We start from the raw sequence: 115,343 nt of genomic DNA on the forward strand, positions 1-115,343 counted from the left end.
TAATTCTTGTGATAATTTTTAAAATAAAGTCGGTTCCGAATAGGGATAAGGTGAAAGGAAAAAGGCATAAGGTTGCATTTTCTCATGTGCTTTTTCTAATGCTTTTTATCAATCCTGGTATCAATATTTAAATCAATATAGTACTCTCAATCTCTTTAAAATCAATGCCTTTAGCCGTATTCCTTAATCCTAACATACACCTTATCCCTCTCCCCCTAAAAATCAAAAATCCCGCAGCCAATCAGGATTTATCCTGCATCTACTACGGGATTTTGGAATGAACTTTATTTTTATAGAGCGAAGTTTATTATTACGGAGTGGAGTTTATTTGTATTATTCAATATGAACATCCCTGCCCGCTGTACATTACTCAACCGTTACACTTTTTGCAAGGTTACGCGGTTTGTCGATGTCACAGCCCTTTTCAGCCGCCATGTAATACGCAAGGAGCTGAAGAGGTACGACTGTTAGCACCGGAGCCAAAATCTGGAGCGTCTTCGGTATATAAACTACCTGATCGACTGCCTCTGCTATCTCTTTTTTATCATCGAATGCTATGGCAAATACCTTGCCTCCTCTTGTTGTAACCTCTCTTATATTGCTCAGCATTTTTTCAAAGATATCTTCCTGCGTCGCCAGAGCAATTACAGGAGTGTTGTTTTCAATGAGGGCGATGGGTCCGTGTTTTAACTCCCCCGCCGCATATGCTTCCGAATGTATATATGATATTTCCTTCAGTTTAAGGGATCCTTCAAGAGCAACAGCATAATCGAGTCCCCTTCCTAAGAAATATATATCCCTGTACATGTAGTGTTTTGATGCAAACCTCTGTATATCCTCTTTGCGCTTTAAAACTTCCTCCAACTTTTCAGGGAGAAGAAGCATCTCATCCCTGATGGTCCTGTATTCCTCAACAGTCATTTTGCCATCAAGCCTTGCAATGTACATAGCGATTATATACATGGAAATTAGCTGGGTTACATATGCCTTTGTTGAAGCAACTGCGATTTCCGGGCCTGCCCATGTATAGAATATATCGTCCGCCTCTCTTGCAACCGTACTTCCCACGACATTGGTCACGGCGATAACCCTTGCGCCCTTTGCCTTTGCTTCTCTCAATGCTGCAAGAGTATCTGCGGTTTCACCGGATTGGCTTATCACTATCATCAAAGTCTGCTCATCTATGATCGGATTTCTGTATCTGAATTCCGAGGCGATATCCACCTCAACGGATATCCTTGCAAGCTTCTCTATGACATACTTTCCAACGACTCCTGCATGGTAAGCCGTACCGCATGCGACGATGAATATCCTGCTTATTTTATCGAGGTCTTCTTTTGTAAGCTTTATATCGTCGAGTTTTATTTCATCTGAATTTGCCATTATTCTGGATGTCATAGTATTTTTTACCGCCTTCGGCTGCTCGTGGATTTCCTTTATCATGAAGTGCTCATATCCGCCTTTTTCAGCTGCCTGGGCATCCCATGTCACGTTATAAATTTTCTTATCCACATGTTTTCCTTCAGCAGTAATTATATTGACAGAATCCTTTGTTAAGACCGCTACTTCCTTGTCATCTAAAAGATAAACCTTTCTGGTATGGTTTAATATGGCAGGGATATCGGAGGCAATAAAATTCTCTCCTTCTCCGACGCCTACGATAAGAGGGCTGTCTTTTCTGACCGCAACCAGTTTATCCGGCTCATAGCTGCATAAAACTCCAAGCGCATACGAACCTTCTATCCTGTGAATAGCCTTTAATACGGCATCTACTATGTCTCCCTTATAGAAATAGTCTATCAGGTACGGTATAACTTCCGTATCGGTTTCGGTAACAAAAGTATACCCTTCTCCCGTCAGCCATTCTCTTAAATGGAGGTAATTTTCGATTATGCCGTTATGGACAACGCTGATCGTTCCATCCTCATTCATATGAGGATGAGAGTTTATATCGGAGGGCTCTCCGTGTGTCGCCCATCTTGTGTGTCCTATTCCCACGCACCCTTTTATAGGCTGCTTTTCAATCATTTTCTGCAGGTTGCAAAGCCTTCCCCTGCATTTTTCCAGTATGATTTTATTTCCATCAAAGACAGAAACTCCTGCCGAATCATAACCTCTGTATTCAAGCTTCTGCAGCCCCTCCATCAATATGGGGGTTGCCTGTTTATTTCCTATATATCCAACTATGCCACACATAGTTTAAATTTCTCCTCTCAGAATTAAAAGTAAATTAAATCCATCACCCATCTATTTGTCCCGGCAGTCACCCGCCGGCTTTGTAGATTACTCTCGGTGGTGATAAACACCGCAGGACAATCCGCTGAAATCTCGATAAGTCCCGTCCTCGTCAACTCTACCTTTCGGCAAGTCCAAGCGCTTCTTTGCAATCTCAAGCAGGCTTCACCCCCTCTATATTTAGTTTTACGGACATTACTAATTCATCACCTCCTTTCAGCGAGCCGATACTGCTATCTGCATCGCTCTTCAATAAGCTTTGCAAGATCTTTCGCAAGTATGTTCAATTCATTTTCATCCTTGCCTTCCAGCATAACACGCACAAGAGGTTCTGTTCCGGAAGGTCTTATAAGCACCCTTCCCACCCCGTCTAATTTTTTCTCTATATTTTTTATGCTGGATAATATTGTTTCGTCAGTAGTATACACATCTTTTTTGTCATTGCCTACTTTTGCATTATAAAGCACCTGAGGATATTCTATCATAATGGATGCAAGTTCAGACAATGTTTTTTTCTTTTTTTTCATTATCGACAGCAACTGAAGCGCTGTAATCAATCCGTCACCTGTCGTATTAAAGTCTAAAAATATTATGTGCCCCGATTGCTCTCCACCTATGCAGTATCCATCTTTAAGCATCTCCTCGAGCACATATCTGTCCCCGACCCTCGTCTTTACTGTATTTATTCCTCTTTCTTTCATGGCTATTTCGAGTCCTATATTGCTCATTACGGTTACGACAACCGCATTGTTTTTAAGCTTTCCGTTCTGTTTCATGTAATCGGCACAGATGGCAAGCGTAAAGTCGCCATCCACTATATTTCCCTTTTCATCAACGGCAATAAGCCTGTCTGCATCGCCGTCAAAAGCAAGTCCAACATCATAACCGTTTTCTACGACAAACTGCCTGAGATGCTCAGGATGGGTTGAACCACAGTTTTTATTTATATTTTTCCCGTCAGGATCGTTGTATACGGCGAGAACATCGGCCCCAAGTTCCGTAAAAAGTTTCGGGGCAACCGCATAGGATGCTCCCTGGGCACAGTCCAGAACAATTTTTATGCCATCAAGATTAACATCTATTGTCGATTTTAGAAAATCTATGTAATCTCTCTGTGCGTTATCGGCTATTTCCCTTCTTCCAAGCTCTCCCCCCGTAGGCGACGGAACTTCCACGCAGTTGTTCCTGACAAGTGCCTCTATCTTATCCTCGACCTCATCAGGAAGTTTGTAGCCATTTTCATTGAAAAACTTTATTCCGTTATATTCCACAGGATTATGGGATGCCGAAATCACTATCCCGGCGTCAGCCTTATATGCTCTGGTAAGATATGCCACGGCAGGTGTTGGGATAATACCTGCGCAAATAGCCTCACCGCCTGCGGAGCATATGCCCGACACAATGGCGCTTTCAAGCAAGTCCTTTGAAATTCTCGTATCCATGCCTACAACTATCCTCGGTTTGTGATCTTTTTTTGTCAGTATATAAGCACCGGCTCTTCCAAGTTTATATGCAAGCTCAGCAGTAAGCTCCTTGTTTGCGATGCCGCGGACCCCATCGGTCCCAAACATTCTACCCATATAGTTTTTTCTCCTTTTCATTATATTAAACCAAATATTACAGCTTTTATGATAACATAACAGGATTTCAATTTCAATTTCAAGAATATTACAGTTCGATTCGTAATATGATCTTATGTTATCTCTGCCTGATTTTAAATTACGAATCGAAGATATTACAAATGTGAGTGCGTATTATATTATTTGAAATATATTATCGGGAAAGAATCGTGTAAAGCATTTAAGAGTCTGCCAACGATGCTTTATCTTTTAAAAGGGGCATAAGTCCTCATTATTTCCTCGGAAACTCTCATGCCGTCAACTGCCGCTGAAATTATGCCTCCGGCATATCCTGCGCCTTCGCCTGCAGGATATAATCCCATTATATTTTTAGACTGATAATTTTCGCCCCGCTCTATCCTTACTGGGGATGATGTCCTTGTCTCTACTGCTGTCATTATGCCTTCCGATGCAAAGCCTCTTATCTTTTTATCAAAATCGGCCAACGCTTCTTTCATAACAGCGCATAACTCTTCCGGCAGGCAATTATTCAAATCATTGAATCTGTAACCTCTGGTATACGATGGTTTCACATTTCCCGCCTTTTTTGTAACCCGGCCTTTTATAAAATCATCGATCCTTTGCACCGGCGCCACATAGCCGCCTCCACCCATCCTGTATGCCGTTTCCTCAAGCCTTCTTTGAAATTCTATACCAGACATCGGGCCATTGCCTTTAAAATCTCGTATATTTACGCCGCATACGAGTGCACTGTTGGCGTTTTCGCCGTCTCTTGCATATTCGCTCATACCGTTCGTCGCCACCCTGCCCTTTTCAGACGCCGCCGCTACGACGATGCCTCCGGGGCACATGCAAAACGAATAGCAAGGCCTGCTATACTTCTTGCTGTGATATGCCAGTCTGTAACCAGCCGCCTTTAGTTTCGGGTGCGAGGCGAACTTCCCGTATTGTTCCTCATCTATCATGCTCTGTTTATGTTCCACTCTGAACCCGACAGCAAATGGCTTTGCATCTATCAATACGCCTGAGCCTGAAAGCATCTCTACCGTATCCCTTGCGCTGTGCCCTATGGCAAGTATAAGTACGCTGCAGTCGATATTATCCGTATCATTTATGGTTATGCCTGATATCAGGCCTTTCGATACTTTTATAGCTGTAAGCTTTGATGAAAAATAAACTTCTCCGCCGTACCTTATAATCTCATTTCTTATATTAGAAACAACTCTTTTCAGTATATCGGTTCCTATATGAGGTTTGAAGCTTGTCATAATATCCGAAGGTGCGCCTGATGCAACAAGCTGCTTTAAAACAGCATCGCATCTCACATCCCTTATCCTGGTCGTAAGCTTTCCATCGGAAAAAGTGCCTGCGCCTCCTTCTCCAAACTGTATATTGCATTCCGGATCAAGATCACCGCTTTTCCAGAACCATTGCACTGCATCCAACCTTTCATCTACGCTTTTTCCTCTTTCGAATATCACAGGTTTATAGCCGCTCTTTGCCAAAGAAAGGCCGGCAAACAATCCTGCCGGCCCGCTTCCTATTATTATAGGCCTCGTACTTAACTTGTTTTTCCCGTATTCTATTTTCTCTTCCTTAAAGGGCTCAAGATAAACAACATCCCTTTTATCCATCCCGTCTGCAATCTTGCGTTCATCCTTATCCAGTACAAGTTCTACAGAATAGATCAGCCCTATGTTGCTCTTATGCCTTGCATCTACAGATTCTTTTATTATTTTAAAGTCCCTTATATCTGAGGCGTCTATTTTTAATCTCCCTGCGCACAGCCTTTTTAACTCCGATATATCGTCATCCAGTGAAATCCTCAAATTATTAATTCTTAAAGGCATTTTTTATCCCTACCCTTTTGTTATATTGACTTTTACTTTTTCAGGGCTGACCGAAGTCACTGTAAGACCGTCCGGAGCATTTACCGTAACCGTGTAATCGCCCTGTCCTCCATCTGCCGGCGCTCCTGAAAGATCGACAGATGCCAATATTTCCGTATCGGATACGCTGCTTAATGCACTTTGCTGTCCGGATAACGTTACTTTCACGGTTTTTACCGGAGTTTCCGACGCTGTTAATCCCGACGGAAGATTAATATACTTAACCTGTACATCAAACGATTTGCTTACAATTGATTCCACATCTATACTTACATTTATCGTTTTGATATTATCCACTATCATAACTCCTGAAGGGATCGAAAGTTTAACTGTTTTCGTAATGCTTGACGTAATGCTGTCAAGGCTTACAGGCTGTGTATCGATGGAATCGATATCATTTATGACAGAGTCATCCCCTGTTATAGTAATCTTCGTAACCGAGCTTGTAATGCCTTTTAATAAGACTCCCTGCGGGAGTTTGCCCGTCTGCCTGATGTTGATCGGAACGTCTTTTGCCCTCTTAACAGGTATGGTTAATTCAACTGCCTGAGGGTTACAGGTTATTTTAGAATATTCATTCCCGGTAACTAACTTGCCATCTTTATCCAGAAACTGTAAAGTGGATGATAAAGACAAAGTCGATGATGCATCTTTTATATCGGCCCTGGCAACTACTGAAGTTATTTTATTGATAAACATTGAAGCTCCGCTTAAAGTAACCTGCTGCGGGTTTGCAGTCGCCGCCAGTTTGACATATCCCGATTTGACCTGCCCTTTAGTTTCTATATTGACGCTGGTATTTTTTGTAACAACATCATCAAGTTCCACAGTTATATACAATGGCTGGTTCTCGACCTCTATATCTATCGGTTTATCCTTTATGGTAACAGGTATGGAATTTTCACCCTTTGTTTTAGTACCTGATGACATATCGGCCTCTGCCTTGATATCCTGAGGCTTTACTGCCAGCACATCACGGCTTCTGCCTTTTATCGTTACATTTACAGTAATGCCGTTTATTTTGCTTACAGGCGTCAGATTAGCCTGCGAAAGAGAATCGATATTCACTATCTTTACAGGAACATTGGATATTTCGACTTCCCTTTCAGGATTTTCCACATTGGTTATATATACCCATAAAATTATTGAAATGAGCACTGCAAGTACCCTGAGGGTTATATCTTTTGCTTTACCCATGAAACCACCCTCTTCCAAATAGTAGTCTTCTTAGACATTCTGTGTTTGATAATCCTTGTCAATATATCCTTCAACCTTTCAGAGTTATAATTTCTTGAAAGTTTGCCGTTTATGGCAAGGGAAATATTGCCGGTCTCTTCCGATACGACAATGACTATTGCATCGGAGTTTTCCGATATACCTAACGCCGCCCTGTGCCTTGTGCCAAGTTTCCTGTTTATATCATAATTTTGAGTGAGAGGCAGAAAACAAGCGGCTGCCACAATCCTGTTATTTCTTATAATCACCGCTCCGTCATGGAGGGGCGTATTGACAACAAATATATTTTCGAGGAGCTGTGATGTAAGAAGCGCGTCCAATTTAACTCCTGTTTCAATGTAGTCGTTAAGCCCCGTTTCCTGCTCTATAACTATCAGAGCTCCTGTCCTCGATGAAGATAGATTGACCGATGCCTCGACTATTTCGGATGTAATATTTTCCACCTCTTCATCTGTGATGATCAATGGTTTTGAATAAAATCTGCTCCTCCCGAGGTGCTCCAGGGCACGTCTTAATTCCGGCTGAAATATTATAATAAGTGCTGTTAAACCTATCTGAATGGAGCCGTTTATCAACTTGTACAGCATATACAAGCCTACAAACTGGCTTACCTGCATTATAACGATTATAAGTATGAGTCCCTTTATAAGCGTTTCCGCCCTGGTTTCCCTTATGAGCATGAAAACCTTGTATAATATATAACTTACAATAAGTATATCTATAATATTGATAAAATTTATATGTTTAAGCAGGCTGAGCGTACCTGAAAAAGTCAACGATGTATCTCCCATATGACCACCCCTTTAACATGCTATTAATAATTATACACCAAATTTTTAGCCCATAGTATAAAAGACAAATTTTTTCAGGTGTATATTTTATATTTGAAGAATATTTATACGCCCAATTTTTTCTGCAATTAATAATATGAAACATGTTGTATTTAATATATTTAGCCATTTCTGACCTCATTATAATCATTGCCAGAATTTAGTTATCAAATCGAATCCTTTTAAATACTTTTCGGATAAAAAAGGATTTTTAATAATAAAAATAGAATTAACATAGATAAATTTTACACGTTGTAAGCAGGTGAAAACCATGAAATGTACGAAGTGTCAAAAAGAAGTCACGGGCGATCACATCTTCTGCCCTTATTGTGGCGAGAAGCTGCCTAAAGAGAATATTTCAAACAACGAGGGCATGATATTTGAAGAGTGCAAAAAAGAAATGGCCGATGAAATAGATCATGAAAATAAAACCTCAGAAAGCTCCGTGCCCAAGAATTTATCTATGAGAAAGCACAGGCAAAAAGCAGATGATGCATACTTGCATAATAGCAGACACAGCCGCACCGATGCAAGTGTGCAGGATGGCAAAAGGTCCCGCGGCGAAAAAAACAAGCTTCAGCATTTTGGGGAAGGCATTTTAATAAGCCTGCTGATTATATCCACCGTTGTATTGGCAGTATATTTTTCTTATTCACATTTTACCGGAATTGCTTCCAAAGAGTATATTAAAGAAATAGCCGGCATAAACGATCAAATAAGCAAAGCCAATAACGAAATGGCAAGTATTTTAGGCAAGGATGATAAAACATTGCCGGCAGGCGATATATCTTCAAAAGCAGACTCTTTAAGCAATACGTTTGGCAAGATATTGAGTGAAATGAATGATATTACTCCCCCTGCCAAGTATTCCTCTTTAAATAATGATCTTAAAGATACAATATCCCGAAATAAGGAAATATATGAAATAACTAAAAAAATACTGGATGCTCCTACAGGTTCCGATGCTGATAATGATTTGAAGACCTTAAGAAATACCGTCGATCAGTGTATGAATTCCTATACAAGCATACGTTTAAGTACAATCAGTTTTTCACTTCCTGACAGCATATCCGGACTTCCCCCAAAAATAGGAGAGTATGTTGATCAGAAAAAGAGTGATTTTGCGAAAGCTTCAGCGCTTATCGATGTGTTTTCAGACTACTTTAACGATATATCCAAATTGGTTTTGTCATATGATTCGGATATAGAAAATATGGACCAGGTTATAAATAATGCAAGGACATTTAAGACAATGAACTCATGGAATGCACTGTACAGTCTCATAAGTAAAAACAGAAAGGCGGTTAATAACATAAAGTCCGAATATTATAATATATCAGTGCCATCTTATTTGAAATCTTTTAATAGTGAATTCTCCGGTGTAATCAGCGATACATTGAGCTATTACAGCAAATTAAGGCTTGCCGCCCAAACCGAGCAAAACTTCAAGGCATACGGTTTTACATACATGCAGATAAGCGAACAGACTAAAAAGTTCGATAAGCTGTACAACAATGCAGATAGTTATAGGTCTTCCGCCGCTGAAAAGTATCATAAGTTCACAATTGATATGAATACTCAAAAAAACAAATATCTCAATGCAGATTATGTGGTGACGCTTACACAGCAGAAATAGATTCCCTGCATTTTCTTTAAAAAATATATCAAAGCTTATCCGCAATGCATATTATATATGGATATTTATATATAAATTGGGAGGATATTTATGTATTGTAGAATGGCCGATATGGTCAAATGCCCGCCGGAGCTTATAAATATGATTAAGGATGCTATGAAGGATGAACTTCATGATCATATGAAATATAAGATGATGATGGAAATGACCGATGACAGTGAAGTTAAAAGGCAGATCAATTTTGCATCCGAAGACGAAGCAAAGCACTACAAGATGTTCAAGCAGCTACTGTTTGCACTTACCGGAAGGGTGATAGATGTTCCAAAACCCCAGGTTGAGCATTACGACAACCTTCTGGATGCCATTAAAACAAGCATAGACGGTGAACTGGAAGCCGTCGAATTATACAGAAAAATAAAGGCACAGCTTCCTACAATGGCTATGAGGGATATGCTTTATGAAATAATTACAGACGAGCAGGAACATGCCACAAGGTTCGTTTATCTCTATGCCAAGGAAAAATAAATATAACGTTTTTGTCAATTTAAACGAGTAGATTTTCCCAGGAATGAAAACCCCCTGAGTATTATGGATATTGGGGGTTTTTTATCCTTTTTCTTTTGTGGTATAATGTGCATATGGAGGTGCTGCAATGTTAGCTGCAAACAGGCATGAAGAAATACTAAAAATGATAAAAAACAACCGTTATGTAAAAGTATCCGAACTAAGCAAGATATTCGATGTTTCGGAAGAGACGGTAAGGCGTGACCTCGATAAGCTGCAGAGCAGCGGGCTTTTGAGAAAACTCCACGGAGGCGCTGCCCCCGTTGATGCTCCAAAAGTAGAAAATGTAAAACCCATAATCGAAAGAATCGAGCAAAATCTCAGTGAAAAGAGAGTCATTGCAAACCTTGCATATGAGATGATAGAAAATAAAGATACGATAATACTCGATTCGGGTTCTACGACGTTCCAGCTGGCAAAAATACTTGATAAAAAAGTGCTGACGGTTATAACTAACGATATAAATATAGCATATACCCTCTCAACGAAGCAAAATATCCGTCTCATTATAACAGGTGGAACCTTGACGCAAAAATCCTTCGCAATGGTGGGTCCCGAATGCGAAAAATACTTAAAAAATCTAAACGTTAAAAAGCTTTTTTTAGCCACAAGCGGGATAAAACCCGATCAAGGCCTTACGGCTTCAAACAGTCTGGATGCAGCTGTAAAAAGAGCGATGATAGAGGCTTCTGAGAAAGTCATATGTCTTGCCGATAGTTCTAAATTCGGAAAAGCAGCCTTGATTACTTTTGCTCTTTTTAGCGATATAGATACACTTATAACTGATCATATAACCGACGATTCCTATATCGATTATTTAAAAGATAAAGGGGTAGAGCTTATTACTCCCCAGGGGAAAATATAATTCTTTGAATTTTCGGATACAGTTTATATAAAATAAAATGAGGTAAACCATGGAAAAAACAAAATCACCGACAAAAGGTTTTGCAATTTTGAGTGCGGCTGGTATTATAAATAAAATATTGTCCGTCGCATATTTGCCTTTGCTTATACAGATTATCGGCAGTCTTGGATATGGCATATACAGCGCCGGATATAAAATATATGCTTTCATATACATATTGACAAACTCGGGTTTCCCCATAGGCATTTCCAAACTTCAGGCCGAGCTTATAGCTCATGAAAATTACAGGGATGCAAGGAGAAGTTTCAGGATTATCAGGTTTGTGATGACCTTATACGGCCTTTTCATGGCTGTACTTACGGCCCTGCTTGCAAGGCAGTTGACAGGTGCAATACACTCGGAGAGGGCATACCTTGTAATACTTGCGCTTTCACCTACAATGCTGTTTACAGCCGTTTCAAGCACATACAGGGGGTATTTCAACGGGAATTCCAATATGAAGCCCACCGCGGTTTCACAGATAATCGAGCAGTTTTTGAATGTAGTATTTTCTCTAACTTTCGCTGTGATTTTTATGCCTTACGGAGTCGAGTGGGGATGTGCAGGCGCGACAGTTGGCACGACGCTTGGAGCTCTCTCAAGCGCTCTGTATTTAAAGCACACATATAACAGAAGCGCCCATATGCTGCACAGGAAGACATCCGAGGATATCGGGAGGCTTTCATATAGTGCGATCATAAAAAAGTTCTTATTTTATGCGGTTCCGATTGCAATTAATTCGGTAGTCGTTTTCGGAGGGGATCTTGTAGATCTAGCAAATACGCAATCCAGGCTGCTGGCATCCGGATTTTCGGCAAAAGATGCATATATTAAATACGGCCTATTGAACAAGTATTCTTCCCTTTTAAACGTACCCCTTGCGATAACGTCGGCGCTTTACATCGCCGTTATGCCTTCGTTCAGCGCCGCGCTTGCCCTTAACGATACCAAGCGGCTTAAATATAACATAAACGAAGCTTTCAGGATCTCGCTCTCGATATCTATACCGGCCGCGACGGGCCTTACTATACTTAGCAAGCCGATATTTTTGATGCTGTTTTCGAGATATTCGGACGGATGGTATCTTATGGCTTACGGAGCCGTTGTGGTTATATTGTTTTCTATTGTGCAAATACAGGCCGGCATACTCCAATCGGTTAACAAAACCCAGCTTTCTACATTTTCGATGCTCATAGGAATATTTATAAAGATTTTTATCAACTACTATCTCATTTCGATACCTTCTTTAAATGTAATGGGCGCGGTGATTGGAACTATCGTCTGCTTTATAATAGTGATATATCTTAACAGGATATTTATAAAAAAGCATCTTCCTGTAAAGGTTTCATTTAAAAGGTATATGGGAAGGCCTGCCATATCATCGGCTGTCATGGCCTTAACTGCAGGCATAACATATAAATTGTTTTACATGATTCTTGGGTTTATCAAAAGTCCGTACCTGATAAATGCCATATCTACGATTTTAGCTGTCATCATAGGGATTTCATCCTATGTGATTGTAATGATCAAGGTTGGGGGGTTATCTTTAGATGACCTTAACACGCTGCCGCACAGCAGAAGCATTAAAAAATTCATACCTCCCTTTATATTATCCATGGTAAAAGATCAAAAGTAATAGCCGTCTATACCTTCTGTATCCGTTAATAGCTTCGATTTGTAAACAATAATAACTTCGATTCGCAATTTGAAATCAGGCATAAATAGGATTATGTTATTTTGAGCGACGAATGAGTGTTCAAAATAACATAAGCTCATATTACGAATCGAAGCAATAATAAATTTATGCTTTATAAATATAAAAATATATACTATAATAGTTAAAAATATCTTAAAAAAGGATGATGTAAATAATGGAAAAAAGCAATCATATTATAAAATCTATAGTATATACGGCGCTTTCAATCGCAATGGTAACTATTTTAACAGTGGTAATACGAATTCCCTCAGTACGCGGAGGATATGTAAATTTCGGAGACATAATGATATTTGTAACAGCAGTTATGCTGGGAAAAAGAACTGGGTTCCTTGCCGGGAGCTTTGGCTCCGCCCTTGCGGACCTATTGAGCGGTTATCCTGAGTACGCTATCGCCACATTTATAATAAAGGGCATCGAAGGCTTATTATGCGGGACTATTGCAGGCAGAAGAGAAAACACACCTGTGTCCAGGCTGTCTGTCGCTGCAGCTTTTTCTGCCTTGTGGATGGTTGCAGGATACTTTTTATTTGAATATACAATAGGAGGCTATTTGTTCGCCAACAAAGGCTTCGGCATAACGATGGCAATTGCAGACCTTCCCGGCAATCTGGTACAGGGCGCCGTCTGTGCGGTGGTCGCGGTTCCTTTTATACTGGCAATAAAAAAGACGGGGATAAAGTTGAATTAAGCGATAATGGTACGGGCCGCATGATGCGGCCCGTACCATTATCATTTCACTGCGTATACTTGCATTTTCACATCTATTGTTTGTGCTTATGCTATTTTCCACAAATTCTTTATATATTTTATTGAAAGCAGGCTTTCCTTTTCTATATCGTCGAAACCGCATTCAAGGGATATTGTTTTGTCATAATTTATTTCTTTCAAAATGCCGAAAAGTTTTTTAAAATCCATTCCATCTGAAATTTTTCCCGGATATGATCTGTTTTTATCGGATATATGGATATGAAATATTTTTTCTTTAACTTTTTTAAGTATTTCCGTATTTTCATTTTCCATATACATATGGTATGAATCGGCAAGCACGCCGACATGCGGCAAATCAACCTTTTCAGATATCCTGAAAGCCTCACTCACCGTATTTATCATGTTTGTTTCCATTCGGTTTAGGGGTTCTATTGCTACAGTAAGCCCATTATAGGATCCATATTTTTCACAAATGTTCAAAAATACAATAATTTGCTCTTCTGCTTTTTCCATAGAAAAATTATCCGGCACTTTCCTGGAAGCTCCGCTCCCGAAAACAATGCACTTCCCTCCGACGCCTTTAATCCGCTCCATAGCTTTCTCTATGTATTTTTCAATTTCTCCATAATCCACATTATCCCCCACCAGTTTTAATGTGGACGGTATAAAGCAATTAAAAGTCGGAACTTTTATACCGCATGCTCTTATGGCTTCAGAGACAATGGCATAATCATCTTCACTGATATTTACGATGGAACCTGTATTAAGTTCGATATAATCAAAACCATTTCCTAAAAGTTTCAAGACCCCGTCTTTAAAACACATGGCTGCTTGTTTTATATCAGCGCTTCCGCCCGAAGGCCGCGGTCCAAAGGAATACAAGGATAAGCAGCATCCGTACTTTACCATTTTATATTTCCTCCTGTACACAAAATAGAGTTAAGTTAAAGAGAACTGCCACACAGCAAAATATCAAGTTCGTTATGCAGAACAGTTCTCTTTAATAATATAAGGCAAATAGACTTTTATACCTCTGCTACATCTACTTTTTTATAAACAGACTCAAGAAACTTTTCTCTTCTCTTTTCAAGGAAAGGTTTTGCAACCTGCGGGAACATCAAGTATGACAGTACATCCTCATCGCACTCTGCAAGCTTTCCAAGCTCCTTCTTCGCATTTTCAAATGCAGGTTTTAGCGTATCTGCATACCTGCCTGCGTAAGGTTTTTCTCCATTCAATACCTTGTTTCTCAATTCTTCATTTATAACTCCAGGTGCTTTTCCGTATTCTCCCCTTAAGTATGCTTTTACTTCTTTCAAAACCATTTTATATCTTTTGCCTGTTATAACATTCAGCACCGACTGAGTTCCTACAATCTGGCTTGTCGGCGTTACAAGCGGCGGATAACCCAAATCTTTCCTTACATTCGGTATCTCCTGCAACACTTCAGTAAGCCTGTTTAAAGCATTCTGCTGTTTCAACTGTGAAATCAGATTTGAAAGCATGCCGCCCGGCACCTGATATTTCAATGCCCTCGTATCGACGGTTAATACCTTTGGATCCAGCAGACCGGATTTTAAATATTCCTGCCTTACATCCTTGAAGTAATCGCTTATATCATTTATAACATCAATATTTAGTCCTGTTTCACGTCCCATATCAACAGCAGCATAATACAAAGACTCTGTAGTAGGTTGACTGGTCCCTGTCGAAAATGGTGCAATGGCTGTATCGATTCCATCGACTCCTGCCCTCATGGCTTCATAGTAGCTCATCTGCGCAACACCTGTGGTGCAGTGCGAGTGCAGGTATACAGGAAGCCCAACGGATTCTTTAAGGGCTTTTACCAGCTCATAGCATACATGAGGCAGAAGCAAACCGGACATATCTTTTATGCATATGGAATCCGCACCCATTTCCTTCAAAACCTGTGCATATTTTATAAAATGTTCAACATTATGCACCGGGCTTACTGTATATGATATAGTACCCTGTGCATGAGCGCCTGCCTCTTTTGTGGCTTTCATGGCAGTTTCGAGATTTTCCGCGTCATTTAACGCATCAAAAATCCTTATTATATCCACACCATTTTCAACTGCTTTTGTCACAAATTTTCTAACGACATCATCAGGATAATGCTTATAACCGAGGATATTTTGGCCTCTTAAAAGCATCTGTATCTTCGTATTCTTTATATGCTTTTTTATAGTCCTGAGTCTGACCCATGGGTCCTCATCCAGAAACCTGAGGCAAGAATCAAAAGTCGCACCGCCCCAGGCCTCTACAGAGTAATATCCTGCTTGATCTATCTTATCAAGAACAGGGAGCATTTTTGACAAAGGAAGCCTTGTTGCGATTAATGACTGGTTAGCATCTCTTAATACAGTTTCTGTAAAATTTATTTTAGACATAACATAATCCCTCCCAAAAATAGATTTACTATCTATATTATACTAATAAAACAATAGAATTCAAACCATCTTTTGACTCGGGCATATCGGGATTATTTGAAGAATATTATCAAAAGAGCATTGCTAAAGGGCTTTATAGTCTGTAATTTTAATCGATTTTACTTTACAATATGCGTTCCGGCCATACCTTCAAGCGCCTTGACGGCTGTATCGAGAGATGTGATTATCGCATTTCTGCCGCCTTTTTCAATAAACCTCCTGCATGCCTCGACTTTCGGTCCCATGCTTCCTGCTTTGAACTGTCCTTCAGATTGGTACTTTTTTATTTCTTCGATGCTAACAGTATCAAGGGCCCTCTGATTGTCCTTTTTAAAATTTACGTATACTTTGGGAACATCCGTAAGTATTATCAATGTATCGGCATCCAAATTTAAAGCAAGCAATTCCCCGCTGAAATCTTTGTCGACGACGGCTTCCACGCCCTTATATGTTCCTTTCTCTTCTACCACAGGTATTCCGCCGCCTCCATTTGCAATCACTATACATCCACTATTTATCAGGCTTAATATAGCATCAAGTTCCACGATCTTTACAGGTTTAGGTGACGGGACAACTCTTCTGAAACCTCTTCCTGCGTCTTCAACCCATTTTTCACCTTTTTCCTTTTCAGCTTTTTTTGCATACTCCTCCGGGTAAAACGGTCCAACGGGCTTTGTCGGATTCTTGAAGGCGGGATCATTTTTATCCACAACCACCTGTGTAACCAAGGTAACAACATGCCTTTCAATGCCCATGCCGTTCAATACATTTTTGAGCTGCTGCTGTATCATATAACCTATAAGTCCCTGGCTTTCAGCACCGCATATGTCAAGCGGCATAGCAGGTACATTACAGGCACCCGTGCTATTCTGTACGAGTATATTCCCAACCTGCGGACCGTTCCCATGGGTTACTATTATATTGCATCCCATCTTTATCATTTCAGCAATTTGTATGCAGGTTTTATTTACATTTTTAATCTGCTCTATGTCAGTCCCCTTTTGCCCGGGCTGTAGTATGGCATTTCCTCCTAAAGCCACGACAATCGTCCTTTTGCAGTCCATTTTTTTTGTCCCCCTATTTTTCATTCTGTTTATATTCTGTGCATAATTTTCCTCATGATACTGCTCCTATAAAAATAGGACAATTTCCATTGTATACCTCTTGTCAAAATATTTCATTATATTTTAAAAATTTCTGTCCTGGTACATATTTTTTATATTAAGAACCGAAGTTTTTCTATCATTTTTATTTGCTAAAAACAATTTATAATATATAATATTTATTGATATAATAATGGTGGACAAATGGAGCAACACCCTTTTTAAATGCATCTGTCGAGTGTACTCTAATTGATTTTAAAGGAGCGTTTTTATATGGATTTCATGGATAGGTACAATCTCTGGCTTAATAGTCCGTACATAGATGACGGTACAAAGCAGAAGATAAGAGAGGTTACCGATAAAAAAATAATTGAGGACATGTTTTATAAAGACCTTGAATTTGGCACGGGAGGCCTCAGAGGAATCATAGGTCCCGGTACCAACAGGATGAATATATATGTTGTAAGGAGAGCTTCCCAGGGCATCTCAAACTATATCAAGAGGTTCGGTGAAAGCGCAAAACTCAGGGGAGTCGCCATAGCGTACGATTCAAGGCACAAATCCAGGGAATTTGCTATGGAAGCTGCAAGCGTTTTTGCAGGCAACGGGATCAAAGCATATGTGTTCGATGATTTAAGACCCACTCCGGAACTTTCCTATGCCGTAAGGAAACTAAGCGCTATAGCCGGTGTTGTTATTACTGCAAGCCATAACCCTCCTGAATATAACGGCTATAAGGTATACTGGGAAGATGGCGCGCAGGTTTCCCTTGACGCCGCCAATGAAATACAGGCAGAAATAAATAATGTATCGGATTTTAGCCATATACTTTATAAGAACTTGGATACTGCGATTCAAAACGGCCTGTTTTCAATAATAGGGACGGAGATCGACAATATGTACTTAAGCGATGTCAATTCTCTTTTGCTAAATAAAGAAATAATAAAGAAACACAGCAAGGATTTTAAAATAATATATACGCCTCTGCACGGTACGGGGAACAAACCCGTCAGGAAATCCCTTTCGCTTGCTGGTTTTGAAAATGTATATGTTGTAAAGGAACAGGAGATGCCTGATCCTGATTTTTCCACGGTAAAATCTCCAAATCCTGAAGAGCACAGCGCCTTTGAAATAGCGCTAAAAATGGCACATGATATAAAACCGGATCTGATACTCGGAACGGATCCCGATTGCGACAGGTTGGGCATATGCGTATTAAACAACGATAAAGAATATGTAACTCTTACAGGCAATCAGGTAGGCGCATTATTGACAGAATATATTTTATCCCAGCTAAAGGAAAAGGGCAAGCTTACAAAAAACGGGGTTATCGTAAAAACCATCGTAACTTCAGAACTGGGAAGAAAAATAGCCGCATCATATGGCATCGATACGATAGACACGCTTACCGGTTTTAAATATATTGGCGAAAAAATAAAGGAGTTTGAACAGACTTTAAAGCATACATTCATTTTAGGATATGAAGAAAGTTATGGATACCTGGCGGGAACATTTGTAAGGGACAAGGACGCTGTTATCGCTTCGACGCTTGTAAGCGAAATGGGCGCATATTACAAGGACAAGGGTACGACTTTATACCAGGCCCTTTCAAATATTTATAAAAAGTATGGATATTATGTTGAAAAATTAAAGTCCATAATATTAAAGGGAGCAGAGGGAAATGACCATATCCTGAGGATAATGGAAAACTTGAGGTCAAATCCGCCTGTTAATGTCGATACTGAGAACATTGTAAACGTAAAGGACTATATAAATGGATTCGATAATCTTCCGAAGGCAAATGTGCTGCAGCTTATAACCGACAAAAACTCAATTATAAGCATAAGACCTTCCGGAACAGAGCCAAAGATAAAAATTTATTACTCTGTCAACGGGAAAAACAGGGATGAAGTCGAAAAAAGGACAGGTTCATTAATCGAGAGCTTTGAAAAAATAGTAGATAAGATTAAATAGGGTATAAAAAATCAGCCGCTGCCGAAGCATTCAACTTAATTTCAAAAGCAAAAGCCTGGACAAACAACACTTTTTTCGTGTGACTGTCCAGGCTTTTCTGCTAACCGTCTAAAAATGGAATCCCTTTTTATTATATATCCGTATAAATGGACTTGCCGAGCCTGTGTGATTTAAATACAACTTCCATAAGCGAAAGCACCCTTCTCACTTCCGATGGTTTTACAATCAGCTCTTCTTTTCCATCAATTACATTTGAAACATTCCTGTAAAAGTCCTCCCATTTCACATCCACTTTGGGAAGAGCGATGGTTTCTTTTGTCTCAGGAGGCTGAGGAGCAAATGTGCGTGTGGGGCCCGCTTTAGTCTGAACTATAACGGGAGCTACTTTTTCAGCCAGTTTCTTTACTCTTGTAATGCTGCCTTCGCACTCGAAGTTATCGATAACCATCGTGCCGCGATTGCCGCACATAAACCACCTTGGCAGACTCTTCAGACAGAATGTGCCAAGCTCTATCTGCGCCGACATCCCGTTATCAAATGTGAGTATTATCTTGAAATAGTCATCCACTTCCGGATTTATTACGCTGTATAATTTTGCATATACTGTTTTAACTTTGTTAGGCACCATGTATAATATCTGGTCCAAGAAATGAACGCCCCAATCGTAGACCATTCCACCGCCGTATTCCTTTTTAGCACGCCATCCGTGAATCAGGCCGCCTGAGCCGTGAAGCCTGGACTCGATCGTAAATACATCCCCGAGCATGTTATCCCTGAATACTTTCCTTGCAGTATAATAATCTTTATCCCATCTTCTATTCTGATGGGCTGTAAAAACAACATGATTTTCCTTTGCAGCGGCTACCATCTCGTCAAATTCAGCAACCGATAGCGCCGCAGGCTTTTCAACAATTACGTTCTTGCCGGCGTTTGCTGCCGCTATAGCAAGCTCTTTATGCACATAGTTTGGCGTTGAAACCAAAACAGTGTTTATCTCGTCAGCTTTTAAAAAGCTCTCGAGAGTATTATATCCATGAAGGCCGGATTTTTTCGCCGCATCCACTCTATCAGGATCGATATCATAAGCTGCAGCTACATTAACGCCCTCAACATGGCAGGCGTTGTTTCTGTGCCATGTACCCATTCCGCCGTATCCTAAGATACCCAAGTTCAAAGTCATTCTTTATACCTCCGGTAATTTTACGGGCTCTGCCTTTGAAATATATTATTTCAGAGGCAGAGCCTTTTATTAAGCTTTATATATTATATAAACTGCTCAAGATGCTTCCTTCCGAGTATTAAGCCTTCCTTAACCTTATCTACGCTTCCCTCATACACCGGATCCTCATGCTCTGTGCTTATTACTCCATCATAGCCATTCTCTTTTAGTGTTTTTACAAATTTTCCCCAGTTTATCTGCCCTAAGCCAGGCATGCGGTATCTCCAGTATCCAGTTCCGGGAGTTGTTCTAAGCTGTTTATTGAATACTCCGTACTTCTTAAAATTATCTTCAAATATCTCAGTGTCCTTTGCATGTACATGGAATATCCTGTCGATGTATTTAGGAATAACATCGATATAGTCTATAAACTGCCATACAAGATGTGACGGATCGTAGTTCAGTCCGAAATATTTGCTTGGTATCCTCCTGAACATTTCATCAAAAAGCTCTGGAGTAAATGATATCGTCCCAGGCAAACCTTCGACCTGCCAGCCTTCCATAGGGCAATTTTCAATTATGATCTTTACATTCTTGCTTTCTCCATATGATACAAGATCCCCGAAAACTTTTTCAAACTCATCAAAATTCTCTTTAAGGTTTTTCTTTTCATTCCTGCCTATAAATGTACCTACCATATCGACACCTAAAAGTTTTGCAGCATCGATACATTTTTTTGTGTGGTTGTTTATAAATTTCCTCTTCTCAGGATCACTGCTTAAATTGTTATCATAATAAGCAAGAGATGAAATCTTAAGTCCATACTCTTTAAAATATTCCTTTATTTCTTCAGCCTTTTCAGGCGTAAGGCCATCGACATCCAGATCGCTGCTGGAATAATCCCTGTTGTTCAATTTTGGCCAACATGCAACTTCAAGGGATTTAAAGCCGTTTTCAGATGCCCATTTTGCTTTCTCCTTAAGAGGCATATTCCCCAAACATACTGTTAAAAAACCCAAATACATTGTTATCACCCTTTCTATATTATTTCAAATCATGCATTTTTTTAATATTGTCATAGCTTATTTTGATGCTCTCAAGAGGTGGCCTCCTGCATTCATCCTGCTCTACGACAAACCACTTTGCCCCGTTATTTAAAGATTCCTTGATTATCGGGCCGAAGTCTATTATCCCATTGCCAATCTCGGTATAAAACTTGTCTTCTTTTGCCATATCCTTAAGATGTATAAGTTCACATACATCCTTATGTTTATGAATGTAAGAAACAGGATCGACGCCGGCATATTTTATCCAGTAAACATCAAATTCAGCCTTCACAAGATCAGGATCGGTTTCTTTATATATTATATCCAGGCCTGTTTCCCCGTCATAAACATTAAATTCGTGGTTATGATTATGATAGCATAACTGAAGGCCGTTTTCTTTGCACTTTTTCCCTATCCTGTTAAGCTTTTGTGCAAGATCTATAATATCCTGCTTGCTTTTAAATGAAGCATAGGGACATACGATATATTTATTCCCTATTTCAATATTGTATTTTATTACATCGTCAAGATTATTGAAAAGATCGTCTATTCCCACATGGCTTCCTGCCACCCTAAGCCCAAGCCTGTCCAGATGTTTTTTCATCTGGGATGCCGTAAGGCCACCGTAGCCTGCAAACTCAACGCCCTTATACCCTATCTTTGCTACCTTTTCAAGGGTACCTACAAAGTCACGGTTAGCCTCATCTCTAACCGAATAGAGCTGCACTGCTAAGTTGATATTCATGAGCACACACTCCTTTTATTAATCAAAATATACAGGTTTCCCTGTCTTGCCTGATGTATAAATAGCTTCAAGTATCTTGCTTACTACAAATGCCTGTTCCGGTTTTGTAACAGGTTCAGTGTCGTTCAAAATAGATTGTGTCCATAGTCTTGCTTCTTTAAGACTCGGATCTTCACGTGAACCATCATAAAAATCGACTCCGCTAGCATCCAATGCCGGGGTTTTCACATATAGCTTGCCCATATCTTCTCCATTGATGCGAAGTCCGTTTTGCATATCGGCTCCGCCAAGAGTTCCGCACAAAGACGTCCTGGCTTCTCCGACTTCAAGGGTATTAAGAGCCCAACTGGATTCAAGTATAATGGTAGCTCCATTCTTCATCGTGATAAATCCAAATGCCGAATCTTCAACAGTATATTTATTTACATCCCAAGGGCCCCATGCATTTGCCTCGCTTGTTCTGCCTTTGAATTTATAATAAACATTTCCCATTACGCTCTTTACTTCATAGTTGTTCATCATCCATAGTGTCAAGTCAAGCGCATGAGTTCCTATATCTATAAGTGGCCCTCCGCCTTGCTCATATTCATTCAGGAAAACTCCCCATGTAGGTACCGCGCGTCTCCTTATAGCATGGGCTTTGGCAAAATATATTTCTCCAAGGTCTCCACGCCTGCATACATTATATAAATACTGGGAATCTGCCCTGAAACGGTTCTGATATCCTATTGTCAGTTTTTTACCGGTACGTTTGGCTGCCTCAACCATCGCTTCGGCACCTTTTACATCCTTTGCCATTGGTTTTTCACACATAACATGCTTTCCGGCCTCTAAAGCATCCACAGTTATCATAGAATGTGACCTATTCGGCGTACAAACATGGACAACCTCGATATTCGGATCTTTTAGAAGTTCTTTATAATCGGTATATACTTTGGCATCACTTGTGCCGTACTTTTTTGCGGCTTCAACGGCCCTCTCCTCTATAAGATCGCAAAATGCCACCATCTTTACATATGGAAGCTTCGAAAGCGAAGGCATGTGCTTTCCGTTTGCGATACCGCCACAACCGATGATTCCGATTTTTAGAACTCTTTCATTTCCCATAAGTTTAACCCTCCAAACATTTTAGCAATTTTTGTGCTAATTTTTTGCCTTATTTATATTATTCTCTTCTATTCGTCACTATTATATAGGAAGAAATATAATAATTCTTCACTCTTATTGCTAACTACTTCTAATATTTTGCTCTTTTCTATATTGAGTCGGCGAACACCCTTTCATATCTTTAAAAACCTTGTTGAATGTTTTGATGCTTAAAAAACCTGTCTTATATGCTATCTGGGTAATGCTGTCGTCACTGTTCATGAGAAACCATTCGGCTTTTGTTATCCTGAAACTGTTCAGATATTTGTGGAATGTTATATCAGTATTGTTTTTGAAAAATCTTGAGAAGTGATATATGCTAAACCCGGCAACTTTTGATATCTCATAGAGAGTAATCGGGTTTGCATAATTATTCGATATGTACTCAAAAACATTTTCGAGCCTTTTGATGCTTTTCTTATGGCTGTCCACCTCTTCCGGTTCATAATTATCCTGCGGGACATACCTTAGCAGCAAAACGGCAATATCTATCAGCCTTGCTTTTATCGCAAGCATATATCCCCTCTCTTTCCTGGCATTTTCACCGATAAGTTCATTTATATACCTTTCAAAAGCAACTTTTACATTATTATTCCACTGGCTGCTAATTTTTTGCGTTTTGGCAAAGACCGATTTTATGCTTTTTATCTCGTCGGTATTCCCGAATACATCATCGAATATCGATAAATCAAACTGTATCACAACTCTCTGATCGTCATTTTTTGCAGGTAGAAAATAATGGGCATCTGCACTGCCGATTAAAAGTATATCTCCCTTGTTAAGATGAAATATTTTTCTGCTTATTCCTACATTGACACCGCCCTGCGTTATATAGATTATTTCAATTTCTTTATGCCAGTGAGGCTGAACGCCGCAGCTTCCGTTATTTATAAACAGCCTGAATTTAAAGCTGTCCTTGAAAATATCCTTTTCAAACCGCCCTTCCACAAATATCCCCCCGAATGAAACAGAAAATGTGGGGCACATATTTTATATTTGAAGAATATTATTTCAATCGCTAATTGCTCTTTCCATAATATTCTTCAAATAATATATATACCCCTGAAAATGCATAACATTTTAAATATATTATAACAGTTTTTTTAAAATATAGAAAATATACTTAAATAAGAATGATTCGCAATATAAAATCGGTTGCTGAATATAACACAAATATAACACAAATTTTATAAAGGAATTTTATCTGTTTTATAGAATATATTTAATGGATTGATATATTACAGCGATTACAGCATTTCCTACCAAATAATTAAATAAGGAAAGGTGAATATTATGGTTATAAATTATGCCCACAGGGGATCAAGCGGGTATTATCCGGAAAATACGATGCTTTCTTTCGAAAAAGCCGTAGAAGACGGATGCGATGGCATTGAAACAGATGTTCAGATGACAAAAGACGGCGTTCTCGTGCTCATACATGATGAAAAAGTGGACAGAACTACAAACGGAACCGGCCATGTAGGCGATTATACTTATGATGAGCTTTTGAAACTGGATGCAGGTTCTTGGAAATCAGAAAAATTTTCCGGATGCAGGATTCCCGCATTCGAGGATCTTCTGGAATTTGCAAAAGAAAAAAATATCAAAATAAATTACGAGATAAAGACAGGAATCGTCATGTATGAAGGGATCGAAGAGAAGATAATAAATACCATATACAAATATGGTATGGAAAACAATGTGATACTGTCAAGCTTCAACCATTATTCAATGGTGGAATGCAAAAAAATATCCAGGGAAATAAAAACCGGACTTCTTTATGCCGATGGGCTTTACAAGCCTGAAATATACTGCAGATATGTTGGCGCTGATGCCATACATCCGGTACTGTACGCCATGAGGGAAGAAGTAATAGGAGGGGTTAAGGCGGCAGGAATACTGATAAATGTTTATACCGTAAATGATGAGAAATATATGAAATATTTTATAAAGCTCGGTGTCGACGGCATTATAACAAATTATCCCGACAGGCTGAGAAAAATACTGGTGAATAAAAATGCATAAGATTAAATATAGTAAAACATTTTTGCTGGGATTCGGTTTTTTTGCCATAAGCATATTGTGGTCCGTTTATAATGCGTTCATGCCCAAGATACTCAGCAATTTCATAAGCAGTGCGACAATTATAGGCTTTATAATGACGATAGACAATTATTTTGCCATGTTTATACAGCCCTCCGTCGGAATTATGAGCGACAAGATAAATACAAGGTATGGCAAAAGGATGCCATTTATAATGGTAGGTATGCCCATTTCAATTATACTCGTAATACTGCTTGCCAATTACAGCAGCTTTATAATGCTCATAACCTGCCTTGTACTTATGAATCTTTCGATGAGTATATACCGCTCACCTGTAATCGCTCTGATGCCCGATATAACATATAAGGAAAACAGAAGCAAGGCAAACAGCATAATCAATTTTATGGGAGGCATCGGCGCTGTTATAGCATATTATGCTGGTTCGAAGCTCTGGAATATAAACCAGAAATATCCTTTTTATCTTGCAGCATTATTGATGCTCATATCTTTTATAGTCCTGTTAAAATATATAAACGAAAAAAGAGATGTAATCGAGTATGAAAAAAATGAAAACAGAGGCAGTTTTATACGGAACTTCATCTCCGTCGGAAAAAATAAAAATACTATTTTCCTGCTTGCAGCCATCTGCACATGGTTTATAGCCTTTTCAGGCATCGAAGCTCTTTTTACCCTTTATGGCATAAACTTCCTTAAAGTGCAAACAAGCGCTGCCACGACATCATTTTTATTTATATCGGTTTCATTTTTGATATTTGCTATACCTGCCGGCATTATCGGAACAAAAATAGGCAAAAAAAAGACTATAACGATTGGGCTTGTGGGACTAATAGCAAGCTTTGCAGTAATAGTATTCTTGAGAAATCTGACGGTTATAAGGGCGCTGTTCCTGTTATGCGGACTCTTCTGGGCATTCATAAACATAAACTCATATCCGTATGTGACTGATATGGCTCCGAAAGGGCAGACCGGAACATACACGGGCTTTTATTATTTCTCATCATCTGTTGCTGCCATAATATCTCCCCCCCTGCTTGGAGCTGTCATCGATTTAATCGGATATAAATATATGTTCGTATATGGCATGGTATTTTTCTTAATATCGCTTTTGCTCTTCATCAATATAAAAAGTACCGGAGATAATAAACTGAATGAAAATATGGAACAAAATATAACATAGTTTAATATACTATAAATATCAGCATTATTCTCAATTGAAGGGGTTTAAATGAGCTCAGCAAAAAGCAGCAAAAGCGTCGATCTAAGTTATATAAAAAGAATCGTTTCAGAGGTTATGGGCGAAGAGCTCTGGAATGGGTTCTACGATGTAGTAACGACGGAACGTCCAAGGATCGATATGTATGACGATGGCTCCACCATAACCTTGATTGCCGAAGCGCCGGGTATTTTAAATCCCCAGGATGTATTGATTTCGGTTACCGGGAACAGACTGAATATCAGAGGAATATCAAAGGACAAATACCAGCGTAACAGGCCTGGCAAAACCTTAAAAAGCGAATGTCTGTATGGAGCATTCAACAGATTTATTGATCTGCCATGCAGTGTCGATGAAAATAACATAAAAGCTGTTTATGAAAATGGCATGCTGGAAATCGTAATACAGAAAACCAGCGGAACCGATGACAAAACAATCGAAATCGAATTTAAAAAGTAAAAAATTCTGCATATGGATTTTTATTTCAAGAGACTGCCTCGGAATAAAAAAATAATACAAAATATTGAGTGGCTTAATTTGTAAAGTCGATATATTGTATATAAAATTTATTTTGAGACAGCCTCTTTTTATATCTTATTTTTCCAATGTTCTTTCCACAATATTCTTCAAATAACTTTGATGTACCTGTATTACCCAGGCACAGTTTAATTTTTCTGTTATAATATCCTATTATATGAATAAAATATTATAAAAAATACAATATGTAAAATATGGTATTATTATATATAAGTGGATTTTGTTTATGCCAGGCATGCATTAATTTTGATGCGCCAGATTTACAGCCGGTAAATTTTATTATTTGAAGGAATGTGATATTATTGAGATTTAAAAAAGGTAAATATTCTATGATAACCTTTCTTCTTTTGCTCTTGGTATTATTTGTTTTATATAAAGAAAACGTGATATTTGTTAAGTATGCAGATCAGGCTGTGCTCATAGCCAAGACGGAAGAGAGCCAAACGTATAACTACAAGTTTCTCATGGATAAAAAGGTTGTAAATCTAAAATCAAAGGACAAGTCTATAAACATAAGGGACAGGGTAGTGAATTTTAAGTACAGAAACGATACTATTGTTGAACTCCTATCTGCTGTCAAACCCGTAAATGAGAAGGTAATGTCAAGACACAAGGATAAAATTGAGCTGGAATTTTCAGGAGATATCGGCTACTCAAATAATTTAAATGTATATAAAATATCAGGAGGTAATTTTTCAAATGCATCCACTTCATCGATCATCGTCGGTTCAGGCAATATAAGCGTATATAAAGATAAAAGAAATAATGCAAGAACAATAATAATCGAAGGTACTATGCAGGTGGACCACATTAGGGTCGGCCTCAAAAGTGATAATTTTCAATCCTTTATGCATGGTAAGCTGTCATTCATTTCAGACGATGGGGTCAAAGTAGAAGATAAAAAGGCAAAAAAAGTCTTTATTGCGGATGCCGATTCGAGAATAGACATTTCGCCTGAGGGAAACGGTATCGCTGTTTCCGATGGGACAAATAATATTGTATTTAAAAACAGAGTATATGTTTCATCAGTGAATGGTAATAGAATAAAAGTCCTGTCATATAAAAGAAGCTATGGATATCCGGACTATAAAGGTGTATTTGAAGTAACCCGGACAGGAGGTAAGCTGCAGCTTATCAACGAAGTGGATATCGAAGACTATCTGCATAGAGTCATACCAAGCGAAATGCCTTCCTCATTCGGGCTTGAGGCCCTCAAGGCACAGGCTGTAGCAGCAAGGACATATGCGATTTCAGACCTTTTAAGCGGAAGATATGCAGATATGGGTTTTCATGTGGATGACAGCACATTGAGCCAGGTTTACAATAATAACAGGGGCTCCAGCATTACAGATAAAGCAGTCGATGATACAAAGGGGATTGTTATGACATACGATGGGAATCTGGTGGATGCAAAATATTATTCCACTTCCCACGGCTACAGTGCCAGTGCAGATGAGATCTGGTCATCCAACGGGAAATTTCCAGGTACCAAAGTGCCATATCTTGCAGTCCAGAGTTTTTTGCTTAGCAATCAAAAATATGATCTTTCAAAAGAAGCCGACGCTCTTAAATTTTTTAAGGACTGGTCCTTAAAAAGTTATGATTTGAATTCACCATATTTCAGGTGGAAAGTAAATTTCACAAAGGACGAACTCAAGAATACAATAGAAAAAAATCTGCCTTTAATATATGAAGACCAAAAGGATTATATACTTACACTATCCGGCAATGAATTCAAAAGCATACCTATACCTGAAAAACCCCTTGGGGATTTGATGGATATCACTGTCTCAAAGCGCGGAGGAGGCGGCAATATAATGGAACTTATTATAAAGGGGAGCAGGGGGACTTACAAAGTTTTAAAAGAGCTTAATGTAAGATATGTAATACGCCCGAGAAAATCCGATACGGGTTCCGGCAGAGATATAGCAATAAAAAGGATAAAATCCGGTGATTTGATCAATAACTCCCTCCTTCCTTCAGCCTTTATGGTTTTTGATATTATAAAAGATTCAGAAGGGTCGATAAGCAATATAAACATTTATGGAGGAGGGTTCGGACACGGTGTCGGAATGAGCCAGTACGGGGCAGGATACCTTTCATCCAAAGGATATACATTTGATAAGATATTAAAAACATACTATCATGGTGTTACGATTCAACATATGCAATAAAAAAAGCCCTCTCGGGCTTTTTTTAAAACAACAATCCACCAAGCGCCAGCCCCGTTAGAAAAGGCAATCCAAAAAATGGCCTTCCAACTGGAAATGGGACAGGTCCCGGTGGGAAAAACGGTCTTGGACCAAAAAACGGCGGTCTCGGACCGAAATATGGCGGCCTTGGGCCGAAATACGGTCCGTAGAATGGCCCTGGACCAAATGGAGGCTGTCTGAACATCGCCTCATCATCTTCCGTATTATCCGATGCTTCGATATTATCACTTTCAGCCGGCAGTTCTGCTTGTGCCTGCGTATTATATGGACAGTAAGAACACGGGTAATACGACATATATGGATTATAGCCGGTCAGCATTAAATGTCCTCCTGAAAATTTATAATTACATTACAGTATATTACAGATACATTATATTTGTTACAATTATTTTCCAGTAAAATATATTTTATGAGGTCATTCATTTTACACTTTGAAATAAGTATATATAGATTATTTGAAGAATATTATGGAAAGAGCAATTAGCGGAAAGTCTTTAGAGTCTGTTAACGCATGTTCAGGATAAGCAGAATCATGTTTGAGCGTAACGAGTTTTGATTCTGCCCTGAACAAGTTTACAGACTCTAAAGACTGTGAGCTTAGCGATTGAAATAATATTCTTCAAATATAAAAAATACACCAATATGACTTTGAAATTATTATCTATTTACAACATTCACAGGAGTTCCTGATAAAAACTTTTGCAGATTATCCACAGCGATATTCATCAAACGAATTCTTGATTCCTTGGGGGCCCATGCAATATGCGGTGTTATAATGCAGTTTGGCGCATGCAGCAGAGGATTATCCATTTTTGGAGGTTCCTTTGACATAACATCCAAAGCAGCTCCTGCAACCTTTTTGCTCTTTAAAGCCTCCGCAAGATCTTCATCAACTATAAGAGGACCCCTCGATGTATTGATTATCATTACTCCATCTTTCATCTTCGAAATAGTATTTTTGTTTATTATACCCTTTGTGCTTTCAAAAAGCGGTGCATGAAGGCTTATAACGTCCGAATTTGTAAAAAGCTCATCGAGATTGGCATACTTCAGTGTATCGGATTCCAGCTCTTTTCTTATATGCATGTCATTTGCAATAACTTTCATCCCAAAAGCCTGTGCAATCCTTCCTACAGCTTGGCCGATTCTTCCGAAGCCAATAATACCCATAGTCTTTCCTGCAAGCTCTATTAGCGGATAATTCCAGAAGCAGAAGTCCTCGCTGTTTGTCCAATCACCATTCTTTACAGCTTCGCTGTGCATCCATACATGATGGCACATTTCGAGGAGCAGAGCAAATGTCATCTGTGCAACCGCCGTTGTTCCATATGTGGGTATGTTTGTAACAACAATCCCCAGTTCCTTTGCCGCTTCAACATCCACGATATTATATCCTGTTGCAAGTACTCCTATATATTTCAATTTAGGCATTTTCTTTAAGTCGGCCCTTGTTAAAGGTGTTTTGTTGACAAACACTATTTCAGCATCCCCGGCCCTTTTAAATAATATATCCTTGCCATCTTTCTCCACATTTGTACGGTCATATACGGTCAAGTCCCCAAGCTTTTCAAGCCCTTTCCATGAAAGGTCTCCGGGGTTTAAAGTATACCCGTCAAGAACTACTATCTTCATATATTGTGCCTCCCTTTTATAACCTCGCCCACGCAAGGTTCAATACTCTTTTTGCATTCGCTATAACCAAATCAGGATCTTCATCGCCGAAAGGTTTTACCTCAAAGCTGAATATCGGCCTCTTCTCCTGGTCAAAGAATCCGATATATTTTAAGACTTTCAAATACTCCGTAAGTTCGTCGACATCGTTTTCTCCTCCAGGGAATCCGAACCTTGGATGTGAATCACCATATCCGGGCAGTCCCTTATCCTTTACAACACAATTTCCCATATGCGCCTGCACTATATAATCCCTTATGGGAAGCAATGCCTGCTCTATTGTTTCATGGAGCATCGGTATGTGGCTTAAATCAACTAAAAGCCCGAAGTTATCATATTCTTCTCTTATTTCCTCAGCGAATCTTTTTGCAAGATCAACAGGTCCTATTAATGATCTTTTATCTACATCGTAGTCAAATACCTCAAGAGTTACCCTGAGATTGCCCTTACTTTTAGCATATTTACAAAGCTTTTTAACAGAATCTACAAGGGCTTTATATGCCTCTTCTTTTCTGCCTTCCTCATATTTACCGCTTAAAAAACCAAAACCCGATGCACCTATTTCATAAGCTTCGTCGATCCCTTCCTTTAATGTGGAAAGCGCCTTATATCTTCCGTCATCACTCAAATCATTTATATTAAGTCCGGTCGTGAGTAACCTCGGCTGCCCACCGTAAGCAACAGCAATGTGCGAAACTTCAGCCATCTTTTTAACATTTTTTCTTACATTACTGTCCTTTATCCAGCTAATCTCAACAGCATCAAAATAGTCATCAAGAGCTATCTTTCTGAATGTCTCCTCTATCGGGCCTTCACCTTTCATAACAGATGGATACGCCATAAAATGTATAAGACCCACCTTGCAATACTTATGTATAGATTCTAACATGCTATCCCTCCTAATTTTGTGTGGTTAAATGTAAGTTTTGTTGTTTTATTAAAATATATCTTTTCAAAGCAACAAAATACATCATCTAAGATAATTATACTATTATAATCAAAATATGCAAACCATTTTATTTTTCTTAATTCATCAAATTTCCAGTTTGTAATATAGACTATGCTATTTCGAACAACGGATGAGTGTTCAAAATAGCATAGTCATATTGTCCATACTAAATTCATATTACAAACATCGGTTTGAAAAGTCAAAGATTTTTATCATATACCAACGGTATTTCCCTGCCACAATATTTGCATCTTCCATTTTCGATGCCATCCATGCTTACGGTCAGATCCCTTTTTATCACAGTCTTTTTGCAGTTAGGGCAATAAGTGGAATTATCATACCCCCATAAGTTCCCAACATATACATAGTTAAGGTACTTCTTTGATTCCTCTTTAGCCTTGATAAGCGTATTCTCTGAAGTCGGAGCATTTGAAAGCTTATAATTCGGAAAATATCTTGAAAGATGGAGAGGTATATTTCTGTCTATGCCCGAAATCCAGCTTGCTATCCTGCCTATTTCTTCTATGTCATCGTTTAAATTCGTTACGACAAGCGTCGTTATTTCAACATGGCATTTTTTTGCTGCAATTTCGACCGTCCTTTTCACAGGCTCAAGAAGGCCTTTGCATATGTCCTTATAATATTTTTCTGTAAATCCCTTTACATCTATGTTCACAGCATCTATATACGGCAAAAGCTCATTTAAAGGATCCTCGTTTATAAACCCGTTTGTAACGAGAACGTTTTTTAATCCCTTTTTTTTTGCTGACTTTGCAGTCTCAAGCACAAATTCATACCATATTGAAGGTTCATTATAAGTATATGCGATGCCTATATTACCTTTTTCACTTGCAGCCAGGTCAACTAATTTTTCCGATGTTATAAACTGAGTTTGTGCATTTTCCTGGGATATTTCGAAGTTCTGACAAAAGCTGCATTTAAGATTGCAACCGACAGTACCGACAGAAAGTATTTTAGAACCCGGATAAAAATGATACAAGGGCTTTTTTTCTATGGGATCCATCGCGATGGCGGCAATTCTATTATAGTTTAATGTGAATAATTTGCCTCCCATATTCATCCTTACGGAACATGCGCCCTTAGATCCATCCTCTACCCTGCAATTATGAGGGCAAAGCTTGCATTGCACTCTATTATTTTCCAGTTTTTCATAGTATGCTGCCTCTTTCATATATATCACCTACCGATGCCTTGTAACTTCAAATTTTTCCATTGAATAGTTTTCTTCTTCATCTATTCTCCCCTTTTGGAGAGCTATGCTTATCTGGTCATCAACCGTGTCTACGCCTTCGATGTTTGGAAGCAGTAATCCCGATCTTCTGCCGCACCTTACGATAATGCCATATTTTTTTACATCCAACTCATCTTTTGATCTTACAGGCATTGATTTTTTAAGTATATCAACGGAATATATAATCTGATCCAGTTCCTCTTCTTCTACAGGGTAGAATCTTGGATCCTGGGTACCGGCGGATATCGCATTTCTGATTATTTCCTCGGCAATATTCGATCGCACTCCTTCTATTGTTCCAATACAACCTCTAAGCTGACCATTCTTTTTAAGGGACACAAATACTCCAGACCTATTTCTCGTCATTTCTGGAGGTAAACTGTCAGGTATATCCATAACTTTTCCTTCTCTTATGTAGTGCTCGAGGCTTTGCCTTGCAAGACTGACATATTCATCCTCCTTCTCTCTTATTTTTCTAACTCTTTCTTTCTTTAATTTAAAATAATCATCGACTTTTCTGTTCTTGTCATCCCGGTTTAACATATCAAATCCTGCGATACAGTAGCCTACTCCGAAAGGACCTTCATATGAATAAACGTGGCTTTTTACATCATATCCATCAAGAGTACCCATTGCAGTTATTATGGAACGGTAACCGCATTCACCGGCAGATTCTGTAAGATCCGCATCCATATTCATAATAGCGTCTACATCCATTTGCCTCAAGTATTCAACAATTTTTTCGTCAAACTCATGTCCCCTGGGTGAAAATCCTGCCGGCGCATCATGCGTTAATCTATGTGAAAGATCACCGCTTGCGATATATACCGCGTTTTCGCCGCATTCCTCTACTGCTTCCCGCACGATTCTGCCGAATTCATATAGTTCCTCATTTGACAGCAGCCCATATGTTATATGAACAAGCTTATAATTTCTGTATTTTTGATTGACAAAGTATAAGGGAACCATCGAACCATGATCAAGTTCATAGGGTATTCTGTATCTTTTGGGAGTATCTTCGTCTACTGAAGCAGTGGGTATATGATTTTCCGCAGATTTTCCAATTATTTTTGAAACGATATCGGAATCGATTTTATAATCATATCTCAGGTTATATGCTCCGAATCTTCCAAGATTACCTTTTATATATTCTCCAGTATTTATCGACATAGCATCATAAAATGAAGGCCCGTGTGGAGGGACTAAAATTATTATAACATCCGGCCTTAACTTTCCTATTTCTTCTGCGACTTTCCCGGCGGAATTCACAGTCGAAATAATTTCCCCTTCTTCGCCTCTTCCCACCTCATGCACCATGATTGGCGGGTGCGGCATTAAATAGGTTTTCAATAACTTGCCCATAAAACCACCTCTCATTTTCTTTTTAACCTTCGATTCGCTGAACCTAAAGGTTCACAATGCAGAGCGTGTTATTTATAATAAAATAGCGAATTACGAATTGAAGTTTTATTATATATTATTGACATTTTATTATATTTAATCAGCTTGATTTTACTACAAAAAAATAAATAAGTACACCCCCTGCCGCACGGGTGTACATTATTCGCTTCGCTCATCACATGCTTAATTCAGGTTTTGGCTCCGTAAAGAATCTTATAATTCCTATATACATGCTCCAGGCAATTTTTTCCTGATATTCTGGCAAAGAGAGGAGTTTTTCCTCCTCATCGTTTGATAGAAAACCACATTCTACAAGGACGGAAGGTATATTATTATCCTTCAGTATAAAATACTCCTTTGTGCTCTTCTCTATTCTGTCATTATTCCTGTTTAAAACGCGCTTCAGTTCTTGCTGCATTATCTTTGCAAGATGCTGGCTTATTTTTGAATTATAAAAGTAAAATACCTGTGCTCCATAATATTGAGATTGCGGAAAACTGTTTAGATGTATGCTTACAAGCATATCCGCATTGCTGTCATTTATTATCTGCTTTCTGTTCTTCATATCTTCCTTTTTTTTATTCGGGCTATCGACAGAATAAAGTCCGTTATCTTCCTCTCTTATCATTATTGCGACTCCTCCGCCCTCCTCTATATATTTTTTTAGTCTTTTTGCGATCTCAAGGTTTATATCTTTTTCCTTTGTGCCGTTTTTGCCGGAGGCGCCCGAATCCCTTCCGCCATGTCCTGCGTCTATGATTACCACTTTATTATTTACAGGGATGCTGAAACTGCCCTTTACCCTGCTGTAAATACTGTTCAATGCGACAATGATAAACACAGCCATTATCAAAAATGCTATCTTCTTTGCTAAAATACTCAAAATTATCCCTCTCATTATTTCATGCTATTAAAAAATTTATGCAAGGGATAAGCTAATTTATGATAAAAAAAAAGAGCAACAGCTCTTTTTTATCTTTTGGAAAATTGTGGTGCTCTTCTTGCTTTCTTTAAACCATATTTCTTTCTTTCTTTCATCCTCGGGTCTCTTGTGAGAAAACCGGCTTTTTTAAGTTCATTTCTCAAATCTTCATCAGCCTTTAAAAGTGCTCTTGCAATGCCATGCCTCAGTGCACCTGCCTGACCTGTAAAACCACCGCCATGTACGCTTGCATAAACATCGAATTTATCTAAAGTACCTGTAAGAGCTAATGGCTGTCTTACTACCATTCTTAATGTATCAAGACCGAAATACTGGTCAATTCCCCTTTTATTTATTGTTATGTTACCTTCGCCGGGCAACAACCTTACTCTTGCAATCGACTTTTTCCTTCTGCCTGTTCCTGTATATTGTACTTTTGCCATTATTTGTCCTCCCTTCGCCTCAATTACTTACCTGCACCTAAATCAAGAACTTCTGGTTTCTGTGCTTGATTTTCATGTTCAGGTCCTGCATATACTCTTAATTTTGTAATCATTTGCTTTCCCAAGGATCCTTTTGGAAGCATTCCTCTTACTGCCTCATAAACGGCAAATTCAGGCTTTTGAGCCAGCAGTCTTCTATAGGGAGTTTCTTTTAATCCACCGGGATATAAAGAATGATGCCTATACATCTTCTGGTCCAGTTTTTTACCTGTCAGAACGATCTTTTTTGCATTTACTATTATGACAAAATCACCTGTATCAATGTTAGGTGTATATATCGGTTTATTTTTTCCTCTAAGTATGCTAGCAACCTGAGATGCCAATCTTCCAAGGGTCTTTCCCTCTGCATCCACAACATACCATTTTCTATCGACATCTTCAGGCTTTGCTAAATATGTTGTCTTCATTTTTCTACCTCCTGTATTAATAAGAACAATATCTATCTCAAGGCCCGGGGCTAGTGGGTCTTTTTTGCACTATTTATAATTTTAATACAAGTACCCTGACGTGTCAAGGAATATAACGCAATCTTTCGGTTTTCAATATGAACTTGTCATGTTTTAAACACTTCATTTGCTGAATTCAAGTTCTATATATCAGTAATAAACACAGTCAAGGTATAATCCCTGCGGTGGTGCGGTTTTACCCGCTCTATTCCTGTCGCGGCTCTTTATTATGCCGTCTATATCATCCGGTCCTATTTTGCCCTTGCCGACATCTATCAATGTACCTGCTATTATTCTCACCATATTATACAAGAAACCGTCTGCTTCAATTTCCAGTTTTATAATATCACCGGTTTTTGTTATGCTTATGGATTTTACTGTCCTTATATTATTTTTTATGCTGCTTCCGGATGATTTAAATGCTGAAAAATCATGTGTTCCCAGGAAATACCCAGCAGCCTTTTTCATCTTTTCAACGTCTAAAAGCACGGGAACATGGGTGGTATACCTTCTATATATTGCAGAAGGGATCCTCCTGTTCAATATATAGTAACTGTATCTCTTACCCTTGTTCGAATACCTGCTGTGAAAGTTCTCACCGGCTTCCTCTGCACCTGTAACAACAATATCATCGGGCAATCTGCTGTTTATAGCCATCGGAAACTTGCCGCATGGTATTTTTGAATTCGTGAAAAAGTTTGCAACCATGCCTTTCGCGTGAACACCAGCATCAGTCCTGCTTGCACCTGTTAAACTGATCTTATGATTTACCGTATCTTCAATGGCTTTCTGCAATACTTGTTGTATTGACATACCATTTTTCTGCACCTGCCATCCGCAGTACTCTGTGCCGTCATATTCAATTATGATTTTAATATTTCTCATAAATATCGCACCTGTAAAAATATACTATAGACTCTTTAACCTATCAGCTTAGCGATTGAAATAATATTCTTCAAATATAAAATATGCGACTTTCTATCACTAACTTATTTTATAAATCTGCTATATATTGAAACAGCAGTAACCAAACATATAAAGCCCATTGCGATTATATCCCTTCGCTGTATTTTTAGCTGTTTCATCCGCGTCCTGTTCTCTCCGCCTCTGTAACACCTTGCTTCCATAGCCATTGCAAGGTCATCCGCTCTTCTAAATGAACTTATAAAAAGGGGTACAAGAAGCGGTACGAGATTTTTAGCCCTTTTTATGATATTGCCGGATTCAAAGTCAGCCCCTCTTGCCATCTGAGCTTTCATGATTTTATCTGTTTCATCCAGCAATGTCGGTATAAACCTTAAGGCAATGGTCATCATCATGGCAAGCTCATGAGCAGGTACCCCCATTTTTTTTAATGGATTGAGCAAATGTTCAATACCATCCGTAAGGGATATAGGCGATGTCGTGAGCGTCAAAAGGGAAGTCCCCGTAATAAGGAATACCAGCCTTAATACCATAAATCCGGCAAGATGGATGCCTTCTTTCGTAATCGTCAATGGACCTATCTTATAAATAACTGTACCTGTAGTTAAAAATATATTTATTAGTGCTGTAATTACAATTATCACAAAAATCGGTTTTAATCCTTTAAAGATGAATTTAATCGGTATTTTTGATATTATAATCGATATGATTATAAACAGCAAACCGGGAATATAACCTATAAAATTATTGACGATAAAGAGCGATACAATAAATATAAATGTAACTGTTATTTTAATCCTGGGATCTAATTTATGGACAATCGATTCCCCGGGTAAAAACTGTCCTATTGTTATATCCTTAATCATCTTTTCTACCCCTTAAATATTTGATTATCTCTCTTTTTGCTTCTTCTACAGTCAACACATCATCACTGACATTAATACCCTTCTCTCTCAGTCTTTTCATCAATAATGTCACCTGGGGTATGCCAAGTCCAATTTTAATGAGCATTTTGGACTCTTTAAATACCTCCCTTGGAGTGCCCGTTAATATACATTTTCCTTTGTTCATGACGATGATCCTGTCGACCAGTTTTGCGATATCTTCCATGCTGTGTGAAACCAGTATAACAGTCTTTTTATATTTATCATGCAGCATTTTTATTTCATTCAGTATTGAATCCCTGCCTCTTGGATCAAGCCCGGCTGTAGGCTCATCAAGTATTAATGTCTCGGGATCCATTGCAAGTACCCCTGCTATTGCGACTCTTCTTCTCTGCCCGCCGCTTAAATCAAATGGAGATTTTACCAGGCTTTCTTTGTAATCTAATCCAACCATTTTTAAAGCTTTTCTTACTTTATTGTCGATCATCTCATCACTCAGGCCCAGATTTTTCGGCCCGAAAGCGACATCTTTATATATTGTTTCTTCAAATAGCTGATACTCCGGATACTGAAAGACAAGTCCAACTTTTTGCCTTACAGCTTTTAGGTTGACTCCCTTTTTAGTTATATCGACATCATCTATAAATACACTGCCCGACTCCGGCTTTAACAATCCGTCAAAATGCTGGATAAGCGTGGACTTCCCTGAACCTGTGTGCCCTATTATCCCTATGAATTCACCATCTTCAATGTTTACCGATACATTGTCCAATGCTTTCGACTCAAATGGAGTGCCTTTCATATAAATGTAGTTTAAATTTTCCGTTCTTATTGACATAACTGCACCACCATTTCATCTATTGTGAGTGTATCAGGTGCAACATTTATTCCTTCTTTTCTCAGCTCAAATGCAAGTTCTGTCATCTGAGGCACGTCCAGACCAATCCTTTTTAAATCATCTACTCTTTGGAATACCTCTTTCGGAGTACCTGATAAAGCTATCTTTCCATTCTCCATAACGATTACCCTGTCAGCGTCAACTGCCTCTTCCATATAGTGAGTAATTAAAACTATCGTTATTCCTTCATCTTTATTTAGTTTTTTAATCGTATCGATTACTTCTCTTCGCCCCGATGGATCAAGCATTGCCGTAGGTTCATCAAGTACTATGCATTGCGGCTTCATGGCAAGGACTCCCGCAATCGCAACTCTTTGCTTTTGTCCACCTGAGAGTAAATGCGGAGCACGATTTTTATATTCCTCCATGCCCACTGCTTTTAAAGACTGATCCACCCTTTCCCTTATTTCCTGAGGCGGTATCCCCAAATTCTCCGGCCCGAATGCCGCATCCTCCTCTACTATTGTTGCAACTATCTGATTGTCCGGATTCTGAAAGACCATCCCTGCCGACTGCCTTATATTCCATAAATCTTTTTCATTATGGGTGTCAAATCCTCCTACAACAACTTTACCGGATGTGGGAATCAAAAGTGCATTTATGTGTTTGGCAAATGTCGACTTACCTGAACCATTGGGCCCGATAACAGCAACAAATTCGCCTTTTTTTATATTGATGTTTATATCCTTTAATGCAGCTTCATCCTGTCTCCCATCCTCTTTTTTATAGATAAATGTAAGGTCATTTGCTGTGATCATATCTTTCATTATTTCACCTTCTTGTGCCGCATACAGTAAATAAAACGGGACTAAGTTAACCGGACTATAATTACGCAATAACTTAATCCCTTAAATGTCGTATCACAGGTTTTAGTATCAGACAAGTTCCAGAATAACCATTTCTGCGGAATCACCACGTCTTGGCCCTTCCTTTAATATTCTGGTATAACCGCCTTTCTTTTCGGTATATTTCGGTGCCACCTTAGTAAATAAGTCGGTTACCACCTTTTCATCAAGTAAATATGAAATAACCTGTCTCCTTGCATGAAGGTCTCCCCTCTTAGCCAGTGTTATCATCTTTTCTGCTAAACTTCTAACTTCCTTAGCTCTCATCTCTGTTGTATGAATTTTACCATGTAGCAGAAAGCTTGTGGTAAGATTTCTTAACATCGCTACTCTCTCGTTGGTCGGACGGCCTAACTTTCTGTGCGCTGCCATATGTCTCCCCTCCTTTGTTACTCTTCACTTTGTTTTAAGCTTAAGCCTAATGCATCTAACTTTTGTTCAACTTCTTCAAGGGATTTCTTCCCTAAGTTTCTAACTTTCATCATATCTTCTTCAGTTTTCTGGGTGAGTTCTTCGACAGTATTTATTCCTGCCCTTTTCAGACAATTATAAGATCTCACAGAAAGATCCAGCTCCTCGATAGTCATATCAAGCACTTTTTCTTTTTTATCTTCTTCCTTCTCCACCATTATATTGACATCTGTCACATGGTCGGTTAAGGTCATAAATAACTTCAAATGCTCAATCAATATCTTTGCAGCTAAGCTTAATGCTTCGTCAGGCTTTATAGTACTATTAGTCCATATCTCAAATATAAGCCTATCATAGTCTGTTACCTGACCAACACGGGTATCCTCTACAGAATAGTTGACCCTTTTTACCGGGGTATAGATAGAATCAACAGGGATAACGCCTATAGGCTGGTTAGGCTCTTTATTCTTTTCCGAAGAAACATAGCCTCTGCCTTTATTTATATTGATTTCCATATATAATCTCGCATCTTCATTTAAAGTTGCGATATGGAGATCCTTATTGACTATTTCTACATCGCCTTCGGTTTTGATATCGCCTGCTGTTACCTCTCCTTCACCCTTTGCATCTATATACATTGTTCTAGGGCCCTCGCCATTTATCTTTAAAGCAAGCTCCTTTAGATTAAGAACCAGCTCAACTACATCTTCCTTTACCCCAGGAACTGTTGAAAACTCATGAAGTACACCATCTATCTTAATGGAAGTTACTGCTGCGCCTGGAAGAGACGACAATAATATTCTCCTTAATGAATTCCCAAGGGTTATGCCATAACCCCTCTCAAGAGGCTCTATGACAAATTTGCCATAGCTTCCATCCTCACTTGTCTCAACGCATTCTATTTTCGGCTTTTCGATTTCAATCATACTAATGAAACCCTCCTTCATAATTCGTTTAAAATTCTGAGGGCAATAATTCTACATCAATTATCTTGAATATAACTCAACGATAAGTGTTTCTTGTACAGGTATATCAATATCTTCTCTCTTAGGTTCAGCAACGACTTTTCCCTCTAAGCTTTCCATATTTACTTCAAGCCATTGAGGAACCGTTTTCGATACCTCAGCCAAAGCCTTGAACTTATCGATGTTTTTACTTGATTCTCTGACAGCTATTACATCTCCCACTTTTACCTGGTATGAAGGAATATTTACCTTACTACCATTTACTGAAAAATGTTCGTGTCTTACTAACTGCCTGGCTTCAGCTCTTGAATTTGCAAAGCCTAAACGGAATATAACATTATCCAGCCTCATTTCAAGCATTTTCAATAGGTTCTCACCTGTTATGCCTTTCTTCTTATCGGCTTTTCTATAATATCCTCTAAACTGTGTTTCAAGTATTCCATAAATCCTCTTTGCCTTTTGTTTTTCCCTGAGCTGTAAACCATAGTTTGAAAGCTTCTTTCTGCTCTGGCCATGCTGTCCTGGAGCATATGCTCTCTTAGCGACAGGACATTTATCTGAATAGCACTTATCACCTTTTAAATATAATTTTATACCTTCTCTTCTGCATAACCTGCAAACCGGTCCTGTATATCTTGCCATATCTGCACCTCCTTAAAGTTATACTCTTCTGCGTTTAGGCGGCCTGCAGCCATTATGTGGAATTGGAGTAACATCTTTAATCAAGCTGACTTCCAATCCTGCTGCTTGCAGGGATCTAATAGCCGCTTCTCTTCCTGCACCCGGGCCTTTAACATATACTTCAACTGTTTTTAAACCATGTTCTATAGCTGCTTTAGCAGCAGTTTCTGCCGCCATTTGAGCAGCATATGGAGTACTCTTCCTTGAGCCTTTAAATCCTAAAGCTCCGGAACTCGACCATGACAGTGCACTGCCTGTTGTATCGGTCAAAGTTACTATTGTATTATTAAAAGTGGATTTAATATGTGCTGCACCACGTTCTACATTTTTACGCTCTTTTCTCTTACGTACAATTTTTTTAGCTTTTGTAGTAGTTTGAGACGCCATTCATTTCCCTCCTTATTCCTTGATTTCCTTGCTCTTCTTAGCGCCGACTGTCTTCTTTGGACCTTTTCTCGTCCTTGCATTTGTCTTGGTCCTCTGCCCTCTTACCGGCAAACTTCTTCTATGGCGTATTCCCCTATAGCAACCAATTTCTATAAGGCTTTTAACGCTCATAGAAACATCCCGCCTCAAATCGCCTTCAACCTTATAGTTCTTATCTATATATTCCCTGAGTTTGTTGACATCGGCTTCCGACAGATCTTTCACTCTTGTATCAGGATCTACACCAGTTGCCTTCAATATCTTAATTGCCCTTGGTCTTCCTATACCGAAGATATAAGTCAAACCAATTTCTACCCTTTTTTCTCTCGGCAAATCAATCCCTGCAATTCTTGCCATTAAAAATTTACACCTCCTGGTATTTTTCATTTAGATTATTACTTGATTTATAAAATCAGAATTTCAGGATACCGGATAACCGGCACAGCCGCTCCCCGAAAAACTAATCATCCATATTATCCCTGTCTCTGTTTATGTTTAGGGTTTTCACAAATAACCATCACTTTACCATGCCTTTTTATTATTTTGCACTTTTCACATATACGTTTTACAGATGGTCTTACTTTCATGGCTTACCCTCCTTTACTTTGCCCTCCACGTTATACGCCCACGAGTCAGATCATAAGGCGACAGTTCAATGGTTACCTTATCTCCAGGAAGAATTTTAATAAAATTCATCCTTAACTTACCGGATATATGTGCGAGTACTTTATGTCCATTTTCTAATTCTACTTGAAACATTGCATTAGGTAGAGCTTCAATAACCGTGCCCTGCAACTCTATAACGTCTTCTTTAGACATAAGGTAATTATACCTCCTTACCATTTAATCCATTAATCAGGCCTAATTGTTTTAGTGAATTTTTTAAATCACTATTACTTACTTTGACATTATATTCGAATTTGTTTTTAATATCTTCGGCAACTAGATCCCGGATAATAACATGCTTTATTTTTTTCTTCTTAGGTTTTTCAATTTTTCTAAGATCTCCATCAGCAATCAGGACATATTCATTATCGATTATTCCAACGACTATAAAACATTTTTCTTTGTCTCTGCCGGCTTTAGAGTGTACTATCTGTCCCAAAACGATTCCCTCCGACTTCAAGTATATTCACCTCACTGACATAATATCGCCGCCATTATCATTCCTGCATGCTGTTTTTCATCTTTTTCAATTCATTTTATATATGATTCTATTTGCTTAGAATATTGCAGATATCACCAAATACTTTATCGATATCCTCTCCTCCATCAACTGAATACAAGATGCCAACCTGTGAATAATAATCAATCAAAGGAGACGTTTGTTTTTTATAAACATTCAGTCTTTCATTTACAGTTTCAGCCGTATCATCTTCACGCTGTATTAATCTGCCGCCGCATCTATCACAGATGCTATCCTTCGATGGCGGATTTAATAAAACATGAAAGCTTGCTCCGCAGGATGAACATACTCTTCTTCCGCTCAACCTTTCGACCAGAATTTTGGATGAAACATTTATATTAATAACATAGTCTATTTTTAAATCCATACTTATCAATATTTTATCCAAAGCTGCCGCCTGATTTACAGTCCGTGGAAATCCATCCAGCAAGAAACCGCTTTTGCAATCCTCTAATTTTATCCTGTTTTCAACAATGCCTACCGTGACATCATCGGGCACAAGCTGGCCTTTATCGATAAACTTTTTTGCTTCAATACCTAATCTAGTGTTATTTTTTATGTTTTCCCTGAATATATCACCCGTTGAAATATGTGGTATATCGTATTTTTTACTTATTCTTTTCGCTTGGGTACCCTTACCTGCTCCCGGAGGTCCTAAAAGTATAATTCTCATAGCTAAATCATCCCCAATTTTTTGTATGTTGAGTCATATTATAGAAATATTTTATCTAAGAAATCCCTGATAATTTCTCATTGTCATCTGGGCTTCCACCTGTTTTGCAGTCTCAAGAGCGACTCCAACCACAATCAATATTGAGGTGCCTCCAAAATAAAGACCTTTAAGCCCTGTATATTTATCCAGTAAATATGGTGTTAAAGCAATGATGCCTGCAAAAATACCACCTATTAATGTAATCCTGTTTACTATGGTCTGCACATAATCCATAGTTGGCTTCCCAGGTCTGATCCCCGGGACAAAACCTCCGTACTTTTTCATGTTATCGGCCATTTCTTTGGTATCGAAGGTTACTCCTGTATAAAACCATGTAAAGAATATAACAAGCAAAAAGTAAATCGTCAAATATATCCAGCTGCTTACGCTAAACCAACCGCCTGTAAGAAAAGCCTTCGTCCATGAAGCATCGGGGAAAAACGCTGCTATCGTCTGCGGGAACTGCATTATAGACATCGCAAATATAATCGCAATAACGCTGGACGAATTAACGTTTATCGGTATATGCGTGCTCTGTCCTCCGTACATTTTTCTTCCGACTACCTTTTTAGCATATTGGACAGGAACTCTTCTTTCAGCCATATCCATCGTTACAACTGCCGCTATCATAAAGATAATTAAAACAAGCAGCAAAATTACTTCCAGCCAGTTCGTAGTTTTTGTACTTAAAAGATTTCCTACAGTAGCGACCATACTTGGATATCTGGAAATAATACCTATAAAAATAATTAAAGAAATACCATTTCCAATCCCCTTGTCTGTTATTCGCTCACCAAGCCACATTAAAAACGATGTTCCTGCAATCAATGTTAAGATTATTATAAAAATATAAAAAGCACCGGTTTTAATCAATGCATTCTGATTCCTTAAAAGTAATGATATCGAAAATGCCTGGATCAAACCTAACACAATTGTACCATACCTTGTATATTGAGCAATCTTTTTTCTTCCCTCTTCCCCTTCTTTTTGCATTTGTTCCAGTTTGGGTATCGCAATCGCAAGAAGGCTGAATATAATCGATGAGTTAATATACGGTATGACACCCATGGCGAATATTGTAAAGTTTGCAAAGGCTCCTCCAGATAATATATCAAAGAACCCAAACAGCGAACCTCGTGATACCATCAGTTTGACTGCTTCCTTGTTAATATAAGGAACCGGTATAAAAGAACCGCCCCTGTATATAATAAGCATTAAAATGGTGAATAAAAATCTTTTTCTCAAATCAGGCATCTTCCATGCATCACGTATGGTTGACAGCATCTATATCACCTCTGCTTTTCCTCCAGCTGCTTCTATTTTCTGAGCGGCTGATTTAGTGAATTTGTGAGCTTTTACAGTTAACTTTCTAGTAATATCTCCATTTCCTAATATCTTAATGCCGTCCAAACTTTTCTTTATTACTCTTTTTTCAAGAAGCACTTCAGGAGTAACAACAGTGCCTTCCTCAAATATATTCAAATCTGATAATTTTACTTCTTCATATTCTTTGCTGAATATATTGGTAAAGCCAACCTTTGGAAGCCTTCTGTGCAGTGGCATCTGTCCTCCTTCAAAACCAGGCCTTACACCACCGCCTGAACGTGAATTCTGACCATTCTGGCCTCTTCCGGCTGTCTTCCCCTGTCCGGTACCGGTACCCCTGCCTCTTCTTTTAGTCTTCCTATTGGTACCCGGTGCCGGCTTAAGTTCATAAAGCTTCATGTGCTTGCACCTCCTTAATGTTTTGCTATACTATCTAATATTTTACTGTATTTCTTCAACTTTTAAAAGATATCCTATCTTCTTTATCATACCTCTGACTTGCGGAGTATCTTCAAATTCAACGGTTTTATTAATTTTTCTTAAACCTAACGCACGAGCCGTAGCTATATGGTCATCCTTCCTGCCTATAAGGCTTTTAACCAATGTGATCTTAAGTTTTGCCAAAGTTATCACTCCTAACCCAATATCTCTTCCACAGTTTTACCTCTGAGTTTTGCAACGTCTTCGACTGTTTTTAACTTTGAAAGCCCGTCAACTGCAGCATTTATTACATTTTTGGGATTACTTGAGCCCAGGGATTTTGCCCTGACATCCTTTATACCTGCCAACTCAAGAACAGCACGCACAGGACCTCCTGCAATAATTCCCGTACCTTCTTTAGCAGGCATTATAAGAACACTGCCCCTATCATACTTACCCATTATACTATGTGGAATTGTATTACCCACTATTGCAACATGAATCAGATGCTTCTTCGCATCTTCAATACCCTTTCTTATTGCTTCCGGAATTTCAGTCGATTTTCCGGTACCAACTCCTACATGACCATTGCTATCGCCAACTACAACAAGAGCAGCAAATCTAAAATTACGTCCGCCCTTTACAACTTTGGCAACACGGTTTATAAATACTACTTTTTCTTTTAGGTCAAGGTTGCTAGGATCTATTCGCATTAATTTCCCTCCTTAAAAATCAAGTCCTGCCTGTCTTGCAGCTTCTGCAAGTTCTTTTACTCTTCCATGATATATATATCCGCCTCTGTCAAACACAACTTTCTTTATTCCTGCTTCTATTGCTTTCTTAGCAATTAGCTCTCCGACTGACTTTGCGGCTTCCTTATTGCTCCCAACCGCCAGTTTATCTTTTAATTCTTTATCGAGACTGGATGCGGCAACTAAAGTTTTCCCCAATTCATCATCTATTATTTGTGCATATATGTTTTTTTCACTTCTGTATACGTCAAGTCTTGGGCGCTCGCCAGTACCGCTTATTTTAGCCCTGACTCTCTTATGGCGCATAAGCCTTTCTTCATTGCGTACAGACTTATTCAGCACTCTAATCTCACTCCTTTCTACTTCTTACCGGTCTTGCCTTCCTTGATCTTCACACGTTCATTCTCATACCTTATACCTTTGCCTTTATAAGGTTCAGGAGATCTTATATCCCTTATCTTTGCCGTGATTAAACCAACAAGCTCTTTGTCATTGCCTTTAATGATGATCTTATTCGCAGCAGGTGTTTCAAAAGTAACTCCCGGAACCTCATCCACCTCTACAGGATGTGAAAAACCTAATGTCAAAACTAATTTTTTACCCTGCATCTGAGCACGATATCCAACACCGACAAGATCAAGTACCTTTTGAAAACCATCTGTTACTCCAACCACCATGTTCCTTATTAAAGCTCTGGTAAGCCCATGAAGTGCTTTATGTTCTTTATCATCGCTCTGTCTTTTAACTATAACTTTTCTTTCATTTTCGTCGACATTAATGATTATATCTTTATGCATTTCCCGCTTTAGTGTACCTCTGGGACCAGCCACAGTAACTACATTGTTCCCATCTACTGTAACTTCAACCTTATCAGAATACACAACAGGAAGTTTACCAATCCTTGACATCGTTGCACCTCCTACTCAATCGATAAATTACCATATATAGCAAAGAACTTCTCCTCCCAAGCCTTCTTTTCTTGCCTGCTTATCTGTCATTATTCCCTTCGATGTCGATATTACGGCAACACCTAATCCTCCAAGCACTTTAGGAACGTCTTCCTTGCTTACATATACCCTAAGCCCGGGTTTACTGATTCTCTTTAATCCACTTATTACTCTTTCTTTGTTAAGATCATATTTCATCGTCACTCTCAATATCGGAACCGAACCGCTTTTTAAATCCTCTATATTCTTGATAAATCCTTCCTCCAACATTATATTGGCTATTGCCCTCTTTACGTTAGAGGCCGGAACATCAACAGTTTCATGCCTTACTACATTCGCATTTCTGATGCGTGTTAGCATATCAGCAATCGGGTCAGTCATAACCATTATTTCTGCCTCCTTTCAATCAATAGGAATTACCAACTTGCTTTCTTGCATCCAGGAATTTCTCCTTTATATGCCATTTCTCTAAAGCAAATACGGCATATACCGTATTTTCTCAATACCGCGTGGGGTCTGCCGCAAATTCTGCATCTCGTATATGCTCTAGTCGAGAATTTCGGCTCTCTTTTCCACTTTTCAACTAATGATTTTTTTGCCACATTCTTACCTCCTTCAATTATGAAGCAAATGGCATCCCGAGCAATTTTAACAGCTCACGTGCTTCTTCATCGGTTTTTGCACTTGTTACAAATACTATGTCCATCCCTCTTACTTTATCAACTTTATCATATTCGATTTCAGGAAAAATCAACTGTTCCTTAACGCCAAATGAATAATTACCTCTTCCGTCAAATGCTTTCTCAGAAACACCTCTGAAATCTCTAACCCTTGGAAGGGCTACGCTTAAAAATTTATCAGTGAATTCATACATTCTCGTTCCTCTTAAGGTGACCTTACAGCCAATCGGCATCCCTTTTCTCACCTTAAAGTTAGCAATAGATTTTTTTGCTTTTGTTATAACAGCTTTCTGCCCTGTGATTGTCGCAAGGTCTGAAGCAGCGCTATCTAAAGCTTTTGGGTTCTCTCTTGCATCGCCTACGCCCATATTCAGAACGACCTTTTCAAGTTTTGGAACCTGCATAGGGCTTTTATATCCAAATTTCTGCATCAAAGCAGGAATAATTTCCTTTCCGAATCTTTCTTTAAGCCTTGGAACCATGCCCTTTTCCTCCTTTCACGCTATTTGTTTTCGATTATTTCACCGCATTTTACACATTTTCTAACTTTTGTACCATCATTTAATACTTCGTTTCTTACCCTTCTGGCTGCGGCACAATTAGGGCAATATAAGGCTACTTTTGATGAGTATATGGGAGCTTCCTTATGGATGATGCCGCCCTTCTTTTCTTGCTTGCCCGGTTTCTCATGCTTTGCTACCACATTGACTCCTTCAACTACAACCTTGCCTTCAGTCCTTAAAACTTCTACAACCTTGCCTTTTTTATCTTTATCTTTGCCGGAAAGTACAACTACCGTATCTCCTTTTTTAACATGAACTTTTTTTAATGCCATCTAAGCCACCTCCCCGTTTATAATACTTCTGGAGCAAGCGAAAGTATCTTTGTAAAATCATTTTCCCTGAGCTCCCTTGCAACAGGTCCGAATATACGGGTCCCTCTTGGCTGTTTATCATCTTTTATTATAACTGCTGCATTTTCATCAAACTTTATATATGAACCATCCGAACGCCTTTTACCCTGGACAGTCCTTACTATTACGGCTTTTACGACTTCGCCCTTTTTGACAACACCTCCGGGTGTTGCGCTCTTAACGCTGGCAATTATTATATCGCCGATATTTCCTGTTTTCCTTTTAGAACCGCCTAAAACCCTTATACACATAATCTCTTTGGCGCCTGAGTTATCTGCTGCTTTTAATATGCTCTGCTGTTGAATCATAGATGTACCCTCCTTTCAACTTCAGGAATTATTGCGCCTTTTCCATTATTTCAACAAGCCTCCACCTTTTCTCCTTGCTTAAAGGTCTTGTTTCCATTATCAAAACTTTATCGCCGATTTTGGCTTCATTATTTTCATCATGCGCTTTAAATTTTGAAGTTCTATTGATTATTTTTCCAGTAACTGAATGCCGCACTCTTGTTTCGACTGCAACTACAATTGTCTTATCCATCTTGTCGGAAACTACTCTTCCAATTCTGGTTTTTCTGAGCGCTCTTTCCATATGAGCGAACCTCCTTTCATTATGCACCAAGAGACTTTAACTCCTTTTCTCTGATAATTGTCTTTATTTGCGCTATAGATTTCTTAACTTCACGAATCCTCATTGGGTTTTCAAGCTGCCCTGTCGCTAACTGGAACCTCAGATTGAAAAGCTCATGCTTTAGTTCATCAACTTTATTTTTAAGCGTTAAAATGTCATTTCCTCTCATCATTTCCAGATCATTAGCTTTCATCGCTTTCACCACCCATTTCCTCAACATCTGACCTTCTTACAAACTTGCTCCTTATAGGAAGTTTATATGATGCTAACCTGCAGGCCTCTTTGGCTTCTGCCTCGCTGGTACCTGATATTTCGAACATTACCCTGCCTGGTTTCACTACCGATACCCAGTATTCAGGCGAACCTTTTCCTGAGCCCATACGTGTTTCAGCAGGTTTTACAGTAACAGGTTTATCAGGGAAAATCTTTATCCAGATTTTACCGCCTCTTTTTAAATATCTTGTAATAGCAATTCTGGCAGCTTCTATTTGCTGGCTTGTGATCCATGCAGGTTCCAATGCGACCAAACCGTAGTCACCATATGCTAAAGTATTGCCTCTCATAGCTTTACCTTTCATTCTGCCGCGCTGTACTTTACGACGCTTTACTCTCTTAGGCATTAACATAGTATAGTATTCCTCCCTTCTTACTTGTTGGCAGCTTTCTCTTCTTCAGTCTTTGTATTACTCTTTTTAGGTTTCGGAAGAACTTCACCTTTGTATACCCATACCTTCACTCCAATTTTGCCGTATGTCGTATCTGCTTCTGCAAACCCGTAATCAATATCTGCTCTTAACGTCTGAAGTGGAATCGTTCCCTCATGATATCCTTCTCTCCTTGCAATTTCAGCGCCTCCAAGCCTTCCTGCGCAAACTGTCTTAACTCCCTTGGATCCCGCTCTCATTGCACGGTTTATAGCCTGTTTCATTGCTTTCCTGAAAGATATCCTTTTTTCAAGCTGCGATGCAATATTTTCTGCAATCAGCTGAGCGTCAACTTCAGGATTCTTTACTTCAATAATATTTATCAATACATTTTTACCAGTTAATTTTTCTAATTCTTTCTTAATCGAATCTACGCCTTCACCGCCACGTCCTATGACAATTCCCGGTTTAGCCGTATAAATATTGATTTTAACTCTATTTGCTGCCCTTTCAATTTCGGTCTTCGATATTCCGGCAGTATAAAGTTTTGACTTTATATATTTTCTTATCCTATTATCTTCAACTAAAAGGTCTGCAAAATTACGATTGCTTGCATACCATTTAGCATCCCAATCCTTTATAACACCGACCCTAAATCCATGCGGATGTACTTTCTGACCCAATATATATCCCTCCTTTATGCTCTTTCTCTTTCTTTTACGACAACAGTTATATGACTGGACCTCTTATTAATCCTGAATGCCCTGCCCTGTGCATGAGGCTGGAATCTTTTTAAAATCGGTCCTTCATCTGCATAAGTCTTAGCAATGTATAAATTATCCGGATTCATTTCGTGGTTATTTTCCGCATTTGCTACAGCTGACTTTATGACTTTAGTCACTATTTCGGATGCGGACTTCGGCGTAAACTTTAATATTGCTAATGCCTCTTTTACATCTTTACCTCTTATAAGCTTTAAAATTATATTAACTTTTCTTGGAGATATTCTCACATATTTGGCTATAGCTTTAGCTTCCATTACTTTACCTCCTTTACAAGGTTATTTCAATTCTGTAGATTTCTCGACATGAGCGCCGTGCCCTTTAAACGTCCTTGTCGCAGCAAACTCACCTAATCTGTGTCCTACCATATCTTCTGTTATATAAACTGGAACATGCTTTTTACCATCATGTACGGCTATCGTGTGTCCCACCATCTGGGGGAATACCGTTGAGCTTCTTGACCAGGTTTTGATTACCTTTTTCTCGCCTTTTTTGTTCATATCGACTATCTTTTTAAGCAGCGACTCTTGAACAAAAGGTCCTTTTTTTAGTGATCTGCCCAAATTACTTGCCTCCCTTCATTAAGGTTATCGATTTCTACTTATCATTTTTACGCTTGATTATAAATCTGCTGGAATATTTATGATGTTTTCTCGTCTTATATCCTAATGCAGGTTTGCCCCAAGGCGTCATCGGTCCCGGATGCCCTACAGGTGCTTTACCTTCACCGCCACCATGAGGATGGTCTACAGGGTTCATAACGGACCCTCTAACTGTTGGCCTTATGCCCATATGCCTTTTCCTGCCGGCCTTGCCTATGTTTATGATCTCGTTGGTAGCATTCCCGACTGTACCTATCGTCGCTCTGCATTCCAGCCTTACCATCCTGACTTCTCCGGAAGGCAGCCTTATCTGCGCATAATCTCCTTCTTTAGCCATCAACTGTGCGTTATTTCCCGCCGCTCTAACGAGCTGGCCTCCTTTTCCTGCTTTCAATTCAATATTATAAATAAAAGTACCCACAGGTATACTCTTTAAAGGAAGAGCATTTCCTGTCTTTATGTCAACATTTTCGCCGGATATCACCGTATCGCCGACTTTAAGCTCTTCAGGCGCTACGATATATCTTTTTTCTCCGTCCGCATAATTCAATAATGCAATATAAGATGTCCTGTTTGGATCATATTCTATAGAAGCGACTTTTGCGGGTACTCCGTCTTTATTCCTTTTAAAATCAATTAATCTATACTGTCTTTTATTTCCACCGCCTATATGGCGAACTGAAATCTTACCCTGTGCATTTCTCCCACCAGTTCTCTTTAACGAAACCAGAAGAGATTTCTCAGGTTTGGTTTTTGTAATCTCTTCATATGTCGAAACGGTCATTCCTCTTCTTCCTGGTGAGGTAGGTTTATATGCCTTTATAGCCATCTAAATTCCCTCCTTCTGTAGCCCTATTTAGACTGAAATAGTTCGATCGTTTTGCTATCCGGAGTCAATGTGACTATTGCCTTTTTCCAATCCGGCCTCTTGCCGACATGAACTCCGACTCTTTTTTCTTTCCCGGGTATATGCATTGTTGCTACCCTTTGTACTTTAACACCGAATATTTTTTCTACGGCATTTTTTATTTCTATTTTATTTGCATTTATGTCAACTGCAAATGTGTATTTCCTGTTACCCATCGCAGCCATACTTTTCTCAGTAACTATCGGTCTTTTAATAACATCATAGATACTTTCCATTATGCCAGCACCTCCTCCACTTTGGATACGGCTTCCTTGGTTATAATAAACTTATCATATTTCAATATGTCATAAACATTGAGATTGTTTACAGGAAGTACTGCTGCACCTTCAATATTCCTCACCGATTTATAAACAGCATCGTCTTTTACAGGAACAACTATCAATGCCCCTTTAGCATCGAATGATTTTAGCATATCCGAAACAACCTTTGTTTTTGGTTCATCCAAAGATAATTGATCGAGCACTATTATTTCTTTATCATTAACCTTCGATGAAAGCGCTGACTTCATTGCAAGCCTTTTAATTTTCTTTGGAAGAGTATAACTATAGTCCCTAGGCTTTGGAGCAAACACCACACCGCCATGTATCCACTGTGGTGACCTGATTGATCCCTGTCTTGCACGGCCGGTACCCTTTTGCCTCCAAGGTTTGATGCCTCCACCTGAAACTTCTCCCCTTGTTAGTGTGGATTGGCTCCCTTGTCTTTTATTTGCAAGCTGCATCTTCACGACCTGATGTACAGCCTCTTTATTTACTTCTACTGCAAATACATTATCCGCAAGTTCTATTTCTCCTACTTGTTCACCCTTTATATTATATAAAGCTGATTTAGGCATATTGCATCCTCCTTTCCATAATACTATATAGCTTTAACAGAATCCTTGATCAAAACCAGACCTTTTTGGGGTCCAGGAATTCCGCCTTTTATAAGTATCAAATTTTTCTCTGCGTCTGCTCTTACAACTTCAAGGTCCAAAACTGTAACATTTTTATTCCCCATATGCCCAGGCATATGTTTATTTTTAAATGTTCTGGATGGAAACGAAGATGCTCCCATGGAGCCAACCGCCCTGTGATATTTAGAGCCGTGCGCCATAGGACCTCTGTGAGCATTCCATCTTCTAATTGTCCCCTGAAATCCCTTTCCTTTAGAAACCCCGCTGACATCTACCTTTTCGCCCTTTTTGAAAATGTCTGCCTTTATTACATCACCGGCATTCATGTTTTCAGTATTTTCAAGCCGAAGCTCTCTTAAAAACCTCTTGGGGGATATATTTGATTTCGCGAAATGACCCTTCATGGGCTTATTTACCAGTTTATCCCTTACATCCTCAAATCCTACCTGTAAAGCATTATAACCATCTTTTTCAGCTGTTTTCTTTTGAACTACAAAGCATGGTCCTGCAAGTACAACAGATACTGGTATAGCTTTACCTGATTCATCGAAAATCTGTGTCATACCAATTTTTTTGCCAATTATTGCTTTTCTCAATTAACTACACCTCCTAAACGTATTAGCGGATCGCAATAGCGGTCATAATAGTTCTCAAATAACGAATCTATCGGACACTATAATTTAATTTCTATGTCAACACCTGCAGGAAGATCTAATCTCATTAAAGCATCAACCGTCTTCGGTGTTGGGCTTAATATATCAATCAGCCTTTTATGGGTTCTTATCTCAAACTGCTCTCTTGAGTCCTTATATTTATGGGGTGCTCTAAGTACTGTAACCGTATCTTTTTCAGTAGGCAGTGGGATAGGGCCTGAAACCTTTGCACCGGTCTTCTTAGCAGTATCAACAATCTTTTCAGCCGATTGATCGAGTATATCGTGGTCAAAAGCCTTTAATCTGATCCTTATTTTTTGATTTGCCATTTTTACAACCTCCTTCATCATCGCACGCTTAAATTCTTACGTACGACATGGAATAACCGTACACTGTACCAGGTGTTTCATTAAAACAGCAAAAAAAATCACCTCTACGGTATTATTCCCCGTCGCCCGATTACTTCTTCGGACATTCTCCACAAGAATTCCCTGAAAAATCAGCAACCTCTTGCTTCATAGCAGTCCACACAATTACAACTCTTATATTTTACTACATGTCACAACATAAAACAAGAGTTTATACTACAAAAAGTTTCGACTCGTAATATGAACTCTATGTTATTTTGAACACTCATTCATCGCTCAAAATAACATAATCCTAATTTATGCCTGATTTCAAATTGCGAATTGAAAACTACAAAAACTTCAATTCGTTAAACCTTCTGTTTGTAAAAAATTTCATTTATAAAATTATGAATTACTGTACACAAAAAGTAGCAATAGAAAGAGGAATTATATTCCTCTTTCCTTACTATCTGCATCTTTAATATTATTTATCAAGGATTTCGGAAACGACTCCCGCTCCAACCGTATGTCCGCCTTCACGGATAGCAAACCTTAATCCTTCTTCCATAGCTATGGGTGTGATCAGTTCAACTTCCATCGTGATATGATCTCCAGGCATAACCATCTCTACTCCTTCAGGTAACTTTATCGTGCCTGTAACATCTGTTGTCCTGAAATAAAACTGCGGCCTGTATCCGTTAAAAAATGGGGTGTGTCTTCCTCCCTCTTCTTTCTTAAGCACATATACCTGGCCTTTGTAATGCATGTGCGGATGAACTGTACCCGGCTTTGCCAGTACCTGACCTCTTTCTATCTGCTCCCTGTCAATGCCTCTCAGCAAAGCTCCGATATTGTCCCCTGCCTGCGCCTGGTCCAAAGTCTTCCTGAACATCTCAACCCCTGTTACAACTGACTTTAGCTTCTCACTCTTCAGTCCTACTACCTCTACTTCGTCGCCGACTTTTAATGTCCCTCTCTCAACTCTTCCTGTTGCTACTGTCCCACGTCCTGTAATTGTAAATACATCCTCTACTGGCATCAGGAACGGCTTGTCGGTTTCCCTCTTCGGCGTCGGTATATATGAATCTATTGCATCCAATAAATCATATATGGGTTTCGTCCATTTCGGATCATCCGGGTTCTCCAACGCTTTTAATGCTGAACCTACGATTATCGGTGTCTTATCCCCTGGAAAACCATATTCATTCAGCAAATCCCTTACTTCCATCTCCACTAGTTCGATAAGCTCCGGATCATCTACCATATCCGATTTGTTAAGAAATACTATGATGTATGGTACTCCAACCTGCCTCGCTAAAAGTATGTGCTCCCTTGTCTGCGGCATGGGTCCATCTGCTGCTGATACCACAAGTATCGCACCATCCATTTGTGCCGCTCCGGTAATCATGTTCTTTATATAATCTGCATGTCCCGGGCAGTCAACATGGGCGTAGTGCCTTTTATCAGTCTCATACTCAACATGAGCCGTGTTTATTGTTATTCCTCTTGCTTTTTCCTCAGGGGCCTTATCGATTTCGTCATATTTTGTTGCCTGTGCTCTACCCGATTTTGCTAAAACATAAGTTATAGCAGCTGTCAAAGTAGTCTTACCATGATCAACATGGCCAATAGTTCCAATATTTACATGTGGTTTGGTTCTTTCGTAATGAGCTTTCGCCATTTTATATCCTCCCTTAGCATTTATTTTAATATATTTAATTAATTTAACCTGCTTTGCAGTTTAAATTTGAGGAAATGTTTTTAACCACTTCGCTATAATCCAAAAATAACATTTAGCAGGTTTAAAACCTGTTTATCCCAACCCATAGGGTTAGTCTATTTATCGCCGACAATTTTATCTGCGATATTTTTCGGCACTTCTTCGTAATGATCGAATTCCATAGAATAAATCCCTCTGCCCTGAGTTCTGGATCTCAATGCAGTAGCATATCCAAACATCTCAGCAAGAGGAACAAAACCTCTTATAATCTGAGCTCCTGCTCGTGACTCCATACCTTCTATTCTGCCTCTTCTTGAATTCAAATCGCCGATAACATCGCCCATATATTCTTCAGGCACCGTTACTTCAACTTTCATTATAGGCTCTACAAGCACAGGATCCGCTTTTCGCATTCCTTCTTTAAATGCCATGGATCCAGCTATCTTAAATGCCATTTCCGACGAGTCTACTTCATGGAATGATCCATCGACAAGTGAAGCTTTTACATCGATTACGGGATATCCGGCAATTATTCCACTTTCCATTGCACTTTGAATACCATTGTCAACTGCAGGAATATATTCTTTAGGAATCACACCGCCGACTATCTTATTTTCGAATTCATAGCCTGCTCCCCTATCCTTGGGTTCCAGTTCCAGCCAAACATGGCCGTATTGTCCATGTCCGCCCGTCTGCCTTATAAACTTTCCTTCAACTTTAACATGCTTTCTGATAGTCTCTTTATATGCAACCTGGGGCTTACCTACATTCGCCTCTACCTTAAATTCTCTCATCAATCTATCTACAATTATCTCCAAATGTAGTTCTCCCATACCCGCAATTATTGTCTGCCCTGTTTCTTTATCGGTATATGTTTTGAACGTCGGATCTTCCTCTGCCAGTTTAGACAAGGCAATGCCCATCTTTTCCTGGTCTGCTTTAGTCTTTGGCTCTATCGCAACCCTGATAACGGGTTCAGGAAATTCCATCGATTCAAGCAGTATCGGTTTTTCCTCGGAACATAATGTGTCGCCGGTAGTCGTCTCTTTCAGTCCTACAGCAGCAACAATATCTCCCGTCCTTACCTCAGTTATATCCTCTCTATGGTTTGCATGCATCCTGAGTATGCGTCCCAATCTCTCTCTCTTATTCTTTGTGGAATTGTAAATATAAGAACCCGCCTGTACAGCACCGGAATATACTCTAAAATATGCAAGTTTACCAACATACGGATCCGACACAATCTTGAATGCCAGAGCTGAGAACGGTTCGTCATCATCAGCCGGAATATCTACTTCCTCCTGAGTATCCGGATCGATTCCCTTTACAGGTGGTATATCGACAGGCGAAGGTAAATAATATATAATCGCATCCAGTAAAGGCTGGACTCCTTTATTTCTATAAGCTGAACCGCATAGAACGGGTGACATCTTACCGTTTATCGTAGCATATCTTATAGCCTTCCTTATTTCATCTTCCGTAATTTCTTCACCATCAAGATATTTCTCCATGATGTCTTCATCAAAATCAGAGACGGCCTCTAAAAGCTTATTTCTATATTCCTTCGCAATAGCTTTTAAATCATCAGGTATTGCAGTTTCTTCACTTTTGGTTCCAAGGTCGTCAATATATATAATCGCATCGTTTCTTATTAAATCAACTACACCCTTAAATGTATCTTCCTTCCCTATAGGGATCTGTACCGGAACCGCATTTGCATGAAGCCTATCCTTCATCATCTTTACAGCATTAAAGAAATCGGCTCCCATTATATCCATTTTATTTACAAATGAAATACGCGGCACATCATACTTATCGGCCTGACGCCATACTGTTTCAGATTGAGGTTCGACCCCGCCTTTAGCACAGAAGACTGCCACTGAACCATCGAGAACACGAAGTGATCTTTCTACTTCAACTGTGAAGTCTACGTGCCCCGGCGTGTCTATAATGTTTATATTATAACCTTTCCAATGGGCTGTTGTAGCTGCCGAAGTTATGGTTATCCCACGCTCCTGCTCCTCCGCCATCCAGTCCATGGTAGCCGTTCCATCATGCACCTCACCCATTTTATGAGTCTTTCCGGTATAAAAAAGAATCCTTTCTGTTGTTGTAGTTTTTCCTGCATCTATATGAGCCATTATCCCTATATTTCTAACTTTATTTAATGGAATCTGCCTAGGCACAGTATTCCTCCTTCCTAGCTTTAATCGCCGTTATAGTTCTCAAAAGTCCAACAAAAGCTATTAGCCTTCGCACAAAAATAGTGCAATTCATACGACTTAAATTGAGTATTTTTACCATCTGTAATGTGCAAATGCCTTGTTAGCTTCAGCCATCTTATGAGTTTCTTCCCTTTTCTTAACCGCATTTCCGGTATTGTTTGAAGCATCTATAATCTCAGATGCCAATTTATTTCTCATGTATTTATCCCCGCGTTTTCTTGCAGCATCAAGCAACCACCTGATACCAAGCGTCTGCTTTCTATCCGGTCTTACTTCTATCGGGACCTGATAAGTAGCGCCCCCTATACGTCTTGCCTTTACCTCAAGTATAGGCATAACATTATTCATTGCTGCTTCAAAAACTTCAATAGGCTCTTTTCCCGTTTTTTCCTTTACGATGTCAAAAGCACCATAACATACTTTTTGGGCAACACCCTTCTTCCCGTCCTTCATAATGTTATTTATCAATTTCGAAACAACTTTATTATTATAGACAGGATCAGGCAATACATCTCTCTTTGAAACAAATCCTTTTCTTGGCACTTGTCTTCCCTCCTTAATATTAATTTTACATCATCGGTACTCGGCATTATCTGCCGCCAGTGCTCTGTACATCCGCAAAATATAATATATATATAAACTTGCTCCGCACAAAAGCACCTCTATATCATAACACCCTGGTTATGATATGCTATTTCTTAGGTTTTTTTGCACCATACTTGGATCTACCCTGCTTTCTGTCTGCGACTCCGGCTGTATCCAGAGTGCCTCTTACGATATGATACCTTATTCCAGGAAGATCCTTTACCCTTCCGCCTCTTATCAATACGACGGAGTGTTCCTGAAGATTATGCCCTATTCCAGGTATATAACAGGTCCCTTCAATACCATTCGTAAGCCTTACTCTTGCTACCTTTCTTAATGCAGAATTTGGCTTTTTGGGAGTCATGGTTTTTACAACTGTACATACGCCTCTTTTTTGAGGGCATTCTTTAAGTGCGGGAGCAGTAGCTTTTTTAGTCACTTTTTTCCTACCTCTTCTAACTAACTGATTAATTGTCGGCATTTGCACACCTCCTTTCAAATGTTATTCCCTTATCAATGCTGCCGTAGCAGCACCGATATCGATGCCACATAAACTGCCCAGTTCTTTCATTGTCTTAACGTGTATCATTTCTATATTATTTTGTTTGCATAACTCCTCCACCGGTTTTGTCACTCTATCTTCGGCATCCTCTGCTATGTAAACAATTTTTGCATTGCCCTGTTTTATTATCTTTGCCGTCTGCTTAACGCCTACAACTTTTTTCCCCTGTAATTTCATACTCATCAATCCTCCCTTCCTTAATATAATATAAACTAATTTTCATATATACCAAAGAAAAACTATCCGGGATTGAAGATATACCTTATAACAGCAAAACCTTCCTTACGGGAGGTTTTGCTGTTATATTACAAAAAATCACACATTGTGTATTTTAGCATCATATACAGCATATGTCAATATCAAAAATGTTACTTTTGAATATCTTGTGCTGGATTATCTTCTGCGGGATGAACATTGATTGCCCTGTATCTTGACATTCCGGTACCTGCTGGTATCAGTTTTCCGATTATTACATTTTCTTTTAGCCCTATTAGGGGATCAATCTTTCCCTTGATTGCCGCATCTGTTAGAACTCTCGTCGTTTCCTGGAATGATGCCGCGGAAAGGAAAGAATCCGTGGCTAAAGAGGCCTTTGTTATCCCAAGAAGAGCAATTTTGCCCGTCGCCTTTTTCAGTCCAAGGGATTCAACCCTCTTATTCTCATCCTCGAATTCAAATATATCGACTAATCCTCCGGAAAGCAAATCAGTATCACCCGGATCATCAACTTTTACTTTTCTCATCATATTTCTTATGATAATCTCAACATGTTTATCATTTATCTCAACACCTTGAAGTCTGTATACCTTCTGGACTTCCGTAAGAAGATAAGCTCTTACAGCATCAACGCCCTTAATAGAGAGTATGTCATGAGGATTTACCGAGCCTTCAGTCAATTCATCTCCTGCTTGAACTACAGAACCATCCGATACCTTAAGCCTTGAACCATAAGGTATCGTATATGTTTTTGACTCCCCATTATCGTTGGTTACTATAACTTCCCTTTTCTTCTTTGTTTCATTTATCTTAACTGTTCCCGGAATTTCCGTAATCGTTGCAAGTCCCTTTGGCTTCCTTGCCTCAAATAACTCCTCAACCCTTGGAAGACCTTGCGTTATATCAGCACCTGCAACTCCTCCGGTATGGAACGTTCTCATCGTAAGCTGTGTGCCGGGCTCGCCTATGGCCTGAGCTGCGACTATACCTACGGCCTCGCCTATATTTACCTTCCCTCCTGTAGCTAAGTCTGCGCCATAACATTTTGCACAGATACCATAACGGCACCTGCAGGTTGTTACGCTCCTTATATATGCCTTCTCCACTCCTGCCTTTACAACTTTACCAGCCAGAGCTTCTGTGACAAATTCATTTCTTGGAATAATAACCTCTCCGGTATTTGGATCAACTATATCCGCTGCAGTATACCTTCCTATAATCCTATCTCTAAAACTTTCGATTATCTCATTGCCTTCCTTGATATCCTCTACCCATTCACCCTGGTCTGTTCCGCAGTCTTCTTCCCTTATAATGACATCCTGGCTTATATCTACAAGCCTTCTTGTAAGGTATCCTGAATCCGCCGTCCTTAGTGCGGTATCTGCAAGTCCCTTTCTTGCGCCATGCGTAGAAATAAAGTATTCCAGCACGTTCAGGCCTTCACGGAAGCTGGCTCTGATTGGAAGTTCTATTATCTTCCCTGATGGGTTCGCCATCAGCCCACGCATTCCGCAGAGCTGCCTTATCTGATTCTTCGAACCTCTGGCCCCTGAATTTGCCATCATATATATAGGATTGAACTGATCAAGGTTGTGCATCAATGCACTAGTAATTTTATCCGTTGTTTCTGTCCACTCGGAAATAACCTTTTCGTATCTTTCTTCTCCCGATATAAGCCCTCTTCTAAACATTTTTTCTATTTTATCTATATCGGCATCGGTCTGTGACAATAATTTTGTCTTTTCCTCAGGTATAATCATATCTGAAACTGAAACCGTACAAGCTCCAATAGTCGAATAGTGATAACCTGCGGCCTTAACTTTATCCAGCATTATAGCTGTATTTGTAGGCCCATGGGCCTTATAACATTTGTCAATAATCCTGCCGAGGGCTTTCTTATCAACTAAAAAGTCTATTTCCAGCTTGCAAATGTTATCCTCTATGCTTCTATCTATAAATCCCAAGTCCTGCGGTATTGCTTCATTGAATATTATTTTTCCCGGAGTCGTATCTATAATATTTGAATATTTTTTACCGTTATACTCTTTTACCATTCTAACTTTTATTGCAGCATGCAGCCCTATTTGTTTTACGCTATAAGCCATGATAGCTTCATCAGAATTTGAAAATATTCTGCCTTCACCGGGTTCACCTTTCCTATCTATAGTAAGATAATAAGAACCCAGTACCATATCCTGTGTTGGAACAACAACAGGCTTTCCATCCTGAGGCTTTAATATATTATTCGCCGCAAGCATTAGAAATCTGGCTTCAGCCTGAGCTTCGACAGACAACGGAACATGGACGGCCATCTGGTCTCCATCAAAATCCGCATTGTACGCAGTGCATGCGAGGGGATGAAGCTTTATGGCTCTTCCTTCGACTAAAACCGGCTGAAACGCCTGAATCCCAAGCCTGTGAAGTGTAGGTGCACGGTTTAAAAGTACCGGATGATCCTTTATTACTTCTTCCAGCACATCCCATACCTCTGATTTTACTCTTTCAACCATCCTTTTTGCACTTTTTATGTTATGCGCATATCCCTCTTCCACAAGTTTCTTCATTACAAAAGGTTTAAACAATTCAAGCGCCATTTCCTTGGGAAGTCCGCATTGATACATCTTTAACTCAGGACCCACAACTATTACTGAACGGCCTGAATAGTCAACACGTTTTCCAAGAAGGTTCTGCCTGAATCTGCCTTGCTTTCCTTTCAGCATATCCGATAGAGATTTTAGCGGCCTGTTTCCAGGACCCGTTACAGGTCTCCCTCTTCTGCCGTTATCTATCAGGGCATCCACAGCCTCCTGCAGCATTCTTTTTTCGTTCCTGACAATTATATCAGGCGCCTGCAGATCCAAAAGCCTCTTCAATCTATTATTTCTGTTTATAACCCTTCTGTAAAGATCATTCAGATCCGATGTAGCAAACCTTCCTCCATCAAGCTGCACCATAGGCCTCAAATCAGGAGGTATTACGGGTACTACATCAAGTATCATCCATTCAGGCCTGTTGCCTGATTTTCTGAAAGCTTCGACAACCTCTAATCTTTTTATAGTCCTGACCCTTTTCTGACCGGAATTTGTCTTCAGATCGCCTCGAAGCTCCTTGGACAATTTATCAAGATCTATCTCTTTCAAAAGCGTTTTTATAGACTCTGCACCCATACCTGCAGTAAAGCTGTTTGCTCCATATTTTTCCTGGGATTCTCTGTAATCTTTGTCAGTCAATATCTGTTTTTTCATAAGCGGAGTAGTTCCAGGATCAATAACCACATATGCAGCAAAATATAAAACCTTTTCCAATGCTCTTGGAGACATATCCAGCATAAGCCCCATTCTGGACGGTATGCCTTTAAAATACCATATATGCGAAACCGGAGCGGCAAGTTCAATATGCCCCATTCTTTCACGCCTTACCTTGGATTTTGTTACTTCAACTCCGCACCTATCGCATACGATACCCTTATATCTAATTCTTTTATATTTACCGCAATGACACTCCCAGTCCTTCGTTGGACCAAATATCCTTTCACAGAAAAGACCGTCTTTTTCAGGTTTTAATGTCCTATAATTTATCGTTTCAGGTTTTTTTACCTCACCTTTTGACCATTCCCTGATCTTTTCAGGAGAGGCAAGGCCTATTTGCATAGAATCAAAAAAATTTAGTTCATACAATGGGAAGTCCTCCCTTCATCCTTGTTATTTGTCATCATCAAGATTATCATTTAAATCATTATCTTCATAATTGTCATCCGAATCCGGTCCCGGATTATCATCAGTATGGGGAGTTCCGTCTTCCTCAATCACTCCCGGGATATTAAAGTCATCGATATTTAAATCAAAATCTTCGTCCTCGTCTTCATTGTCTTCGGATTCAGGCTCACCGCCTCCTGTAGTATTATCTTCGGAAGGAACATAATCTTCCCTTCCCTCGATATTTACATCAAGATCATCGGTATCGTCATCGATTGATTCTTTAATGGCAATTTCCTTTTTATCATCTGATAAAACCTTTACATCCAGACAGAGCGACTGAAGCTCTTTAATCAATACCTTGAATGACTCAGGCACCCCAGGCTCAGGAATGTTTTCACCTTTTACTATAGCTTCATAAGTCTTAACACGGCCGACCACATCGTCCGATTTAACCGTCAGTATTTCCTGCAGCGTATGGGCTGCGCCATAAGCTTCAAGAGCCCATACCTCCATTTCACCGAACCTTTGCCCTCCAAATTGGGCTTTACCACCTAACGGCTGCTGGGTTACGAGTGAATACGGACCGGTTGACCTTGCATGTATCTTGTCGTCAACAAGATGTGCAAGCTTTAATATATACATATAACCTACAGTTATCGGATTGTCAAAAATTTCACCTGTTCTGCCATCACGAAGTATGATTTTACCATTTTTATTTAGCCCTGACTTTTCAAGAAGCTGAATAATATCTTTCTCATTGGCACCATCAAATACCGGCGTTGCAACATGCCATCCTAATTTTGCAGCCGCATACCCTAAGTGAACTTCAAGTACCTGACCTATATTCATACGTGACGGAACACCAAGAGGATTCAAAACAATTTGAAGAGGCCTTCCGTCCGGTAAAAAAGGCATATCTTCTTCAGGAAGCACTCTTGAAATAACACCCTTGTTGCCATGTCTGCCTGCCATTTTGTCGCCTACTGATATTTTCCTTTTCTGGGCTATATAACATCTTACAAGTTCGTTAACACCTGGCGGCAATTCATCTCCGTTTTCTCTGGTGAATACCTTGACATCGACTATTATCCCGGCCTCGCCGTGAGGAACCCTGAGAGATGTATCCCTGACTTCTCTTGCCTTTTCGCCGAATATTGCGCGAAGCAGCCTCTCCTCAGCCGTAAGTTCCGTTTCACCTTTTGGAGTAACTTTACCAACTAATATATCTCCTGCTCTTACCTCGGCTCCTATTCTTATAATTCCCCTGTCATCCAGATCCTTTAATGCTTCATCGCCAACATTCGGAATATCTCTTGTTATTTCCTCAGGACCGAGTTTTGTATCCCTGGCTTCAGCCTCGTACTCCTCTATATGGATCGAGGTAAATACATCCTTTTTAACTAACTCTTCGGAGATCAGCATAGCGTCTTCATAATTGTAACCTTCCCAGGTCATAAAACCCATAAGTATATTCTTTCCCAGAGCTATTTCACCCATATCTGTAGAAGGGCCATCCGCTACGACATCGCCTTTTTTAACAACCTGTCCCCTATCTACAATAGGCCTTTGGTTTATTGTAGTACCTTGATTTGAACGTTTGAATTTCAATAATTTATACACATCGATTCCGCCATCGGAATCTCTTTTTATTTTTATTTCATCTGCGCTTACCTTAACGACCACTCCGTCGTTTTTGGCAAGAGGTATAATCCCTGAGTCTCTTGCAGCCCTGTATTCAATACCGGTTCCAACAAGTGGCGCCGATGTTTTGATAAGTGGCACAGCCTGACGCTGCATATTTGAACCCATAAGTGCACGGTTCGCATCGTCATTTTCAAGGAAAGGTATCATCGCTGTGGCAACAGACACAACCTGCTTTGGCGAAACATCCATGAGATCAACTTCTGTATTCGGTACAACAATTATATCTTCTTTCGACCTTGCAGTAACTCTTTTATCGACGAACCTTCCTTCCTCATCGAGGGGCTCATTGGCCTGTGCAATTACATATTCATCTTCCTCATCAGCCGTTAGATAAACCACATCATTTGTAACAATACCCCTGGATTTATCGACTTTTCTATAAGGTGCCTCGATAAATCCGTATTCATTAACCCTGGCATAAGTTGAAAGAGAACCTATAAGACCGATATTAGGTCCTTCAGGAGTCTCTATCGGGCACATGCGGCCATAATGGGAGTGATGGACATCCCTCACTTCAAAACCTGCCCTTTCTCTCGATAGTCCGCCGGGTCCCAGTGCGGAAAGCCTTCTCTTATGAGTAAGCTCTGAAAGGGGGTTGGTCTGATCCATAAATTGCGACAACTGGGAACTTCCGAAAAACTCCTTAATCGCCGCTGCGACAGGCCTTATATTGACAAGAGCCTGAGGAGTTACAACATCCAGATCTTGAATAGTCATTCTTTCTTTGACTACCCTCTCCATCCTTGACAAACCTATCCTAAACTGATTCTGCAAAAGCTCTCCAACGGATCTTAACCTTCTGTTACCAAGATGGTCGATATCATCTGTAAGCCCTATTCCAAACTGCAAACCCAGATTATAATTTATAGATGCAAAGATATCGGATTTTATAATATGCTTTGGCACTAATTCGCCCATCCTTGATTTTACAGCACTTCTAAAATCATCTTCCGATGATGAAGATTCCAATATTTCTTTAAGAACAGGATAATATACCATTTCTTTGATGTTGAGATCGTCTATTCTGTATTTAATATTCTGTTTATGTACATCGACAAAATGGTTTCCTGTTACTTTTATTTTTTTGCCATCTACAAGCACAAATACATCGTTTATGCCTGCATTCTGTATTTTCATTGCAGTTTCTCTGTCTATCTTTTTATCTGCATCAGCAATTATCTCGCCAGTATTCGGATCGACGACATCCTCAGCGGCAATATGACCCATTATTCTTGAATATAATGCCAATTTTTTATTGAATTTATACCTTCCTACCTTTGAAAGGTCATATCTTCTGGGATCAAAAAACAGCGAATCGAGAAGCGACATCGAACTTTCAACGGTTGGTGGCTCCCCAGGTCTTAACCTTTTATAAACTTCAACTAAACCCTCATCTTTTGTTTTGGTATTATCTTTTTCAATCGTCGCTTTAAGTCTTTCATCTTCCCCGAACATCTGGAATATTTCTGCATCTGTGCCAATACCCAGTGCCCTTATAAATACAGTTATAGGAAGTTTTCTTGTCCTGTCAATACGAACCGACAATACATCATTTGAATCGGTTTCGTATTCAAGCCAGGCACCGCGGTTCGGGATCAATGTGGCCGAATAAAGATTCTTGCCTGATTTATCGACGCTTTCCGCATAATACACACCAGGTGATCTGACGAGCTGGCTTACTATAACTCTTTCTGCTCCGTTTATGATAAACGTACCTTGTTCGGTCATTAAAGGGAAATCACCCATAAACACTTCCTGCTCTTTAACTTCGCCGGTTTCTTTATTTATAAGCCTTACTTTTACTTTTAGCGGTGCAGCATAAGTAGTATCTCTTTCTTTGCATTCCTCAACTGAATATTTTATATTATCCATGTCAAGGGAATAATCAATAAACTCAAGTACAAGGTTACCTGTATAATCCTGTATGGGATTAACATCATCAAATACTTCTTTCAAACCCTCATCCAAGAACCATTTATAGGAATTCAGCTGAACTTCAATTAAATTGGGCATATCCAGCACTTCATGAATCTTGGAAAAACTCATTCGCGTCCTTCTGCCTACCTGAACAGGATGTATCATTAATATTCACCCCTTATTAAAAATGTCCAAAAGCATAAAAATATCGGGAATTACACTTTTGGGGGAAATTAACTTTTTTTACGTTATCTATATAATATTCCCAAAAATTATCAAAAATATTCCATAAAATTTACTGTAAATGAGTAAAATACCCTATTATGTATCCTATTCTATTATTCAATGCAATTAATAATAATAACATAATGCAATACCAGTGTCAACATAAAAAGGAAAATTTATATATATGAAAAGTGCATTTTTGTTTGATATAATATTATCGAATCGAAATGTGCTTAAATTAAGAACCCTCTTTAGTTTTTTAAAGAGGGTTCTTAACATATTATTTTAATTCAACTGTTGCTCCGACATCAGTCAGTTTCTTCTGGATCTCTTCAGCTTCCTCTTTTGCTACTCCTTCTTTTACCGCCTTGGGAGCTGCATCAACGAGGTCCTTTGCCTGTTTTAATCCAAGTCCTGTTATTTCCCTTACAGTCTTAATAACCTTAATCTTTTGATCTCCTATAGCTGTAAGTACAACATCAAACTCTGTCTTCTCTTCAGCTGGTGCTGCCGCCGCTCCTCCTGGAGCCGCTGCCACCGGCGCTGCCGCGCTGACACCGAATTCCTCCTCAGCAGCTTTTACTAAATCATTTAACTCCAATACAGTCATTCCTTTTATTGCTTCTATAATTTCCTGAACTGTCATTTATTTTACACCTCCGAATTTATTCATTATTTTGTGCTTCTTTTTGCTCTTTAATTGCATTTACGAGATAAGCGAATTTTGATAATGGTGCTTTGAAACTGCCAAGGAGTTTTGCTATTAATACTTCCCTTGGCGGTATAGCTGCAAGCTCATTGACCTTATCCGCATCATATATCTTCCCCTTGACTATGGCACCCTTTATCTCCATTTTTTTATGCTCTTTTATAAAATTTCTTAATACCCTGGCAGGCTCTATGAGATCATCATATCCAAAAGCGAAAGATGTGGGTCCCGATAAAAATTTATTTATATCAGGAGCTCCGGCTTCTTTTGCGGCAATGGATGTCAAAGTATTTTTAAGTACCTTGTATTCAACTCCTGCTTCTCTGAATTTACGCCTCAGTTCAGTATCCTCTTGAACCGTCAGCCCTCTGTAATCTGCAAATACTACTGTTTGGGCTTTGTCAAACTTTTCCTTGATATTCTGGACTACAGCCTTTTTTTCCTCTTTTACTGCCATTTTTCCGTCCACCTCCTTATAACGACCACAGCATATTATAAAAACCTCTCCCGAGAAAGGAAGAGGCCTAATATTCTACCTGAATTCCAACCTCGGCAGGCATGTTTAAGCTTACAGCACCTGCTGTCTGCGGTCATTTATGTGATTTTTCATAAAAAATATCTGTATCTATTCAAGCACTCTTGCAGGATTAACCTTAATCCCCGGTCCCATTGTACTTGATAATACAACACTCCTCAAATACTGTCCCTTTGAAGAAGCGGGTTTCGCCTTGATAATAGCTTCCATCAAAGCTTTGAAATTTTCATGGAGTTTATCCTTTCCAAAGGATTTTTTTCCGATCGGAACATGGATAATGCTCGTTTTGTCTACCCTGTACTCAACTTTACCGGCTTTAATATCCGATAACGCTTTTGTTATATCAAATGTAACGGTTCCCGATTTTGGATTCGGCATAAGTCCTTTCGGGCCTAATATCCTCCCCAGTCTTCCGACGACGCTCATCATATCCGGGGTAGCAACAACAACATCAAAGTCGAACCAATTTTCCTTTTGAATTTTCTGTGCAAGCTCCTCGGCACCTACATAATCGGCACCGGCATCCTGTGCTTCTTTTGCTTTTTCACCCTTTGCAAATACTAACACTCTAACAACTTTACCTGTTCCATGTGGAAGGACAACTGTCCCCCTTACTTGCTGATCAGCATGCCTCGGATCCACTCCAAGCCTTGCTGCAAGTTCAATCGTTTCGTCAAACTTAGCCTTTGAAGTTTTTTCGATAAGATCTATAGCTTCATCTGGCGAATATAACACTGCTTTATCGATAAGTTTTACACTATCCTGGTAATTCTTACCCCTTTTCATGATATATACCTCCTTGTGGTATTGACGGCCTAAGCCTCCCACCTATATGACTTTTATTTTTCCACTTCTACGCCCATGCTTCTTGCTGTTCCGGCTACCATACTCATAGCAGCTTCTACTGTTGCAGCATTAAGATCGGGCATTTTCATCTGTGCAATTTCCTTTAATTTTTCCTTGGATAATTTTGCAACTTTTGTTTTATTGGGAACTCCGGAGCCGCTTTCGATTCCGCATGCTCTTTTAATCAGAACTGCCGCCGGCGGAGTCTTTAATATGAAGCTGAAAGATCTGTCAGCGAAAATCGTGATCACCACGGGAATTATCAGTCCTGCCTGATTTGCAGTCTTAGCATTAAATTCCTTGCAAAAGCCCATGATATTAACGCCATGCTGTCCAAGAGCCGGACCTACCGGTGGTGCAGGAGTTGCCTTGCCTGCTGGAATCTGAAGTTTCACCATCCCAACTACCTTTTTAGCCATTTAACTTACACCTCCTTAACAAATAACCCGAAAAAGCTATTCAATTTTTTGAACCTGTTCAAAGTCAAACTCTACAAGAGTATCTCGGCCGAACATATTTACATATGCCTTTACTTTTTTCTTTTCATTATTAATTTCCTTAACCAGCGCTACAAAATTCTCAAATGGTCCGGAAACTACTTTGACATTTTCGCCTACGGTCACATCAATCGTTGTAAGCGGCTGAGATATTCCCATTGAACGCACTTCTGCTTCCGATAAAGGTACAGGTTTTGAACCGGGTCCTACAAATCCCGTTACTCCCCTCGTATTCCTGACCACATACCAGGAATCATCATTCATTACCATCTTTACGAGAACATACCCGGGATACGTTTTCCTTTGTACAGCCCTTTTTTTACCATTTTTGATTTCAACGGTCTCCTCTACAGGCACCTGTACATCCTTAATTAAATCATGAATATTCCTATTTTCTACAGTTTTTTCGAGATTTGCCTTTACTTTATTCTCATAACCTGAATAAGTATGAACTACATACCACTTTTCGTTTCCGTTTCCATCCATATTAATAATCCCTCTTACTATTTTATTGCATTAATAAAATAATTCAAACTGCGACCAAATATCGAATCAAGCAACAATACGAATAATGTTAATATTATTACCGTCGATATTACAACCTCTGTAGATTTATAAACGTCCTTTTTCTCAGGCCATGTTATCCTCTTCATCTCATTTTTGCTGTCAACAATGAAGTTCCATATGCTTTTTAACCATCTTACCGGGGCAGCCTTTCTATGTTGTTTTTCCCCAGACCTGGTATTATTAGCTTCAAAAGCCATAATATTTCACATCCTCATAATATATAATTTAATACCAAAATTATATATTGTTTCTCAGGTTTACTTTGTTTCTTTGTGAAGTGTATGCTTCCTGCAGAATCTGCAGTATTTGTTCAACTCCAGCCTATCGGGATCGTTCTTTTTATTCTTTGTAGTATTGTAATTTCTTTGTTTGCATTCCGAACATGCTAATGTTATTTTAACTCTCACCGCCAGCACCTCCTAGGTATTGTCTATCCACTATAGAAAATTTTATTCAAATGTATAAAAATTTCACCGAAAGCACAATACGTCAATACTACATTATTTTAACTGAAAACAATAAAAAAATCAACAAAAATTTAATTTTTACCGCAAAGTATGTAAAGATAAAAAAAGAAGGTCAAACCTTCTTTTTTATATTCAGTCTAACTATTTATCAAGGATTTCGGAAACGACTCCCGCTCCAACCGTATGTCCGCCTTCACGGATAGCAAACCTTAATCCTTCTTCCATAGCTATGGGTGTGATCAGTTCAACTTCCATCGTGATATGATCTCCAGGCATAACCATCTCTACTCCTTCAGGTAACTTTATCGTGCCTGTAACATCTGTTGTCCTGAAATAAAACTGCGGCCTGTATCCGTTAAAAAATGGGGTGTGTCTTCCTCCCTCTTCTTTCTTAAGCACATATACCTGGCCTTTGTAATGCATGTGCGGATGAACTGTACCCGGCTTTGCCAGTACCTGACCTCTTTCTATCTGCTCCCTGTCAATGCCTCTCAGCAAAGCTCCGATATTGTCCCCTGCCTGCGCCTGGTCCAAAGTCTTCCTGAACATCTCAACCCCTGTTACAACTGACTTTAGCTTCTCACTCTTCAGTCCTACTACCTCTACTTCGTCGCCGACTTTTAATGTCCCTCTCTCAACTCTTCCTGTTGCTACTGTCCCACGTCCTGTAATTGTAAATACATCCTCTACTGGCATCAGGAACGGCTTGTCGGTTTCCCTCTTCGGCGTCGGTATATATGAATCTATTGCATCCAATAAATCATATATGGGTTTCGTCCATTTCGGATCATCCGGGTTCTCCAACGCTTTTAATGCTGAACCTACGATTATCGGTGTCTTATCCCCTGGAAAACCATATTCATTCAGCAAATCCCTTACTTCCATCTCCACTAGTTCGATAAGCTCCGGATCATCTACCATATCCGATTTGTTAAGAAATACTATGATGTATGGTACTCCAACCTGCCTCGCTAAAAGTATGTGCTCCCTTGTCTGCGGCATGGGTCCATCTGCTGCTGATACCACAAGTATCGCACCATCCATTTGTGCCGCTCCGGTAATCATGTTCTTTATATAATCTGCATGTCCCGGGCAGTCAACATGGGCGTAGTGCCTTTTATCAGTCTCATACTCAACATGAGCCGTGTTTATTGTTATTCCTCTTGCTTTTTCCTCAGGGGCCTTATCGATTTCGTCATATTTTGTTGCCTGTGCTCTACCCGATTTTGCTAAAACATAAGTTATAGCAGCTGTCAAAGTAGTCTTACCATGATCAACGTGGCCTATTGTCCCAATATTGACATGAGGCTTAGTCCTTTCATAATGTGCCTTTGCCATACCTTAATTCCTCCTTATAAGGTTGGGGGACACTATAAAATAATATTAATTGAACACTCACTCATCCGGCTGAAATACTTATTCTGCAATATCAGAGTATCCATAAATATGTGGTAGTGTCCTGCCTGCATTATAAATATTAGATTTTATATGAAACTATTATGTTTCATCAGTAAACAATAAATGCAACCACGCTTTATTCGTGTGGAGCTCATGACCGGGATTGAACCGGTGACCTCGTCCTTACCAAGGACGCACTCTGCCAACTGAGCTACATGAGCGCATGGAGCGGGTAACGGGAATCGGACCCGCATCACCGGCTTGGGAAGCCGGTACTCTGCCATTGAGCTATACCCGCAATATTGTTTTACGATATAATATTTTACTATCCTTTAAACTCTATGTCAAGAGATTTGTACGCTTCGTAATCTGAGCTAGCTTATGTTATTTTGAACACTCATCCCAGATTCAAGATTTAGACAAGTTCCTCAGGCTGGCTGGAGAAGAATCGATTATGCATCGCGTACCTTTAAATACTTTTCAAGTTTCCTCTTAACACGCTGCAGCGCATTATCAATGGATTTGGCATGCCTGTCCAAATCACAGGCAATTTCCTGATAGGACTTGCCGTCTAAATATGATTTAAGAACTTCCCATTCCAGACTGCTAAGGACTTCTCCAATTTTCGATTCTATATTAACAAATTCTTCTCTGCTTATAATCAGCTCCTCCGGATCGGATATTTTCGTGCCGGATAATATATCAAGCAAAGTTCTATCTGAATCTTCATCATATATTGGTTTATTAAGCGATACATAAGAATTCAATGGAATATGTTTTTGTCTGGTTGCAGTCTTTATAGCAGTTATTATTTGCCGCGTTATGCACAATTCAGCAAAAGCCCGAAAAGATGAAAGCTTATCCTGCCTGAAATCACGTATTGCCTTATAGAGCCCTATCATGCCTTCCTGTACGATATCTTCCTTATCCGCTCCGATAAGAAAATAAGAACGCGCTTTAGCCCTTACAAAATTCTTATATTTATTGATTAAGTATTCCTGAGCCTTTATATTCCCATTTTTAGCAAGGCGGGCAATTTCCTCATCCGACATACTATCGAAATTCTTCGGCTCGTACTGCTGGGCTTTAGCATAATGCTTCAAAAACACCGCCTCCAGTACACTTAAGTAGGTCAATCTCATAGACTTATTATACATTATTAACAAATTTAAAGTCAAGGCAAATTACCTCTGACGCCTTAATTTATCAAGTTTTTCCCTCACATCCAAATCCAATCTGTTTTCAAGGGTATGTTTTTTATCGGAATTTTTGAGTCTGTATTTTTCTGTCATCTTTTTTCTTGAATGCATTACTTCATATCTTAACTCTCTTGCAGAAATCCTCGAGGCTCCTCTCCCCAGCACGACCTGTTGTTCAAGCCAGTCGGAAGTTGCAACCTGTATATTAAACATGCTCCCCACCTGATCGGCAAGCTTTTCGATATATGAGTCTGCAGTTTGATTTTCCTTAGTATACACTACCTCGATCTTCCCGAAATTTTCATGCTTTTCCATGCTCCCCTTAACCATATGGGCGTCGAAAACAACTATGACCTTTATGCCTTTATACGCTCTGTAATCTTCTAAAAACTCAAGCAGTTTCTGCCTTGAGCCTTCTAAGCTGATTTTTTGCTCATTTATCAGTTCAGGCCAGGAATTAATAATATTATACCCGTCAACAATCAAACACCTGGTCAAAGCCTCCACCTTATCTCTTATAAATTCTTTGCCTCAATACCTCATACATCAAAATTCCAGCTGCAACCGACGCATTGAGTGATGCTATTTTTCCTCTCATAGGCAGGTCGACTAAAAAGTCGCAATTCTCCTTTACTAACCTTCCTATCCCAGTACCTTCATTTCCGATTACAAGCGCAATCGGGCCTTTAAGGTCTGCTTCAAAATATGCTCGTTTACCATCCATATCCGCTCCGACAATCCATACGCCTTTTTTTTTCAGGAGTCTGATAGTGGAAGTCACATTTGTAACTTTTGCAACCTTTACATATTCCACCGCACCGGCAGAAGTCTTTGCAACCGCAGGGGTAAGACCGACAGCCCTGCGTTTTGGTATTATCACTCCATGGACGCCACAGGCATCTGCCGTTCTAAGAATCGACCCTAAATTGTGCGGATCACAAATCTCATCTAATATTACGATAAATGGGGGTTCATGCTTTTCTTCAGCATATTCCAGTATTTCATCTACATCGGAATATTTATACGGTGAAGCTATTGCAATTACTCCCTGATGATTCTTTGTTTCAGACATAAAATCCATTTTGGCTCTATCAATTTCCAAAATAGGCATATTCCCCTCCCTTGCCATGGAAATTATTTGCCTTATGGAACCTTCATAAGAACCCTTTGAAACATATATCTTTTCTATTGTCCTTCCTGATTTAAGCGCTTCTATAACAGGATTTCTGCCTTCTATTTTTGTTGTTTCATCACAATATCGATCCGTTACTGTATTACCCGGGGAATTGTTAGAAATTACCATGCATTCTTGATTTCTTATATTATCCTTATTATCATATTTCTCATGTTTTTTGCTTCCATCTTTTCTTTCCATATGAGCACCTGCCTTATGTCTAACTCCGATTCGTAATTTTATCTTATGTTATTTTGAACGCTCATTCGCCAGATTCAAGTTTTGTAAGTTCTAAAGCCTGAAACGGACGCATATTTTATATTTTAAAAGCGCAACATAAACTTATGTTTTCTGGACACTATATTCGCTAAATATTTAAGTATCTCTCCCTGACTTCCGCCATTTTACCGCAGCTCATCTTTCCTTCCGGGCAATTTCCCCTAAAACAAGAAGGCCCCGCATTTTTAAAAAGCAGGGGCGCAACCTTTTTTACCTGCCTCAACATTTCGTCTGCAAGATTTTTTATTTCCCACTGTGCCCTGTTGCAGCACCTGAGATGGAAAAAATTATATAACGCCCTTGCATTCATGGTAAACATGATCTTTGTCTCGCAGGCATTCGGCAGTACATATCTTGCGTCTTCAAGAGATATTTTTTCAGCCTGGACTTTAGCTTTTTTTTGATCTATGCCTTCGAGGATCAACTTTTCATAATTCCCCTTATATAACATTCCTACCAGTTCATCGTAATATTTCTGATCGCTTTCCATTGCCTGCAGAAATCTCTGCTTTGCCTCCGGTATATGTTCGATTTTAGGGGGAATAATATATTTAAATTGTTTTAGACTAACATACCTTTGAGATTGCTGCGAATAAGAGCAGCCTATCCTGTGCCTTACAAGCTGATGTGTAAGGGCTCTACTCACTCCTTCCGCCGCAAATGTAAAATCAACATGTTCGATCGGGGATTCATGTCCTAAGTTCATAAGCATTTCAATAAATTTTTCTACGTTATCTGGGCTCAGATTCCCCATGATTGTATCTATCCCTGAACTGCTGTAGCACAGTTTTGCAGCCGCTGATACCAATTTTTCAGGTTCAGGTGTGTATTGCAGCAACTCGACTTTCAACGCCGTTTCCAACTGTATCCCCCCGTCACAAAAAACTATTTAATTCCAATCTTAAATCTGTTTATCTCTTATCTTTGTTACGGGTGCATTTTTTATAGTTGAAGAATAGTGTTAATGCACCCCTTCGTCACTTTTCTTTTCTGCCATAGAACAATTTAAAATATCCATCAGCCTCTTTATGTCACCCTTTAAATACATATATCCCAAAAGTGCTTCAAATCCTGTAGCATTTCTGTATTCGCATACGTCGGCATTTTTGGGTACAAATCCCGATTTCGAATTTCGGCCTCTCCTTACAATGTTCAGTTCCTCCTCCGTCAGTATATCCTGTATCCTGTGAAGAGTCTCAAATTGTGCATGTGCCTTCACATATTTTATCGACAGTATATGAAGTTTATGAACATTCGACTCAGTATTATCTGCAAGCATGGAGGTCCTTATATACAATTCATATACTGAATCGCCGATATAAGCAAGCACCAGAGGATTTAACATATTTATCTTTTCATCCGGCATATCATTTATATCTTTTAAATTTTGCATCATATTTTTAAACATCAATCTTCTCTTTTCCAAATAACAGCATAGTATATCACAGCCGTTTTAAACAGTATAAACCTTTTTTGTACCTTTATTATCGACAAGTACTTTTACTCCCTTTTGAGTATCCTGTATTTCAACGCCCTTTTCTTTAAGTTCATCCCTTATTTTGTCTGCAAGCGCCCAATCCTTATCTTTCCTTGCTGTCTGCCTTTGCCGGATAAGTTTTAATATCTCTTCATCAAGTTCTCCGCCATATGTCTTTTGCAGCAGTACAAATGGTTTTCCAAGCTCTCTTATCATGCTGATAGACTTTTCGATAGACTTTTTAGGTGAATCGGGCTTGATATTCGTATTTACTTCTCTTACGAGATCGAATAATACCGAAAGGCCATCAGCCGTATTAAAGTCATCGTCCATTACATTTATAAATCTATCCCTGTATGAATCGAGGCTGTCATAAAACTTTTGCTCATCGGGATTCAATTCACTATCAGGAGCATAATCAAGGAGATACTCGAGGTTTTGTACTGAATTGTATAACCTATCAAGGGCAGATTTTGCCTGCTCCAAAAGCTCGACATTAAAGTTCAAAGGCGTCCTGTAATGTCCCGATAACATGAACAGCCTTATTACTTCCATACTATATTTTTGAAGTACTTCCCTTGCGGTAAAGAAATTGTTCAGCGATTTTGACATTTTTTGATTATTTATGTTTACAAAAGCGCTATGCATCCAGTATCTTGCAAAAGGCTTCCCGGTCCTAGCTTCGCTCTGGGCGATCTCATTTTCATGGTGTGGAAATACGAGATCGGCTCCGCCTCCATGTATATCTATCGTATTTCCCAAATACTTTGAAGCCATGGTAGAGCACTCGATATGCCACCCCGGCCTTCCCTTTCCCCATGGGCTATCCCATGCCGGTTCGCCTTGTTTTTGCTTTTTCCATAACGCAAAGTCCATGGGATCTAATTTTTTCTCATTTATTTCAATCCTTGCTCCGGCCTCAAGATCATCAAGCTTTTGATGCGAAAGCTTTCCGTAACCGCTAAACTTTCTCGCATTAAAATATACATCTCCATCCACATTATAAGCATAACCTTTATCTTCAAGGTCCTTGATAAATTTTATAATATCATCAATATTTTCCGTAGCCCTTGGATGCACTGTCGCCCTCTCTATCCCTAAAGCATCTGCGTCTTTGAAATATTCCCGGATAAACCTATCGCCAAGCTCCCTTACGGTTATATTGCTTTCATTTGCCCTTTTGATCATCCTGTCATCTATGTCTGTAAAATTCTGTACATATCTCACATTGTATCCCCTGTATTCAAGATATCTTCTTATCGTATCAAATGAGATAAATGTCCTTGCATTCCCGATATGGAAATAATCATATACCGTTGGCCCGCACACATACATTAAAACTTTCCCCGGGTTTAATGTATGAAAGTCCTCCTTAGATTTTGTAAGAGTATTAAATATTTTAATTCCCATTTTAATATCATCCTTTCCCTAAAAGTCACACTTAAAACTTTATCAAATGAAATTTTTTAAAACTGCCACGACTTCACGTTATATAAGTGCATATTTTATATTTGAATAACGTTTGTACACCCCCGTTATATTGCTCAATGAAAGAGATGCATCCCGGCATGGATTATCTATTATTATACCATCTATTTTTTAGTAAAATACATAGAAACTTCCTTCAAAAAATAAAGAAGCCTGTGAATTATCGTCCTGAGAAAACCTGTTTTCACTGTAGTCTCAGAAAAATCATTGAAATATGTGGAAAAATTTTTTTGCTGGGCCGCAATCTGATTCTCGCTTAAATCGGATTTTCTAACCCTGTCCATAATCGATATAATGCTTTTCTTCTCCATGTCATCTAATGATATATTAAATCTTTTTTCATTATTAGAAATTATTTTCTTTATGGCATTAATATCAGCCGTTTTATCTTTAACAACCGCTTTTTTTATTTCATTCGTAAACTGAAGCGATTTTTGCATGCCTATCTTCTGCCCTAAATCCCCCATAAATACAAGTTCTTCTGCAGCAGCTATTTTTACATCTTTTGAAATATCGCTGCCTTCAAGTTTTTCATAGGCTTTTATTATTGATATCACCGCTGTGCTACCCGATATACTATAAGGTGATATGACTTTTAAATCAACATCCTTTATGCCCGCAGTAATCATGCTGCTTGCTATCATCTCAGGGGTGACATATGCAATATTTTTTGTATAAACCCTCAGACCTTCGGAATTATTATTTACAACATACGAGCATACAGACGCCTTTGAATTTATACTCTGTGAGGAAACCCCCGGCAGATAATTTTTTTCCTCTTTGTGGTCCAGTGTAACACATGCAGCATTTGCATTTATATTGAGTTCTTTATATATCCGGTCCTTTTCCTGACTTTTTATATCCGCCCCAATACATAATATACCTGTGCTGCCGGCAGCCACACTCTGAAAAGATATTAAAATTATAGCAATAGCAGATATGAGCATTTTATACATTTTTATCACCTTAACTGTTTGATTAATACTATTTTACACCATAGACCTTAAATGTTCACTAAAATAACAAATCATTTTTATATTTTTTTTACATAATATTAATAACTTTTGCAGGAGTTATTATAAACTCGTAGAAATATTTATCTGAATAGTCTAATTTTATAAATAAAATATGAAAGAAGTGAACTAATTGAAAAAGCTGATTTATTTACTTTTACTTTTTATTTTTGTATTCTTATTATTATCAGGTTGTTCGCTCGGCAATGAATATCAGATTAAAAAAGCAGTCCGAAATTACTATAAAAAGATAAATTCCGCTGCAGATGCAAAAGTAATAGGGATTAAACTTTCAAATATGGAAAATCTATCTTTGGCGGAATACAGCAAAAAAGGTAAAGAGCCTGTTTTGGATCTTCTTATGATAAACAAGGATTCACAGGGATATTTCGTTTTCAAGTCAGCATCGGGATTAAAGCCTTCATACACCGATACTATTTTAAATAAAGTCAATTATGATAACAATACGGTAATATTCGGTACATTCAAGGATAAAAATGAAAAATATACAGGCGTGTCCATTTCTTATTCAGATGGCAAAAAGTTTACAGCAAACATAAAAAAAGGGCAGGGGTTTATAATCATCTGCAATACGCTTTCCAGCATCAAAAATGTAACTCTTTATGACAGCAAAAAAAATGAAACGCCATTGGCGAATCCTTTTATCAATGAAACCAAATTTTTGATCGTCAGGAATCAATAAAAATCCGCCAATGGCGGATTTTTATTACACTCTGAATACCACACTTTCTCTGGTAAACATATATCTTGCAAACATGATGGCGATTATAATATAAATTATAGCCCAGGCAAACGCTATTATGATATGAAGGGGGTTGACTATGCTAACTATGAGTTCCTTCATTATGCAGACTATATTTACTATCGGTATGTTAAAATATCCTATCGGTATATTCTTGGGATCTATCATATAAACTGCAAATGCAGGTACCATAGCGACTATCGTAATGGGGCTTAAATAAGTCTGCGCTTCTTTAAAGGATCTCGCATATATACTTACTGCAAGCTCCAATGCTGCGAATATCAATGTGAGCGAAACAGTGGCAAGCGCAATTATAATAACAGTTGAAATAGAAAAAACATTCCCCTGGCCGAGTATTTCAGGATTGAATTTCTGAGCTATGAAAAGCCCTACCATAGATGCTAACGTTCCTATTATTCCTGCCACAGTTATAGCAAAATATTTTCCCATCAAAAGGGACAACCTGTTCGCCTGAGTTGTAAGCAGCGGTTCAAGAGTGCCTCTTTCTTTTTCTCCGGCGCCGTTATCCGTTGCCGCAGGAAGTACGCTGCTTGCAGAATATATCGCAAGCATTAAAGGTAAAAGCATAGAAAAAATCATAAGCCCCATGCCGTTATCCTGATTATTTTGAGGCCCCAGTTTTTTCTCTATAATATTTACCGGATTTATTATTGCAGGATCGATTCCCTTTTCCTGAAGCCTTTGGCTTACAATTTCTGAAGAAAATTGGCCTATAATCTCCCTTACCATCCCCTCGCCCATCGTGGATGTTTGATTTGTATCATCGTACTGTACAGTCAAGGGCACAGGCTTACCATCTTTAACGGCATCGTCAAAACCGCTACCTACAAAAATTATGACCTTGACGGTACCCTTTCGCAGCGCACCGACGGCATCATCAGCATCCACTATCTTAAGCTCTTTTCTCTCCTTCAGGAACTTCACTATGGATGAATTATTATCTTCAGCTTTTATGGCTACTTCGATTCCCTTCTCCTGTGTATCCTTGATCAACTTCTTTGTGCTGAATCCCATAAATCCATACATTACAGGAAAAATCAAGATCGGGATCAGTATGCTCGATATAATAGTTTTTTTATCTCTGAACATATCGATAAGTTCTTTTTTGAATACTATAAAGACATGTTTTAGATTCATCGCTTACCACCTACCAGTTCTATAAATACATCTTCAAGGTCCTCATTGTTAAAATGCTTTCTAAGGGTGGGTATGTCTCCGTCTGCAACAATGACGCCCTTATGGATTATAACTATCCTGTCGCAGAGTTTCTCGACTTCGCTCATTGTATGACTCGAAAAAATTATTATCTTACCCTGTTTCCTGCAATCCTCTATAAATTCATGTATGATCCTCGTGGAAGTCACATCCAGACCTGAGGTAGGCTCATCAAACAGCATAACCTTGGGATTATGCACTATAGCCCTTGCAATTGAAACTTTTTGCTTCATGCCTCTTGAAAATTTGCCCACCCTCTTATCGATATAATCCTTCATATCAAGCATATCGGCAAGTTCATCTATTCTTTTGTCTATAGCAGAGTCTTCCATATTGTTAAGCTCTGCAAAGTATCTTATATTTTCCCTTGCAGTAAGTCTGTCATATATTCCAACCTCGCCGCCGAAAAGTATTCCTATTTCTCCTCTTACTCTGTCAGGCTGCTTTAATAAATCAAATCCGTTTATTTCGGCGGTACCCTCAGTCGGCTTTAACATTGTTGCAAGCATCCTTAAGGTTGTAGTCTTTCCTGCGCCATTTTCCCCAAGCAGTCCCAGCACCTCCCCCTCTCTCGCCTCAAAGCTGATTCTCTTTACCGCTTCAAAGGCCTTGAACTTCTTTGAAAGGCCTCTTACAGTGATCATTCAATCATCTCCAATCTCGTTAATATTTTTACATATACTCGCAACAGCTATCGATGATATGCCATCTTCATTCCCTGTAAACCCGAGTCCCTCTTCGGTCTTTGCTTTTATGCTTATATTCTCTAATCCAATATCCAATGCGCCCGATATATTTTCCCTCATCTTTCCTATATAAGGAGACATCTTAGGCTTCTCGGCAATTACTGTAGCATCTATATTATTCACAGCATACCCTGAAATCTTTAATAGCATAGCAGTTTTTTCCAAAAGAACAATACTCGATATCCCCTTATATTTTCTATCAGTATCCGGAAAATGCATGCCTATATCCCCGAGAGCAGCGGCACCAAATATAGCATCTATAATGGCATGGATCAGCACATCGGCATCAGAATGGCCCAAAAGCCCCTTTTCATATTCGATTTCCACACCTCCGATAATCAGTTTACTTCCTTTGACAAGCCTGTGAACATCATAACCTATTCCTACTCTCATTTATTCCTCCTTAAAGCATCGGTGGCAGATTTGGTATTTAAAACTGGGCCAATAAATAATATGCACTCATGGCTGATAGAATAATTTATATATTAATATCATATAAAAATCAAGCCCTATTTACAATAGTTAACCAAAAAATAACGTTCATGGAGGGCCTTTAGCTGGTGTATGTAAATTATTTGAAGAATATTAAATTGCTAAGCTCACAGCCTTAAAAGTCTGTATTGTTCCTGTGCTTTATTATAGCCTCAGCTATATATATGTCATCAGGAGTCGTTATTTTTATGTTATCATAGCTGCCTTCAAAAAGTTTCACCCTTGAGCCTGCCCTTTCAACAAGCATAGTATCATCGGTGCCTATAAAGCCGCTTTTTTTTGCTTTTATATGAGCATCATATATTATGTTATATTTGAAAGCCTGAGGTGTTTGAACTGCGTAAACCTTATTCCTGTCTGGAGTATTGAGAGTAAATTTATCCGAATCGACTATTTTTATGGTATCTTTGACGGGAACCGCACAGGCTGCGGCGCCATATATATACGCTTCTTCTACACTTTTTTTGATTGTTTCTTCTCTTACAAAAGGCCTTGCACCGTCATGTATCAAAACAATATCGCACATGCCGTATAATGCAATCAGACCTTTCAATACGGAAAACTGCCTTTCAGCGCCTCCCGGTATAATCTTGGAAACTTTAGATATGCTGTATTTTTCAACGATATCTTTTCTGCATCTGTCAACTGTATCTTCACCGCAAACTATAACTATGCTATCTATACAGCTTGTACTGCTGAATACATTTAATACTTCTGCAAGTATTTCCCTTCGGCCTAATTTAATAAAAAGCTTATTTATATTGCCCATACGGCTGCTCTTGCCTGCTGCAGCTATAATGGCTCCCACTCTTAAATTTTTGTACATTAATATACCCCCAGTAAAAAACTATCACTCTTTGCCAGAGCCTATATTTAAAGAGCTGCTGCATAATGGATAAACATTCATTATGCAGCAGCTTATTTTTTATAAATATAGCTATAATCAGCCATTTTATAATATTTCCTGTTACAGCAGCTCCCTTATTTTATACTGCCCTCTCCATCTGTGCTTTGGGTTTTGCAAAAATCATCCTGCCTGCTGCCGTTTGAAGCACACTCGTAACAACGACATCGATATTTTCGCCGATAAACTTTCTGCCTCCGTCAACTACAATCATCGTACCATCATCAAGATAAGCAATACCCTGGCCATTTTCCTTGCCATCTTTGACAACCTGGATAGCCATCTCTTCCCCGGGAAGAACGACAGGCTTGACGGCATTTGCAAGCTCGTTTATGTTCAGTACCGCTACACCTTGAAATTCAGCTATCTTATTCAAGTTGTAATCATTGGTTATTACTTTCCCGCCAAGAATCTGGGAAAGCTTCAAAAGCTTTGAATCAACTTCTCCGATATCCGGAAAGTCCTTTTCGATTATTTCAACAGGAATGTTAAGTTCTTTTTGTATTTTGTTTAAAATATCCAGCCCTCTTCTTCCCCTGTTCCTTTTGAGGCTGTCGGACGAATCGGCTATATGCCTGAGTTCTTCCAGTACAAAATTAGGGATAATAAGCGGACCTTCAACAAATCCTGTTTGACATATATCAAAAATCCTTCCATCAATTATAACGCTTGTATCAAGTATTTTAGGCTGCACCCTGCTGTGTTCGCTCTTCATATATTTCTGTTTGGAGCCAAACTTTTTAAAAAAGGAAAAAACATTGTAAAATTCCTCTTTTCTCTTAATCGCGATATTCACTCCTACAGAGCCTAATACTATATTCAGTATTATAACGATGATTGTTCCTATATTATATGGCAAACCGTTAAACGGACCTGAAAATAAGTTTGCAATTATAAGACCGGTTATAAGCCCAAAAACTGCTACGATTATATCGTTCATCGGCATTTTCTGCGTTGCGCCCTCTATAAATTCAGACAATTTCCACACCAAATTAATAATCAATGGAGATATTATATACATTATAATTCCACCAATTAATGTCAGTACAATGTATGCTATAAGAGCACCATGTTGAACCTTTATAATCTGTGCATCAACTATGACAACTGAAAGTGCATAACCGATTATAAGTCCACAGAGGGTAAGCAGCCATCTTATTATTTTATTAACCAATAATAAATTCACCTCCTCTTTCTATTTATTATTGACATATACACAATAGATTAAACCAGAATAATGCACTAAAAAAGCAAATAAATTACTTAAAGAAATTAATACATTAACACTAATATATAGTAATTATAAAGAAAATTCAACTGATTAAATCTTAAAAAATTGTTAATATACTGGAAATATACTCTATTTATTAAGAACTGCATCCTTTATTATACTTTTAACTTCATCAAGCTTAAGTCCTGTAACCAATATAAGTTCACTATAAAATATTTGCTCGGTTTTTTCAAGTATCTTCTTTTCCGCAGGCGAAAGCCCCTTCTTATTTTCCCTCAAGTATAATTCCCTTATAACATCTGCAAGGCTTAAGGTATCCCCCCTTTTGATCCTTTCCATGTTTGTCCTGTATCTTTTGCTCCAGCTCTCATTTATATAGTTTTTTCCCCTTTTCAGATAACGGATAATCTCCATATATTCATTATAACTTATTATATTCCTGATCCTGAAATCGTCCATTGAATCTATAGGAATCATTACTTTCATATCATCGATAGGAATTTTCATAATATAATACTTCTTTTTTTCTTTTAATACTTCTTTTTCTTCGATCGATACGATGATGCCTGCTCCATGCATAGGATACACAATTTTATCACCTATGTTAAACATTTTACCGCCCCTTTACAAATTGTTCTACTATCAGAATACTCAACAAAGCACAGGATTGATAAAACAATTTTAAATAACTTCAATTCGTAATATGAAATCAGGTATAAATAGGATTATATTATTTTGAGCAACGAATGAGCTGTTTAAAAAAATAGGCTGTTGCACAATGAATAAATATTTTATTGTGCAACAGTCTATTTTTCATTTATATAGATGGCACGCGACTCTATGATTCTCGCCTGCCATTTTTAATTCAGGCTCTTTACTTTTGCATATATCCATGCAGTACTTGCATCTGGTATGGAATCTGCAGCCTCCAGGTGGGTTTAAAGGGCTTGGGACATCGCCGTTTAAAAGTATCCTCTCCCTTTTTTTCGTCGGATCCGGTACGGGAATCGCTGATAAAAGCGCTTTTGTATAAGGATGCTCAGGATGTGAATACAAAATTTGGGCATCCGCAATTTCAACCAGCTTCCCAAGATACATGACTCCCACCCTTCTGCTCATGTGTTTCACAACATTCAGTCCGTGAGCTATAAAAAGATAAGTCAGATTAAATTCTTTCTGCAGATCATGGAGAAGATTCAATACCTGTGCCTGTATTGAAACATCCAGGGCCGATACAGGCTCATCGCATACTATGAGTTTGGGATTCACAGCAAGAGCCCTGGCGATACCCACTCTCTGTCTCTGCCCTCCGCTAAATTCATGAGGGTATCTATTTCTATGATAGCTTGCAAGCCCAACATAGTCCAGTAATTTTTGCACCCTTTTCTCGACTTCAGCTCCTTTTGCAATATTATTGATTTTTATCGGTTCAGCGATTATGTCACCGATTGTCATTCTGGGATCAAGGGAGGCATATGGGTCCTGGAATATTATCTGAATGTTTTTATGGAATCTTCTCTGTTCTTTTTTATTAAGCTTAGTTATATCATGACCTTCAAATATTATTTGACCAGACGTTGGTCTTAATAAATTGACTATCATCATACCAGTCGTGGATTTTCCACACCCTGATTCCCCGACAAGCCCAAATGTTTCGCTCTTATATATATCGAATGTCACATCGTCGACAGCCTTCACATATTGCTTTGATCTTCCAAATATCCCATTCTCCACGGGAAAGTATTTTTTCAGATTTTTAACTTCAAGTAGCTTTTCCATGCCTATTCCCTCCCCCCTTCATCTAAACCATACATAAAGCACCTTATCTGGCGATCGCCATATTTTACAAGCTGGGGCATTTTTCTTATACATTTTTCCATGCACTTTGAACATCTTGTGCTAAAAGCACAGCCTGCCGGCATGTTCAAAGGATTCGGGACAGTACCGGGTATCATGAACAATTCTTCCTTTTTTTCATCAATTTTCGGAATAGAAAGGAGCAGACCCTCAGTATAAGGGTGAAGCGGTTTTGCAAATATTTCTTTGACACTGCCGCTTTCAACAACCTTGCCGCAATACATCACAACCACTCTATCAGCTACTTCCGCAACAACGCCAAGATCGTGGGTAATAAGCAGCACGGCGGTATTTAATTTGTTTTTAAGTTTCAAAATAAGATCCAGTATCTGTGCCTGTATTGTAACATCCAGGGCGGTCGTAGGTTCATCTGCTATCAAAAGCTCCGGATTGCAGGCAAGAGCCATGGCAATCATAACCCTCTGCCTCATCCCGCCGCTCATCTGATGGGGGTAATTTTTAAATCTTTCTCCGGGAGACGGAATGCCAACCAAATCAAGCATTTCGACAGCCCTCTCTTTTGCCTCTTCCCTCCCCATTTTTTTATGCCTTATGAGAGTTTCCGTAATCTGCTTTCCAATTGTAAACAGAGGATTTAACGAAGTCATGGGCTCCTGAAATATCATTGATATTTCGTTTCCTCTTATATCCTGCATCTCTCTTCTGGTTTTTTTTAAAATATCCTTTCCCTTAAACAATATTTCCCCACGTATTACTTTCCCCGGGGGATTTGGAATAAGTCCGAGTATGGAAAGGGATGTGACACTTTTACCGCAACCCGATTCGCCGACCAATGCAACAATCTCTCCATTATCTATATTAAAACTCATACCATCTACAGCGTTAAAGGTACCGTCTTTTAATTTAAACTGTGTAACCAAGTCTTTGACTTCAAGTAACATAACATCTCCACCTTATCAACGAAGTTTCGGATCCAATGCATCTCTCAAACCGTCTCCCAGAAGATTAAACGCAAGCACGGTTATAGTTATGGCAAGTCCCGGAAATAATATTATATGGGGGGCGTTGCTGAAATACCCTCTTCCAGAACCAAGCATGCTGCCCCATTCGGCATATGGCGGCTGAACTCCGAGGCCTAAAAAGCCCAAGGCGGACGTATCAAGTATTGCCGTTGAAATCCCGAGCGTTGCCCTTACAATTATAGGTGACATCACATTTGGAAGAATGTGCTTGAAAATAATAGCCGCATCGCTGTTTCCCACGATGCGCGCAGCCTGAACATATTCATTCTCCTTTACCGATAGGATCGAGCCCCTTACGATCCTCGCATACTCAGGTATAGTGACTATACTTATTGCGACTATGGCTTTATCGATGCCCTTCCCGAGAGCGCTCATAAACGCTATTGCAAGAAGCATTGAGGGAAAGGCAAGGATTATATCCATGATTCTCATTATAATCATATCGGTTTTACCGCCATAGTATCCTGCGGCCGACCCCAGTATTATACCTGATGTCAGTGCAATTGCGACTGCGAAAATTCCGACTCTAAGCGATATCTTGGTACCATCTATAACCCTGCTTAATATGTCCCTCCCCTGCTCGTCTATGCCAAAGATATGGGATGGGGAAGGAGGCTTCAGACTCTGTGAAAGATCACCCTTATAAGGATCATAAGGCATCAAAATTTTTCCAAAAAGCGCAACGAATATAAGGATCACTATTATAGCAAGTCCGACCATCGCCGCTTTATTTTTACTCAATATCCTCCACATTTCCTTCAAAGGAGAATATGCCTTCCTCACATCTATACTTTTTCCTGTGTTTAACTCAAGGTTGTTTTCCATAAAGCATTCCTCCTTTTATGAATATTTAATTCTCGGGTCAAGATACGCATATATAATATCCACAATCAGATTTACAACTACAAAAACCACGGCCATTAACATCACGGCACCTTGAACAACGGGATAATCTGATTTTAAAATAGAATCCACCACATAACTTCCGACTCCGGGCCACGAAAACACCGTTTCCGTGAGGACCGCCCCGCCAAGCAGCGAGCCGAGCTGAAGTCCTATAACTGTAATTATCGGGATCAAGGCATTCCTCAAAGCATGTTTCATTATCACTGCCCTCTCAAACAGTCCCTTTGCCCTGGCTGTACGTATATAATCCTGCCGTATCACCTCTAACATGGTGGATCTTGTCATCCTTGCAATAATTGCCGTAGAATATGAACCCAATGCCGCGGCCGGAAGTATCATATGGCTTAATGCACTCTTAAGTGCTTCCATATTGCCCGTTAAAATGCTGTCCAGTATATAAAAGCCCGTGATATTCACAGGTTCCAGCCCAAGCTGTATGCGTCCGGATACAGGTACTAAATGAAGCTGTACAGCAAACAATACGATCAATATGAGCCCTAACCAGAATATTGGCATGGATACTCCTATTAATGCAAATACCATGCTCAAATAATCTATAATAGAATTTTGTTTTACTGCAGATATTATGCCTATCAATATTCCAAAAACCGAAGCTATGATAATTGCAGCAAGAGCAAGCTCTATCGTAGCCGGAAATCGCGACAATATCTCTTTTGTAACGGAAGTCTGCGTTATAAGAGAATTCCCGAGATTGCCCCTTATCGCATTTTTAAAAAAGTTCCAGTACTGCACATACAGAGGATCCTTTAAGCCTAGCTGCATTCTTAATTTTTCTATCTGGTCGGCAGTGGCATGTTGTCCCAAAATTATGCTTGTAGGATCAGCCGTAAATACATGCATAACTACGAAAACAAGTATTGATACCCCTATAAGTACGGGTATCAATAATAATAATCTTTTTAAAATATACTTAGCCATCTAATTCCTCCCACGAAAATAATAAATATGGAAACTCCGCCTGTACGGCGGATTTCCATATTTATTTCATATATATACTGCCTCAAACCTTTTCATCGGTTCTACTAAGGTATATTCTCAAAATTCGCTTTGTTTTATCATTCCTTGGTAACATCCTTTAGAAATACCGAACCCGTCCTGTGAACATAAAATCCTTTTATCTTGGGAGAGCTTGCCGCAAGATTTGTACCATGAGATATCAAAATCCACGGAGCATCCTTTGCAACTATCTGCTGTATCTGCTTGTAAATATTATCCCTTTCAGTGCCGTTTGGTGTAAGCCTCCCCTTTACAAGGAGTTCGTCAACCTGTTTGTTTGTATACTTGGCTACATTCAGGCTCGACTTGATCTCATTCGAGTCAAAAAGTGATAAGAAATTATCGGCATCACCATTGTCGCCCGTCCAGCCATAAAACAGGATATCGCCTTCGCCCTGCATCGATTTCTGCTTATATTCTGTCCACTGGTATGTTTGAATCGTTGCTTTTATTCCGACCTTGCTCAAATAATTCTGTACTGCTTCGGCAAGTTTCTGGCCTCCGACTGCGTTATACGGTCTTGGATTAGAATAAGTTATTATCTTTACCTGCAAATTTTCCTTACCCAAATCCTTCAGCATCTGCTTAGCCTTATCCGGATTATACTCATAAGGCTTAACTGTATCATCATAGCCTGGTATAAAGCTCGGAAGCGGACTATTTGCAACTTCTGCATATCCCTGGTACAGATACTTTACAAGTTCATCACGGTTTATGGCATAGGAAACGGCTTCCCTCAATTTCGGGTCATTAAATGGAGCTCTTGAGCAGTTAAATGCAAGGTAATTGATGTTCATGCCCTTATCCTGGAATATGGTAAGCTCCTTTTCTTTCAGCTTTGGAATATCATTAGGATCAAGTCCGTCCATCATGTCGATCTGCCCTGCGATAAGGTCATTTGCGCGAACGGAATTCTCTTTCTCAAATTTGAAAATGATCTTATCCGCATCTGGTTTTGTCCCCCAGTAATTCGGGTTCCTTTCAAGTGTTATCGACTGCCCCTTATCCCATTTCACAAACTTATACGGGCCTGTTCCAACAGGGCTTTCATTTAAGTTATCATTATGAGCCTTAAGGGCTGTCGGGCTTGCAATAGGTGCTGCAAGACTCATAGCAAGGTTCGCAAGGAATGGTGTATAAGGTTGTTTTAATATGAACTTTACGGTGTAATCATCGATTTTTTCTACTTTGTCAACTGCTCCGAATGTAAATGATGCATATGGCATATCATCCTTCACTTTTGGAGGCAGCTGTCTTTCTACATTGTATACTACTGCATCGGCATTAAAGTCGGTGCCGTCATGGAACTTTACACCCTTTTTCAGGTGGAAGGTATACTCTTTTCCATCAGGACTTATTTCCCACTTTTCAGCAAGTCCGGGAACTATTTCAGTGCTGTCCTTTTTATAATTTACCAGAGTATCGTATATCTGCACTGTAACTTTTGCAGACTCTCCATCGTCGACCCATGCAGGATCAAGCCCTCTTGGATCAGCGCCTTGTGCATAATAAAATATCTTAAGTGATTTATTTGCAGTTTGCTTTGTACCGCAGCCGGCTGCAAATACCGAAAATACTATTATTAGCGAAATAATTAAAGCTACTGCCTTTTTCATTTTTTATCCCCCTTTAAAATATAACTGCTCTGCTTAATATATATTTTTCAACACAAAGATGAATTAATGAATTGAATATATGCCATAAATTTCATATGTATTTATCTTACTATTATATTTATGCATATATAATAATAATGAATTACCAATTGGCTGCCATATATTTGACTTTTTTATATTTTAACATTATCCTTTAGTAAAAGCAATACTTATTTCAAGCCATTTATCAAATATTGTCCATGTGCTATAAACATATGTCTATTTACAATGCTTGCACCATATTAAGTTTAAATTTTCAAAATTATGCATAATATATTTTATGGTTGAATAATTATAATATAATTATTTCATTTTTATTTTTTTGTAAACTATTTTTAGCACACATTGACAAATACAGTAAAATAAAACTATAATAGGCTTATACAGAGCAAAACACATCGGGGAGTGAGCTTATTTATGAAAGATTTGATATTTGATGATTTTCAGGAACAGGTGGCTGAAATACTGATAAGGCACAAAAGTATTATAGATATTTTAACAAAACTCCAGGAGGCGGAAGCAAGACTTAACAGGGCCGTTGCAAAATCTGTTACTACTTGCGGGTGCCTTCAGATAGATGCAAAAAAGCAATGTATATCCTGTGACATGCCAAAAGATGTGACTTTCGAAGAGCTCAGCAATATGATGAAAAGCCATTTAAAAGGCAGCCTCTGCGATAATTGCAGGAATATAATTGAAAAGGAAATGGGAAACAATATATTTTATATAGTTTCTCTTTGCAATGCTCTCGGCATTAATCTATATGATGTTTTTTTGGAGGAATATGACAGGTTAAAGCTGTTGGGAAAATATGACATGAGATAAACCCGATCAAGCGGGTTTTTTATTTAATGGAAATTATTTTATATTGTCAGTATAAATTTTTTATATATGCCTTTCCATCATAACTTGCTCTTTTAGCCTTTTTAAACCATCGATTATTGCTCTTGTCCTTACTTCTCCTATACCTTCAACGCTGTCAAGCTCGTCGGCAGAGGCTTTAAGTATGCTCTGAAAATTTAGAAATTCTTTTACAAGATTTGATATAATCGACATCGGAAGCCTGGGTATCTTGCTTAGCATCCTGTATCCCCTGGGCGTAATTATCTCATCTAGTACCTCCATGTCTTCAGGATATCCCAGCATCTTGCATATCTCAAGAATGTCCAGAAGCTTATCATAATCCATATCGGATATATCATTCCAGGTTTTCATGTGATCCTCATCCTCATCTGAGGAATGGTAATCCTTTATAAGGTATATACCATCCGTCTCAACACCATTTACGAGTTCATTCATCTGCATGCTTACAAGATTGCCCTCATCCCCGAGTTCGCATATATATCTTTCAACTTCTCTTACTATTCTTAAAACCATCTCGGTTCGCTGGATAGCAACTGCTACATCATACAGCGTCACAAAATCTTGGAATTCAAGGACCGACAGGTTTCTTGCCGCCCGGTCGAGCGCATTTTTATATTTTTCGAGAGTCTGTATTGCTTGATTTGCTATGGATAATATTATCGATGTATCTCTTAAGACATATTTTATGTTTCCCTTATATACTGTGATTATATTTCTCCTCTGAGAGATGGATATTACTGTGGCATCAGTCTGCTTAGCCACTCTATCGGCAGCCTTATGCCTGGTCCCGGTTTCTAAAGTCGGTATTGAAGGATCTGGTACAAGCTGGGTATTGGCATACAATATCTTTTTAAGGTCGCTGCTTATGATTATGGCTCCATCCATTTTTGCAAGCTCATATAGATACGAAGGAGAATAATCGCTGTTTATGCTAAAACCTCCATCTATTATCTTAAGAACATCCTCACTGTCTCCGATTACGATTAAAGCTCCTGTACGCGATTTTAATACATTGTCCAGTCCTTCCCTCAGCAGTGTTCCCGGCGAAAGGATTTTTAAAATATTCAAAAATTCAATTTCCCTTTTTCTTTTTTCTTTCATATTAATCTCCATTCCGCCGCTCATGGCCTATGGCAAGACAACAACTACTAGCTTTTAAGAGCTATATCCAGCGCTTCATAAATATTTTGAACACCATATATTTTGATTTCGGAAAAACCTTTAATATTTTTTGCGTTGTCCTTTGGCAAGACAACAGACTTAAAGCCTAATTTATATGCTTCTTGTATCCGTTTTTCAATATAACTTATTCCGCGCACTTCTCCTGTCAGGCCGACTTCTCCCATTACAGCCATCTCGGAGTTAATCTCCTTATTTTTAAAACTTGATGCGACAGACAATATTATTCCAAGGTCGACTGCAGGCTCATCAACTTTTATTCCACCTGCGACATTTACATATGCATCGCATGTCTGAAGCTGCATTCCCGCCCTCTTTTCAAGTACGGCCATAAGCAGCACCACTCTGTTATAATCTATGCCTGTAGCCATACGCCTTGGCATCCCAAAACTTGTTTGGCTAACCAGTGCCTGAAGCTCAACCAAAACCGGCCTCGTTCCTTCAATGCTCGAGACTACCACATTCCCGGGTACGTTTTCTGGCCTTCCAGTTAACATAAGCTCTGAAGGATTCGGCACTTCAACAAGTCCCGTATCCCTCATCTCAAATATACCTATTTCATTTGTCGAGCCAAACCTGTTTTTAACTGCTCTCAATATCCTGTATGTATGATGCCTTTCGCCTTCAAAGTACAATACCGTATCGACCATATGCTCAAGGACTCTCGGCCCCGCGATGGAGCCCTCCTTCGTAACATGCCCTACTATAAAAATGGCTACATTCATGGATTTTGCGATACGCATCAGCCTTCCCGTCGCTTCCCTTACCTGGCTTACGCTTCCTGGTGCGGAAGTAAGCTCTCCTCTGTACATCGTCTGTATGGAATCGATTACTGCTATATCCGGCTTGATATCTTCGATAAACTTTTCAATCAAATCTATATCGGTCTCCGATACTATATATAAATTGTCGCTGTCGACTCCAAGCCTTGAAGCCCTGATTTTAATCTGTTTTTCCGATTCTTCCCCCGATATATATAGTATTGTTTTGTTTTCCTTTCCTATACTATTTGATATCTGCAAAAGCAAAGTCGATTTCCCGATTCCAGGATCGCCGCCTACAAGTATCAGAGATCCTTTTACGATGCCTCCGCCCAGAACCCTGTCAAGCTCTTTCAACCCTGTTTTATATCTTTCTTCATCCATTACCTTTACATCATTTAATTTTACAGGCTGTGAATTTCCTGCAAACTGCTCCGTTTTTTTGTCCTGCTTTATTTCTTCTACCATGGTGTTCCAGCTTCCGCACCCGGGACATTTGCCAAGCCATCTTAAAGATTCATATCCGCACTCGCTGCATATAAAAACAGTTTTCGATTTCATTTTTTCACTCCCTTATATAATCTATAAATTATATAAAAAAATGGGGTGCAAGAAAACATCCCATTTCCCTAAAAGAAGCGAGGTGCAGGGGTTGCACCTTACTTCTTAATGAACTCAAGTTCTCCATTTTCAGCGTCGATATCCACGCTGTCACCCTTTTTTATATTGCCCCTAAGCATTTCTTCAGATAATCTATCCTCTACTGTCTTTTGTATAGCACGTCTCAATGGTCTTGCACCATAGTTTATATCAAACCCCTCTTTAGTCAAAACCTTCTTCGCAGCATCCGAAAACTCAACATGGATATTGAGATCATCAAGCCTTTTTCCGACGTCCTTGAGCATCAATGAAACTATTTTTTCAAGATCACTTTCTTCAAGCTGATGGAACACGATGACTTCATCCAGCCTGTTTAAAAATTCCGGCCTGAAAGTCTTTCGAAGCTCTTCAAGCACATTATCCTTCATCCTGTCATATGATCTTTCAGATTCCCCTTCATCGGTCGAGAATCCCATAGTCCTTTGCTTTCTTATGGTTTCCGCACCAACATTTGATGTCATTATGATTATGGTATTCTTGAAGTTGACTGTTCTTCCCTGTCCATCCGTAAGCCTTCCATCTTCGAGTATCTGCAGCAAAATGTTGAATACATCGGGATGGGCCTTTTCGATTTCATCAAATAGAACCACCGAATACGGATGCCGTCTCACGGCTTCTGTAAGCTGACCGCCTTCATCATAGCCGACATATCCCGGAGGAGATCCTATAAGCCTGGACACCGAATATTTTTCCATATACTCAGACATATCTATCCTGACCATCGCATTTTCATCACCGAACATTGCTTCCGCCAGCGCTTTGGAAAGCTCGGTCTTTCCTACCCCCGTGGGTCCTAAGAATATATAGGAACCGATCGGCCTTTTAGGATCTTTAAGGCCAACTCTGGCTCTTCTGACAGCCCTTGATATTGCCTTTACAGCTTCATCCTGGCCGATTACCCTTTTATGAAGTATCTCTTCAAGATGCAGCAGCCTTTCGGATTCCTTTTCTGTAAGCTTGCTTACAGGTATATTGGTCCACTTTGCAACAACCTGGGCGATCTCTTCAGGTCCTACAATAGGGTTTGAAGCTTCATTCTGATTTTTCCAGTTCCCTTTGAGGCCATCTAATTTATTCTTTAATTTCCTTTCTTCATCCCTGAATTTTGCAGCTTTTTCAAATTCCTGGCTTCTTATGGACTCTTCCTTTTCTTTCTCAATTGCGCTCAACCTGTCCTCTAATTTTTTCAAATCATCGGGCGGCGTAAACATCTGAAGCCTTACTCTGGCAGCGGCCTCATCCATTAGATCTATTGCTTTATCGGGCAGGTATCTGTCTGTTATATACCTATCCGAAAGTTCAACCGCCGTTTCAATTGCTTCATCAGTAATCTTTACCCTGTGATGGGCTTCATATTTATCCCTCAGTCCTTTTAATATCTCAACTGCCGCTCTTTTGTCAGGTTCTCCTACCATAACAGGCTGGAACCTTCGTTCGAGCGCAGGATCCTTTTCGACATATTTCCTGTATTCTTCAATAGTCGTCGCACCGATGCACTGCAATTCACCCCTTGCAAGGGCAGGTTTCAATATATTCGATGCATCAATCGCACCTTCTGCGGCACCTGCACCTATTATGGTATGCATCTCATCTATAAATAGTATCACGTTTCCGGCCTTTCTTATCTCAGCCATTACCTTCTTTAACCTTTCTTCAAATTCGCCTCTATATTTCGAACCGGCTACCATCGACGAAAGATCAAGTACGACAACTCTTTTATTCCTCAGCAACTCAGGCATCCTGCCTTCTACTATCTTTTCAGCCAAACCCTCAACCACAGCCGTCTTTCCAACTCCAGGCTCACCTATTAGCACCGGATTATTTTTTGTTCTTCTTGAAAGTATCTCGATAACCCTTTCGGTTTCGTTTTCTCTTCCTATAACCGGGTCGAGCTTGCCTTCCTTTGCCATTTCTGTAAGATCGCGTCCATACTGATTGAGCGTCGGCGTATTTGCACCCTTTTGCGATACATCCGCTTCCTTGCCCGTAGATTCGCCCATTCCCATGCTATCTATAAGTTCCTGCCTTAATCTGTTAAAATCTACTCCAAGGGATTCAAGAGCAGCGACTCCGACACCTTCCCCTTCTCTTATAAGTCCGAGAAGCATATGTTCAGGGCCAACATAATTGTGCCCCAGATTCCTTGCTTCAACAATGGATAATTCAAGCAGTCTCTTTGTCCTGGGAGTCAAGGCCATCTCCGTCTGATACATGGAAGGTGTACCTCTTCCTTCAATATTTTCCACCTGTTCTCTTACTTTATCAAGCGTTACTCCCATATTTTGCAATATCTTTGAAGCACTGCCTTCTCCTTCTTTTATGATACCGAGAAGTATATGTTCAGTCCCTACATAAGTATGATCAAAATACTGAGCCTCTTCCTGAGCCAGAAGCAAAACCTTCTGAGCCCTTTCCGTAAATCTTCCAAACATCATAATATCACCTCATTTCAACTTTTCTCGTACATATTCGGCCCGCTTTATGTCCCTTAATTCAGGTGAAAGTTCCTTTCCTTCCCTTTTAACCAAATTAGCAGGCTGCATATTTATCATAATTTCGTTCAATAAAATGGGATCTATCCCGTCAATTATTCCTAATTCTTTCCCAAGCCTTACATTTGATAGGAGATTCAAGCATTCGCTGCTCGATAATATTCTCGCATTTTTAAGTATCCCAAGGGATCTCCATGCAGTGTCTTCAACCATGGTCATATTTGATTCCTTTAATCTCTGCCTTGCGGCTCTTTCCTTATCGATCAGCTGCTTTGTGACTGCAGCAAGGTTGGATATTATCTCCTCTTCGGAAAGACCTAGCGTTATCTGGTTTGATATCTGGTATATATTACCCTGTACGTTCGAGCCTTCTCCGTATATTCCCCTTATAGTAAGCCCTACCTGGCTTACCGCATTCAACATTCCATTAATGTTTTTAGTAACGGACAAACCGGGAAGATGTAACATAACTGAAGCTCTGATTCCTGTCCCTATATTCGTAGGGCAAGCCGTAAGATAACCTATTTTCTGATCATATGCATAATCGATATTTTCTTCAATGACATCGTCTATATTGCTTGCAAGTTCATAAACTTCCCGCAGCTGAAACCCAGGGTAAATGACCTGCAGCCTTATGTGATCCTCTTCATTTATCATGATGCTGACGGTTGAATCTTTATTTATAAGCACCGCCGACTTTTCACAGTTATCTACAAGCCCCGGGCTTATAACATGTTGCTCAACCATCGCCATCCTGTCTGTCGGAGTGATCTTTGAAAGTTCGATAAGGCGAAACTCTTTGGAAAGCACGGTATTGCTTTTTAAAATCGCATCGCTGCACTTTTGTATGATTTTTTTTGCCTCTTCAACACTCATCATATGAGGGAAGCGATATCCCTTTACATTCCTTGCAAGCCTTACCCTGCTTGAAAAAATGATGTCGCTTTCCGGACCTTCTTCGTTTATCCAGTTCCCCATGGCTTACACCCCCTTGTTATTATCCTTATTCTCCAGTTCTTTTATTCTATCCCTGAGTTTCGCAGCTTTTTCAAATTCCTCGCTGTCTATAGCCTTCTTAAGCTCATATTTTAATCTCTCGGTGTCCCTCTTAATCCTTATAAGTCCGCCGGTTCTTCTTGGTACCTTGCCTGTATGCTGTGTATTTCCATGTATTCTTTTTATTATAGGTTCAAGTCTGTCCGCAAAAGCATGATAGCATTCACTGCATCCAAGCATGCCCGTTCTTTTAAACTCTTCAAAGTCGAGCCCGCATGCCGGACATTTTATATGCTTTTCCGTCTGGTACGTAACAGGATTGTTTCCTGTAAAATCCATAAGCCCTGTCAGTATATTCGAAAACGAGAAAGGAGCGACAAAGTCCGTTACATCGCTGCCTATGTTAAATTCATTTCTCTCTCTCGCACATTGTTCACAAATATGGAATTCACTCTTTACTCCGTTTATTATTTTTGTGATATGCACTGTTGCGGGTCTTTCATTACAAATCTCACATAACATATATTTTACCTCCTTTAAGATTGTATAACTCTTTATCTGTCTTTCGTTTATTAAAAGCTAACTTAACAAAACAATCAGCATCGATTTTAGAATATTTGCCCTTAAGGAATCTCTCATCTCTTGCTGCACATTTATAGTCTTATCATTTATAGCAGCATTCATTATAGATGCTTCCCTCTCTGTTATAAGATTATGATCCAGAAAAGCATCTATATAAGATTCCGCTGCCCTCTGTGTAATCTCGCCGCCTATTTTTTCTGAAATAAGCTTATTTAAGTAATCATTACCATCCAAGCTTATTCTTGTTATTCTGATGGAGCCGCCTCCGCCTCTTTTGCTTTCTATATAATAACCCCTGTCCGTGTTAAATCTCGTCATCAATACATAATTGATTTGAGACGGCGCACATCCGAAATGATTTGCAAGTTCATTCCTCTGTATTTCCAGAATATCCCCGTCGGTTTCTTCAAACATTCTTTTAATGAATTCTTCAATCAAATCAGATAACCTTGGCATCCATTTCACCTTCTTTTGACTTTGACTTTCTTTGACCTTTGTTCTAATTACATTATATACGGTTATAAAAATAATTCAATACCTAAAATTAATTATTTTAAACCAAATGGCAAAAAAGATTTATAAACATCTATTTAATATTATTTCAAATTATTTGACTTTTAAACCTTTCATATACCTTCCTGATCTCATCATCGTATTCTATAAATAATCCTGCTATATCCGGATCAAAACTTTTTCCTGATTCACTGATAATTATATTTCTGGAATATTCATAAGAGAATGCATCCTTGTATGATCTCTTGCTGGTAAGTGCATCAAAGACATCGGCCACCGCGACAATCCTCGCACTCAGAGGTATATCCTCTCCTGCCTTTCCATATGGGTATCCGCTTCCATCCCATTTTTCATGGTGGCCTTCCGCAATTTCTATACCCATGCTGAATATGCTTCTTCCATTCTTCTGTACTTTTTTCTCCGCGGTTTTTAGCACCCATGAACCATATATGGTGTGAGCCTGCATTATAGAAAACTCTTCAGGTGTAAGCCTTCCGGCCTTTAAAAGTATATCATCCCTTATTCCTACCTTGCCTATATCGTGAAGAGTGCTAAATCTTTCGATATTGTCGATATAGTCGATATTTATTATATCGCTGTATTTTTTATTCTTTGATAGAAGTTTTGCCAGCAACCTCGAGTATACGGATATTCTCTTTAAGTGCTCTCCTGTATTACGGTCCCTTTGTTCAGCCAGTTTTGCAAGTGCCTGCACGGAACCTATTATCATATCATCTATGAATATAGTTTTTTCAAGTCCGAGAGCTATGCTGTTGGCGATGATTTTCAAAAAATCAATATGTTCCTTTTTATATATATTTTTACGATTGCTCGAGAAAAAAATAATTCCTATTACTTTTTTATTGTTTTTGAGCGGAAAGGTAATCGATGATCTTATGCCTTCCTCAAGAAGTATTTTATTATATTCTTTAATGGATTTGCCCTTAGTATAGTCTTCAAGATCATTTATAATCCTCTCTTTGCCCGTTTGCACAATTTTTATAAGACTGGTATCATAAATATTTGTTTTATATCCCAAGAGCCTCTTCGGTAAGTTTTTATGATTTTTTCCTGATGCACCAAAAGAAGCTTTTATAGTTTCCCCATCATCTTCAATTAGCGCAATGCCTATATATGTATATGGAATATATGCCGAGAAAGAATCATATATGTAATCCAAAATATCTTTAAAAGGTTTATTCATGTTTATATTTTCTATCAACGATATCAAGCTGTTAAACTTGTCCGAATTCATGATCGATTTTTCTTTTATGCCCATAAATATCCCTCCACAAATGTAATCATATATATTATCGTACATGCATTAAATTGGTTTAGCATAAATTTGCATTAACATACAAAAAGAACCGGATAAAAACTAATCCGGCTTTTTTAGTACACTTCTTATCAGGCATATGTCTTATATCTGATATCCGAAAAATATTCTCAAATAATCCTGTTGTCCCGCTTTTATTCATATAGCGAGCGATCCTTTTCAAGCTTGTTAAATATAATGACAATCACCGATGTTAAAAGCAGGTATATAACTGCTGCTATTATAAAGGGTGAAATTGTAAAATCCCTTGTAACCGCTTCTTTTGCAGCCCTAAGCAGGTCCGGCATGCCGATGGCGGCCACAAGTGCCGTATCTTTTACGAGATTTATGGCTTCATTTGAAGTTGGAGGAATTATCCTCCTTATAGTCTGAGGCAATATAATAATCAGCATAGTCTGCCTGTAATTCATCCCTAAAACCCTTGCGGCTTCATACTGGCCCTTGTCTATCGATTGTATGCCTGCTCTTATTATTTCTGAAAGATATGCAGAATAGTTCAATATAAAAGCCAGCGATGCCGCTATAAATGGTTCAAACCTTATCCCAAGTACCGGTAATCCAAAATATACAAAAAATACCTGCAGCATAAGGGGAGTCCCTCTAAGTATCCATGTATAGATATCAGCCGCAAATTTAAGCGTTTTTATTCCCGATACTTTAACAAGCGCGATTATAAGTGCAATGGGAATGGAAAACAATGCTGTAACTGCATACAATTCGATAGTTGTTATTGAACCTTTTAGTATAAATATCGTGACATCCTTAACATAATCCAATTCTCTCACCCTATTTTACAACAATATCTTTACCGAACCATTTTTCAGATATTTTTTTCGCGGTTCCATCATCTTTCATGTCGTCAAGTGCTTTATCGAGAGCTTCCCTAAAATCTTTATCTTCTTTTCTTATTCCGACTCCGTATGATTCTTCCCCGAGGTTATCTTCAAGGACACTATATACGCCCGGCTTCTTGGAAATATAATACCTGCCTACAACTTCATCTACGACTACTGCATCTATTCTTCCATTTGCAAGATCCATCAAAGCTTCCGTGTTATTTGAAAACTTTCTTATTTTTTTCAGCGAGTTCATGGTCACGGCATCATTCTTCAACGCATTTTCGCTACTGCTTCCCATCTGAAGTCCGACGACTTTTCCCTTTAAATCCCCTTTAGACTTTATGGAAGAACCATTTTTTACTACGATGATCTGCCTGTTTTTCAGATATACTCTTGAAAAATCAATCTCTTTCTTCCTCTCATCTGTGATTGTAAGGCCGTTCCATATGACGTCTATATCTTTATTTTTTAAGCTAAGCACCACACCGTCCCAGTCAACAGGTTTAAATTCAACTTTGACCCCTAACCTTTTTGCTGCCTCCTTGGCAAGGTCTATATCGAATCCGACAATATCCCCATTCCCGTCTCTGAATCCCATAGGCGGAAAACTGTCATCAAGCCCTACTATGAATTTTCCCTTTTCTTTTATGCCGTTTAAAGTATTTGCACCCTGTGCACTTTTAGTCTCCTTATCGCTAATACTTTTTCGCCCTTTTAAACTGCATCCTGTAAATAATACTGCTGCCAGCAATACTATCGTAAATAAAACTTTCTCTGTCCTCTTCATTTCTATCCCCCATTTCCATTCTTTATATTATTATTATACTTTAGTAAGCTAAATTTGTAAACTATTAAACTAAAATTCTTTTAAAAAAAGGCTATCTCAAAATAAGGAAATAATACAAATTATTGAGCGGCTTAAATTTGCGGACTCAATAATTTGTATATAAAACCTATTTTGAGACAGTCTCTTTTAACTATTCCTGTGCACCAGAAGGTAAAGTCTCCTCCTGTCCTTATGTTCTATGGCAGATACATCAAATTCGTTACTTTTTAATACATCGATAATTGAACCGACCTCCTTTGAATTCTTATCCTGGATTATTATCTCAAGTTCATCATCCTTTGATACTATAGGAAGGATCTGATAAAGCCTATCAGTATCATTCGGAGTTATTGAAGATCCAAATTCCAATCTGTAATCCGACATAAATTCAATCCTCCTTATACTCTTATATATTTTTTGTCTATTTCAAAATTAGTATTCCAGGATAAATAAAGTTTAAGATAAACCGGATTTATATCCTTTTGGCACATATCACAAGTCTGGCATCATTAAACTCATATGAACAAGTCACCAGAGTCAATATTTTATCGCCTTTCGTCACTTCAATGCCAGTCTCATATATTGAGTTGCGTGATATTATATTAAGATACCGTGCATATTCCTCGTCGCTGTCGAAGTAAACCTGTATAAAGTCAGAGCCTTGGTGGAAAATATATACTGAAAAAATACGCCATTTCATAGATTGCTCAAGCGAGTCGTATTCAATTGTTTTATGTTTTAGGCAAAAGGCTGGATCCTTGTAATTTAAGAGGCTTCCGAACATGGTTCCGTCTTTCAGGCTGTGACCATAAATAACAGTATTGAAATCCCTGTCACCGGTATTTCTGTAATCCATGAATATGGCTCCATGGGAGGACTTTTTCCGCTCCACGTTATGATTTAAATAAAATCTATTATTATCGGCTTGTACGACAGGATAATCGATTTTTGTACCAGCTATTTTGATCCACCCGACAACATCTTTATTAATATCAAGAAGACTCTCAAACCTACCGGCATACTGCCCGTGTAAATTTGGATCTGAACTATCCATTTTGTCGATACTTCCTGCATCACCAAATTTATGATATTCCTCGCTCAAATTTTTATTGAGAACTGTGTTGGAATAACCATCATACAAATAGATGCCGATGTTTATACCGCTGTATAGCAGGATAGCAGACAGTATGACAATTAAAACCTTCCTGATCCTATTTCTCTTCTTAAACATAAATAGACTCCTAATCAAGGGGCTGTCTCAAAATAAATTTTATATACAATATATTGGACTCCACAAATCTGAGCTACTCAATATTCTGTATTATTTCTTTATTTTGAGACAGCCTCTACATTTATCAATTACAGTAAAATTATCTGTTTTTCTTTTTGCCAAGAAGCATCACAGCGCAAATTGATAGGCTGCTGCCGGCAAATAACCATAGCATTATAGGGATCGAATCCCCCGTCTTCGGTGCAACCTCTGTCTGCGTATTTTTAACCGAAGCTGTCGGAGTTGTTTCACCATGGGTATCATCTTTCGGCAAGTATTTATCGTCCATATTGTTAACAAACGTATACTTCAACACAACTCCGTCCGATACGATATCCGCTTTTATCACTTTATCGCTCTTCATATACATATAAGGAGCCTCGAGCTCGGCAATAGTGTAATGACCATAGGCAATATCCGTAAATCTTGCTTTGCCATTACCGTCACTTACCGCCTGGGCAATTAAACTACCCTTTTCATTATACAAACCGAATCTTGCATTTTTCAACGGTTCCCCATTGGTATTGGTTTTTAGTATTTCTATGTTGCCATGTATTTTCATATATGGAGGTATCAACCTGTCGGCAAATGTGCCGAGATCAAATGTCTTCCCATTTTCGTTCACATAGGCCGTCAGTGTTTTATCGGACAACAAGTATCCTGCCGGAGCCGCTGTTTCCCTTATCACATACTTTCCATAAGGTATATCACTGAATAAAGCTATGCCGTCCTCTCCTGTAACAGCTTTAGCAATCGGTATGCTAAACTCCGCATCGCCAGTGGAATAAAGGGTAAAGGCAGCACCTTCCAAGGGTTTTTCTCCACTCTCATCGATCTTTGTAATCTTTATATTCCCCTTGACAATCTCATTAGATATAGATGCTGGAGATGCCGTTACAATTTCGCCATCTTTCCTTACGGAAGCAGTAAGCATAGCATCCGTTGACAAATATCCTTCAGGTGGATTTGTTTCCCGTATAGTATAATCGCCGTAAGATACATGCTTGAACAGCACTTCCCCATCCTGCGCACTTACTGCAGTTGCCACGCTGTTTCCATCGCCATCATACAGAGTAAATTTAGCTCCTGCCAGAGGATTTGAGTTTGTCCCTGTCTTACTGAAGCGTATGCTCCCATAAATCCTTGCATCTTCGTATTCATAGCTTATATCCTTTACAACATCTGCGCCCGATATTGTAAAAGTATAATCTTTTTTGCTGATGCTGTAGCCTGTGGGTGCAACTGTTTCCTTTACAGTATAAGGCACGTCAAACCTTAGCATGTCAAAGAGCACCGACCCGTCTTTGCCAGTAGTCCCCTTCTGAACTACATTGCCGTATTTGTCTATCAGCTCAAATTCTGCGCCTTCCAGTTTTTTTATACTGTTCTCAGCATCCACCTTATACACTGTAATACTGCCGACTTCACCGCTCCCGGTACTGCCGGAGCCGGACCAGTTAACCGCCATTGGCTGTGAAGTACCCCTTTCAAGTGAACCCGTACCGTTAAATGTCGCCTCGTTTGTAAATGGCGATTTGCTTTTATCCGTTACGTTAGTCCGGAATGTAAGCCTGTATCCGCCGGAAGCAGGAGACGGCAGTTTAAAAGTAAACATGCGAGAATCCATATCATACTGGACGTTTTCCGCTGTGAGTTCAATCTTTTCACCGACAACCATATTACCGTCCTTATCGATGCTCTGGTGATAGAGTGTAACTGAAGCTGTATCCAACGCAAGCCCTTCCTGCAGTTGATCGGTGACGGCAGCGTCAGTCAAGGGAATTCCGTTGGAATTTATGTTGACTGTCCAGTCTATATATGTTTTACCCGATGTGTACGAGCCCTCTTTGCTTATCACAGTATTATTTACCTTTTGCGATCCAGTGCTCACCACTCCGCCTTTTACAAGATCATGAGTGAGTGAGGCCTTATTTTCAATCTCCTTATTGCCGTTTGTCTTGAAAATGCTCAAGTCGGTAATTTTGGTCTTGAATGTAATGGTATAGGTTTTGTCGATTGTATCCGGAAAAGTGTATTTAAGAACGCCTGTTTTATCCGGGTCTTTGACATCCGCCGGATCATAGGAAAATGCATCAGTATCGGCACCGTTATCTATAGCAGCAGAGCCTTCGACATATTCCATGCCCCCGGGAATGTTATCCGTGAAAACCGCATGATTTAGAGACATTTTATTGTTGTTGACAACAACTTTCCAGGTTATTTCCCTCGTCTTGTAATCGTAACCTGTACCTGTCTTTCTTATAACTTCACTGTTTACATTCCGGCTACCCTCGAAACTTGAATCTTCAATATTGTCTCCCGTGATACTGGCTGTATTCTTGTATGTTTTTTGGCTATTTCCTGCAAAAACAGCAGGATCAGTTACTTTGGTCCTAAATTCGATGGTATAGGTATCGCTTATTGTTTTCCCGAATGTATATATCAGAGTCCCTGTTTTTTCAGTATCGCCTTCTGAAGCCTTGGTATATGCGAATCCATTTAGATCCGCACCATTATTGATGGTAGCCGATCCTTCCACATATTCCTGCCCGATATTAATAAGATCCGTTATGACTGGATTCTCGATGGATACCTTATTTTTATTGACCGTAACCTTCCATGTGATCTCGCCAGTCGCCGCGTTATAATCGGCACCCTCTTTTTTGACTATGCTCGTAGGCACTCCGACATCCCAGCTGTCTGTAGCGCTGCCTGGCACACCATCACCGGCCAATTTGGCTTTATTTGTATAACTTCTTTGCGTATTGGATAAAAAAGCTCCATTCTCAACGTCTGTTGAAAAACTAATTATATGTTTTTCAGAGATCCCACCTAAGTTGAATGTTATATACGGACGCCTGTATGTAAAATTTGACGACAATTTACCGTCAATCTTGACCGAACCACCATCCAGTGTTAATCCATCCGGCAGCGTATCTGTAACGACAGCATTTTTTATACTGACTCCATTTTGGTTGACCGTAATCGCCCAGTCTATTTGTTTGCTTTCAGGATTATATCCACCTGTTTTTGAAATGAAATCCACGGGTACATTTACCACTGCTTCATTTGATACCGTAGAAGTGCCGTCATGATTCAATATCGCTTTATTTTTCTCTATGATAACGGTATCATCAGCGGTAAACTGCGAGTCTTTCACAGTAGTTCCGAACGTTAATATCTGCTTGTCCTCAATAATATCAGGAAAATTGTATATCAGTTCACCGGAATTGTATGTATAATCTCCTGTCGATGCATCTTTCCCGTTAATAGTTACAGAACCTGGCACAAACTCCAGTCCATCCGATATTTTATCCACGACCTGCGCACCTTTTACGGTTACATTTTCAGGATTAACCGTCAGTATCCATGTAATTTCATTCGTTTCCTTTTTATATGAGCCTGATTTTGCAATTGAAACAGGCAGCGGTGCAGGTTGATCGAAGTCTACACTAATCTCTACAGGATCGGTTGTACCGCCAACTTCGAATTTAATGACGGCCGGATCATCATCTCCGATTTTATCTTTATCAAATCCCAGTTCAAACCAGAAGGAACCCTGCACATTTGAGTGCGTTTCAGCATAATCCGTAAATGTAATCGTTATATTGCCGTTTGTATCCAATGTTCCTCTGCCGATCAAATTACTGCTCTGATCACGCAGATCAAAATCACCGCCGGCTTCGATTTTGATCTGTTCCGGAATCCTCAGTGTAAATGTATCGTCTTTCTTTACATCGCCGCTATTGGGAATATCATACGTATAGGTAAGACGCAGGTCGGAATCTTTCGGAATATTATCTCCAAAAGGTTTCCCATCCCTGTCTGTCAGCTTCACATCCGTAATGAAATTGTAAGTACTAGTCAAATCTCTTGCGTATGCTACAATTCCGCCCCTTAATGAAACAATCTGAACTATAATCAGCAATAGTGCAATAAACACTTTGTAAAACTTTCGCATTTATATCATCCCCTTTTTGCGATTAATAATATAAGCTGATTTTATTCTTCCCGCAGTTTATAAGAAGTTATATTATGATATCACAACAGGGTAAAAGGCGACATAGAACAATTGTTACCTGATGCGTCATAAAACCGCTTCCCGACTGTTAACCTATGTTATATTTTTCTCTGAATTCACGAATTACTCCGCGGTTTATCCTTCTGTCATTCATCATGGCATCAAACACGTCCTGTGTGGACATGTAATATACATCCATCGGCCTATTATCGATCAGTACTGAATAAATTCCCTTTTTGAACCATTCAATGGCCTCGTCATATGATCCTTTTTTGTAATTAGCAAAAGACAAATAAAAATAAGTATAGCAAATCCGTTCATATGAATTTATTTCATGTTGATAATGAAACAATTCACTTCCTTCTCGGATTACATCATCAAATTCACCGGAAAGGTAATGCATGCTTATAGAGCTAATTCTAACAGTAATTATAATCTGCTCATATTTATCGATCTTATTCTTATTGCACACTATTTTATATGCAGATGACACGGCTTTTTTAGCATTTGGCAGGGAACCTGTCAGCATGCAGCATATCGATAATAATATATATATTTTTGCCACCCTTATGTCCATGGAATATTTCAGTTCAATATTGCTTATCACATCATTAAGATTCCTCATTGCTTCATAATATTTATGTTGAATAAAAATCATATATGAAAGCCTATTTATTTCGATTTCATAAATCCAAGGTTTCCGATGAAAATCCGGTAAATTTACGGCTGTATCTGTTTCTTTTTTTAGAGCGACAAAATCGCTTTTTCGGGAATACATATTAAAACGTTTTATGTATTCCCGTACGGCTATAGGATTAATACAATCAAGATACTGGTAGTAGTCAAATAAATCCACGCCCATTCTATCGCCAAGCATTCCGACCATATATGCCGACGGCGTGCGTTCACCCTTTTCGATCAGATAAACATATTTTTCCGAGCAAATATTCTCTGATAAAGTTTTTCGGCTCATTTTCAGCATGCAACGATATTTTTTAATAATATTACCGACATAATTCATTTTCACACCTTCTACCATCATGATAAATATATTATAAGTCCTACCACAATTAAAAAAATAGCATGTGGTCATTTTAAAATTGAAATGGACCACATGCTATTTTTCTATTGACCTTCTCCGGTCTTATTCTTTGATTTCTCTTCAATTATCTTCTCGCTGATATTTTCGGGAACTTCCTCATACCTTTCAAACCGCTCCGTAAATGAACCTCTCGCCTGTGTTATCGATCTTAAATCCGTCGCGTACTTGAAAATTTCCGCCTGCGGAACTTCCGCTATCACAACCTGCTCGCCATCTTTTGGCTCAACTCCGAGTACCCTTCCCCTTCTCTTGTTTAAATCTCCAATTATATCGCCCATATATTCATCAGGAACAGCAACTTCTATATGCATAACCGGTTCAAGTATAACGGGGTCTGCAGACAGCATGCCCTTTTTAAACGCAAGGGATGCGGCTATTTTGAATGCCATTTCAGACGAATCCACGGGATGGAAAGAGCCATAATGCAACGTTGCTTTCAAGCCTAATACAGGATATCCGGCAAGCACCCCATGCTGTATGCATTCTCTTAACCCTTTTTCAACAGCCGGAATGTATTGTCTCGGTACGACTCCTCCTACTATCTCATCTACAAATTGAAAATCCATACCATCGGGATTTGGTTCAAATTTTATATAAACATCACCATACTGGCCATGACCGCCCGATTGCTTCTTATGTTTCCCCTGAACATCCGATACCTTCCTTATTGTCTCCCTGTAAGCCACCTTGGGGGTATCAAGCGTGACTTCAACGCCAAACTTATTTTGCAGTTTCTTCGCTATAACATCAAGGTGAACCTCTCCGACACCTGAAATTATGGTCTCTGCATTTTCAACATCCCTTGAGACACTGAATGTCGGATCCTCATCTGATAATTTTGAAAGGCCGGAGGATATCTTATCCTCGTCTCCTTTTGACTTTGGATTTACAGACATTGATATGCATGGCTTGGGAAAATCTATTTTAGAATACTTAACAGGATTTGCCGCATCGCATAACGTATCACCCGTTTTAGTTATCAAGAGCTTTGAGACAGCGCCTATATCTCCTGTGCAAATCCTCGTTACAGGGATCTGGGTCTTCCCCCTTAAAACATAAAGTGTGCCGACTTTTTCATTTTTGCCTTGATTTGAGTTATAAACAATCGAATCAGATTTTATTGAACCTGAGATAACCCTGAACAGCGAGAGCTTTCCGACATATGGGTCAGCAATAGTTTTAAATACAAATGCCGATAAGGGGGCCGATTGATCGGCTTTTATTTTTTCGCTGCTTCCGGTTTTTCCGTTTATCCCTTCAGGTGCCTCAACATCGGCAGGAGACGGCATATAATCGACTATCGCATCAAGCAATGTTGTAACCCCTTTATTTGTTAAAGCTGAACCGCAAAATACAGGTACTATTTCATTGTTTTTAATCCCATTCTTCAATCCCGATATCATATCTTCGTCCGACAGCTCTCCATCTTCCAGATATTTATCAAGAAGTTTTTCATCATTCTCAGCGACTGCTTCCATTATAGCCGACTTATATTCATTCACCTTTTCCTTTAAATTTTCCGGAACATCGCTTTCAGAAACTGCATTTCCATCAAATAATTCGCTTTTCATTTTAATAATATCAACAATACCCTTAAAATCCGCCTCTTTGCCTATCGGAATCTGCAACGGAACAACGGATATACCAAAATTTTCTTTTAAACTGTTTAATACCTTATCGAAATTGGCATTTTCTCTATCAACTTTATTGATAAAAAACGCTCTCGGAAGAGTGGATTCCCTGCAAAAATTCCACATCTTTTCAGTGCCAACCTGTATGCCTGAGACGGCACATATCATGATGATAGCTGAATCTGCAGACCTTAATCCTTCTTTTACTTCTCCCACAAAATCGAAATATCCCGGGGTGTCTATAATATTTATCTTACTGTCCCTCCAATTACATGGAGCAATAGCCGTACTTATAGATATCTGTCTTTTTTTCTCTTCAGGATCATAATCGCATATAGTTGTGCCTTCTTCTACTCTGCCCATCCTATCTATCTCTTTACAGTCATAAAGAATAGCTTCTGATAAAGTAGTTTTCCCGACACCACCATGTCCAATAAGACATACATTTCTTAATTGACCTGTTTGATATTCTTTCATCAGACTTTCCCCCTCGTATTTATTTATAATAAGCTACAGGTATTATTTCCTCCTGCAAAAAGATATCAATAGATATATATTCTATTCTATTCCGATTTTTCCTTTATAATTTGTTAAAAATAATATATTATTCACAATATTTTGTCTGCATTATAATAATCTGCCGTATGCCGATTAAATTCCCCATGCAAATGAATACATTTTTTATGTTTGAAGAGTATGAGAATGTGAAACACTTACAAGCTTTATATGAAACTATCCTAAAAAGAAGTGCAAAAAAAGAGGGGCGGTTACTAAAGTCCTGCCCCTATCTTTACCCGATTATGTTTTTGCTAAAGATTTTTAAACTTTTGAACCTGTTTTCCTTGCCGAGTATCAACCTCTTTATGTTGTTCCTGTGAGAATAAAATATAAACGCAAATATGGCCACGCTGAATATTAAAAGCGATATACTTACATGTTTAACAAATACAAGCCTGAGCACGAAAAGTGTTACGGGTAATGCGAATGCAGCTACCAGTGAACTTAGTGAAACATATCCGCTCGACAGCAATACTATAGTAAACACTCCAAAGCATATGAAAAATGCTGCAGGGAACAATGCAATAAGCATGCCGGCAGAAGCGGCGACACCCTTTCCTCCTTTAAAATCAGCAAATACTGTATAACAGTGGCCGAGAACAGCAGCACTTCCTGCAAGTACCTGAACAAGCATATCGAAGTTCAATGGCGTACCGAAAAAGGAGATTTTTGAAATCCAGAAGGTAGCAGCAAAACCCTTGAATACATCAATACATGCTACGGCAAGTCCGGCTTTCCATCCAAGAACCCTGAATGTATTGGTAGCACCTGCATTGCCGCTTCCAAATTTCCTTATATCTATCCCCTTTAGGACTTTAGCAACTATGATGCTTGTTGGGAATGAACCTGCAAGATAGCTTAAAATAAGTATACATCCAATATTAAGTATTATATTAAGTGTATACATAAGCAACACCTCTTATTATCTACTCTGATTTTTATTATAGCAAACATGCCGAAAAAATAAAAGCAATATAAATAATCTTCTTTCGATTCGTAATATGAGCTTATGTTATTTTGAACACTCATTCGCCAGATTCAAGTTTTGTAAGTTTTAAGACCCGCAGCCTTAAGAATCTGTAAACTTGTTTAATCGCTTATTGTAGTGAACATAGGACGATCAAATCATTTTGCCCATAAGCTTTCATATAGCCTATCTGTCTGACCTTTAAGCATATCAAGTATCTTTTCCGCCATACCCTCTCCCTTTAGATGCTTCATCATCAGCTGACCTTCCTCGAAACACATTTCATCATGCATCGGGAAAACTTCCTTTATAAGAAAAAGTGCATATTTTACCAGCCTGAATGGCCCATAAACTCTTGCAGTATCTCCCGGTATCGATTCTACCGCAACGCTGTATAAATCCTTTATACCATCAATTATGCCATTCTGGTTTTTGCTGTGTGAGAATACGATTGTATAATACCAGCCAAAAAGAGGACTGTTCTCACAGCCGTGGGAATCGCTTACGCCTACAATTGGTATCTTCCTGCCCTTTGCCCTTTCTTCGTAGTACCTGGCTACCTGAAGTTTATTGGAATCTATTTCATCCCTGTGATATCCACCTATCAATTCATTTGCATCATAAGGCTGATGATCATACATGTATGATATTACTGTATCTGAAATATAATACTGGTTATATAATTCCCAATATGGGTGGCAGAATATTCCGAGCCCCCCAGCTTCCCTTATTTTATCAAAACACCATATACAGGATGCACACTGATATCTTGCATCTGCATCCGGCACCGAATCAATATCCTTCTCAATATCTTTAACTTCGCGGTAATATTTCTCCCGTTCATTTTTAATCATCTCATTGATGCTGAAATTCCCTCCGAAATTAATCATATGTACAAAATTCTCCGGCGGATGTACTTCTTCTCCCCTGCATATCAACATGTCCAAATCCAAATCTTTGAATTTTTGCTGCGCCTCTATCGATGGAAAATACTTGCCATGATCCGTAACAGCCATAAAATCATATCCTATCTTCCTGCAGCATGACGCTACAAAGCCGGGGGACTCAATTCCATCCGAATAAAACGTATGCATATGCATATCCCCTTTATATGGCCTTCTATTAAAGAGGTCCTGTTTTAACGAATATATATGAAACTTTATGGTTTTCCTTATTTCTCCGTTCACGGTCTCGTTTATATCTATTATATGTTCCTGCTCCCCTTTGAAATACTGTTTTATATACAAACACCCATCTTCAAGCGCTATCTTTTTTCTTTCCTGACATTTGCATTCGCCTATTTTTGAAATTCTCTCCATAGGATAATATCCGAAATCATATACCGCACCCTTGTCGAACATACAATGACCAAACAACGGTTTGATCCTTATAGTAGAAAAATTATCGGAAAGAACTATCTTAGGTGTAATCTCATAGTATCTGTCTTCACTTTTCATTTTTAATCCTCCTTAAAAATATAAATAAAATTTACTTTATTTCCGACGTTTCTAAACGCTTTCTTACAAGCCCCTTTTGTTCAATCCATGCAGCCGAAATCGATAAAACTCCTATCAATGCTGCAATTATCCATGACAGCATAACTCCTGTCCAACCTGATTTATCCACTATAAATCCAGTTAAAATCCCTGTAGTCCCTGAACCTATGTAGCAGCAAAAATCGAGTAACCCTGCTATAGCTGATACTCTGTTATATTTTATATAGGACAAAGGTATTATGGATACAAGCAATGTATTGGCACCTGACATTAAAGCCGAAGAACAACAGAGGAAAAACAAACATACATAGGGACTTATTCCTCCAAATTCAAAAAGCCCGATACAAAATATAGCTCCTGCTGAAAACATGATTATACTGGCAAGTTTTTCATCGTTGTTCGATTTGTTATTCAACCATCCTGCCAGAAGGACACCCAAAAAATTAGCAGCTGGAATAACAACGACCAGGCTTGCCATTATTTTTACCGGTATTTTTTGAGTTTCCATCAAGAATTTCGGACTCCACAATGTAATGCCGTCTCTTACAAATCCCTGTACTATACATGCTATCATCACAAATAAAAGTTTCGTACTGCAGATTACCTGCCATAAAGTCATCGGTTGCTTATTATCGATGCTTTTTTCCTTGGGTCTGCTATCGTCCTCTAAAGTGAGTCCAACTTCCTCGGGCCTGTTGCGAGCCATAATATACCATAATACGGCAAAAGACATTACTATTATACCAGGAACAAAAAAAGCCCATTGCCACGATGTACGGGTAATAATTATTCCTGAAAGTCCCCATGCCATTATGTATCCGGCTACCATCGTTGTAGATATTTTAATAGCTATTTTGTTTTTTTCTCTGGAAGGAAACCAGCAGGACAGATTTTTCATTATAGGTCCCCAAAGCATAGATTGAAAAAAACCGTTTACACCCCATAAAATAATCATTAAAGGCAAACTCTTTGCGAATCCGAAAAAAATATTTATTAATGCTGAAAACGCTAATCCTATAAATACAAATTTACGGCTCTCCACTCTATCGCCTATGTAGCCGTTAATAAGCTGCCCTGCAGCATATACTATGAACAGTGAACTTCCCAGGAAACCTAACGCCGCATTGCTGCATTCAAGCATTTTTTGTATATAAGGTAATGCTATTGAAATATTGACCCTGCAAAAATACGACAATGAATAAGCTATCCAGCAAAGAATAAATATCCTTTTTTGCATTTTTAGAAGTAACTTCGAATTCATAATACACCTCTTTTATCCATGCCTCAATTACCCGCAAATCATATTATACTGCATATTCTGACAAATTAAAAACAAAATTTAACATCTATGCTAAAATGACATAAAAGAGATGCATTTCTTCTATTTATTAAGGTTTAAGGAATCCTCTTTTATTTGGTTTTTTACCTTTTTTACTATATCGGCTATGTTCCTGTATGCTTTCATTGTCCCATATGTCACAATCGGCCTCGCAATCGCAACGACTTTTACACGCCTTGACAGAAAACCTCCTATAGCCATCAATGTATTGACCGCAGATGAAGTATCCACAAGGTATAATCCTTTATTGTCAGTTATGTTATTTATAATATTGTATAAATCTGCCAAGGCCGGTACCACGATTTTCGGAGCCCTCTGCCTGCTTAACGTATAGACCTTGGCACCAAATTCATCCTCACCGATGAAAATTATACGGCCGTACTGGTATTTTTGTATTTTATCAAACGTCGGCAGACTCAATATGGCATTTTTGTCAGGCACTGAATCAGCAGGCAATCTGTTAATATGGATGTTTGCGGCCACAGCAGTTGAATGGGCACCGCCAACATCATGATATATTACTATCATAAATAATCATCCTCTAATCGATATAAAATTAATATATATATTTAGGATGTATATTTTATATTTGAAGAATATTATTTCAATCGCTAAGCTCACAGTCTTTAGAGTCTGTAAACTTGTTCAGGGCAGAATCAAAACTCACTGCGTATGAAACATTGATTCTGCTAATCCTGAACATACGTTAACAGACTCTAAAGACTTTCCGCTAATTGCTCTTTCCATAATATTCTCAAATAATTTATATGCATCCTTCTTTATTTTACCCGCCATAGAAATTAGTAAACATAAATGATATAATTTAAGTTAAAAGTCAAATGAGTCATTATCATAGCTTTGATTCGCAATATGAAATCGAAATAAATAGGATTATATTATTTTGAGCACCGAAATTCGCATTATGAGAGTTTTGATAAGTTCTTGGCTTTGCCGCCATAGAGAATCCTTAGAGCTTTTGATTGTCTGAGTGAAACGAGTTTCAAAAGCTCTTGGATTATCAAGGCGGCAGGCCTTAGAACTTACAAAACTTGAATCTGACGAATGAGTGTTCAAAA

Annotated in this window: 119 protein-coding genes, 2 tRNA genes and 1 other annotated feature; of the genes, 12 read left to right on the plus strand and 109 right to left on the minus strand. The window is 39.0% G+C overall.

Features of this window, described 5'->3' with window-relative positions; genetic code table 11:
• Window positions 1-366: 366 nt before the first annotated feature.
• The 5 genes from glmS to cdaA form a co-directional block, all read right to left on the minus strand.
• Window positions 367-2,196 (minus strand): glutamine--fructose-6-phosphate transaminase (isomerizing), encoded by a 1,830-nt coding sequence (gene glmS, locus QME45_00540; GenBank protein ID MDI6617146.1) that lies wholly within the window; start codon window positions 2,194-2,196, stop codon window positions 367-369.
• Window positions 2,197-2,468: 272 nt separating this feature from the next.
• Window positions 2,469-3,815, minus strand: a complete 1,347-nt coding sequence (glmM, locus tag QME45_00545; protein MDI6617147.1) for a phosphoglucosamine mutase — start codon at window positions 3,813-3,815, stop codon at window positions 2,469-2,471.
• A gap of 242 nt (window positions 3,816-4,057) precedes the next feature.
• On the minus strand, window positions 4,058-5,665 hold the full coding sequence (locus QME45_00550; protein MDI6617148.1) for a hypothetical protein: 1,608 nt from the start codon (window positions 5,663-5,665) through the stop codon (window positions 4,058-4,060).
• 9 nt (window positions 5,666-5,674) lie between these two features.
• Window positions 5,675-6,901: a CdaR family protein gene (locus QME45_00555; protein MDI6617149.1), complete on the minus strand. Its 1,227-nt coding sequence runs from the start codon at window positions 6,899-6,901 to the stop codon at window positions 5,675-5,677.
• Entirely contained in the window at window positions 6,880-7,731 is an 852-nt protein-coding gene (gene cdaA, locus QME45_00560; protein ID MDI6617150.1) for a diadenylate cyclase CdaA, read from the minus strand. The genes QME45_00555 and cdaA overlap by 22 nt, the downstream gene beginning before the upstream one ends.
• 310 nt (window positions 7,732-8,041) lie before the next feature.
• Here cdaA and QME45_00565 point away from each other — a divergent pair, with 310 nt between their 5' ends.
• The 5 genes from QME45_00565 to QME45_00585 all read left to right on the plus strand — a co-directional run bounded on the left by QME45_00565 (window position 8,042) and on the right by QME45_00585 (window position 13,279).
• Window positions 8,042-9,406, plus strand: coding sequence for a hypothetical protein (locus QME45_00565; GenBank protein ID MDI6617151.1), 1,365 nt, complete (start codon window positions 8,042-8,044; stop codon window positions 9,404-9,406).
• A 90-nt stretch (window positions 9,407-9,496) separates the two neighbouring features.
• Window positions 9,497-9,931, plus strand: a complete 435-nt coding sequence (locus QME45_00570) for a ferritin-like domain-containing protein (GenBank protein ID MDI6617152.1) — start codon at window positions 9,497-9,499, stop codon at window positions 9,929-9,931.
• 127 nt (window positions 9,932-10,058) lie between these two features.
• The gene (locus QME45_00575; protein ID MDI6617153.1) at window positions 10,059-10,835 is read left to right on the plus strand and encodes a DeoR/GlpR family DNA-binding transcription regulator; all 777 of its coding nucleotides are present in this window, start codon (window positions 10,059-10,061) and stop codon (window positions 10,833-10,835) included.
• A gap of 49 nt (window positions 10,836-10,884) precedes the next feature.
• Window positions 10,885-12,510, plus strand: coding sequence for a polysaccharide biosynthesis protein (locus QME45_00580; GenBank protein ID MDI6617154.1), 1,626 nt, complete (start codon window positions 10,885-10,887; stop codon window positions 12,508-12,510).
• A gap of 235 nt (window positions 12,511-12,745) precedes the next feature.
• A complete protein-coding gene (locus QME45_00585; GenBank protein ID MDI6617155.1) occupies window positions 12,746-13,279 on the plus strand; it encodes an ECF transporter S component in 534 nt (177 codons plus the stop codon).
• An 86-nt stretch (window positions 13,280-13,365) separates the two neighbouring features.
• Here QME45_00585 and QME45_00590 read toward each other — a convergent pair whose 3' ends face one another.
• The 3 genes from QME45_00590 to arcC form a co-directional block, all read right to left on the minus strand.
• On the minus strand, window positions 13,366-14,208 hold the full coding sequence (locus tag QME45_00590; protein MDI6617156.1) for a sugar phosphate isomerase/epimerase family protein: 843 nt from the start codon (window positions 14,206-14,208) through the stop codon (window positions 13,366-13,368).
• A gap of 116 nt (window positions 14,209-14,324) precedes the next feature.
• Window positions 14,325-15,710, minus strand: a complete 1,386-nt coding sequence (locus tag QME45_00595) for an oxaloacetate decarboxylase subunit alpha (protein ID MDI6617157.1) — start codon at window positions 15,708-15,710, stop codon at window positions 14,325-14,327.
• Between the two features lie 158 nt (window positions 15,711-15,868).
• Window positions 15,869-16,813, minus strand: coding sequence for a carbamate kinase (gene arcC, locus QME45_00600; GenBank protein ID MDI6617158.1), 945 nt, complete (start codon window positions 16,811-16,813; stop codon window positions 15,869-15,871).
• A 312-nt stretch (window positions 16,814-17,125) separates the two neighbouring features.
• Between arcC and QME45_00605 the strand changes: the two genes are divergently transcribed.
• Complete coding sequence (locus tag QME45_00605; GenBank protein MDI6617159.1) at window positions 17,126-18,826, plus strand: phospho-sugar mutase; 1,701 nt, start codon at window positions 17,126-17,128, stop codon at window positions 18,824-18,826.
• A 130-nt stretch (window positions 18,827-18,956) separates the two neighbouring features.
• Here the strand turns inward: QME45_00605 and QME45_00610 are convergent, their stop codons facing one another.
• From QME45_00610 to QME45_00630, 5 genes are all read right to left on the minus strand, one after another.
• The gene (locus QME45_00610; protein ID MDI6617160.1) at window positions 18,957-20,006 is read right to left on the minus strand and encodes a Gfo/Idh/MocA family oxidoreductase; all 1,050 of its coding nucleotides are present in this window, start codon (window positions 20,004-20,006) and stop codon (window positions 18,957-18,959) included.
• Window positions 20,007-20,089: 83 nt separating this feature from the next.
• Complete coding sequence (locus QME45_00615) at window positions 20,090-21,010, minus strand: sugar phosphate isomerase/epimerase (GenBank protein ID MDI6617161.1); 921 nt, start codon at window positions 21,008-21,010, stop codon at window positions 20,090-20,092.
• 19 nt (window positions 21,011-21,029) lie between these two features.
• Window positions 21,030-21,776: a sugar phosphate isomerase/epimerase gene (locus QME45_00620; protein ID MDI6617162.1), complete on the minus strand. Its 747-nt coding sequence runs from the start codon at window positions 21,774-21,776 to the stop codon at window positions 21,030-21,032.
• Window positions 21,777-21,794: 18 nt separating this feature from the next.
• Entirely contained in the window at window positions 21,795-22,883 is a 1,089-nt protein-coding gene (locus tag QME45_00625; GenBank protein MDI6617163.1) for a Gfo/Idh/MocA family oxidoreductase, read from the minus strand.
• Window positions 22,884-23,003: 120 nt separating this feature from the next.
• Window positions 23,004-23,870, minus strand: a complete 867-nt coding sequence (locus QME45_00630; protein ID MDI6617164.1) for an AraC family transcriptional regulator — start codon at window positions 23,868-23,870, stop codon at window positions 23,004-23,006.
• A 345-nt stretch (window positions 23,871-24,215) separates the two neighbouring features.
• On the opposite strand from QME45_00630, the gene QME45_00635 reads away from it, so the two are divergent.
• From QME45_00635 to QME45_00650, 4 genes are all read left to right on the plus strand, one after another.
• On the plus strand, window positions 24,216-24,947 hold the full coding sequence (locus QME45_00635; protein ID MDI6617165.1) for a glycerophosphodiester phosphodiesterase: 732 nt from the start codon (window positions 24,216-24,218) through the stop codon (window positions 24,945-24,947).
• Window positions 24,940-26,163, plus strand: coding sequence for an SLC45 family MFS transporter (locus tag QME45_00640; GenBank protein MDI6617166.1), 1,224 nt, complete (start codon window positions 24,940-24,942; stop codon window positions 26,161-26,163). The genes QME45_00635 and QME45_00640 overlap by 8 nt, the downstream gene beginning before the upstream one ends.
• A gap of 48 nt (window positions 26,164-26,211) precedes the next feature.
• On the plus strand, window positions 26,212-26,658 hold the full coding sequence (locus QME45_00645) for an Hsp20/alpha crystallin family protein (protein MDI6617167.1): 447 nt from the start codon (window positions 26,212-26,214) through the stop codon (window positions 26,656-26,658).
• A 407-nt stretch (window positions 26,659-27,065) separates the two neighbouring features.
• Window positions 27,066-28,910 (plus strand): SpoIID/LytB domain-containing protein, encoded by a 1,845-nt coding sequence (locus QME45_00650; GenBank protein ID MDI6617168.1) that lies wholly within the window; start codon window positions 27,066-27,068, stop codon window positions 28,908-28,910.
• Between the two features lie 22 nt (window positions 28,911-28,932).
• On the opposite strand, the gene QME45_00655 is transcribed toward QME45_00650, so the two are convergent.
• The 67 genes from QME45_00655 to QME45_00985 form a co-directional block, all read right to left on the minus strand.
• Window positions 28,933-29,268 (minus strand): hypothetical protein, encoded by a 336-nt coding sequence (locus QME45_00655; GenBank protein ID MDI6617169.1) that lies wholly within the window; start codon window positions 29,266-29,268, stop codon window positions 28,933-28,935.
• Between the two features lie 338 nt (window positions 29,269-29,606).
• Window positions 29,607-30,581 (minus strand): D-2-hydroxyacid dehydrogenase, encoded by a 975-nt coding sequence (locus QME45_00660; GenBank protein MDI6617170.1) that lies wholly within the window; start codon window positions 30,579-30,581, stop codon window positions 29,607-29,609.
• A gap of 16 nt (window positions 30,582-30,597) precedes the next feature.
• A complete protein-coding gene (locus tag QME45_00665; protein ID MDI6617171.1) occupies window positions 30,598-31,509 on the minus strand; it encodes a TIM barrel protein in 912 nt (303 codons plus the stop codon).
• Window positions 31,510-31,768: 259 nt separating this feature from the next.
• A complete protein-coding gene (gene amrS, locus QME45_00670) occupies window positions 31,769-32,761 on the minus strand; it encodes an AmmeMemoRadiSam system radical SAM enzyme (GenBank protein ID MDI6617172.1) in 993 nt (330 codons plus the stop codon).
• A 9-nt stretch (window positions 32,762-32,770) separates the two neighbouring features.
• The gene (gene amrA, locus QME45_00675) at window positions 32,771-34,183 is read right to left on the minus strand and encodes an AmmeMemoRadiSam system protein A (GenBank protein MDI6617173.1); all 1,413 of its coding nucleotides are present in this window, start codon (window positions 34,181-34,183) and stop codon (window positions 32,771-32,773) included.
• A 214-nt stretch (window positions 34,184-34,397) separates the two neighbouring features.
• Window positions 34,398-35,105: an N-acetylmuramoyl-L-alanine amidase CwlD gene (cwlD, locus tag QME45_00680; GenBank protein MDI6617174.1), complete on the minus strand. Its 708-nt coding sequence runs from the start codon at window positions 35,103-35,105 to the stop codon at window positions 34,398-34,400.
• Window positions 35,106-35,194: 89 nt separating this feature from the next.
• On the minus strand, window positions 35,195-35,587 hold the full coding sequence (gene rpsI, locus QME45_00685) for a 30S ribosomal protein S9 (protein ID MDI6617175.1): 393 nt from the start codon (window positions 35,585-35,587) through the stop codon (window positions 35,195-35,197).
• A gap of 23 nt (window positions 35,588-35,610) precedes the next feature.
• The gene (gene rplM / locus QME45_00690) at window positions 35,611-36,054 is read right to left on the minus strand and encodes a 50S ribosomal protein L13 (protein ID MDI6617176.1); all 444 of its coding nucleotides are present in this window, start codon (window positions 36,052-36,054) and stop codon (window positions 35,611-35,613) included.
• Window positions 36,055-36,243: 189 nt separating this feature from the next.
• The gene (truA, locus tag QME45_00695) at window positions 36,244-36,978 is read right to left on the minus strand and encodes a tRNA pseudouridine(38-40) synthase TruA (protein MDI6617177.1); all 735 of its coding nucleotides are present in this window, start codon (window positions 36,976-36,978) and stop codon (window positions 36,244-36,246) included.
• Window positions 36,979-37,082: 104 nt separating this feature from the next.
• Entirely contained in the window at window positions 37,083-37,883 is an 801-nt protein-coding gene (locus QME45_00700) for an energy-coupling factor transporter transmembrane component T (protein MDI6617178.1), read from the minus strand.
• The gene (locus QME45_00705; GenBank protein ID MDI6617179.1) at window positions 37,876-38,739 is read right to left on the minus strand and encodes an energy-coupling factor transporter ATPase; all 864 of its coding nucleotides are present in this window, start codon (window positions 38,737-38,739) and stop codon (window positions 37,876-37,878) included. Before QME45_00705 ends, QME45_00700 begins: the two co-directional genes overlap by 8 nt.
• Complete coding sequence (locus QME45_00710; GenBank protein ID MDI6617180.1) at window positions 38,730-39,566, minus strand: energy-coupling factor transporter ATPase; 837 nt, start codon at window positions 39,564-39,566, stop codon at window positions 38,730-38,732. Before QME45_00710 ends, QME45_00705 begins: the two co-directional genes overlap by 10 nt.
• Window positions 39,567-39,674: 108 nt before the next feature.
• On the minus strand, window positions 39,675-40,016 hold the full coding sequence (rplQ, locus tag QME45_00715; protein MDI6617181.1) for a 50S ribosomal protein L17: 342 nt from the start codon (window positions 40,014-40,016) through the stop codon (window positions 39,675-39,677).
• Between the two features lie 17 nt (window positions 40,017-40,033).
• A complete protein-coding gene (locus QME45_00720) occupies window positions 40,034-40,981 on the minus strand; it encodes a DNA-directed RNA polymerase subunit alpha (GenBank protein ID MDI6617182.1) in 948 nt (315 codons plus the stop codon).
• A 60-nt stretch (window positions 40,982-41,041) separates the two neighbouring features.
• Entirely contained in the window at window positions 41,042-41,662 is a 621-nt protein-coding gene (gene rpsD, locus QME45_00725) for a 30S ribosomal protein S4 (protein MDI6617183.1), read from the minus strand.
• Between the two features lie 18 nt (window positions 41,663-41,680).
• Window positions 41,681-42,088 (minus strand): 30S ribosomal protein S11, encoded by a 408-nt coding sequence (rpsK, locus tag QME45_00730; protein MDI6617184.1) that lies wholly within the window; start codon window positions 42,086-42,088, stop codon window positions 41,681-41,683.
• Window positions 42,089-42,100: 12 nt separating this feature from the next.
• The gene (rpsM, locus tag QME45_00735) at window positions 42,101-42,484 is read right to left on the minus strand and encodes a 30S ribosomal protein S13 (GenBank protein ID MDI6617185.1); all 384 of its coding nucleotides are present in this window, start codon (window positions 42,482-42,484) and stop codon (window positions 42,101-42,103) included.
• 116 nt (window positions 42,485-42,600) lie between these two features.
• On the minus strand, window positions 42,601-42,714 hold the full coding sequence (gene rpmJ, locus QME45_00740) for a 50S ribosomal protein L36 (GenBank protein ID MDI6617186.1): 114 nt from the start codon (window positions 42,712-42,714) through the stop codon (window positions 42,601-42,603).
• A 13-nt stretch (window positions 42,715-42,727) separates the two neighbouring features.
• On the minus strand, window positions 42,728-42,946 hold the full coding sequence (gene infA / locus QME45_00745; protein ID MDI6617187.1) for a translation initiation factor IF-1: 219 nt from the start codon (window positions 42,944-42,946) through the stop codon (window positions 42,728-42,730).
• Window positions 42,947-42,953: 7 nt separating this feature from the next.
• Window positions 42,954-43,232 carry an RNA-binding protein gene (locus tag QME45_00750; GenBank protein ID MDI6617188.1) on the minus strand — a complete coding sequence of 93 codons (279 nt, stop codon included), beginning with the start codon at window positions 43,230-43,232 and terminating at the stop codon, window positions 42,954-42,956.
• A gap of 109 nt (window positions 43,233-43,341) precedes the next feature.
• A complete protein-coding gene (locus QME45_00755) occupies window positions 43,342-43,986 on the minus strand; it encodes an adenylate kinase (GenBank protein MDI6617189.1) in 645 nt (214 codons plus the stop codon).
• 51 nt (window positions 43,987-44,037) lie between these two features.
• Window positions 44,038-45,309, minus strand: coding sequence for a preprotein translocase subunit SecY (secY, locus tag QME45_00760; protein ID MDI6617190.1), 1,272 nt, complete (start codon window positions 45,307-45,309; stop codon window positions 44,038-44,040).
• Entirely contained in the window at window positions 45,310-45,750 is a 441-nt protein-coding gene (gene rplO / locus QME45_00765; GenBank protein MDI6617191.1) for a 50S ribosomal protein L15, read from the minus strand. It lies immediately after the preceding gene.
• A 42-nt stretch (window positions 45,751-45,792) separates the two neighbouring features.
• Window positions 45,793-45,975, minus strand: a complete 183-nt coding sequence (rpmD, locus tag QME45_00770) for a 50S ribosomal protein L30 (GenBank protein MDI6617192.1) — start codon at window positions 45,973-45,975, stop codon at window positions 45,793-45,795.
• An 11-nt stretch (window positions 45,976-45,986) separates the two neighbouring features.
• Complete coding sequence (gene rpsE / locus QME45_00775; GenBank protein ID MDI6617193.1) at window positions 45,987-46,484, minus strand: 30S ribosomal protein S5; 498 nt, start codon at window positions 46,482-46,484, stop codon at window positions 45,987-45,989.
• Between the two features lie 12 nt (window positions 46,485-46,496).
• The gene (gene rplR / locus QME45_00780) at window positions 46,497-46,865 is read right to left on the minus strand and encodes a 50S ribosomal protein L18 (GenBank protein ID MDI6617194.1); all 369 of its coding nucleotides are present in this window, start codon (window positions 46,863-46,865) and stop codon (window positions 46,497-46,499) included.
• Window positions 46,866-46,882: 17 nt separating this feature from the next.
• Window positions 46,883-47,431 (minus strand): 50S ribosomal protein L6, encoded by a 549-nt coding sequence (gene rplF / locus QME45_00785; GenBank protein ID MDI6617195.1) that lies wholly within the window; start codon window positions 47,429-47,431, stop codon window positions 46,883-46,885.
• Window positions 47,432-47,458: 27 nt separating this feature from the next.
• Window positions 47,459-47,857: a 30S ribosomal protein S8 gene (gene rpsH / locus QME45_00790; protein MDI6617196.1), complete on the minus strand. Its 399-nt coding sequence runs from the start codon at window positions 47,855-47,857 to the stop codon at window positions 47,459-47,461.
• 29 nt (window positions 47,858-47,886) lie between these two features.
• The gene (locus tag QME45_00795) at window positions 47,887-48,072 is read right to left on the minus strand and encodes a type Z 30S ribosomal protein S14 (GenBank protein ID MDI6617197.1); all 186 of its coding nucleotides are present in this window, start codon (window positions 48,070-48,072) and stop codon (window positions 47,887-47,889) included.
• A gap of 17 nt (window positions 48,073-48,089) precedes the next feature.
• The gene (rplE, locus tag QME45_00800; protein MDI6617198.1) at window positions 48,090-48,632 is read right to left on the minus strand and encodes a 50S ribosomal protein L5; all 543 of its coding nucleotides are present in this window, start codon (window positions 48,630-48,632) and stop codon (window positions 48,090-48,092) included.
• Between the two features lie 20 nt (window positions 48,633-48,652).
• Window positions 48,653-48,985, minus strand: a complete 333-nt coding sequence (gene rplX / locus QME45_00805) for a 50S ribosomal protein L24 (GenBank protein MDI6617199.1) — start codon at window positions 48,983-48,985, stop codon at window positions 48,653-48,655.
• Window positions 48,986-49,002: 17 nt separating this feature from the next.
• On the minus strand, window positions 49,003-49,371 hold the full coding sequence (rplN, locus tag QME45_00810; protein MDI6617200.1) for a 50S ribosomal protein L14: 369 nt from the start codon (window positions 49,369-49,371) through the stop codon (window positions 49,003-49,005).
• Between the two features lie 28 nt (window positions 49,372-49,399).
• Window positions 49,400-49,654, minus strand: coding sequence for a 30S ribosomal protein S17 (gene rpsQ, locus QME45_00815; protein MDI6617201.1), 255 nt, complete (start codon window positions 49,652-49,654; stop codon window positions 49,400-49,402).
• Window positions 49,655-49,673: 19 nt separating this feature from the next.
• Window positions 49,674-49,886 carry a 50S ribosomal protein L29 gene (rpmC, locus tag QME45_00820; GenBank protein ID MDI6617202.1) on the minus strand — a complete coding sequence of 71 codons (213 nt, stop codon included), beginning with the start codon at window positions 49,884-49,886 and terminating at the stop codon, window positions 49,674-49,676.
• Entirely contained in the window at window positions 49,876-50,319 is a 444-nt protein-coding gene (gene rplP, locus QME45_00825) for a 50S ribosomal protein L16 (GenBank protein MDI6617203.1), read from the minus strand. Before rplP ends, rpmC begins: the two co-directional genes overlap by 11 nt.
• Before the next feature lie 20 nt (window positions 50,320-50,339).
• Window positions 50,340-51,020 carry a 30S ribosomal protein S3 gene (rpsC, locus tag QME45_00830; GenBank protein MDI6617204.1) on the minus strand — a complete coding sequence of 227 codons (681 nt, stop codon included), beginning with the start codon at window positions 51,018-51,020 and terminating at the stop codon, window positions 50,340-50,342.
• A gap of 14 nt (window positions 51,021-51,034) precedes the next feature.
• On the minus strand, window positions 51,035-51,376 hold the full coding sequence (gene rplV / locus QME45_00835; protein MDI6617205.1) for a 50S ribosomal protein L22: 342 nt from the start codon (window positions 51,374-51,376) through the stop codon (window positions 51,035-51,037).
• A 21-nt stretch (window positions 51,377-51,397) separates the two neighbouring features.
• Window positions 51,398-51,682 carry a 30S ribosomal protein S19 gene (rpsS, locus tag QME45_00840; protein MDI6617206.1) on the minus strand — a complete coding sequence of 95 codons (285 nt, stop codon included), beginning with the start codon at window positions 51,680-51,682 and terminating at the stop codon, window positions 51,398-51,400.
• 34 nt (window positions 51,683-51,716) lie between these two features.
• On the minus strand, window positions 51,717-52,550 hold the full coding sequence (gene rplB / locus QME45_00845) for a 50S ribosomal protein L2 (GenBank protein ID MDI6617207.1): 834 nt from the start codon (window positions 52,548-52,550) through the stop codon (window positions 51,717-51,719).
• Window positions 52,551-52,573: 23 nt separating this feature from the next.
• On the minus strand, window positions 52,574-52,867 hold the full coding sequence (gene rplW / locus QME45_00850; protein ID MDI6617208.1) for a 50S ribosomal protein L23: 294 nt from the start codon (window positions 52,865-52,867) through the stop codon (window positions 52,574-52,576).
• Window positions 52,864-53,484, minus strand: a complete 621-nt coding sequence (gene rplD / locus QME45_00855) for a 50S ribosomal protein L4 (GenBank protein ID MDI6617209.1) — start codon at window positions 53,482-53,484, stop codon at window positions 52,864-52,866. The genes rplW and rplD overlap by 4 nt, the downstream gene beginning before the upstream one ends.
• A 23-nt stretch (window positions 53,485-53,507) precedes the next feature.
• Window positions 53,508-54,140, minus strand: coding sequence for a 50S ribosomal protein L3 (gene rplC / locus QME45_00860; protein ID MDI6617210.1), 633 nt, complete (start codon window positions 54,138-54,140; stop codon window positions 53,508-53,510).
• A 77-nt stretch (window positions 54,141-54,217) separates the two neighbouring features.
• Complete coding sequence (rpsJ, locus tag QME45_00865; protein MDI6617211.1) at window positions 54,218-54,526, minus strand: 30S ribosomal protein S10; 309 nt, start codon at window positions 54,524-54,526, stop codon at window positions 54,218-54,220.
• Window positions 54,527-55,028: 502 nt separating this feature from the next.
• Complete coding sequence (tuf, locus tag QME45_00870; protein MDI6617212.1) at window positions 55,029-56,225, minus strand: elongation factor Tu; 1,197 nt, start codon at window positions 56,223-56,225, stop codon at window positions 55,029-55,031.
• 155 nt (window positions 56,226-56,380) lie between these two features.
• Window positions 56,381-58,450, minus strand: a complete 2,070-nt coding sequence (fusA, locus tag QME45_00875; GenBank protein ID MDI6617213.1) for an elongation factor G — start codon at window positions 58,448-58,450, stop codon at window positions 56,381-56,383.
• Between the two features lie 111 nt (window positions 58,451-58,561).
• Window positions 58,562-59,032 carry a 30S ribosomal protein S7 gene (gene rpsG, locus QME45_00880; protein MDI6617214.1) on the minus strand — a complete coding sequence of 157 codons (471 nt, stop codon included), beginning with the start codon at window positions 59,030-59,032 and terminating at the stop codon, window positions 58,562-58,564.
• A gap of 148 nt (window positions 59,033-59,180) precedes the next feature.
• Complete coding sequence (rpsL, locus tag QME45_00885; GenBank protein MDI6617215.1) at window positions 59,181-59,555, minus strand: 30S ribosomal protein S12; 375 nt, start codon at window positions 59,553-59,555, stop codon at window positions 59,181-59,183.
• Window positions 59,556-59,576: 21 nt separating this feature from the next.
• Window positions 59,577-59,819 carry a ribosomal L7Ae/L30e/S12e/Gadd45 family protein gene (locus tag QME45_00890; GenBank protein ID MDI6617216.1) on the minus strand — a complete coding sequence of 81 codons (243 nt, stop codon included), beginning with the start codon at window positions 59,817-59,819 and terminating at the stop codon, window positions 59,577-59,579.
• Window positions 59,820-60,004: 185 nt separating this feature from the next.
• Window positions 60,005-63,529, minus strand: coding sequence for a DNA-directed RNA polymerase subunit beta' (gene rpoC / locus QME45_00895; protein MDI6617217.1), 3,525 nt, complete (start codon window positions 63,527-63,529; stop codon window positions 60,005-60,007).
• 24 nt (window positions 63,530-63,553) lie between these two features.
• A complete protein-coding gene (locus QME45_00900; protein ID MDI6617218.1) occupies window positions 63,554-67,336 on the minus strand; it encodes a DNA-directed RNA polymerase subunit beta in 3,783 nt (1,260 codons plus the stop codon).
• A gap of 340 nt (window positions 67,337-67,676) precedes the next feature.
• Complete coding sequence (gene rplL, locus QME45_00905) at window positions 67,677-68,042, minus strand: 50S ribosomal protein L7/L12 (protein MDI6617219.1); 366 nt, start codon at window positions 68,040-68,042, stop codon at window positions 67,677-67,679.
• A 19-nt stretch (window positions 68,043-68,061) separates the two neighbouring features.
• The gene (gene rplJ / locus QME45_00910) at window positions 68,062-68,562 is read right to left on the minus strand and encodes a 50S ribosomal protein L10 (GenBank protein ID MDI6617220.1); all 501 of its coding nucleotides are present in this window, start codon (window positions 68,560-68,562) and stop codon (window positions 68,062-68,064) included.
• Window positions 68,563-68,591: 29 nt separating this feature from the next.
• Window positions 68,592-68,713, minus strand: a sequence feature (ribosomal protein L10 leader region).
• A gap of 17 nt (window positions 68,714-68,730) precedes the next feature.
• A complete protein-coding gene (gene rplA, locus QME45_00915) occupies window positions 68,731-69,426 on the minus strand; it encodes a 50S ribosomal protein L1 (GenBank protein ID MDI6617221.1) in 696 nt (231 codons plus the stop codon).
• Window positions 69,427-69,479: 53 nt separating this feature from the next.
• On the minus strand, window positions 69,480-69,905 hold the full coding sequence (gene rplK, locus QME45_00920) for a 50S ribosomal protein L11 (GenBank protein ID MDI6617222.1): 426 nt from the start codon (window positions 69,903-69,905) through the stop codon (window positions 69,480-69,482).
• Between the two features lie 36 nt (window positions 69,906-69,941).
• Window positions 69,942-70,469, minus strand: coding sequence for a transcription termination/antitermination protein NusG (gene nusG / locus QME45_00925; GenBank protein MDI6617223.1), 528 nt, complete (start codon window positions 70,467-70,469; stop codon window positions 69,942-69,944).
• A gap of 17 nt (window positions 70,470-70,486) precedes the next feature.
• Window positions 70,487-70,747, minus strand: a complete 261-nt coding sequence (secE, locus tag QME45_00930) for a preprotein translocase subunit SecE (protein ID MDI6617224.1) — start codon at window positions 70,745-70,747, stop codon at window positions 70,487-70,489.
• A 60-nt stretch (window positions 70,748-70,807) separates the two neighbouring features.
• On the minus strand, window positions 70,808-70,957 hold the full coding sequence (gene rpmG / locus QME45_00935; protein ID MDI6617225.1) for a 50S ribosomal protein L33: 150 nt from the start codon (window positions 70,955-70,957) through the stop codon (window positions 70,808-70,810).
• Window positions 70,958-71,158: 201 nt separating this feature from the next.
• Window positions 71,159-72,355 carry an elongation factor Tu gene (tuf, locus tag QME45_00940; protein ID MDI6617226.1) on the minus strand — a complete coding sequence of 399 codons (1,197 nt, stop codon included), beginning with the start codon at window positions 72,353-72,355 and terminating at the stop codon, window positions 71,159-71,161.
• 205 nt (window positions 72,356-72,560) lie between these two features.
• A tRNA-Thr gene (locus tag QME45_00945) sits at window positions 72,561-72,636 on the minus strand.
• Between the two features lie 3 nt (window positions 72,637-72,639).
• Window positions 72,640-72,713, minus strand: a tRNA-Gly gene (locus QME45_00950).
• A 154-nt stretch (window positions 72,714-72,867) separates the two neighbouring features.
• Window positions 72,868-73,518: an RNA polymerase sporulation sigma factor SigH gene (gene sigH, locus QME45_00955; GenBank protein MDI6617227.1), complete on the minus strand. Its 651-nt coding sequence runs from the start codon at window positions 73,516-73,518 to the stop codon at window positions 72,868-72,870.
• 81 nt (window positions 73,519-73,599) lie between these two features.
• A complete protein-coding gene (locus QME45_00960; GenBank protein ID MDI6617228.1) occupies window positions 73,600-74,112 on the minus strand; it encodes an NYN domain-containing protein in 513 nt (170 codons plus the stop codon).
• Window positions 74,113-74,122: 10 nt separating this feature from the next.
• Window positions 74,123-74,989: a 23S rRNA (guanosine(2251)-2'-O)-methyltransferase RlmB gene (rlmB, locus tag QME45_00965; GenBank protein ID MDI6617229.1), complete on the minus strand. Its 867-nt coding sequence runs from the start codon at window positions 74,987-74,989 to the stop codon at window positions 74,123-74,125.
• Window positions 74,990-75,155: 166 nt separating this feature from the next.
• On the minus strand, window positions 75,156-75,929 hold the full coding sequence (gene thyX, locus QME45_00970; protein ID MDI6617230.1) for an FAD-dependent thymidylate synthase: 774 nt from the start codon (window positions 75,927-75,929) through the stop codon (window positions 75,156-75,158).
• A gap of 99 nt (window positions 75,930-76,028) precedes the next feature.
• Window positions 76,029-76,475 (minus strand): ribonuclease III domain-containing protein, encoded by a 447-nt coding sequence (locus QME45_00975; protein MDI6617231.1) that lies wholly within the window; start codon window positions 76,473-76,475, stop codon window positions 76,029-76,031.
• A 45-nt stretch (window positions 76,476-76,520) separates the two neighbouring features.
• Entirely contained in the window at window positions 76,521-77,948 is a 1,428-nt protein-coding gene (gene cysS, locus QME45_00980) for a cysteine--tRNA ligase (GenBank protein MDI6617232.1), read from the minus strand.
• 188 nt (window positions 77,949-78,136) lie between these two features.
• Window positions 78,137-78,988 (minus strand): DUF1002 domain-containing protein, encoded by an 852-nt coding sequence (locus tag QME45_00985; GenBank protein ID MDI6617233.1) that lies wholly within the window; start codon window positions 78,986-78,988, stop codon window positions 78,137-78,139.
• A 190-nt stretch (window positions 78,989-79,178) separates the two neighbouring features.
• Here QME45_00985 and QME45_00990 point away from each other — a divergent pair, with 190 nt between their 5' ends.
• Window positions 79,179-79,748, plus strand: a complete 570-nt coding sequence (locus QME45_00990) for a hypothetical protein (GenBank protein MDI6617234.1) — start codon at window positions 79,179-79,181, stop codon at window positions 79,746-79,748.
• 24 nt (window positions 79,749-79,772) lie between these two features.
• Here QME45_00990 and QME45_00995 read toward each other — a convergent pair whose 3' ends face one another.
• From QME45_00995 to QME45_01045, 11 genes are all read right to left on the minus strand, one after another.
• Complete coding sequence (locus tag QME45_00995) at window positions 79,773-80,966, minus strand: ABC transporter permease (GenBank protein MDI6617235.1); 1,194 nt, start codon at window positions 80,964-80,966, stop codon at window positions 79,773-79,775.
• On the minus strand, window positions 80,963-81,688 hold the full coding sequence (locus QME45_01000) for an ATP-binding cassette domain-containing protein (GenBank protein MDI6617236.1): 726 nt from the start codon (window positions 81,686-81,688) through the stop codon (window positions 80,963-80,965). The genes QME45_00995 and QME45_01000 overlap by 4 nt, the downstream gene beginning before the upstream one ends.
• A complete protein-coding gene (ispF, locus tag QME45_01005; GenBank protein ID MDI6617237.1) occupies window positions 81,689-82,183 on the minus strand; it encodes a 2-C-methyl-D-erythritol 2,4-cyclodiphosphate synthase in 495 nt (164 codons plus the stop codon). It abuts the gene before it with no gap.
• Window positions 82,184-82,397: 214 nt separating this feature from the next.
• Window positions 82,398-83,108, minus strand: coding sequence for a 2-C-methyl-D-erythritol 4-phosphate cytidylyltransferase (gene ispD / locus QME45_01010; GenBank protein MDI6617238.1), 711 nt, complete (start codon window positions 83,106-83,108; stop codon window positions 82,398-82,400).
• A 160-nt stretch (window positions 83,109-83,268) separates the two neighbouring features.
• Entirely contained in the window at window positions 83,269-84,360 is a 1,092-nt protein-coding gene (locus QME45_01015; GenBank protein MDI6617239.1) for a PIN/TRAM domain-containing protein, read from the minus strand.
• Between the two features lie 186 nt (window positions 84,361-84,546).
• Window positions 84,547-85,029: a CarD family transcriptional regulator gene (locus tag QME45_01020; protein MDI6617240.1), complete on the minus strand. Its 483-nt coding sequence runs from the start codon at window positions 85,027-85,029 to the stop codon at window positions 84,547-84,549.
• A 201-nt stretch (window positions 85,030-85,230) separates the two neighbouring features.
• Window positions 85,231-86,196: an ABC transporter ATP-binding protein gene (locus QME45_01025; GenBank protein ID MDI6617241.1), complete on the minus strand. Its 966-nt coding sequence runs from the start codon at window positions 86,194-86,196 to the stop codon at window positions 85,231-85,233.
• 2 nt (window positions 86,197-86,198) lie between these two features.
• Window positions 86,199-87,176, minus strand: coding sequence for an ABC transporter ATP-binding protein (locus QME45_01030; GenBank protein ID MDI6617242.1), 978 nt, complete (start codon window positions 87,174-87,176; stop codon window positions 86,199-86,201).
• A 15-nt stretch (window positions 87,177-87,191) separates the two neighbouring features.
• Window positions 87,192-88,082 (minus strand): ABC transporter permease, encoded by an 891-nt coding sequence (locus tag QME45_01035; GenBank protein MDI6617243.1) that lies wholly within the window; start codon window positions 88,080-88,082, stop codon window positions 87,192-87,194.
• 15 nt (window positions 88,083-88,097) lie between these two features.
• Window positions 88,098-89,102, minus strand: a complete 1,005-nt coding sequence (locus QME45_01040; protein MDI6617244.1) for an ABC transporter permease — start codon at window positions 89,100-89,102, stop codon at window positions 88,098-88,100.
• Window positions 89,103-89,239: 137 nt separating this feature from the next.
• Window positions 89,240-90,796: an ABC transporter substrate-binding protein gene (locus tag QME45_01045; protein MDI6617245.1), complete on the minus strand. Its 1,557-nt coding sequence runs from the start codon at window positions 90,794-90,796 to the stop codon at window positions 89,240-89,242.
• A gap of 456 nt (window positions 90,797-91,252) precedes the next feature.
• Here QME45_01045 and QME45_01050 point away from each other — a divergent pair, with 456 nt between their 5' ends.
• A complete protein-coding gene (locus QME45_01050) occupies window positions 91,253-91,660 on the plus strand; it encodes a DUF1573 domain-containing protein (GenBank protein MDI6617246.1) in 408 nt (135 codons plus the stop codon).
• 60 nt (window positions 91,661-91,720) lie between these two features.
• Here QME45_01050 and disA read toward each other — a convergent pair whose 3' ends face one another.
• From disA to QME45_01140, 18 genes are all read right to left on the minus strand, one after another.
• Window positions 91,721-92,800 (minus strand): DNA integrity scanning diadenylate cyclase DisA, encoded by a 1,080-nt coding sequence (gene disA, locus QME45_01055; protein ID MDI6617247.1) that lies wholly within the window; start codon window positions 92,798-92,800, stop codon window positions 91,721-91,723.
• Window positions 92,801-92,847: 47 nt separating this feature from the next.
• Complete coding sequence (radA, locus tag QME45_01060; protein MDI6617248.1) at window positions 92,848-94,200, minus strand: DNA repair protein RadA; 1,353 nt, start codon at window positions 94,198-94,200, stop codon at window positions 92,848-92,850.
• 98 nt (window positions 94,201-94,298) lie between these two features.
• A complete protein-coding gene (locus QME45_01065) occupies window positions 94,299-96,734 on the minus strand; it encodes an ATP-dependent Clp protease ATP-binding subunit (GenBank protein MDI6617249.1) in 2,436 nt (811 codons plus the stop codon).
• A gap of 9 nt (window positions 96,735-96,743) precedes the next feature.
• Window positions 96,744-97,769, minus strand: a complete 1,026-nt coding sequence (locus tag QME45_01070) for a protein arginine kinase (protein MDI6617250.1) — start codon at window positions 97,767-97,769, stop codon at window positions 96,744-96,746.
• 3 nt (window positions 97,770-97,772) lie between these two features.
• Entirely contained in the window at window positions 97,773-98,309 is a 537-nt protein-coding gene (locus QME45_01075; protein ID MDI6617251.1) for a UvrB/UvrC motif-containing protein, read from the minus strand.
• A 57-nt stretch (window positions 98,310-98,366) separates the two neighbouring features.
• A complete protein-coding gene (locus QME45_01080; GenBank protein MDI6617252.1) occupies window positions 98,367-98,825 on the minus strand; it encodes a CtsR family transcriptional regulator in 459 nt (152 codons plus the stop codon).
• Window positions 98,826-98,970: 145 nt separating this feature from the next.
• Complete coding sequence (locus QME45_01085; GenBank protein ID MDI6617253.1) at window positions 98,971-100,161, minus strand: HD domain-containing phosphohydrolase; 1,191 nt, start codon at window positions 100,159-100,161, stop codon at window positions 98,971-98,973.
• A gap of 191 nt (window positions 100,162-100,352) precedes the next feature.
• Complete coding sequence (locus QME45_01090) at window positions 100,353-100,994, minus strand: amino acid ABC transporter permease (protein ID MDI6617254.1); 642 nt, start codon at window positions 100,992-100,994, stop codon at window positions 100,353-100,355.
• A gap of 10 nt (window positions 100,995-101,004) precedes the next feature.
• Complete coding sequence (locus QME45_01095; GenBank protein ID MDI6617255.1) at window positions 101,005-101,844, minus strand: amino acid ABC transporter substrate-binding protein; 840 nt, start codon at window positions 101,842-101,844, stop codon at window positions 101,005-101,007.
• Between the two features lie 186 nt (window positions 101,845-102,030).
• Window positions 102,031-102,267: a hypothetical protein gene (locus tag QME45_01100; GenBank protein ID MDI6617256.1), complete on the minus strand. Its 237-nt coding sequence runs from the start codon at window positions 102,265-102,267 to the stop codon at window positions 102,031-102,033.
• 88 nt (window positions 102,268-102,355) lie between these two features.
• On the minus strand, window positions 102,356-103,114 hold the full coding sequence (gene srtB, locus QME45_01105; protein MDI6617257.1) for a class B sortase: 759 nt from the start codon (window positions 103,112-103,114) through the stop codon (window positions 102,356-102,358).
• Window positions 103,115-103,253: 139 nt separating this feature from the next.
• Window positions 103,254-107,114, minus strand: a complete 3,861-nt coding sequence (locus tag QME45_01110; GenBank protein ID MDI6617258.1) for a SpaA isopeptide-forming pilin-related protein — start codon at window positions 107,112-107,114, stop codon at window positions 103,254-103,256.
• A gap of 148 nt (window positions 107,115-107,262) precedes the next feature.
• Window positions 107,263-108,195, minus strand: a complete 933-nt coding sequence (locus QME45_01115) for a helix-turn-helix transcriptional regulator (protein ID MDI6617259.1) — start codon at window positions 108,193-108,195, stop codon at window positions 107,263-107,265.
• A 104-nt stretch (window positions 108,196-108,299) separates the two neighbouring features.
• On the minus strand, window positions 108,300-110,384 hold the full coding sequence (gene fusA, locus QME45_01120) for an elongation factor G (GenBank protein ID MDI6617260.1): 2,085 nt from the start codon (window positions 110,382-110,384) through the stop codon (window positions 108,300-108,302).
• Between the two features lie 313 nt (window positions 110,385-110,697).
• Entirely contained in the window at window positions 110,698-111,372 is a 675-nt protein-coding gene (gene plsY / locus QME45_01125; GenBank protein MDI6617261.1) for a glycerol-3-phosphate 1-O-acyltransferase PlsY, read from the minus strand.
• 218 nt (window positions 111,373-111,590) lie between these two features.
• Window positions 111,591-112,889: a hypothetical protein gene (locus QME45_01130; GenBank protein ID MDI6617262.1), complete on the minus strand. Its 1,299-nt coding sequence runs from the start codon at window positions 112,887-112,889 to the stop codon at window positions 111,591-111,593.
• Between the two features lie 31 nt (window positions 112,890-112,920).
• On the minus strand, window positions 112,921-114,189 hold the full coding sequence (locus tag QME45_01135; GenBank protein MDI6617263.1) for an MFS transporter: 1,269 nt from the start codon (window positions 114,187-114,189) through the stop codon (window positions 112,921-112,923).
• Window positions 114,190-114,309: 120 nt separating this feature from the next.
• Window positions 114,310-114,795 carry a DUF3189 family protein gene (locus QME45_01140; GenBank protein MDI6617264.1) on the minus strand — a complete coding sequence of 162 codons (486 nt, stop codon included), beginning with the start codon at window positions 114,793-114,795 and terminating at the stop codon, window positions 114,310-114,312.
• Window positions 114,796-115,343 lie beyond the last annotated feature (548 nt).

It is taken from the genome of Clostridiales bacterium (genome assembly GCA_030016385.1).
Taxonomy (GTDB): domain Bacteria; phylum Bacillota; class Clostridia; order Clostridiales; family Oxobacteraceae; genus JASEJN01.

Excerpts from the sequence above, each read along its gene's own strand:
- glmS (MDI6617146.1), bottom strand. The coding sequence starts at position 2,196 with ATGTGTGGCATAGTTGGATATATAGGAAATAAACAGGCAACCCCCATA.
- glmM (MDI6617147.1), bottom strand. The coding sequence starts at position 3,815 with ATGGGTAGAATGTTTGGGACCGATGGGGTCCGCGGCATCGCAAACAAG.
- QME45_00550 (MDI6617148.1), bottom strand. The coding sequence starts at position 5,665 with ATGCCTTTAAGAATTAATAATTTGAGGATTTCACTGGATGACGATATA.
- QME45_00555 (MDI6617149.1), bottom strand. The coding sequence starts at position 6,901 with ATGGGTAAAGCAAAAGATATAACCCTCAGGGTACTTGCAGTGCTCATT.
- cdaA (MDI6617150.1), bottom strand. The coding sequence starts at position 7,731 with ATGGGAGATACATCGTTGACTTTTTCAGGTACGCTCAGCCTGCTTAAA.
- QME45_00565 (MDI6617151.1), top strand. The coding sequence starts at position 8,042 with ATGAAATGTACGAAGTGTCAAAAAGAAGTCACGGGCGATCACATCTTC.
- QME45_00570 (MDI6617152.1), top strand. The coding sequence starts at position 9,497 with ATGTATTGTAGAATGGCCGATATGGTCAAATGCCCGCCGGAGCTTATA.
- QME45_00575 (MDI6617153.1), top strand. The coding sequence starts at position 10,059 with ATGTTAGCTGCAAACAGGCATGAAGAAATACTAAAAATGATAAAAAAC.
- QME45_00580 (MDI6617154.1), top strand. The coding sequence starts at position 10,885 with ATGGAAAAAACAAAATCACCGACAAAAGGTTTTGCAATTTTGAGTGCG.
- QME45_00585 (MDI6617155.1), top strand. The coding sequence starts at position 12,746 with ATGGAAAAAAGCAATCATATTATAAAATCTATAGTATATACGGCGCTT.
- QME45_00590 (MDI6617156.1), bottom strand. The coding sequence starts at position 14,208 with ATGGTAAAGTACGGATGCTGCTTATCCTTGTATTCCTTTGGACCGCGG.
- QME45_00595 (MDI6617157.1), bottom strand. The coding sequence starts at position 15,710 with ATGTCTAAAATAAATTTTACAGAAACTGTATTAAGAGATGCTAACCAG.
- arcC (MDI6617158.1), bottom strand. The coding sequence starts at position 16,813 with ATGGACTGCAAAAGGACGATTGTCGTGGCTTTAGGAGGAAATGCCATA.
- QME45_00605 (MDI6617159.1), top strand. The coding sequence starts at position 17,126 with ATGGATTTCATGGATAGGTACAATCTCTGGCTTAATAGTCCGTACATA.
- QME45_00610 (MDI6617160.1), bottom strand. The coding sequence starts at position 20,006 with ATGACTTTGAACTTGGGTATCTTAGGATACGGCGGAATGGGTACATGG.
- QME45_00615 (MDI6617161.1), bottom strand. The coding sequence starts at position 21,010 with ATGTATTTGGGTTTTTTAACAGTATGTTTGGGGAATATGCCTCTTAAG.
- QME45_00620 (MDI6617162.1), bottom strand. The coding sequence starts at position 21,776 with ATGAATATCAACTTAGCAGTGCAGCTCTATTCGGTTAGAGATGAGGCT.
- QME45_00625 (MDI6617163.1), bottom strand. The coding sequence starts at position 22,883 with ATGGGAAATGAAAGAGTTCTAAAAATCGGAATCATCGGTTGTGGCGGT.
- QME45_00635 (MDI6617165.1), top strand. The coding sequence starts at position 24,216 with ATGGTTATAAATTATGCCCACAGGGGATCAAGCGGGTATTATCCGGAA.
- QME45_00640 (MDI6617166.1), top strand. The coding sequence starts at position 24,940 with ATGCATAAGATTAAATATAGTAAAACATTTTTGCTGGGATTCGGTTTT.
- QME45_00645 (MDI6617167.1), top strand. The coding sequence starts at position 26,212 with ATGAGCTCAGCAAAAAGCAGCAAAAGCGTCGATCTAAGTTATATAAAA.
- QME45_00650 (MDI6617168.1), top strand. The coding sequence starts at position 27,066 with ATGATAACCTTTCTTCTTTTGCTCTTGGTATTATTTGTTTTATATAAA.
- QME45_00655 (MDI6617169.1), bottom strand. The coding sequence starts at position 29,268 with ATGCTGACCGGCTATAATCCATATATGTCGTATTACCCGTGTTCTTAC.
- QME45_00660 (MDI6617170.1), bottom strand. The coding sequence starts at position 30,581 with ATGAAGATAGTAGTTCTTGACGGGTATACTTTAAACCCCGGAGACCTT.
- QME45_00665 (MDI6617171.1), bottom strand. The coding sequence starts at position 31,509 with ATGTTAGAATCTATACATAAGTATTGCAAGGTGGGTCTTATACATTTT.
- amrS (MDI6617172.1), bottom strand. The coding sequence starts at position 32,761 with ATGAAAGAGGCAGCATACTATGAAAAACTGGAAAATAATAGAGTGCAA.
- amrA (MDI6617173.1), bottom strand. The coding sequence starts at position 34,183 with ATGGGCAAGTTATTGAAAACCTATTTAATGCCGCACCCGCCAATCATG.
- rpsI (MDI6617175.1), bottom strand. The coding sequence starts at position 35,587 with ATGGCAAAAGTACAATATACAGGAACAGGCAGAAGGAAAAAGTCGATT.
- rplM (MDI6617176.1), bottom strand. The coding sequence starts at position 36,054 with ATGAAGACAACATATTTAGCAAAGCCTGAAGATGTCGATAGAAAATGG.
- truA (MDI6617177.1), bottom strand. The coding sequence starts at position 36,978 with ATGAGAAATATTAAAATCATAATTGAATATGACGGCACAGAGTACTGC.
- QME45_00700 (MDI6617178.1), bottom strand. The coding sequence starts at position 37,883 with ATGATTAAGGATATAACAATAGGACAGTTTTTACCCGGGGAATCGATT.
- QME45_00705 (MDI6617179.1), bottom strand. The coding sequence starts at position 38,739 with ATGTCAATAAGAACGGAAAATTTAAACTACATTTATATGAAAGGCACT.
- QME45_00710 (MDI6617180.1), bottom strand. The coding sequence starts at position 39,566 with ATGAAAGATATGATCACAGCAAATGACCTTACATTTATCTATAAAAAA.
- rplQ (MDI6617181.1), bottom strand. The coding sequence starts at position 40,016 with ATGGCAGCGCACAGAAAGTTAGGCCGTCCGACCAACGAGAGAGTAGCG.
- QME45_00720 (MDI6617182.1), bottom strand. The coding sequence starts at position 40,981 with ATGATTGAAATCGAAAAGCCGAAAATAGAATGCGTTGAGACAAGTGAG.
- rpsD (MDI6617183.1), bottom strand. The coding sequence starts at position 41,662 with ATGGCAAGATATACAGGACCGGTTTGCAGGTTATGCAGAAGAGAAGGT.
- rpsK (MDI6617184.1), bottom strand. The coding sequence starts at position 42,088 with ATGGCGTCTCAAACTACTACAAAAGCTAAAAAAATTGTACGTAAGAGA.
- rpsM (MDI6617185.1), bottom strand. The coding sequence starts at position 42,484 with ATGGCAAGAATTGCAGGGATTGATTTGCCGAGAGAAAAAAGGGTAGAA.
- rpmJ (MDI6617186.1), bottom strand. The coding sequence starts at position 42,714 with ATGAAAGTAAGACCATCTGTAAAACGTATATGTGAAAAGTGCAAAATA.
- infA (MDI6617187.1), bottom strand. The coding sequence starts at position 42,946 with ATGTCTAAAGAAGACGTTATAGAGTTGCAGGGCACGGTTATTGAAGCT.
- QME45_00755 (MDI6617189.1), bottom strand. The coding sequence starts at position 43,986 with ATGAGAATTATACTTTTAGGACCTCCGGGAGCAGGTAAGGGTACCCAA.
- secY (MDI6617190.1), bottom strand. The coding sequence starts at position 45,309 with ATGCTGTCAACCATACGTGATGCATGGAAGATGCCTGATTTGAGAAAA.
- rplO (MDI6617191.1), bottom strand. The coding sequence starts at position 45,750 with ATGAAGCTTTATGAACTTAAGCCGGCACCGGGTACCAATAGGAAGACT.
- rpsE (MDI6617193.1), bottom strand. The coding sequence starts at position 46,484 with ATGCGAATAGATCCTAGCAACCTTGACCTAAAAGAAAAAGTAGTATTT.
- rplF (MDI6617195.1), bottom strand. The coding sequence starts at position 47,431 with ATGTCAAGGATTGGTAAACTTCCTGTTGTGTATTCTGATAAGGTTGAA.
- rpsH (MDI6617196.1), bottom strand. The coding sequence starts at position 47,857 with ATGGTTATGACTGACCCGATTGCTGATATGCTAACACGCATCAGAAAT.
- rplE (MDI6617198.1), bottom strand. The coding sequence starts at position 48,632 with ATGGTTCCAAGGCTTAAAGAAAGATTCGGAAAGGAAATTATTCCTGCT.
- rplX (MDI6617199.1), bottom strand. The coding sequence starts at position 48,985 with ATGGCATTAAAAAAAGTTCATGTTAAAAAAGGAGATACGGTAGTTGTA.
- rplN (MDI6617200.1), bottom strand. The coding sequence starts at position 49,371 with ATGATTCAACAGCAGAGCATATTAAAAGCAGCAGATAACTCAGGCGCC.
- rpsQ (MDI6617201.1), bottom strand. The coding sequence starts at position 49,654 with ATGGAAAGAGCGCTCAGAAAAACCAGAATTGGAAGAGTAGTTTCCGAC.
- rpmC (MDI6617202.1), bottom strand. The coding sequence starts at position 49,886 with ATGAAAGCTAATGATCTGGAAATGATGAGAGGAAATGACATTTTAACG.
- rplP (MDI6617203.1), bottom strand. The coding sequence starts at position 50,319 with ATGTTAATGCCTAAGAGAGTAAAGCGTCGTAAAGTACAGCGCGGCAGA.
- rplV (MDI6617205.1), bottom strand. The coding sequence starts at position 51,376 with ATGGAAGCTAAAGCTATAGCCAAATATGTGAGAATATCTCCAAGAAAA.
- rplB (MDI6617207.1), bottom strand. The coding sequence starts at position 52,550 with ATGGCTATAAAGGCATATAAACCTACCTCACCAGGAAGAAGAGGAATG.
- rplD (MDI6617209.1), bottom strand. The coding sequence starts at position 53,484 with ATGCCTAAATCAGCTTTATATAATATAAAGGGTGAACAAGTAGGAGAA.
- rpsJ (MDI6617211.1), bottom strand. The coding sequence starts at position 54,526 with ATGGCAAATCAAAAAATAAGGATCAGATTAAAGGCTTTTGACCACGAT.
- tuf (MDI6617212.1), bottom strand. The coding sequence starts at position 56,225 with ATGGCGAAAGCTCATTACGAAAGAACCAAACCACATGTAAATATTGGA.
- rpsL (MDI6617215.1), bottom strand. The coding sequence starts at position 59,555 with ATGCCGACAATTAATCAGTTAGTTAGAAGAGGTAGGAAAAAAGTGACT.
- QME45_00890 (MDI6617216.1), bottom strand. The coding sequence starts at position 59,819 with ATGAGTATGAAATTACAGGGGAAAAAAGTTGTAGGCGTTAAGCAGACG.
- QME45_00900 (MDI6617218.1), bottom strand. The coding sequence starts at position 67,336 with ATGATACATCCTGTTCAGGTAGGCAGAAGGACGCGAATGAGTTTTTCC.
- rplL (MDI6617219.1), bottom strand. The coding sequence starts at position 68,042 with ATGACAGTTCAGGAAATTATAGAAGCAATAAAAGGAATGACTGTATTG.
- rplJ (MDI6617220.1), bottom strand. The coding sequence starts at position 68,562 with ATGGCAGTAAAAGAGGAAAAAAAGGCTGTAGTCCAGAATATCAAGGAA.
- rplA (MDI6617221.1), bottom strand. The coding sequence starts at position 69,426 with ATGAAAAGGGGTAAGAATTACCAGGATAGTGTAAAACTTATCGATAAA.
- rplK (MDI6617222.1), bottom strand. The coding sequence starts at position 69,905 with ATGGCTAAAAAGGTAGTTGGGATGGTGAAACTTCAGATTCCAGCAGGC.
- nusG (MDI6617223.1), bottom strand. The coding sequence starts at position 70,469 with ATGGATGGAAACGGAAACGAAAAGTGGTATGTAGTTCATACTTATTCA.
- secE (MDI6617224.1), bottom strand. The coding sequence starts at position 70,747 with ATGGCTTTTGAAGCTAATAATACCAGGTCTGGGGAAAAACAACATAGA.
- tuf (MDI6617226.1), bottom strand. The coding sequence starts at position 72,355 with ATGGCAAAGGCACATTATGAAAGGACTAAGCCTCATGTCAATATTGGG.
- rlmB (MDI6617229.1), bottom strand. The coding sequence starts at position 74,989 with ATGGAAAGAAAAGATGGAAGCAAAAAACATGAGAAATATGATAATAAG.
- QME45_00975 (MDI6617231.1), bottom strand. The coding sequence starts at position 76,475 with ATGTTTAAAAATATGATGCAAAATTTAAAAGATATAAATGATATGCCG.
- QME45_00985 (MDI6617233.1), bottom strand. The coding sequence starts at position 78,988 with ATGTATAAAATGCTCATATCTGCTATTGCTATAATTTTAATATCTTTT.
- QME45_00995 (MDI6617235.1), bottom strand. The coding sequence starts at position 80,966 with ATGAATCTAAAACATGTCTTTATAGTATTCAAAAAAGAACTTATCGAT.
- QME45_01000 (MDI6617236.1), bottom strand. The coding sequence starts at position 81,688 with ATGATCACTGTAAGAGGCCTTTCAAAGAAGTTCAAGGCCTTTGAAGCG.
- ispF (MDI6617237.1), bottom strand. The coding sequence starts at position 82,183 with ATGAGAGTAGGAATAGGTTATGATGTTCACAGGCTTGTCAAAGGAAGT.
- ispD (MDI6617238.1), bottom strand. The coding sequence starts at position 83,108 with ATGTACAAAAATTTAAGAGTGGGAGCCATTATAGCTGCAGCAGGCAAG.
- QME45_01020 (MDI6617240.1), bottom strand. The coding sequence starts at position 85,029 with ATGTTTAACATAGGTGATAAAATTGTGTATCCTATGCATGGAGCAGGC.
- QME45_01025 (MDI6617241.1), bottom strand. The coding sequence starts at position 86,196 with ATGGAAAAGCTACTTGAAGTTAAAAATCTGAAAAAATACTTTCCCGTG.
- QME45_01030 (MDI6617242.1), bottom strand. The coding sequence starts at position 87,176 with ATGTTACTTGAAGTCAAAGACTTGGTTACACAGTTTAAATTAAAAGAC.
- QME45_01035 (MDI6617243.1), bottom strand. The coding sequence starts at position 88,082 with ATGGAAAACAACCTTGAGTTAAACACAGGAAAAAGTATAGATGTGAGG.
- QME45_01040 (MDI6617244.1), bottom strand. The coding sequence starts at position 89,102 with ATGGCTAAGTATATTTTAAAAAGATTATTATTATTGATACCCGTACTT.
- QME45_01045 (MDI6617245.1), bottom strand. The coding sequence starts at position 90,796 with ATGAAAAAGGCAGTAGCTTTAATTATTTCGCTAATAATAGTATTTTCG.
- QME45_01050 (MDI6617246.1), top strand. The coding sequence starts at position 91,253 with ATGAAAGATTTGATATTTGATGATTTTCAGGAACAGGTGGCTGAAATA.
- disA (MDI6617247.1), bottom strand. The coding sequence starts at position 92,800 with ATGAAAGAAAAAAGAAAAAGGGAAATTGAATTTTTGAATATTTTAAAA.
- radA (MDI6617248.1), bottom strand. The coding sequence starts at position 94,200 with ATGAAATCGAAAACTGTTTTTATATGCAGCGAGTGCGGATATGAATCT.
- QME45_01065 (MDI6617249.1), bottom strand. The coding sequence starts at position 96,734 with ATGATGTTTGGAAGATTTACGGAAAGGGCTCAGAAGGTTTTGCTTCTG.
- QME45_01070 (MDI6617250.1), bottom strand. The coding sequence starts at position 97,769 with ATGGGGAACTGGATAAACGAAGAAGGTCCGGAAAGCGACATCATTTTT.
- QME45_01075 (MDI6617251.1), bottom strand. The coding sequence starts at position 98,309 with ATGTTATGTGAGATTTGTAATGAAAGACCCGCAACAGTGCATATCACA.
- QME45_01080 (MDI6617252.1), bottom strand. The coding sequence starts at position 98,825 with ATGCCAAGGTTATCTGATTTGATTGAAGAATTCATTAAAAGAATGTTT.
- QME45_01085 (MDI6617253.1), bottom strand. The coding sequence starts at position 100,161 with ATGGGCATAAAAGAAAAATCGATCATGAATTCGGACAAGTTTAACAGC.
- QME45_01095 (MDI6617255.1), bottom strand. The coding sequence starts at position 101,844 with ATGAAGAGGACAGAGAAAGTTTTATTTACGATAGTATTGCTGGCAGCA.
- QME45_01100 (MDI6617256.1), bottom strand. The coding sequence starts at position 102,267 with ATGTCGGATTACAGATTGGAATTTGGATCTTCAATAACTCCGAATGAT.
- srtB (MDI6617257.1), bottom strand. The coding sequence starts at position 103,114 with ATGTTTAAGAAGAGAAATAGGATCAGGAAGGTTTTAATTGTCATACTG.
- QME45_01110 (MDI6617258.1), bottom strand. The coding sequence starts at position 107,114 with ATGCGAAAGTTTTACAAAGTGTTTATTGCACTATTGCTGATTATAGTT.
- QME45_01115 (MDI6617259.1), bottom strand. The coding sequence starts at position 108,195 with ATGAATTATGTCGGTAATATTATTAAAAAATATCGTTGCATGCTGAAA.
- fusA (MDI6617260.1), bottom strand. The coding sequence starts at position 110,384 with ATGAAAGAATATCAAACAGGTCAATTAAGAAATGTATGTCTTATTGGA.
- plsY (MDI6617261.1), bottom strand. The coding sequence starts at position 111,372 with ATGTATACACTTAATATAATACTTAATATTGGATGTATACTTATTTTA.
- QME45_01130 (MDI6617262.1), bottom strand. The coding sequence starts at position 112,889 with ATGAAAAGTGAAGACAGATACTATGAGATTACACCTAAGATAGTTCTT.
- QME45_01135 (MDI6617263.1), bottom strand. The coding sequence starts at position 114,189 with ATGAATTCGAAGTTACTTCTAAAAATGCAAAAAAGGATATTTATTCTT.
- QME45_01140 (MDI6617264.1), bottom strand. The coding sequence starts at position 114,795 with ATGATAGTAATATATCATGATGTTGGCGGTGCCCATTCAACTGCTGTG.